The organism is Clavibacter capsici, from assembly GCF_001280205.1.
Taxonomy (GTDB): Bacteria; Actinomycetota; Actinomycetes; order Actinomycetales; family Microbacteriaceae; genus Clavibacter; species Clavibacter capsici.
Genome location: NZ_CP012573.1, coordinates 1 through 112,218 on the forward strand (window position 1 = coordinate 1; position 112,218 = coordinate 112,218).

The window sequence follows — 112,218 nt, forward strand, 5'->3', positions numbered from 1 at the left end:
ATGTCCGACCGCTCCGACCCGACGCACGCGATCTGGCAGAAGGTGCTGTCCGCCCTGACCGCGGACGACCGCATCACGCCGCAGCTGCACGGCTTCATCAGCCTGGTCGAGCCGAAGGGCGTCATGACCGGCACCCTCTACCTCGAGGTGCCCAACGACCTCACCCGCGGGATGCTCGAGCAGCGCATCCGCGTGCCCCTCCTCAACGCCATCGGCTCGCTCGACGAGGCGGCCGGCGTGAGCAACTTCGCCATCGTCGTCAACCCGGAGATCGCGCAGGACGCCTTCGCGCAGCATCCCGAGCCGGCGGCGGAACAGCCCTACATCGAGACGCCGACCATCACCGCGCCGACCGACAACCCCGGCCTGCCTGCGTCACCGTCCCGCGGCGACTCCCGGCTCAACCCGAAGTACGGCTTCGACACCTTCGTCATCGGCGGATCCAACCGCTTCGCGCACGCGGCCGCCGTGGCCGTGGCGGAGGCGCCGGCCAAGGCGTACAACCCCCTCTTCATCTACGGCGACTCGGGGCTGGGCAAGACCCACCTGCTTCACGCGATCGGCCACTACGCCATCAGCCTGTACCCCGGGATCCGCGTGCGGTACGTGAGCTCCGAGGAGTTCACCAACGACTTCATCAACTCGATCGCGAACAACCGCTCCTCGCTGTTCCAGTCCCGCTACCGCGACAACGACATCCTGCTGATCGACGACATCCAGTTCCTCCAGGGCAAGGACTCCACCCAGGAGGCCTTCTTCCACACCTTCAACACGCTGCACGACCACAACAAGCAGGTGGTCATCACGAGCGACCTCCCGCCGAAGCACCTCACGGGCTTCGAGGACCGGATGCGCTCGCGCTTCGAGTGGGGCCTGATCACCGACGTGCAGGCCCCCGACCTGGAGACGCGCATCGCGATCCTCCGCAAGAAGGCGCAGAGCGAGAAGCTGCAGGTGCCGGACGACATCCTCGAGTACATGGCCACCAAGGTCACCTCGAACATCCGCGAGCTCGAGGGCACCCTCATCCGCGTCACGGCGTTCGCCAGCCTGAACAAGACCCCGGTCGACCTGGCGCTCGTGCAGACGGTGCTGAAGGACCTCATCACGCTCGACGAGGACAACGTCATCGCGCCGGTCGACATCATCAACCACACCGCGGCCTACTTCAAGCTGACCGTCGACGACCTCTACGGATCGTCTCGCTCGCAGGCCGTGGCCACCGCCCGGCAGATCGCCATGTACCTGTGCCGGGAGCTGACGAACCTGTCGCTGCCCAAGATCGGCCAGCTGTTCGGCAACCGCGACCACACCACCGTCATGTACGCGAACAAGAAGATCACCGAGCTCATGAAGGAGCGCCGGTCGATCTACAACCAGGTCACGGAGCTCACCAGCCGGATCAAGCAGAACCACCGCTACGGCAAGATGTGACGCCGTCCGCACGGGCCTCGCGGCCCCGGGCGGTGCACGACGTGCGAGAAGGGGTCGGACCATGGGTCCGGCCCCTTCTGTCGTCTCCGTCATCCGCGAGCGCGTCCTCGCACTGGCCAGCGCAGGGATCGCGCCGGGGACGACTGCCCGGCACGACCCCTCTCGCGTGCCGTCGCGCGGTACCCAGGGGGCTCTCGCGGTCCCCGATCCGACTCGGACGGTCGTTCCCCACAGTGTGCACAGACTGTGGATAACTGTGGAGAACCGCCGGAGCGGATGTGGGTTCGAGGAGGACGCCTGTGGAACCGGGCTCGTCGCGACGAGGTCGTTCCGCCGAGTCCCCAGGCCGCTCCACACCCGTCCCACAACTTCCAGACGTGTAGTTCCCGCTCAACCGAGGGGACTCCCGCAGTTGTCCACAGATTCCACAGCGGTTAAGACTATTGATCCTTAAACCCTTCATTGGATGTCGCCCAAGAACCTCAGGGTGTGGAGGGATCGACGGTCCCGGGGGCCCCCGTCGGCACGGCTAGCATTGACCGACAAATCTTCCGCTCATCGAGGGGTCCACAACGTGAAGTTCCAAGTCAACAGGGACGTCTTCAGCGAGGCGGTGTCCTTCGCCGTCAAGCTCCTCCCGCAGCGCACGACCCTGCCGATCCTGAGCGGTGTGCTCATCGAGGCGACCGAGGACGGGCTGACGCTGTCGTCGTTCGACTACGAGGTCTCCGCTCGCACGCAGATCCAGGCGGACATCGAGGAGTCCGGGCGGGTGCTGGTCTCCGGTCGGCTCCTGGCGGACATCGCCAACCGCCTGCCGAACGCACCGGTGCGATTCACCACCGACGAGTCCAAGATCACCGTCTCGTGCGGATCCGCGCACTTCACGCTGTTGAGCATGCCCGTCGAGGAGTACCCGACGCTGCCGCAGATCTCCGAGCAGTCCGGGCTCCTCCCCGCCGAGCAGTTCGCCGCCGCCGTCTCGCAGGTGGCCGTCGCGGCGTCCCGCGACGACGTCACCCCCGTCATCACCGGCGTCCAGCTCGAGGTGGGGGAGAGCAGCCTCGGACTCATCGCCACGGACCGCTACCGCGTCGCCGTGCGCGAGATCGATTGGGACGGTGGCGACTCCGGCAACGACGGGACCAGCCGCACGGCGCTCGTGCCGGCCCGCACGCTGCAGGAGATCGGCAAGACCTTCGGCCACAGCGGCACGATCTCGGTGGCGATCACCGACACGGACGACCGTCAGCTCATCGCGTTCAGCGCCGACAGGAAGACCGTCACCTCGCTGCTCATCCGCGGCAACTTCCCGCCGGTCAAGCGCCTGTTCCCCGAGACGGTCGACAACTACGCGGTCATCAACACCGCGGACCTCATCGAGGCCACCCGCCGCGTCCAGCTCGTGCTGGAGCGCGAGGCGGCGCTGCGCTTCACCTTCACCATCGACGGCCTCACCCTGGAGGCCATCGGCTCCGAGCACGCGCAGGCATCGGAGAGCATCGACGCCCTCCTCACCGGCGTGGACACCGTGGTCTCGCTCAAGCCGCAGTTCCTGCTGGACGGCCTGGGTGCCGTCCACTCCGAGTTCGTCCGCCTGTCGTTCACGAAGACGGACAACCCGAACAAGCCCGGTCCGGTGCTGATCACGAGTCAGTCGTCCAAGGACCAGGCTGGGGCAGACAACTACCGGTACCTGCTGCAGCCCAACCTGCTGCTCCGCTAGACCGCGATCAAGGAGAGAACATGCACATCGGACTCGTCGGACTCGGCAAGATGGGCGCTCGCATGCGCGCGCGCCTCGAGAAGAACGGCATCGAGGTGACCGGCTACGACACCAATCCCGACGTCTCGGACGTAGCCACCCTCGAGGACCTCGCTGCGGCGCTGCCTGCGCCCCGTCTCGTCTGGGTCATGGTGCCGGCCGGCAAGGTCACGCAGAACGTGGTGGGCGACCTCGCCCGCATCCTCGAGCCCGGCGACCTGGTGATCGACGGCGGCAACTCGAAGTTCACCGACGACTTCGCCCACGCGGGCCTGCTCAAGGACAAGGGCATCGACTTCGTCGACGCCGGCGTCTCGGGCGGCGTCTGGGGTCTGGAGAACGGCTACGGCCTGATGGTCGGCGGACCCGCGGAGCAGGTCCAGCGCGCGATGCCCGTCTTCGACGCGCTCCGCCCCGAGGGCCCTCGCGAGGAGGGCTTCGTGCACGTCGGCGACTCCGGCGCCGGGCACTACGCGAAGATGGTCCACAACGGGATCGAGTACGCGATGATGCAGTCGTTCGCCGAGGGCTACGAGCTCCTCGCGGCGCGCAAGGACATCATCAAGGACGTCACCGGCACGTTCGAGGCCTGGCAGCGCGGCACCGTCGTCCGCTCCTGGCTGCTCGAGCTGCTGGTCAAGGCGCTCAAGGAGGACCCGGGCTTCGAGGACATCGAGGGCTTCGTGCAGGACTCCGGCGAGGGCCGTTGGACGATCGAGGAGGCGCTCAACAACGCCGTGCCGATGCCGGCGATCAGCGCGTCGATCTTCGCGCGCTTCTCCTCCCGCCAGGAGGACTCCCCGGCCATGAAGGCCGTCGCGGCGCTGCGCAACCAGTTCGGCGGCCACTCGGTGCAGAAGAAGTCCTGACCACAGGATGATCGTCCGTCACCTCTCCCTGGGTGACTTCCGCAACTACACCCGAGCGGACGTCGCGCTCCTGCCCGGCGCCACCCTCTTCGTGGGCAGCAACGGACAGGGCAAGACGAACCTGGTGGAGGCGCTGGGCTTCCTGAGCACGCTCGGGTCGCACCGCGTCTCCACCGACCAGGCGCTCATCCGCCAGGGCGCGGAGTCCGCCGTGATCCGGGCGCTCCTGCAGCACGCGGGCCGGGAGCTCCGGGTCGAGGTGCAGATCAACCGCTCGGCGGCCAACCGGGCGCAGGTGAACAGCACGCCCACGAAGCCGCGCGAGCTGCCGCGGTACTTCTCGAGCGTGCTGTTCGCTCCCGAGGACCTGGCGCTCGTGCGCGGGGACCCGTCGGGCCGGCGTCGTCTCCTCGACCAGCTGCTCGTGCTGCGGACCCCCCGGCTCGCCGGGGTGCTGTCGGACTACGACCGGGCGCTCAAGCAGCGGAACACGCTGCTGAAGTCCGCCCGGGCGCGGGGGATGAAGGCCGACCAGCTCGGCACGCTGGACATCTGGGACGAGCGTCTCGTGTCCATCGGCTCGCAGATCATCGCGGCGCGAGGTGCGCTCGTCGAGTCGCTCCAGCCGGAGCTGGCGCGGGCGTACCTCGCGGTCGCGGGATCCGATCACGGGCCCTCGGCACGTCCCGAGCTGAGCATCCTCGCGGACGACCCGGGGGAGGACGACGTCGCGGACGAGTCCGGGGCCCGCGACGGCGGGCGGTTCACCCGGACCGAGGACGTCGTACCGGTCTTCGCCGCCGCCATCGCGCGGATGCGCCCGCGCGAGCTCGAGCGCGGCCTCACGCTGGTGGGTCCGCACCGCGACGACGTGCTGTTCCGGCTGAACGGGTTGCCCGCGAAGGGCTACGCCAGCCACGGCGAGTCGTGGTCATTCGCCCTCGCTATCAAGCTGGCCTCGGCCGAGCTGCTGCGACGGGACTCGCAGACGGGCGACCCGGTGCTCATCCTCGACGACGTGTTCGCCGAGCTGGACCAGGCACGTCGCGGACGTCTGGCGGAGGCCGTGACCGGGTTCGAGCAGGTCCTCATCACCGCGGCCGTGTTCGAGGACGTGCCCGAGCACCTCGCGGCCAACGCGGTGCACATCCGCGCCGGCGAGATCGTCGACGCGCCCTCGCCGCGGACCGCGGACGACGGGGGAGAGGCGTGATCCCCCGCGCCGCCGACGGCGGACCGCTGCCGGAGTCGGAGGCGGTCGCGGTCTACCGCCGCTTCCGCCGGGTGTTCGGCGACGCGTCCGTGCGCTCACCCTCGGCGCGGAAGCGCCGCGAGCAGAAGGCCGGCAGCTCCCCGTTCCAGCCCGGCCGGGATCCCGACTCGCTCGGCAGCGTGATGGACTCGCTCACCTCGCGCATGGGCTGGACCTCCTCCCTCTCGCAGGCCGAGCTGATGGCGGCGTGGACGACGATCGCCGGCGAGGAGACCGCCGTGCACTCCTCTCCCGTCGGGATCGAGGACGGCCTCCTCACCGTCGAGTGCGAGTCGACGGCATGGGCGACGCAGCTCCGGCTGATGCGCGTGGAGATCACGACGCGCATCGCCGAGCGCTTCCCCGACGCCGGCATCCGGTCGATCCGCTTCCAGGGGCCGAACGCCCCGTCGTGGAAAAAGGGTCCCAGGTCGATCCCAGGGCGGGGCCCGCGCGATACCTACGGCTAGGGAGGCGAATCAGGTCACCCCTGCCGGGAAAAGGCGTCAGACGGCCGGATAGGCGGTGCGAAGCGTACTCCTGCGATAGAATGAGGGGTCGCCCGCAGCCAAGGGACGACGGTCCCCGGATCACCTCGTGATCCGCGCGCGTCCGCCGTCGGGCAGGGGCGCGTCGACGCGGCAGGAGCCACCACCCCATGACATCGGATGCCTCACAGGACCTCCCCGACGACTCCACCTCCGACGAGGTGCAGGTCGAGGAGACGCACAACGACTCCGACCACATCACCCGCCAGCAGGTGAGCAACGACTACGGCGCCAACGAGATCCAGGTGCTCGAGGGCCTCGAGGCCGTGCGCAAGCGCCCCGGCATGTACATCGGATCGACCGGACCGCGCGGTCTGCACCACCTGGTGAGCGAGATCGTCGACAACTCGGTCGACGAGGCGCTGGCGGGCTACGCGAGCGACATCCAGGTCACCATGCGCAAGGACGGCGGCATCCGCGTCGTCGACGACGGCCGCGGCATCCCGGTCGACATCCACCCCGTCGAGGGCATCTCGACGGTCGAGCTCGTGCTCACGAAGCTGCACGCCGGCGGCAAGTTCGGCGGCGGCGGGTACGCGGTGTCGGGCGGCCTGCACGGCGTCGGCAGCTCCGTGGTGAACGCGCTGTCGGAGCGCCTCGACGTCGAGGTCCGCCGCCAGGGCGCCGTCTGGCGCCAGAGCTTCACCATCGGGGTGCCGGACGCGCCGCTGGAGAAGGGCGAGGGATCCACCGAGACCGGCACGACCATCACCTTCTGGCCGAGCCGCGAGATCTTCGAGACCGTCGAGTTCGACTACGACACCCTCCGCGCGCGCTTCCAGCAGATGGCGTTCCTCAACAAGGGGCTCGCCCTCACGCTGCACGACGAGCGCGAGGTCGACGGCGCCGAGCACCGCACCGAGAAGTTCCTCTACGAGCGCGGCCTCGTCGACTACGTCGAGCACCTCGTGAAGGCGAAGAAGACCGAGGTCGTCAACGCCGACGTCATCGCGTTCGAGTCCGAGGACACGGTCAAGAAGATCAGCCTCGAGGTCGCGATGCAGTGGACTACCTCCTACACGGAGAGCGTCCACACCTACGCGAACACCATCAACACGCACGAGGGCGGCACGCACGAGGAGGGCTTCCGCGCGGCGCTCACCACGCTGGTCAACCGCTACGCGCGCGAGAACAAGCTGCTCCGCGAGAAGGACGAGAACCTCACGGGCGACGACGTCCGCGAGGGCCTCACCGCCGTCATCTCCGTGAAGCTCGGCGAGCCGCAGTTCGAGGGGCAGACCAAGACCAAGCTCGGCAACACCGAGGCGAAGGCCTACGTGCAGCGCATAGTCGGCCAGCAGCTCGGCGACTGGCTGGAGAAGAATCCGGCGCAGGCGAAGGACATCATCCGCAAGGGCATGCAGGCCTCGCAGGCGCGCCTCGCCGCCCGCAAGGCGCGCGAGCAGACCCGGCGCAAGGGCCTGCTCGAGTCCGGCGGCATGCCCGGCAAGCTCAAGGACTGCCAGAGCAAGGACCCGGCGCTGTCCGAGGTCTTCCTGGTCGAGGGCGACTCGGCCGGCGGATCCGCCGTGCAGGGCCGCAACCCCACGACGCAGGCGATCCTGCCGCTGCGGGGCAAGATCCTCAACGTCGAGAAGGCCCGCCTCGACCGCGCGCTGCAGAACAACGAGGTCCAGTCGATGATCACCGCGTTCGGCGCGGGCATCGGCGAGGACTTCAACGCCGAGAAGGTCAGGTACCACAAGATCGTGCTGATGGCCGACGCGGACGTCGACGGCCAGCACATCACGACCCTGCTGCTCACCCTGCTGTTCCGCTACATGCGGCCGCTCATCGAGCTCGGCTACGTCTACCTCGCGCAGCCGCCGCTGTACCGCCTCAAGTGGTCGAACGCCGACCACCAGTACGTCTACACGGATGCCGAGCGCGACGCGCTGCTGGCGCACGGGCAGGCGAACGGCAAGCGGATCCCCAAGGACAACGGCATCCAGCGCTACAAGGGCCTGGGCGAGATGGACTACAAGGAGCTGTGGGAGACCACCATGGATCCCGCCACGCGCACCCTCATGCAGGTCACCCTCGACGACGCCGCCGGCGCCGACGAGGTCTTCTCGACGCTGATGGGCGAGGACGTCGAGTCCCGCCGCAGCTTCATCCAGCGCAACGCCAAGGACGTCAGGTTCCTCGACATCTGATCGACCAGGCGGCAGGCCGGCCCGATCCCGGCCGCCGCCCGGCACCGACCCCACGCTCCATCGACATCTGAACGGGACCTCCATGGCCGACGACATCACTCCGGACGACGAGCAGGGCGCGGGGGCGACCCCGGACGACGAGCAGGCGTCGTCGACCGACGACGCGCTGCCCCAGGACGGGGTGACTCCGGCGTCGTCCGCCGCGGCCGCATCCGACTCGCTCCCGGACGCCATCATCGACCCCGACGCCACCGTCGTCGTCACCCACGACCGCATCGAGCAGGTGGACCTGCAGCTCGAGATGCAGCGCTCCTTCCTCGACTACGCGATGAGCGTCATCGTGCAGCGCGCGCTGCCCGAGGTCCGCGACGGGCTGAAGCCCGTGCACCGCCGCGTGATCTACGCGATGTACGACGGCGGCTACCGCCCCGACCGCTCGTTCTTCAAGTCGGCCCGCGTGGTCGGCGAGGTCATGGGGCAGTTCCACCCGCACGGCGACTCGTCGATCTACGACGCGCTCGTCCGCCTCGTCCAGCCGTGGAGCCTCCGCTACCCGCTCGCGCTCGGCCAGGGCAACTTCGGGTCGGCCGGCAACGACGGCGCCGCGGCCCCCCGGTACACCGAGACCAAGATGGCCCCGCTCGCCATGGAGATGGTCCGGGACATCACCGAGGACACGGTCGACTTCCAGGACAACTACGACGGCCGCACGCTGGAGCCGAAGATCCTGCCGTCGCGCTTCCCGAACCTGCTGGTGAACGGATCCGTGGGCATCGCCGTCGGCATGGCCACCAACATCCCGCCGCACAACCTCCGCGAGGTCGCGGCCGGCGCGCAGTGGCTGCTCGCCAACCCGGACGCGAACCGGGAGGAGCTGCTCGAGGCGCTCCTCGAGCGGATCAAGGGCCCGGACTTCCCGACGGGCGCCCAGGTGCTCGGCACCAAGGGCATCATCGACGCGTACCGCACGGGCCGCGGATCGATCACGATGCGCGCGGTCGTCGCGGTCGAGGAGATCCAGGGTCGCGTGTGCCTCGTGGTCACCGAGCTCCCGTACCAGGTCAACCCCGACAACCTCGCGATCAAGATCGCCGAGCTCGTGAAGGACGGCAAGCTCGGCGGCGTCGCCGACATCCGCGACGAGACCTCGGGCCGCACCGGCCAGCGCCTCGTCATCGTGCTGAAGCGCGACGCCGTCGCCAAGGTCGTGCTGAACAACCTCTACAAGCACACGCAGCTGCAGGAGAACTTCGGCGCGAACATGCTCGCGATCGTCGACGGGATCCCGCGCACGCTCGCGCTCGACGGCTTCATCTCCGCGTGGATCGACCACCAGATCGACGTCATCGTCCGCCGCACGCAGTACCGCCTGAACGAGGCCGAGGCGCGCGCCCACATCCTGCGCGGCTACCTCAAGGCGCTCGACGCCCTCGACGAGGTCATCGCGCTGATCCGCCGGTCGGAGACGGTCGAGGTCGCGCGCAGCGGGCTGATGCGGCTGCTCGACATCGACGAGCTCCAGGCCAACGCGATCCTCGAGATGCAGCTCCGCCGGCTCGCCGCGCTCGAGCGCCAGAAGATCCAGGACCAGGCGGCCGAGCTCGAGGAGCGCATCGCCGAGTACAAGCACATCCTCGCGACGCCCTCCGTGCAGCGGGAGATCATCAGCACCGAGCTGCAGGAGATCACCGACAAGTACGGCGACGACCGGCGCACGGAGATCATGCTCGGCTTCGACGGCGACATGAGCATGGAGGACCTCATCCCCGAGGAGGAGATGGTGGTCACGGTCACGCGCGGCGGGTACATCAAGCGCACGCGCATCGACAACTACCGCAGCCAGCACCGCGGCGGCAAGGGCGTCCGCGGCGCGCAGCTGCGGGCGGACGACGTGGTCGAGCACTTCTTCGTCACCACGACGCACCACTGGCTCCTCTTCCTCACCGACAAGGGCCGCGTCTACCGCGCGAAGGCGTACGAGCTCCAGGAGGCCGGCCGCGACGCGAAGGGCCAGCACGTCGCCAACCTGCTCGCCATGCAGCCGGACGAGGAGATCCAGCAGGTCCTCGACATCCGCGACTACCAGGTGGCGCAGTACCTCGTGCTCGCGACCCGCGACGGCCTGATGAAGAAGACGGCCCTCACCGAGTACGACACGAACCGCACGGGCGGCATCATCGCGATCAACCTCCGCGACGGTGACGCGCTCGTCTCGGCGCTGCTCGTGGACGAGGACGACGACCTGCTCCTCGTCTCCCGCAAGGGCATGTCGCTGCGGTTCTCCGCCGACAACCAGGCGCTGCGTCCGATGGGCCGGTCCACCTCGGGCGTGAAGGGCATGACCTTCCGCGGCGACGACACGCTGCTCAGCGCGTCGGTCGTCGGCGAGCAGGGCTTCGTGTTCGTCGTCACCGAGGGCGGCTTCGCCAAGCGCACCGCGGCGGACCAGTACCGCGTGCAGAACCGCGGCGGCATGGGCATCAAGGTGGCCAAGCTGCAGGACGCCCGGGGCGACCTCGCGGGGGCCCTGATCGTGGGCGAGGAGGACGAGATCCTCGTCGTGCTCGCCAGCGGCAAGGTGGTACGCTCTGCGGTGGCCGAGGTCCCGGCGAAGGGCAGAGACACCATGGGTGTCGTGTTCGCCCGATTCGCGGACGACGACAGGATCATCTCACTGGCCAAGAACTCCGAACGCAACCTGGTGGTCCCCGAAGCTGCGCCCGACGCGTCCGACGGTACCGCTGCTGGGAAGGAAACACCTGATGAGTAGTGTCGCCGAGAAGCTCGCGAAGAAGTCGTCGCGGGCCACCACCACCAAGCAGGTGCGTCTCAAGCTCGTGTACGTCGACTTCTGGTCGGCGCTGAAGCTCGCGTTCCTCTTCTCGGTGGTGCTCGGCATCATCACCGTCGTGGCCACGTTCCTCATCTACATCGTGCTGCAGACCACGAACGTCTTCGGCACGGTGGACCAGCTGTTCCAGGAGGTCTCCGGATCCACGGACTTCTCCCTCCAGGACGTCTTCGGCCTGGGTCAGGTGCTCGGCTTCGCCATCGTGGTGGCCGTGCTCAACATCGTCGTCGGCACCGTGCTCGGTGCGGTGGCCGCGCTGCTGTACAACCTCAGCGTGCGCATCACCGGCGGTGTGCTCGTCGGCTTCACCAACGCGTAGCCGATTGGGAGAAACGGGCAGGCGTACGGTAACGTGTACCTGCCCGATGGGGATATAGCTCAGTTGGTTAGAGCGCTTCACTGATAATGAAGAGGTCCCAGGTTCAAATCCTGGTATCCCCACCAACACCCCCGGATCCGTGTGATCCGGGGGCATGGCGGGAAACGAGTCGGTAGGCCGCGAGGCGGTCCGAGGCTCGCCGATCGGGGTCATAGCTCAATTGGTAGAGCGCCTGCTTTGCAAGCAGGAGGTCCGGGGTTCGATTCCCCGTGACTCCACACCAGGCCCCTCTCGGGTCCGCCGCTCGCCGTCCGCGGCTCGAGCGCATCCATCAGGTCCGTCGCCGGACGCTTCCCGCGTCGCCGACCTCGTCATCGTCCATGACAGCTGCACGTACGACGAAGGCCCGGACACCTCAGGTGTCCGGGCCTTCGGGCGGTCGCGCGGCGACCGGGATGCGGTGATCAGCTCGCGGGCTGGTCCTTCGCGGTCGCGTCGACGGCCTCGGGCTCGTCGTCGGCGATCCACAGGTCGTCATCGGCGCGGAACGTCTGGTACAGCGCGTACCCGACACCGCCCACGACGACGACGCCGAGCGCGATGAGGGCGACTCCGCCGAAGCCGAGGCCCTTCTTCGCGGGCGCCGCCTGGGGCACGTAGCGGCCGACGTACGAGCGGCCGTTGTCGACGTAGTGCTTGCCGAACTCCTGCGCCTTCGAGGAGACCTTGCCGGCCTTCTTGACGGCGTCCTTCACCTGCTTGCTGTTGCGGATGCCCTCGGTCGCGGCGACGGCGGATCCGGCGGCACCGGCGACGGCCGGGAGGACCGTGTGCGTGAAGCCCTTGTAGGCCGAGTCGGCCGCCGTGCGCACGCGCTCGGCGCCGGCCTCGTAGCCGGGACGGATGTGGTCGTCGACGCCGCGCTTGACGGCGGGGACGACGTGCTGGTCGGAGAGCTTGCGGGCGGTGTGCGCGGCCTCGGCCACGACGACGTTGGCCCGGTCGAGGACCTCGCGCTGCTCCTTGAGGACGGCGGCCGCATGGGTGCGGAGCTTCGCCAACTCCTTCTTGTTCTTGCGTGACAGACCCAAGGGGACCTCCATCGGTGTGATTTCGCCAGGATCTTCAGTCTGGCACGGGTGCCACTGCGGGCAAACACGGTGGTCCCTGTGCGTCCGCCGAGTCCCAGCTCCGCCGTGAGACCATTGCTCCATGTCTGCGCACACTCACGTCGCCACCATGACGACCAACCACGGCACCATCGTCCTCAACCTCTTCGGGTCGCACGCGCCCCAGACCGTCGAGAACTTCGTCGGCCTCGCCACCGGCGAGAAGGAGTGGACCCACCCCCAGACCGGCAAGAAGTCGAACGACCCGCTGTACGACGGCGTCGTCTTCCACCGCATCATCAAGGACTTCATGCTCCAGGGCGGCGACCCGCTCGGCCAGGGCACCGGCGGGCCCGGCTACCAGTTCGACGACGAGATCAGCCGCGACCTCGACTTCTCGAAGCCCTACATCCTCGCCATGGCGAACGCCGGCACGCAGGGCGGCCGCGGCACCAACGGCTCGCAGTTCTTCATCACCACGGCGCCCACCACGTGGCTCCAGGGCAAGCACACGATCTTCGGCGAGGTGGCCGACGACGCGTCGAAGAAGGTCGTCGACGCCCTCAACGCCGTCGCGACCGACGGCCGCGACCGTCCCCGCGAGGACGTCGTGATCGAGAGCGTCACCGTCGAGAAGGTCTGATGACCGACTCACCCCGTACGGCGGCCGACCGCTGCTACCGGCACCCCGACCGGCAGAGCTTCGTGCTGTGCCAGCGATGCGGGCGGACCATCTGCCCCGAGTGCCAGACGCCGGCCGCCGTCGGGGTGATCTGCCCGGAGGACATGAAGGAGCAGCGTCGCACCGCTCCTCGGTCCCGGGTATCCTTCGTCACGCGGATGACGCGGAGCTCCGCGCCCGTCGCGACCTACGGGATCATGGCCGTCTGCGCCGTGGTCTGGATCCTGCAGGTGCTGCCGATCGTCGGCGGATACGTCACGACGTCGCTCTGGTTCGCACCGGTCTACGGCAGCGTCGCCTCCGGTGACTACGAGCCGTGGCGCATGCTGACGAGCGCGTTCACGCACTCCCCGGACAGCATCTTCCACATCTTGCTCAACATGCTGTCGGTCTTCGTCTTCGGCCGCGTCCTCGAGCCCATGCTCGGGCGCGTGCGTTTCCTCGCGCTCTTCCTGATCTCGGCCATGGGCGGATCCCTCGCCGTCGAGGTGATCGGCGCCGCCATGGGCGACTCGTTGACCGCCGTCGTCGGCGCCTCGGGGGCGATCTTCGGGCTCATGGGCGGCTACTTCGTCCTCGCACGGAAGCTCGGCGGCAACGTCGGTCCGCTCCTGGGCATCATCGTGCTGAACCTCCTGCTCGGCTTCGTGGTCCAGGGCGTCTCCTGGCAGGCCCACGTGGGAGGGCTCGTCACCGGAGCGGTCGTGGCGCTCGTGCTCCTGCGCACGAGGGATCCCCGGCAGCGCGGCGCGCAAGTCGGCTCGCTGGCCGCCCTGGCTGCGGCGATCGTGGTCGCGGCGGCCGTGTTCCCGGTCGCCATCTAGATCAGCCCCCCGTCTCGCCCCGCGTCGCTCTCCCCGAGCGCCGCGGGGCTTCGTCGTCTCCGCCATCGCAGTTAGCCGGCGGCGCGCGCACCCATCGCCGCCAGCGGGGTTATCCACAGGCCAGTCCACAGTGGGGATAGTTACACGCGTGTCATTAGCTGTGAGCGACACGAGCGTCCCGAGGTGAGGCAGGGAGCTGGGGCGGGGGCGGATCCGGATCGCGGCGGGCTTGTGCGCGTAACCAGTTCGGCTGGATCGTGGGCCATGCGTCGGTCGTGCGGTTCTCCACATGTGTGGAGGCTTGTGCACAGGCCTGCTGTGGACAACAGCCCGGGCGGGCGCGAGCCGGGAACGCAGAAGAGCCCGCCACCGGGGAGGTGACGGGCTCTTCTGCAATGAGGTGCGCTGCGGTCAGCGCCACCTGGTGGTCATGAGGAAGCCGACGAGGATGAGCCCGAAGCCGATGAGGATGTTGCCGACGCCGAGGTCGGGGATGGGGAAGGCGTTGAGGCTGACGTAGTAGACGATCAGCCACGCGAGGCCCACGAGCATGAAGCCGAACATGATGGGCTTGAACCACACGGGGTTCGGGGCGTCCTCGTCGCGCACGCGTTCCTGGCGGGAGGGTCTCGTCGTCTTGTCGCGGGCCATGGCGAGATTCTAGCCGTACCCTCCTCCACGGGGCCCGGACCATGCGCGCGTCCACGGGTCGGCCGCCGGGGCCTCCTTGCGAGGTCGGCCACCTACAATCGGCACATGAGCCCACAGGATCCTGCCCCCTCCCGTCGTGCCACGCGGCGCCGCGGCAGGCGGAACGACGTGCTGCTCGGCACGGTGGGCGTCCTCGGCGAGCTCCTCCTCACGGCCGGCGTGCTCATCATGCTGTTCCTGGGCTGGCAGCTGTGGTTCAACGACATCGTGGTGAGCAGCGGGCAGCGGGACCAGGCGCTGGAGAACAGCAGGAGCTGGGCCACGGCGGCACCGCAGGCGGAGGCTTCCCCGGATCCCGCCGCGTCGCCGGATCCCGCCGCGTCGCCCGCGGCGCCCGGGGACCCCGTGATCACCGCGGCGCCGGCGTCCGACGCCACCGACTTCGGGAACATCTACATCCCCCGGTTCGGGCCGGACTACGTCGTGCCCGTCGCGACGGGCGTCGGCCTCGGGAACGTCCTCAACCACGGCAAGATCGGACACTACCGCGAGACCCAGATGCCCGGGCAGGTGGGGAACTTCGCGGTCGCGGCCCACCGCACCACGTACGGGAAGCCCTTCAACCAGATCACGGACCTCCGGGTGGGCGACGCCATCGTGGTCGAGACGCAGGACGGCTGGTACACGTACCGGTTCCGTACACTCGAGTACGTGAAGCCCACCGGAGTCGACGTGCTCAACCCGGTGCCGCAGGCACCCGATGCGCAGCCGGGGGACCGGATCCTCACCATGACGAGCTGCAACCCGCTCTTCTCGGCGGCCGAGCGCGTGGTGGCCTACAGCGTCTTCGAGTCCTGGCAGCCGCGGTCCGACGCCGCGACGCCGGCCGCACTCGCCGGCACGTCGTTCGCGAAGGCGGGTTGAGCGTGTACGCGGCGTTCTGGCGCATCCTCCCCGGGCCGGTGTGGGTGAGGCTCCTCATCATCCTGGTGCTGCTCGCGGCCATCCTCTTCTCGCTCGTCGCCTGGGTGTTCCCCTGGGTCGACTCCATCGTCAACACCCAGGAAGTCACGGTGCATCAGTGACACGCGTCCTCGTCATCGACAACTACGACAGCTTCGTCTACACGCTCAACGGGTACCTGCAGCAGCTGGGCGCCGAGACCGTGGTCATGCGCAACGACGACCACGACGGCGCCGACATGGCCGGGGTGATCTCGGAGTACGACGCGGTCCTCGTGTCCCCTGGACCGGGCAAGCCGTCGGAGGCCGGCGTCTCCATCCCCACCGTCACGGCCGCGCTCGACGCGGGCACGCCCCTGCTCGGCGTGTGCCTCGGGCACCAGGCGATCGCGGAGGCCTTCGGAGCCACGGTGACCAACGCCGAGGAGCTCATGCACGGCAAGACCTCGCTCGTCACGCACGACGACGGCGACTTCTACCTCGGCGTGCCGCAGCCGTTCACCGCCACGCGGTACCACTCGCTCGCGGTCGTCGACGGCACGGTCCCCTCCGACCTGGTCGTCACGTCGCGCACGGAGGGCGGCGTGATCATGGGCCTCCGGCACGAGGCCGCGCCCATCGTCGGCGTGCAGTTCCACCCGGAGTCCGTGCTCACCGAGGGCGGTTACCGCATGCTCGGCAACTGGCTCGAGGGCGCGGGGCTCGCGGGTGCGCGCGACACGTCGTCGCGGCTGTCGCCGCTCGTCCGGGTCGCCTGAGAGCGAGCCCGCGGTACGGGGTGACGACGGATCGGCCGGCCTCGCCGGTCCTGTGACGAGAGATCACCCGGCGCGAGCGTCAGCACGAGGCCGCTTCACCGATCCGGTGGCTCTGGTGAGGCGCGGATCAGCCTCGGGATGGACCCGGCGTGGGGCTGGGGGAGGTGGGCGGCGGGGTGCTGCGGACCGCGCCCGTGCAGTAGGTGAGCGTCACGGTGGAGCGCTGGGCGACGTCGCCGGGCGCGACGGACTGCTGGCTCACCGGTGACCCGTCGGCGCGGCCGCAGGACGGATCACGTCGCGTGGTCACGACGAGCTCCGACTCCTCGAGGAGCTTCTGCGCGTCCGCGAGCGGCTGGCCCATCACGTCCGGCATGCTGACCTTGCCGTTCGACAGGATGAGCTTGACGGCGGATCCCTGGGCGAGCTGCTGGGACGCCGCGGGCTCCGACTGCATGACCACGCCGTCCGGCACGGTGGGCGACGACTGCCGGACCACCTCTCCCACCGTGAGGCCGGCGGCCTGGAGGTTCGCGGTGGCCGTGCCCTCGTCCAGGTTCACGACGTTCGGGACCTGGACCTTCGGCGGACCCGAGGAGACGAAGACGTCGACCTCGGTCTTCGAGGCGACGTTCTCGCCCGGATCCGGGTTGGTGCGCAGCACGATGCCCTCCGCGACCGAGGTGCTGGCCTCGTCGCGCTCGAGGGGGACGAGGCCCGCCTCCTCCAGCGCGGCGGCGGCGCTGGAGTAGGTGGTGCCCGCGACGTCCGGGACGGTCGGGCTGATGTCGGGCGGACCGATGGAGCTGAGGTTCGTGACCCAGATGACCACGGCGATGAGGATCACGACGACGACGGTGACGCCCGCCCAGATCCACGGCACGGGCGGACGGCTCTGCGTGCGGACGGTGCGGTCGTCGTCGACGCCGAGCTGGCGGAGCGCCTGCTGGGAGGACGTCGGACCGGCCGGGGCGCCGAAGAGGGTGGCGCCCACGTCATGGGTCGGCGCCTCGCGGGGCGCGAGGACGCCCGCGGCGGCGAGGTCGAGGTCGGTGCGGAAGTCGGCCGCGGTCTGGAAGCGCGCGTACCGGTCCTTCGCCATGGCGTGCAGGACGACCTGGTCGAGCTGGGGGGACACGTCCTCCTGGACGGCGCTGGGGGCGACCGGCGTCTCGCTGACGTGCTGGTACGCGACGGCCACGGCGGTGTCGGCGCGGAAGGGAGCCTGGCCCGTGAGCATCTCGAAGAGGACGACGCCGGCGGAGTAGAGGTCGGTGCGCGCGTCCACCGACTCGCCCTTGGCCTGCTCGGGGGAGAAGTAGCGGGCGGTGCCGAGGATGGCCGTGGTCTGGGCGATGGTGGCGGAGGTGTCGGAGACGGCGCGGGCGATGCCGAAGTCCATGACCTTCACCTGGCCGGTGGGCGTGACCATGATGTTGCCCGGCTTGATGTCGCGGTGGACGACGCCGGCGCGGTGCGAGTACTCGAGGGCCGTGAGCACCTGGCGCATGATGCGGACGGCCTCGTCCGGGTCGAGCGGACCGTCGGTGATGACGTCCTTGAGGAGGCGGCCCTCGACGCGCTCCATGACGATGAACGGGACCGTGTGGGACGCGCCGTCCTGGTCGGTGACGACGTCCTCGCCCGCGTCGAAGACGCGCACGATCGTGGGGTGGGACATGCGCGCGGCGGCCTGGGCCTCCTGGCGGAAGCGGCTGCGGAAGGCCGGATCCTCGGCGAGGCCGCGGCGCAGGACCTTGACGGCGACACGGCGTCCGAGGCGCGAGTCGACGCCCTCGAACACGTCCGCCATGCCCCCGCGACCCAGCAGCGCCCCGACCTCGTAGCGGCCGCCCAGCACACGCGTGTCGGTCACGGACTGCCTCTCGTCGGGATCGGGATTCGGACGGGGATGAGCTTACCGGGGCTCCGCTGGGTGTCCGGGCGGGCTCCCGGGTGCCCGGGTCCGGCCGCCGACGCGGGGTCGGCAGCCGGGCGTGGAGCCCGACTCAGGGGATGCGGTGCGAGCTGGAGGCGAGCGAGCGCTCGTCCGTGCGGCCGGGTGCCGGCGTCGGACCCGAGCCGGTCGTGCCGCCGTTCCCGCCGCCGTTCCCGCCGCCGTTCCCGCCGCCGGTGCCGCCGCCGTTCCCGCCGCCGGCGCCTCCGCCCGTGCCGGTGCCGCCCGGGGCCGCCTCGACGGTGATGGTGACCGTGCTGCTGTACGGCGACTCGTTGGTGCCGCAGATGGCGAGGTACTTGACGGTGAACGTGCCGGGGTTCGTGCCCGCCTTGATCTCGCCGGACGTGGTCTGGGCGTTGGTCGGGTTGGTGCTGCCGCCCCACGTGCCGGTGGCGCCGCCCGAGACCGAGTCGGTCTGGATCTGGTAGCCGTTGAGCGTCTGCCCGGCCGGGCACGAGTACGCGGGCCAGGAGATGTCGACCGCCTGGCCGGCGCGCACCGTCGTGGGGGTGACTGTGGGCGTCGCCGGGGCTGCGGTCGGCAGGGTCTGCGGTCCGTAGGCGGTGATCTGGATGGTGGCCCCCTTCGCGACGCTGCCCGTGGGCGTGATCGCGGTGACGCGGCCCTCCTCCTCGCCGGACGGCGCGGCGCTGCCGGTGACGACGGTGACCTTGAGGCCGAGGGCGGTGAGCTCGTTCGAGACCGTCTTCTGGTCACGGCCGATGTAGTCGTCGCGGTTGACCTCGACGGTGCTCGCGGTCGGCGTCGGCGTGGGGGTCGGCGTCGGCGTGGGGCTGGGGGTCGGCGAGGCGCTCGTCTCGGTGGGCGCCGGAGCGGGATCCGCGGAGTCGCGGCCTGCGGTGAGGGCGATGGCCCCGGCGACGATGGCCCCGATGACGAGGAGGGCGACGACGACGAAGATCCAGATGGCGCGCTTGCGGGCGCGCGGCTGCTCGGGCTCCTCGTCGTCCTCGTCGTCGAAGACGAGGGGGGCCGCGGCGCCGGCGCGGGGGCCGGACGACGACAGCACCGTCGTGGCGCCCGTGTCGACGCCCCGGCCGGACGGCATGAGCTGTGTGGCCTGGGTGGCGGCGCCCGGGTCGGCCAGAGCGGCGGCCCCGGCCACGGCCGCGACCGCGATGGTGGCGGTGCCGACGTCGCCGCGGCGCAGCGCCTGCGCGGCGCGCGCGAGGTGGGCGGCGCTCTGCGGTCGGTCGGCCGGCTTCTTCGCGATGCACGCCATGACGAGGTTGCGCACGGGCTCGGCGACGGTGACCGGCAGCTCCGGCGGCTGCTCGTTGATCTGCGCCATGGCGATGGCGACCTGCGACTCGCCCGTGAAGGGGCGACGGCCGGCCAGGCACTCGTACGCGACGATGCCCATCGAGTAGACGTCGGTGGAGGGCGAGGCGGGGTGACCGCTCGCCTGCTCGGGGGAGAGGTACTGGACGGTGCCCATCACCTGGCCGGTGGCGGTGAGCGGCACCTGGTCGGCGATCCGCGCGATGCCGAAGTCGGTGATCTTCACCCGGCCGTCGGGCGTGATGAGCAGGTTGCCCGGCTTGATGTCGCGGTGGACGAGCCCGGCCTGGTGCGCGGCGTGGAGCGCCAGCGCGGTCTGGGCGATGATGTCGAGCACCTTGTCGGTGGACAGCACGCGCTCGCGCTCGAGGATGGTGGAGAGCGCCTCGCCGGGCACCAGCTCCATCACGAGGAAGGCGCTGCCGTCCTCCTCGCCGTAGTCGAAGACGTTGGCGATGCCCTCGTGGTTGACGAGCGCGGCGTGGCGGGCCTCGGCGCGGAAGCGCTCGAGGAACCCGGGGTCGCCGAGGTACTCGTCCTTGAGGATCTTGATCGCGACCTTGCGTCCGATGACGAGGTCGGTGGCCTCCCACACCTCGCCCATGCCGCCGATGGCGATGCGATCGCCCAGCTGGTAACGCCCTCCGAAGGTCAGTCCGCTCGTGGGTCTCATCTGTCCAGCACCGCCTCAATCACTTTCTTCGCCACGGGGGCGGCGAGGGTGTTCCCCGAGCCCGATCGTCCTCGTCCGCCGCCGTCCTCGACCAGGACCGCGACCGCCACCTTCGGGGACTCCGCCGGCGCGAAGCCGGTGAACCACAGGGTGTACGGGTCGTCCGCGCCGTTCTGGGCGGTGCCCGTCTTGCCGGCCACGTCGACGCCACTGATTCTCGCATTCGACGCGACGCCGCTCTGGACGTCGTCGATCATCATCCGGGTCATGGTGGCGGCGGTCTCCTTCGAGATCGGGTCGGCGAAGCGGCTCGGCGAGAAGCCGGACAGCTCGCTGAGGTCGGGGTTGAGGACGCTGTCGACGACGCTCGGCTTCATGACGTCGCCGCCGTTGGCGATGCCGGCGGTGACCATGGCGGTCTGCAGCGGCGTGGCGCGCACGTCGAGCTGGCCGAAGGCGGACTGCGCGGTCTGCGCGTCGTCGAGGTCGGGGGAGAAGACGCTCTTCGCGCTGGACATGGGGACGTCGATCGACTTGCCGTAGCCGAACGCCTCCGCCATCTTCGCGATCCGCTCGGAGCCGAGCGCGATGCCGAGCTGCGCCATCGGGATGTTGCAGCTGAGGCGGAGGGCGGTCGCGATGGAGACCTCGGGCTCCGGTCCGCACGCGCCCTCGCCGGCGTTCGTGATGACCGTGCTGGTGCCGGGCAGCGTGAAGGTCGACGGGTTGGGGAGCAGGGAGTCGGGCGTGTACTGGCCGGACTCGAGGGCGGCGGCGACCGTGATGAGCTTGAACGTGGATCCGGGCGGGTTGAGGCTCTTGACCGCCCGGTCGACCAGCGGGTTCGCCGGGTCGGCGAGGAGCGACGCGTAGGTCTGCTTGACGGCCGCGCGGTCGTGCGACGCGAGGGCGTTGGGGTCGTACCCGGGCGTGGAGACCATCGCCAGGATGCGGCCAGTGGACGGCTCGATCGCCACCACCGATCCCTGCAGCTTCCCGAGCGCGTCGTACGCCGCCTGCTGCACCTTCGGGTCGAGCGTGAGCTCGACCGAGGCGCCCTTCGGGTCCTGCCCGGTGAAGGTGCGCGTCAGGCTGTCGAAGAACTGCGTGCCGCTCGTGCCGCTCAGGACGTCGTTCATGGAGTCCTCGAGGCCCGTGGATCCCTGGCCGAGCGTGTAGTACCCGGTGACCGCGCTGTACAGGTCGGGCTGCGAGTACGTGCGGAGGAACTTGTAGCGGTCGTCGACCGGCACCGAGGAGGCGATGGGCGTGCCGTCGACGAGGATCGAGCCGCGCTCCGCCGAGTAGCTGGCGATGATCGTGCGGCTGTTCCGCGGATCCGCCTGCAGCGTGGGCGCCGCGATCACCTGGATGACCGAGGCCGCGACGAACAGGGCCACGAACATGGCCAGGACGAACACGGAGACGCGCTTCAGCTCGCGGTTCACGACTCGACCACCAATCGGGGCTGGTTGCGGACGGTGTCGGACAGGCGCAGCAGCAGGGCCGCGATGATCCAGTTGGCGAGGAGCGAGGAGCCGCCCGCCGCCATGAACGGCGTCGTGAGGCCCGTGAGCGGGATGACGCGCGTGACGCCGCCGATGACGATGAACACCTGCAGGGCGATGACGAAGGACAGCCCGATGCCGAGCAGCTTGCCGAAGTCGTCCTGGCCGGCGAAGCCGATGCGGAATCCGCGCGACACGAGCAGGAGGTAGAGGGCGAGGATCGCGAAGACGCCCGTGAGGCCGAGCTCCTCGCCGAGGCTCGCCAGGATGAAGTCGCTGTTGGCGAGCGGGGTGAGGGCGGGCATCCCGCTGCCGAGCCCCTGCCCGAAGAGGCCGCCGGACGCCATGCCGAACAGTCCCGTGACGAGCTGGAAGCTGCCGCCCTGCGCGTCGTACACGGCCGGGTCGAACGGGTTCAGCCAGGCGTCGACGCGCCCGCCCACGTAGCCGAGCGTGCTGGCGCCGAACGCGCCGCCGAGGAACAGCACGGCGCCGAGGACGACCCAGCCGATGCGGCCGGTGCTCACGTACGTCATGACGATGAAGAGGCCGAAGTAGAGCAGCGACGTGCCGAGGTCGCGCTGGAACACCAGGACGCTCATCGACACGGCCCACACGAGCAGGATCGGGCCGAGGTCGCGGACGCGCGGGAAGCGCATCCCGAGGACCTTCACGCCCACCATGGAGAGGCTGTCGCGCGCCGTGACCAGGTAGCCGGCGAAGAAGATCGCGAGGCAGATCTTGGCGATCTCGCCGGGCTGGAACGAGAAGCCGCCGATGTGGATCCAGACGCGGGCGCCGTTGATGTTCTGCCCGATGAACGGGAGCATCGGCAGGAGCAGCAGGATGAGGCCCACGAACATCGCGATGTAGCGGTAGCGCTGGAGCACGCGGTGGTTCTTCAGCAGCACGATGACCGCGAGCGCGCACACGATGGCGAGCCCCGACCACACGATCTGGCGGACGGCCACGCTGTCCCAGCCGGAGTACCCGCCGGCGAGGTCGAGCCGGTAGATGGCCGCGATGCCCAGGCCGTTGAGCACGGTGGCGATGGGGAGGATGAACGGATCCGCGTCGGGCGCGAGCCACCGGAGGGCCACGTGCATGCCGAGCACGAGCACCGCGAGGCCGGTGGCGGGGAGGAAGAAGCTCCGGTCGAACGCGCCGAGGGCGCCGAGCTGCACCAGGTACAGGGCGCCGCCGTTGATGACCGAGGCGAGCACGACCAACGCGAGCTCGAGGTTCCGGAGGCGCCGGGGCACGCGGATCCGGGGGACCTTGGGCGCGCGCTCGCGGCCGCGCGCGGGGGCGTCCGCCACGCCGGCGCTAGCCACGCGCGGTCTCCTGCAGCCGGTTGACGATGTCCTGGGCGCCCGCGAGCGAGTCGGCGTTGATCGTCTGCTCGACCTGCTGGCGGTAGAAGGGCTGGAGGTCGTCCACCCGCACCTCGGTGCGCGCGTAGACGTGGGACAGCTCGATCGGCCCGATGGTCTGCTGCACGCCGTTGAAGACGGCGACGGTGCCCTCGGACTCGCCCACGTAGTAGCGCGACTGGGTCCAGCGGTAGCCGAGCACGCACGCGAGCACGAGGCCCGCGAGGATCAGGGCGACGCCGACGAGCCACGTGACGCGGCGGCGGAGGGCGCGACGGCGGTCCTCGGCGATGAGCGCCTCGAGGTACTCGTCCGACTCGGGCTCGAACTGGGCGTCGCGCGCCGCGGTGCTCGCGCGCAGCGGGTGCAGGAGGAGCGAGGGGATCCGGACGGCGCGCTTGGACGGCTCGTCGCCGAAGGCGAGCGGCTGCGCGGCGGATCCGACGAGCACCGGCTCCGGCTCGGGGCGCTCGGCGGCCGATCGGTCGTCCTCGTCGAGCACGTCGACGACGACCACGGTGACGTTGTCGGGGGCGCCGTGGTCGAGCGACTCCTTCACGAGCGCGTCGGCGATGGTCTCGGGGGTGCCGGCGGTGGCGAGGATCTCGGTGATCCGCTCCTCGGAGACGTAGCTGCTGAGGCCGTCCGAGCAGAGGAGCCAGCGGTCGCCCGTGTGCGTGTCGAGCACCTGGGTGTCGACCTCGGGCGCCGCGTCGACGTCGCCGAGCACGCGCATGAGGACGGAGCGGCGCGGGTGCACGAGCGCCTCCTCCGGCGTGATCCGGCCGCTGTCGACGAGCCGCTGCACGAAGGTGTGGTCGTTGGAGATCTGGCTGAGCTCGCCGCGGCGGAACAGGTAGATGCGCGAGTCGCCGATGTGCGCGATGGCGACGTGGCGGTCGATGCGGGCGAGCGCGCTCACGGTGGTGCCCATCCCGGTGAGCTCGGAGTGCTCGAACACGGTCTCGGCGAGGAGCTGGTTGGCGGCGACGAGGCCCGCCTGGAGCGCGAACTCCGCGTCGTGCGCGGAGGCGTACGGCTTGTCGGCCTCGATGATGCGCTTCGTGGCGACCGCGGAGGCGACGTCGCCGCCCGCGTGCCCGCCCATGCCGTCGGCGACGACGAAGAGGTGCCGTCCCGCGTAGCCGGAGTCCTGGTTGTTCGACCGGACCTTGCCCACGTGGGAGACGGCAGCGGCCTGCGTCACTGTCGCCACGCCGCTACCGCCTGAGCTCGAAGCTGGTCGCGCCGATGCGGATCGGCGTGTCGAGCGGCACCTGCGTCGGGACGCTCACGCGCTTGCCGTCGAGGAAGGTGCCGTTGGTCGAGTCGAGGTCCTGGATCATCCACTCGTCGTTCCAGAGGAGCAGGCGCGCGTGGTGCGTGGACGTGTAGTCGTCGCGGATCACGAGCCCCGACTCGCTCGAGCGGCCGATGGTGAGCGGCTCGGTGCCGAGCGGGATCTCCGTGCCGGCCTTGGCCCCCGACGTGATGACGAGGTGGCGGGCGGTGGACGTCGTGGCCTTCGCGCGGCCCGGGACGGCGCCCGAGTTGGCGCCGGACGGCATCGTCGAGATGGGCGGCGGCTGCACGGCCGGGGACGCGGCCCGGGGAGCCGCGGCGGCGGACGCGGCGTACGGCGACTGGGGGAACGGGGATCCGCCGGCCGAGCCCGTCTCCTCGCGGAGCTTCCGCACCCGCTGGCCGAAGAGGTCGGAGCGGAGGGCGTAGACGATGCCGAAGATGAACAGCCACAGCACCGCGAGGAACGCGAGGCGGAGGACGAGGAGGGTCAGCTCGGTCATGAGGCCCCCCAGAAGCCGTCGTCGTGGCGCTGGCCCTGGGAACCGCGGCCGCCGCGCTCCTCGCTGGCCTGCGGGACGACGCGGAACGTGATGGCGGTGCGGCCGATGCGGATGACGGACTCCGGCGGGAGCGGCGCCTTCGTGACGGGCGCGCCGTTCAGCTCGGAGCCGTTCGTGGATCCGAGGTCGCGGACCTGGGCGCGGGTGCCGTCCCACGCGATCTCCACGTGGCGGCGGGAGGTGCCGGGATCGTCGACCGTGATGTCGGCGTCGCTGCCGCGGCCGATGACGGTGCGGCCGACCGCGATCGGGTGGCGGGTGCCGGCGACGTCGACCACGGGGATCCACGTGACGCTGCCCTCGACCGTGCGGCTGTCGATCTCGAGCACGCCCTCGGAGAGCTGGTCGTCGCGGCGGAAGCCCACCTGCACGACGCCGGCGAACTGGTAGCCCTGGGTGGACGCGTGCCGCTCGACCGCCTGGCGCAGCTCGTCGGTGAGCGTGGAGCCGATGGACTCCATGCGCTCGTGGTCGGCGCGGGAGACGCGGAGGGTGAAGGAGTTGGGGACGAGGATGAGGTCGCGGTCGACGATGGCGGCGTGCGTGTCGAGCTCGCGTCGCAGCTGCGCGACGATCTCCACGGGCTGCAGGCCGGACTTGAAGGTCTTCACGAAGGCGCCGTTGACGGCGCGCTCGAGGCCCTTCTCGAAGTTGTCCAGGATTCCCACGTGTGATCCGTCCTCGCGCGGTCCTTCCGCGGATGAATAGTGCGATGTTAGCCAACTCGCGCGTCGGGGCCCTGGACACCGGCCCCACGGCGCGTGCGGGGCGGCGCGGATCGGGCCGGCGGCGGCGCTCGCGGGTGCCCGGAGCGGGCCGGGGCGCGCGGATCCGGCTCCGCGGCGTGATAATGTCGTCCGGTTGGCGCGAGTGGCGGAATTGGTAGACGCGCACGGTTCAGGTCCGTGTGTCCGTGAGGACGTGGGGGTTCAAGTCCCCCCTCGCGCACCAGCGGAGCAGAAGGCCCCCGGGTTCCCCCGGGGGCCTTCTCGCGTCATCGGGTCGACGGTGCCAGCGCCTCCGCGAACCGCGGCGCGAACGTCCGGCTCGCCTCCACCGTGAGGTGCATGGCGTCCTGGTACAGCAGCTCGCCGTCCCGGTCCATCGCGCACGAGGACGCGTCGCAGAACGCGTCGCGGAGGTCGAGCACGGTGGCGCCCGTCGACTCCGCGACCTGCTCGAGCGTCGTCCTGCTCGGCGACTGCACCGCGTCGATCTCGGCGAGCGGGACCGAGAGCGCGCACGTCCGCGTGGCCAGCGCGAGCACGGAGCAGCTCTCGGGGACGTCCCGGTGGCCGCTGAAGATCGGATGCGGCACGGACTGGACGAGGACCACGTCGTGGCCGGCATCCCGCAGCGCCGTGGTCGTCCTCGTGAGGCCGGCGGCGAGGGCGGCCGTCCTCGCGGGCACGTCCCGGCTCACGTCCTGCGGCGTCCGGCCGATCGCGGCGTCGCCGCCCGACCAGTACCCCTCGGTGCTCGCGATGACGACGGTGCCGGCCGGCGCGCCCTCCAGCCAGGTGAGCGCGTCCTCGTAGTACGCGCGGCAGGCGCGGTCCTGTGCCGTGGGCGTCGCGCCGATCTGCCGGTGGACGTCGACGAACGGGCACGCGGCGGCGGTGCGCATGCTCGTGGGTCGGCCGAGCGAGGAGGACGCCGCGATGACCGCCTCGCTGAACTGGCTGGCGTTCGAGTCGCCCACGAGGTAGACGGGCCGTCCCGTCGCCGCCGCGTCCCACGTGCAGCGCGCGGGGTCGGGGTCCGCCGCGGATCCGTCCCCCAGCGTCGCGAAGGTCATGCAGGCGTCCCATCCCGTGTGGCGCGCATGGATCGCCTGCACCTCCGGGATCCCCCAGCCGCGGTCGGAGGCGATGCCGACGGTCCCGACGACGATGACCGCGGGGACGAGGAGCGCGGCCGCCAGCCGTGGCGTGCCCCACCTCGTGCGGACGGGCGGCCGGCGGAGCGGTCGCTCGATCCAGCGGTACGACATGGCGGCGGGGACGAGGGCGGCGAGGGCGGCGACCGCCTTCGCCGGCGTGCTGTCCGGGACGAGCGCGGTCGTGAGGACGATGGCCGGCCAGTGCCAGAGGTACCAGGAGTAGGAGACGTCGCCGAGGCGGACCGACGGCGTCGAGCGGAGGATCGCGGCGACGGGACCGGCGGCGTCCGCACCGGCGAGCAGCAGCAGGGCCGTGGCCGCGACGGGGAGCAGGGTCGAGGGGCCGGGACCCCGGACGGACGCGTCGATCGCGACGAGCGAGACCACGAGGAGCCCGGCCCCCAGGACGTGGACCGCGACGACGGCCCGCGACGACCGCAGCACGCGGGCGGCGGGGATGATCGCGACGAGCGCGCCCGCCCCGAACTCCCACGCGCGGGTCACCGGGCTGTAGTAGCTCGTGGGGAACTGCGGGCCGGGGAGGTCGATCCCGGCTGCCGTGGCCATGGCGACGCCGGCGGATGCGACCGTGATCCCCAGCAGCACCGCGGCCGGGAGCGCGCGGGCACGCGACCTCCGGGCGACGAGGAGGGCGGCGAGGAGGAGGACCGGGAAGACGAGGTAGAACTGCTCCTCGACCGACAGGGACCAGATGTGGAGCAGCGGGTTCGACGCGGCAGCGGGCTCGAAGTACCCGCCGGTGGTGCGGTAGATCACGACGTTCGCCACCCCCACCAGCCCGCCGAGGGCCGTGCGGGTCGTCGTCTCCCCGACGAGCGGGGACTGGATGAGGGCGGACGCGACGAGCGTGACGAGGACGACGGTCACGAGGGCGGGCGCGAGCCGACGGAAGCGCCGGCCGAGGAAGCGACCCAGCCGGATCCGGCCCGTGGCCGCGAACTCGCGCAGGAGCACCTGCGTGATGACGTAGCCGGAGATGACGAAGAAGACGTCGACGCCGAGGAAGCCGCCGGGCAGGGGCAGGCCGGCGTGGAACAGGACCACGGCGAGGACGGCCACGGCGCGGAGCCCCTGGATGTCGGCGCGCCGCGGGGACGAGCGCATCGGCGCGTCGGCACCCGCACCGATCCGCCCCGCCGTCATCGGCCGCATCGACTCCCCCGTCCACGACTACGCCGAGTATGCCGCGTGCGCGGAGGGGTCGTGGCCGCGCGAGGCGGAGGGCGGGCGCGGCGGCGGCCGGCTCGGCGGCCGGCGCGATCGGGCACCAGCCGATCGGCGGACGCGATCAGCCGATGGTCGGACGGATCGGATCCCCAGGCGGATGCCCCGGGCCGCCGCCGCTCCGCACACTGGGGACGTGACGCACCCGACGCTCGCCCCCACCGCCCGCCCGTCCGCCGACCCCGCGGACCTGCCGCCGTCGGAGGGCGCGACGCCCGCCGCATCCGCCGCGCCCGCCGCGGTGCCGGGCGTCGTCCGGATCCTCGGCCGCGCGATCGCCCGACACCCGCTCGCCGTCCTCGCGGTCCCCGCCGGCAGCGCCTGGATGGGTGCCATGGCCGGACTCGGCGAGCTGGCCCACCCCGCCGCCACCGCCATCGCGGTGGCGGTCGCCGTGATGGTGCTCGCCTGGTCGGAGAGCCGCATCGGGATCCTCCGCACCCTGGTCGTCGCGGCCCTCGGGTCGCTGGCGCCCGTCGCCGTCGCCTCCCTCCTCCTCGCCGCGGGCGTCGCGCTCGGCGACCTCTACTCGCAGATCGACGCGGCCGACCGGCTGTGGGCGCCGTCGGTCGTGCTGGTCGCCGTGGCCGCCGCCGCGAGCCGGGGCCTCGCGCCCGCGCATCGCGACGGGCTGCGCGCCGCCGTCCTCGCGGCCGTGCTGGCGGGCCTCCTCGCGGGCGGCCACGGCGTCGACCTCACGCGCGGCGTCGCGCTCCTCATCGGCCTGGGCCTCGGCCGGATCCTGGTGCCGCTGTCCCCGCTCCCCGCCTGGAAGGACGCCGCCGCGTCCAGCGCCCGCGTCGTGGCGGCGACCGTGCTCGGCACCGTCACGCTCAGCTGGTGGATCGCCGCCGTATCGGGCGACGCGATCGGCGTGCTGAGCACCATGGGGTCGCTCCTCGACCCGGGCAGCACGGTCGCCGTGCTGTGCGTGCTCATCGTGTCCGTCGCGCTGCTCCTCCGCGGGCGGCGGCTGGGGCTCGTGCTCGGGATCACGGCGCTGCTGCTCGTGACCGGCCTCCTCGCCTGGTACTACACGGTCATCCCGCTCGCGGAGGACTGGTTCACGTTCACGACCGCCTCCTGGATCGACGTCGAGCTGCCCCTGCTGGTGCTCACCACGTGGCTCCTGCCCGCGACGGCCCTCGGAGTCCTCGTCGCCCGCCGCCGGTCCTTCACGAAGCGCGCGGCCGTCGACGGGCGCCCGGCCGGGCGCGACCGCGTGCTCGCGCAGCTGATGCGGTCCGACGCCGGATCGCTCGGCTTCATGGGCACGTGGTCGGGCAGCAGCCACTGGTTCGCGGCCGACGAGGACCCGTCCGCGCGCGGTGCCGTGGCCTACCGCGCCGCGCACGGGGTGGCCCTCACGGTGTCGGACCCGCTCGCGTCCGCCGAGGACGCGCCCGCGACGATCCGCGCCTTCGCCCGGCACTGCTCCGCGCGGGGCCTCGTGCCCGCCTTCTACAGCATCCACTCGAGCCACCTCCCGGTCTTCGCCGAGCTCGGCTGGAGCGTCACGCCGGTCGCCGAGGAGGCCGTCATCGACCTCGCCTCGTTCTCCACCTCGGGCAAGCGCCGCCAGGACCTCCGCACCGCGACCAACCGGGCTGCCCGCGACGGCGTCGACGCCCTCTGGGGCACCTACCGCGGCCTGCCCGACGGCCTGCGCGCCGCGGTCGACGCGCTGAGCGGCGACTGGGCCGACGCCAAGGCGCTGCCCGAGATGGGCTTCACCCTCGGCGGGCTGCGCGAGCTCGACGACCCCGAGGTCCGGATCCTCCTCGCCGTCGACGCCTCGGGCCGCGTGCACGGCGTCACCAGCTGGCTGCCCGTCCACCGGGACGGTCGCCTCGTGGGCCGCACCCTCGACGTGATGCGCCGCGGCACCGGCCCCATGCCGGGCGTGATGGAGTTCCTCATCGCGACGGCCGCGCGCACCTTCCAGGCGGAGGGGCTCGAGATCCTGAGCCTCTCGGGCACGCCGCTCGCCGGCGTGGGCAGCTCGCGTCCGCGCGGGGCCGTCGACCGCCTCGTCGCGCGCCTGCTGACCGCGACCGGCCGCGTGCTCGAGCCGTCCTACGGCTTCACCTCCCTCCTGCGCTTCAAGGCCAAGTTCGACCCGCGCTACGAGACCCTCTGGCTCGCCTGCCCCACAGCGGCCGACCTCGCGCCGATCGGGCGCGCGCTCACGGCGGCCTACGTGCCGACGCTGCGGATCCGCCAGCTCGCCGGGGCGCTCCGGGCGGCGCGCGCCCACTCCCGCGAGCTGCGTCGATCGGCGCGCGCGGCCGCGCGGGCGGCACGGGGCGCTAGCCTCGGCCGGACGGGGGACCGGAGCGGCGCGGACGGCGCCGACGGCGGAACCCGCGACGGGAGGCGGGACGCGTGAGCACCGGATCCGACGCGCACGCCGGCCCCTCGACCGCGGCGGGCCCCGTCGTCAGCGTGGTGGTGATCGACGACGAGTCGCTCGTGCGCTCCGGCATCGCGATGGTGCTCGGTGCCTCCCCGCGCATCGCCGTCCGGGCCGCGGTCTCCAGCGACACGGCCGTCGCGACCGTCCGGGAGCACGCGCCCGACGTGGTGCTCCTCGACATCCGGATGCCCGCGCCCGACGGCCTCACGATCCTCGCGGAGCTGATGGCCGAGCCGCGACCGCCCGCGGTCGCCATGCTCACCACGTTCGACACCGACGACCAGGTGCTCGAGGCCCTGCACCGCGGGGCGTCCGGGTTCCTGCTCAAGGACACGGATCCGGAGCAGCTCGCCCGGCACGTGCTCACGCTCGCGTCCGGCGGCATCGTGCTCGCGCCGGGGCTGCGGCCGGGGCGCCTGTTCCGCTCGCTCGAGGACGACGGCGAACGGGCGCGCGTCGACCGGCTCGGCGACCGCGAGGTCACCGTGCTGAAGGCGCTCGCGCGCGGTCTCTCGAACGCCGAGATCGTCGCGGAGTGCGGGCTCACGCTCGGCACGGTCAAGGAGACGGTCAGCTCGATCGTGCAGGCGCTCGGCGTCGGCTCGCGCGTCGAGGCGGCCGTCGTCGCCGACCGCGCCGGGCTCGTGCCGCGACGATGATCCGGCGATGCGCGTGATCCGGCGGGCGGGTGCCGCGCGTCCGTCGGGGCGCGCCGGAGATGCCGACGCCGAGGACGCCGCCGGTGACGGGCGTGCCGGCGCCGGGATCGCCGCGGAGCGGATCCGCGCGGTGCTCGTCGACCTGCTCATCGTCGGGATCGCCGTCACCGCGTCGTACCCCTTCATCTCGTCGGCAGAGTCGCCGTGGGACGCGGTCGCGGGCGTCGTCGCCTGTCTCGGCCTGCTGCTCCGGAGGCGCTGGGCCTGGCTGAGCCTCGCCGCGGCGATCCCCGCCTTCTACGTCGGGATCGCCTACGTGCCCCTCGTGGTGGCGCTGTTCGACATGGGCCTCTCGCGCACGGCGCGGTGGCGGGTCGCGGTGTCCAGCGGCGCGGCCGCCGTCGCGTACCTGGCGCCCGTCTGGCCGCCCGCGGACCTGCCGTCGCTCGTCGAGCCGCTCGTGGAGGCGACGCTCTACACCGTCGGGCCGGCGCTGCTCGGCGCGTTCCTCCGCGAGCGGCGGACGACGGCGGCACAGCTCCGGGAGCTGCGGGAGGCGCAGAGCCTCGGGCAGCGCCAGGCCGCGCAGGTGGCGCTGGCCCGGGAGCGCGCCGTGCTCGCGCGCGAGATGCACGACGTGGTCTCGCACCAGGTCAGCCTCATCGCGGTGCAGGCGGGCGCGATGCAGATGGGCGCGGCCGACGAGCGCTCCCGGGAGGCGGCGCGCACCATCCGCGGGCTCAGCACGGTGACCCTCGAGGAGCTGCGCGGCATGGTCGAGGTGCTGCGCGCGGCGGGCGGCGACCGGCGCGAGCTCGCGCCGCAGCCGACGCTCGCCGACGTGCCGGCGCTCGTGGCGGCCAGCGGGATCCAGGTGGAGACCGCCGTCGACCTCCCCGACGACCTGCCCGCGGCCGCCCAGCGCGCGGTCTATCGCACGGTGCAGGAGGGGCTCACGAACGCGCGGAAGCACGCGACGGGCGCGGTCGTGCGGGTCACCGGTCGCCTGGACGCGGGGCACGTGGTCGTCGAGGTCGATGCGGGCGCGCCGACGCTCCCGCTGCTCGACCTGCCGAGCGGACGCCACGGGCTCACCGGTCTGCGCGAGCGCGCCCAGCTGCTCGGCGGGACCCTGTCGGCGGAGACGCGGCCGGACGGATCCCACCTCTTGCGGCTGCGCTTCCCGCTCTGACGAGCGCTCGCCGCGCTCGCCGCGGGACGTGCGCCCGCGGCCGTCAGCCCTGGCGCGCCTTGTTGCGCGGCGTGAGCTTGTTGATGACGAAGACGCGGCCGCGGCGGCGCACGACCTGCGCGCCGGGGAGCTTCTTCAGGGCCTTGATCGAATTGCGCACCTTCATGGGGATGGTCCTTTCGTGAGAACAGTTCTCAATAGACTACCGCCATGCCCGCTCGCGACATCCCCCTGCCCGTGTACCCGCAGCCGCCGTCGGGCGTCGTCCTCGTGGTCGGCGAGGGATCCGGCCTCCGCGCGGTGCTCCGCGACGCGGTGGCGGACGTGGCGGCGACGCTCCTCGTCCTCCCGCCCGAGGAGGCGGATCCGGTCGAGCCCATCGCGCGGTTCCTCGACGACCTGGCGGAGCGCGGCCCGGGCACGGAGGCCGTCGTCGGGATCCCGGCCGGCACCGACGCGCGGGCGACCGGCATGGGCCTCGACCTGCTGCTGCGCCGCGAGCACGAGCTGCAGCGCGCGTTCGGCGGGGCGGGATCCGGGTTCAGGCTGCGCCACGTCGTCTCCGTCGTGCCCGCCGACCGGCTGCAGGCGATCGCCTTCGGCCGGGTGGAGGACGCGTTCGCGGAGGCCGAGACGCTCGTGGACCTCGTGGAGTACGCGACCGTGGTGGTGCTGACCGGGATGGCGCGGGTGCCGCTGGAGTCGCGGGGGACGCTGCTCGCGCTCGTGCGCCGGCTGGCGCCGCGGGCCACCGTGCTCGACGCGCGCCGTCCGCTCGCGCTCGGGCGGCTGCCGCGGTGGGGCGACGTGCCCGGGCTGGCGGCGTCCGCGGGGTGGATGCGGGAGATCACGGCGGCCGGATTCGCGTCGCGGCCCGCGGAGATCGACCGGCTCGACGGGCCCGTGGGCTCGGTCGTGGTGAGCGAGCCCCGGCCCCTGCACCCGGAGCGCCTGGCGCGCGCGGTGGAGGAGGAGCTGCGGCCCGACCGCGCGGGCCTCATGCTGCGGTCGAAGGGGTTCGTGTCGCTGGCGTCGCGGCCCGGCGAGGTGGGCGGGTGGTCGAGCGTGGGATCCATGCTGACGCTCCAGCCGACCGGGATCGACCCCTGGCAGGAGCAGGCGCCGCACGGGACGGAGATCGCGTTCTTCGGCGTGGGGCTGCGGCCCGCGGTGCTGCGGCGCGCGATCGGCCGGGCCGTGCTCACGGGGGAGGAGCTCGCGGCGGGGCCGTCGGCGTGGGCGGGGTACGTGGATCCGTTCCCGCGGGTCGACGCCGACTGAGCGCCGGGCAGCGGCGCGCCCGGACGCCGGCGAGGGTGACGGTGCGCCGAGAGCGGGCCGCGGGACCTGGGCACTGCTCGGCCGCCGGCGTTCAGTGGGGAGGTGAAGCAGAACCGCACCGCGGCGGGCACGACCCGTTCGACCCGCACCAGAACCCGCACCAGCACCGCCGACGCCGACCGCGCACCCGACGAGCGGCCCGCCGCGGAGGATCCGGCCATCGTCCCCGAGCCCGTACCGGGGCCCGAGCCCGAGGACGCGCTCCGGGTCGCCCGCGAGGCCTTCGGCTGGGACGAGCTGCACGACGGCCAGGTGCGCACCATCGGCCCGCTCGTCCGCGGGCGCGACGCGCTCGTCGTGATGCCCACCGGCTACGGCAAGTCCGCGATCTACCAGGTCGCGACCGTCCTGATGGAGGGCCTGACCGTCGTCGTGTCGCCGCTCATCGCGCTGCAGGCCGACCAGGTGCAGAACCTCGAGGACGCGCCGGCGGCGCCGCCCGCGCGCGTGATCAACAGCACGATCCGCGGGAAGGCGCTCGACGAGGCGTGGGCGACCGTGGAGGAGCCCGGCGCGCGGATCGTGTTCCTCACGCCCGAGCAGCTGGCGCGCGACGAGGTGGTCGAGCGGCTCGTGGCGCGCGGGGTGTCGCTCGTGGTGATCGACGAGGCGCACTGCGTCGCGTCGTGGGGCCACGACTTCCGGCCCGACTACCTGGGGCTCGGCGGCGTGATCGACGCGCTCGGGCACCCGCCGACCGTCGCGATGACGGCGACGGGATCCACGCCCATCCGCACGGAGATCGAGGAGCGGCTGGGGCTGCGCGACCCGTTCGTGCTCTCCTCGGGCTTCGACCGGCCGAACATCCGGCTCGAGGTGCGCCGGCACACGGAGGAGGCGGAGAAGCGGCGGGCGATCGTCGCGCACGTGGGGGAGCAGACGCAGCCGGGCCTCGTCTACGTGGCGACGCGCAAGGACGCCGAGGACTACGCCGACGAGATCCGCGCGGCGGGCCTCCGCGTCGACGCGTACCACGCGGGCCTGCCTGCCGCCGAGCGCGACCGCGTGCAGACCGCGTTCCACGAGGACGACGTGGACGTGGTCGTCGCCACGAGCGCGTTCGGCATGGGGATCGACAAGCCGACCGTGCGCTACGTGATCCACGCGGCGCCGCCCGAGTCGGTCGACGCGTACTACCAGGAGGTCGGGCGCGCGGGCCGCGACGGGGAGCCGGCCGTGGGGATCCTGCACTACCGCCACGAGGACCTCGGCCTCCGCCGCTTCTTCGCGGCGCGCACGCCGAAGCCCGCGAGCCTCCGCGACGTCTACGCGGCGGTCGCGGTCGCGGGAGCCGACGGGCCCGTGCGGCCGGCCGCGGTCGCGGAGCGGGCCGGGATGTCGCCGCGCACCGTCGGCGGCGTGCTCAACCTGCTCGTGGACGCGGGCGTGCTCGGATCCGACCGCGACGGCGCCTTCGTGAGGGAGGAGCTGGATCCGCGCGAGGCCGCCGCCCGCGCCAAGGAGGTCGCGCAGGAGCGCGAGCGCATCGAGGTCTCGCGGCTCGAGATGATGCGCGGCTACGCCGAGGCGCCGCACTGCCGCCGCCAGTACCTGCTCGGCTACTTCGGCGAGGACTCGCCGGAGCGGTGCGGCAACTGCGACGTGTGCGACCGGCTCGACGAGGAGGACGCGCACGAGGAGGCCATGGGCGCGGCGGACGCGGGCGACGCGGATGCCGCCGCGGACGCCTCCGACGAGATGTTCCCCGCGCAGTCGCAGGTCACCCATGCCGAGTGGGGGCCCGGCACCGTGATGAGCACGGAGGACGACCGCATCACCGTGTTCTTCGAGAAGGAGGGGTACCGCGTGCTGTCGCGGAAGCTCGTGGAGGAGGGGCGGCTGCTGCAGCAGGCGTGATCGCGGCCCGGATCCGCCTTCCGACACCGTCGGCTGACCGGTCGGACTAGCCGCAATGCGTCGATGCAGATGCATGGAGCTCCGGATTGGCCTACGTTGTCAATCAGCGGGACATGCCCTTCGGGTGGGCGGTCCTCGCATCGGGTCGGCGTCTCGGGGGAGACGTTCCGACCGCCCGGTCCTCCGTGCACGGAGGCCGGGCCACACCCTCTTCCGCGTCGTCGCGGTCTCCGCGGGATCAGCGGCCGCGGCCCGCTCGGGTCGGCCGCCGCCCGCGCTGGCAGGCTCGGGGCATGACGCCTCCCGGATCCGCCCCGCACGATCCCGCGCACGGCGCCGTTCACGCGCTCGACCTCGACCGGCTGCTCGCGTCGGTCGCCGACGAGGACGGCGGCGAGGTCGACGACAGCATCCCGCAGCTCGCGGAGACGGATCCGTCGCTCGCCGGCATCGCGCTCGTCACGCCCGACGGCCGCACGCACGCCGCGGGCGACAGCGCGCACCCCTTCTCCATCCAGTCGGCCGTGAAGCCGTTCCTCTTCGCGCTGGCGCTCGCCGACACCGACGGCGCCGCGCTCGACGCGGTCGGCATCGAACCTACGGGCGAGGCCTTCGACGCGATCAAGCTCGAGAGCGGCACGGGCCGGCCGCCGAACCCGATGGTCAACGCGGGCGCGATCCTGACGGCGAGCCTGGTGCGCGGGTCCACCCTCGAGGAGCGCAGCGGTCGGATCCTCGCCGGGCTCAGCGCCTTCGCCGGCCAGGACCTCGAGGTCGACGAGGACGTCGCCGAGTGCGAGCAGCTCCTCGGCGACCGCAACCACGCGCTCGCCCACCTCATGCGCTCGGAGGGCACGCTGCACGTCTCGGCCGACGACGCGGTGGCCGCCTACGCGCGGGCGTGCGCGGTGCTCGTGACGCCCGCGATCCTCGCGGCGATGGGCGCGACGCTCGCGAGCGGCGGCCGTAACCCGCTGACGGGGTCACGCGTGGTGACGCAGGAAGTGGCGCGCGACGTCGTCTCCGTGATGGCCACCTGCGGCGTCTACGACGGCTCCGGACGATGGATGCGGCGGGTCGGCGTGCCCGCGAAGTCGAGCGTCTCCGGCGCCATCGTCCTGTCCGCGCCCGGTCGCCTCGGCGCCGCCGTCTTCAGCCCGCCGCTCGACGGCCAGGGCACGAGCGTGCGCGGCGCCGTGCTCGCGCGGGAGCTCGCAGAGCAGCTGGGGTTGCACGCGTTCGGCGGCGCGGGGGAGTGACGCGGATCCGCGGGTCCCGCGACGGCGGATCCGCCTAGCCCGCGCGCCTCCGACGCCGGCGACGCGCCCGCTCCGCCGCATCCGCCATCGCCTCCGCGTGCGCGGTCTTGGCGCGGCCGATCGCCGCGTCGTCGTCGCGGTGGATCGCGATGCCCTCGGCGACCTGCGCGCGGAGGCCGCGGATCGAGTCGCCGAGCGTGGGCGCGAAGTCCGCGTGCTCCTCGTCGTGGCGCTCCTCGCCCTCCGGGAACCGGCGCAGCTGGGCGGAGGCGTCCTCGGTGGACGAGCCCTCGCCCGGCGGCCGCTCCAGGTGGGCGATGCAGAGGCGGGCGACCTCGTCGGCGTGGTCGTGCATCACCGAGTGCGCGGCGCCGGGGATCTCCCACAGCCGCGCCCGGGGCAGCAGGCGGCCCATCTCCTCGACCCAGGCGCGCGGGGCGACGGCGTCGTGCTCGCCGCGGATGACGAGCGTGCTCGCGCGGATCTCGGGCAGGCGGGCCTCGATCGGGTACCGCATCATCCGCGGCAGCACGCGGAGGAACCAGCGCACGCCGCAGACGAGGTAGGCGCGGACGGCGAGCACCTGGATCCGGCGGGGCTCGTGCAGCGACGACCGCAGGAACCGCAGGGCCGCCACCGGCACGGAGCGGGCGGACCGGTCGACCACGGGCCCGATGAGCACGAGCGTGCTGAGGTCGGGGCGCCGGGCGGCGAGGTCCGCCACGACCTGCGTGCCCATCGAGTGGCCGACGAGCACCGGGTCGTCGAGGCCGAGCTCGTCGATCGCGGCGCCCACGAGGTCGGCGTACTCGCGGATCGCGAGCGACCGCCCGGGGTGTCGCACGCCCGCGAAGCCCGGCAGGTCGAGCGCGTGCACGGTGCCGTGCGCGTCGAGGCGCGGCGCGAGCCGCTCGAAGTAGTCGGAGGAGACGCCGATGCCGGGCACGAGCACGAAGGCGCGGTCGCCTGCGCTGCCGAGGGTGCTGATCCGCACGGTGAGGCCGCGGTGCACGAGGCGTGTGACGCGGACCGTGGTCGCGGGGCGGCCGTGCTCGGTCATGCGTGCCTCCTGCGGCGGACGGGTCGTCGGGTGCGATCCGCGAGGCGTCCACGCTAGGGCACGGCGCCTGCGGGTCCGCCGATCCGGCGCGCGTCAGGCCCGCGCGTCCCCGCTCGAGATGCACAGGCAGAACGGGTGCCCCGCCGGATCCGCGTACACGTCGAAGCGGTCGGGCGCGGTCGGGTCCGCCGCGGGCTGGACGAGGGTGCCGCCGAGGGCGAGCACGCGCTCGCGGCCCGCGTCGAGGTCGTCGACGTAGAGGTCGAGGTGCAGCTGCATCTGCTGGCGCGGGCCGTCGCCCGGCCAGACGGGCGGCACGAAGTCGGGTGCGAGCTGGAACCCGAGGCGCCACTCGCCGTCGACGCTCACGCTGTGCCAGTCGTCCTCCGCGTCGACCTCGCCGCCGAGGAGGCCGGCCCAGAAGGCGCTCTCCGCGGCGAGGTCCGGTGCGTCGAACACGGTGATGGTGCGGTGGATCCTCATGGGCGGCTCCTTCTCTCGTCGTCGAGCGGGTGCTGCCAGCCTGGCACCCGCCTCCGACGCCGACCAGGATCCAGTGGCCGCCCCCCTGGGCCCCGGACCCCGACCACCGGTAGGTTTGACGACGCGGCGCCTCTCGGCGCCGGACATCCCTGCGGGCATCGTGGCTCAGCCGTCCTGACGACGGCAGGAGCGTGCGACGGCCGTCGGGCCACCAGTCACCCTCCTGAAAGGAGCGACCATGTCCGCCCCCTCCGTCCAGCTCTACACGGTCCGCGACGCCGTCTCCGCCGACCTGCAGGGCGCCGTCGCCCGCGTCGCCGAGATCGGCTACACGCAGGTCGAGCCGTACGCGTTCGTCGAGCGCGCCGACGAGTTCGCCGCCGCCTTCGCCGCGTCCGGCGTCACGGCTCCCTCCGGCCACGCGCCCGTCATCGACGGCGACGACGACCAGGCCGCCCGCACCTTCGACGCCGCCGCGAAGCTCGGGATCCAGACGGTCATCGACCCCTTCATCCCCTCCGAGCGCTGGCAGACCGCCGACGACGCGCACCGGATCGCCGACCGCGTCAACGAGCTGCAGGTGCAGGCCGCCGCGCGCGGGCTCGCCTTCGGCTACCACAACCACCAGTGGGAGTTCGCGAACAAGGTCGACGGACGCCCCGTCTACGAGCTCTTCGTGGAGCGCCTGAACGCCGACGTCGTGCTCGAGCTCGACACCTTCTGGTCGACCGTCGGCGGCATGGACACGCCTGCGCTGCTCCGTCAGCTCGGTGACCGCGTCAAGTTCCTGCACGTGAAGGACGGGAAGATCTCCGACGCCATCGCCAACGTGCTGCCGAGCGCCGAGTCCGCGCTCGTCGTGCCCCCGGAGCTCGCGCAGGCCTTCAAGATGCAGGAGCCCGCGGGCCAGGGCGACGTCGACGTCGCCGCCGTGCTCGCGGCCGCCCCCCAGGCGCTCCGCGTCGTCGAGTTCGACGACTACGCGGGCGACGTGTTCGACGGCATCGCGGCGTCCTTCGCCTGGCTGCAGGAGAACGACAAGTGACCGGCGGCACCGGCCGCGTCGGCGTCGGCGTCATCGGCGCGGGCGTCATCTCGGGCACCTACCTGGAGAACATGACGGCGTTCCCGGACCTCGAGGTCCTGTTCGTCGCCGACATCGACCTCGACCGCGCCCGCTCGCGCGCCGAGGAGCACGGCGTGCCGCACCACGGCACCGTCGACGAGCTGCTCGCGATGGACGGGATCGAGATCGTCGTGAACCTCACGCTGCCCGCCACGCACGCGGAGGTCGGCCGGCGCATCGTCGCCGCCGGCAAGCACGTGTGGAGCGAGAAGCCGCTGGCGCTCGACCACGCGTCCGGCCAGGACCTGCTCGAGGCGGCCCGCGCGGCCGGCGTGCAGGTGGCGTGCGCGCCCGACACCGTGCTCGGCGCGGGGATCCAGTCGGCCATGCGCGCCATCGCCCGCGGCGACATCGGCGAGCCGCTCACCGCGACGACGCTCTTCCACGTGCCCGGCCCCGACGCCTGGCACCCGAACCCCGAGTTCCTGTTCGCGAAGGGCGCCGGACCCCTGTTCGACATGGGCCCGTACTACGTCACCACGCTCGTGCACGCGTTCGGCGCGGCGGAGACGGTGAGCGCGGTCTCCTCGACCTCGCGCACCACGCGCACCATCGGCAGCGGACCCCGCCAGGGCACCGACTTCCCCGTGGAGGTGCCGACGCACCACGCGGCGCTCATCTCGTTCGCGGGTGGGCAGTCGGCGCAGTCGACGTTCAGCTTCCAGAACGCGCTGCCGCGCATGGGCTTCGTCGAGATCTCGGGCAGCGAGGGCACCATCGTGCTCCCGGACCCGAACACGTTCGAGGGCGACAGCCAGCTGTGGCGCTTCGGGCAGCAGGAGCCGGAGACGCTGACGGCGGCCGGATCCACGTACGGCCGGGGCTCCGGCGTGCTGGACCTCGCGCGCAGCATCCGCGGCGGCGACCCGGTGCGCGCGTCCGGCGAGGTCGCGGCGCACGTGCTCGACGTGCTGCTCGCGATCCGCGACGCGGCCGACAGCCGCGAGGTCGTGAAGGTCGCGTCGAGCGTCGCGAAGCCGACGCCGCTCGCGGAGGACTGGGACCCGGCGGCCGCGACGCTGTAGCGCCGCGCCCGTTCGACCCGACGGCCCCGCATCCGGAGACGGATGCGGGGCCGTCCCGCGCTCGGCGTCGGACTGCCCACGGAGGAGACTGGACCCATGCAGCTGCACCGCGTCACCACCGGATCCGGCGCGCGCCACGTGGGCCTCGTGCACGGGCTCGGCGCGGACGGCGCGACCTGGGCGCCCGTCGTCGACCGGCTCGTCGCGACCGGCCGCTTCACCGTCACGACCGTCGACCTCCGCGGGCACGGGGAGAGCGACCGCGCCGCGTCGTACGGCGTCGAGGACATGGCGGACGACGTCGCCGAGTCCCTGCCGCGCGGGCTCGACGCGGTCGTCGGGCACTCGCTCGGCGGATCCGTGCTGGTGCGCGCCGTCGCCCGGCTGGAGCCCGCGCGCGCCGTCTACCTCGACCCCGGGTTCCGGCTCGCGCTGCCGACCACGGGGATCCGCGGGCGCCTGTTCTGGGCGGCGCCGCTCGTGGGGCTCGCCGCCGCGCAGATCCCGCGGGCCCGCGCCGCCGCCCGAGTGCGCGCCGCCTACCCGGCCGCGGTGCGTGCCTCGCTCGACGCCGCGCAGGCGCGCTTCGACCGCGGCATGGCCGTCGGCGTCTTCCGCGACGTCGCGTTCCACCCGCTCGCGGTGAGCGCGCCCGCCGTCCCGTCGACGATCGTGCTCTCCGACGACGCGCCCGCCGTGCTGCCGGATGCGTACGCGGCCGAGCTCGAGGCGGCAGGGTGGGACGTCCGCCGGCTGCCGGGGATCCACCACGACATGCAGCTCGAGGACCCCGACCGGGTGCTCGCCGCGATCGAGGACGTGCTGTGACCGACGCCGCGCGCCCCGACCGCCCCGCCGACGCCGAGATCGCCGCCCGTCTCGCCGCCGCCCTGCGCGTTCCCGACCCGTCGGCCCGCCTGCAGGCGGCGCTCACCGCGGGCACCCGGCCGGATCCCGCGCTCGTCGAGGGCCTCATCCACCGCTGCCGCGTCGAGCCCGACCTCAACGTGCGCGAGATGCTCACGTGGGCGCTCATCCGGCACGACCCGGAGCTGACCATCCCGCCGCTCGTCGCCGAGCTCGTCTCGCCCATCCCGCAGGCCCGCAGCCAGGCGCTGCACACGCTCTCCAAGATCGGTGACCGGCGCGCGCTGCCGTCCATCGGGCGCGAGCTGCTGCGCGACCGCGACGAGCACGTGGCGCGCACCGCGTGGCGCACGGCGTCGGGCCTGATCGACGCCGACCGCGATCCTGCGGGCGCCCGGCTGCTCCTGCGCGAGCTCGCCTCGCAGCTGGGACGCGGATCCGCCGAGATGCAGCACAGCCTCACGCGCGCGTTCGTCGCGGTCGGCCAGGCGTCGGTGCAGGTGGTCGAGCGGTCGCGGCAGGCGGCCGACGCCCGGGTGCGCATCCACGCGCTCGCCACCCTCGCGATGCTCGGCGACCCCGAGCTCCGCTTCGACGACGCCCTCGCCGAGGCGCGGCGCACCTCCTTCGGGCAGCACCTGGTGCGGCGCCCGCCTTCCCCGCGCTGACGCGGATCCCTATCGTGGGCGGGGACGGCCCGCCGCGCGCGCGGGCCGGGATCCCCGCGTCCGCGCGGCAGGCGGGAGGCGCCCATGGCCGAGATCGTGCTGTTCCACCACGTGCAGGGCCGCACGCCCGGCGTCCTGGCCCTCGCCGATGCGCTGCGGGACGGCGGCCACGTCGTGCACGTGCCCGACCTCCTCGACGGCGCGCTGCCCGAGTCCGTCGAGGCGGGCCTCGCGCTGATGGCGGGCCTCGACGACGGCGTGGTGGCCGCCCGCACGGAGCGGGCGCTCGCCGGGCTGCCCGCGGAGCTGGTGTACGCGGGCGTCTCGTGGGGCGGATCCATCGCCCAGCGCCTGGCGCAGACCCGGCCGGGCGCCCGCGGCGCGCTGCTCTACGAGTCGTTCGTGTCGCTGTCGGCCGAGTGGGCGTTCGGGCCGTGGCCCGACGGCGTGCCGGTGCAGGTGCACGGCATGGCGCGGGATCCCTTCTTCGCAGGCGAGGGCGACCTCGAGGCCGCGCGCGAGCTGGTCGCGGAGGTCGGCCCCGAGCTCGCCGAGGTGTTCGCCTACGACGGCGACGCGCACCTGTTCACGGACGCGTCGCTGCCGTCGTCGGATCCGGTCGCCACGGCCCTCGTGCTCGAGCGGTCGCTGGCCTTCCTGGCGCGGGTCGACGGCACGTCGGCCGCCTGACCCGCGCCGGGCGGGCGGCTCAGACCGCGGCGCGGTCGGCCGCGGGCTCCGGGGCCGCCGCGGGCTGCGCGTCCGGCGCCGGCTCCTCGGTCGCCCGCGAGTCGGTGAGCGACAGCGACCCGACGGTGGCGATCACGCCGACCAGGGCGGCGACGACCAGGTAGGCGATCCGCTCGCCCGTGAAGAAGGTCTGCACGAGCTCCGCGCTCCACGCGCCGACCGGGAGGGCGTTCGTGACCAGGGCCGCGATGAGCGTGCCGACGACCGCCGTGCCGAGGCTCGTGCCGATCTCCTGGGCCGTGTCGTTGAGCGCGGCGCCGATCGAGGTGCGGTTCGCGGGCATGGCCTCGACGAGGGCGACCGCGCAGATGGTCATGATCGTCCGCAGGCCGATGGTGAGCAGCACCATCATCGCGGCGATCGCGACGTAGCCGTGATCCACCGCCCACGCCATGCCGACGAGCCCGCCCACCAGGAGGCCGGTGCCGACGAGGCAGGCCATGCGGTGGCCGAGCCGGGCGGCGAGCCTCTCCGAGATGGGGCTCGCGGCGATCATCGTGATGATGACGGGCAGGTTGGCGAGGCCGGCGCGCACCGGGCTCCAGCCGTACGCGTACTGGAAGTGCAGGATCAGCCCGAACAGGATGCTGGCGAACCCGACCGAGGCCCCGAGCTGCGTGAGGGCGGCGCCGCGGACCGGCCCCGTGCGGAGGAGCGCCAGGTCGATCATGGGCGACGCCGCCCGGCGCTCGCGGGCGACGAAGCCCACGACCGCGGCCACGGCGCCCACGGCGCAGGCGAGCGTGACCGGTGCGAGCCAGCCGTGCTGGACGCCGCTGGTGAGCGTGTAGCAGCCGAGCCCGATCGCGGCGATGGTGAGGACCGTTCCGGGCAGGTCGAGGCGCTCGGAGGTCAGGTCGGCGCGGCGGTCGGCCGGGACGCCGATGCGCACGCCGATCCAGACGAGCAGCGCGATGGGCGCGTTGACGACGAGCAGCCACTGCCAGCTGACGGCGGCGAGGACCGACCCGCCGAGGAGCGGGCCGAGGACCATGCCGGACATGCCGACGATCATCACGATCGTGATCGCCCGCATCCGCAGCCGCTCGTCCTCGAAGAGGCGGAAGACCAGGGACATGGTGACGGGCGCCATGGCCGCCGCCGCGCAGCCGAGCGCCGCGCGGAGGGCGATGAGCTGGCCGATGTCGGTGACGAGCACGACGGCGAGGCTGAGGAGGCCGAACGCGGCGAGGCCCGTGAGCAGCACGCGGCGGCGTCCGAACCGGTCGGCGGCGGATCCCGCGGTGAGCAGCAGGCCGCCGAAGGTGAGCGAGTAGGCGCCCGTCACCCACTGGAGCCCCGTGGTCCCGCTCTCGAGCGAGCGGCCGATCGTCGGCAGCGCGATCGAGAGCAGCGTGTTGTCGACCATCTCGACGAAGAAGGCGAGGCAGAGGGCCGCCAGCGGGAGGGCGGCGGAGCGCAGCGTGGTGTGCGCGCGGGGCGGGGCGGTGTCGGTCGTCGTGCTCATGGGCGGGCTCCTTCTCATCGAACGCCGTACGAGTATCGGACGACGTTCGATAGTATGGAACGTCGTTCGGTAGAGTGCAACCCATGGCGGCAGACGGATCCACGGAGAAGGGCGGCGCCCCCACGGCGCCCGCGCGCGGACGGGGACGCCAGCGGGCGTCGCACTCGCTCGACACGGTGCTGACGGAGGCCATCGCGATCCTCGACGAGTCGGGGGAGCCGGCGCTCACCTTCCGGGCCCTCGCGGCGCGGCTCGGCGGCGGCGTCGCGAGCATCTACTGGTACGTCGCGAGCCGCGACGAGCTGCTCGAGCGCGCGACCGAGGAGGTGATGGGCCGGGTGCTCGCGGACAGCGAGCCGCTCATCCACGGATCCGACCCCGTCGAGAACGTGCGCGCCGTCGCCCTCGCCCTGTTCGACGAGCTCGTGCGCCGACCCTGGTTCGGGCAGCGCATGCTCCGCAGCAACGGGCTCCAGCACAACTCGATGGCCATGTACGAGCGCCTCGGCCAGCAGCTCCTGGCGCTGGACCTGACCCCGCGGCAGCGCTTCCACGCCGTGTCGTCGATCGTCAGCTACGTCGTCGGGGTCGCGGCCGACCTCGCCGAGCCGCCGCCCAAGGAGTTCCTGGAGAGCGGGCTGGATCGGGAGGGGTTCCTGGGCACGCTCGCCGACCGCTGGCGCGACCTCGACCCGGACGAGTTCCCGTTCGCCCACGACGCCGCCGGCGAGATGGCCTCGCACGACGACCTCGACGTGTTCCGCTCCGGGCTCGACCTGCTGCTCGCGGGGCTGCGCCAGCAGGCGGGGCTCCCGCCGGCGGGCTGAGGCCGGTCCCCCGCAGCGGAGGGGTCGGCAGCGCATGCCCACCGGCCCCTCCGCATGCGGCTCGCGGGAGGATCAGCTCACGTGCGTCCTCGGCGCGAGCAGTCCCAGGAACGCGAGGTCGTCCGCCACCTTGGTGATGAGCGCGTGGTCGAGCGACGGGATCTCCGCCGCGCCGAGCGGGCGCACCGCCCGGACGGCCTCGGCGAACGCGTCGGCCGGGATCGCCGAGCCGGCGTGCGGCTCCTCCGGTGCGGCGAACGCGTGCATCAGCGGCAGGACGGACCGGGCGCGGTCCGCGTCCGGCAGCGCTCCCAGCGCCTCGCGGAACCGGTCGACCCACTCCGCGTGGTCCGGGACGCGCTCGATGTCGTGGCCGTCCTCGCGGAGCCAGTCGACGAAGGTGTCGAGCGAGACGCCGTCGTCGTGCGGGTTCACGACGTTGTAGGTGCGGTGCCCCTCGGTGACCGCGGCGCCGATCCCGTCGATCGCGGCCGCCGTGAAGTCGGCCGGCAGGCCGTCGTAGTGGGACCGCTGCCGCTCGCCGTCGGGGCCGCGCCGCACGAACGAGTCCGGGGCGAGCCCGGTGGTGAGCACGCTCCAGATCAGCCGGGTGAAGACGTCGGGCAGGTTCACCTGGCCGCGCCAGCGGGGGTGCGCCAGGATCATGTCCGAGCGGAACACCGCCACGGGGACGCCGTGGTGCTCGTGCGCCTCGCGGAGCAGGACCTCGCACGCCCACTTGCTCGCGCCGTACCCATTGGCGTACTCGTCGCCGACGGCCCACTCGGGGATCGTGACGCGGATGTCGGCGTGCTCGTCGAGCGCGGCCGGCGCCGCCGGGGCTGCGTCCGCGGCGGCGCTCGGCTGCGCGCCGCCCGCGACGGCGACGCTCGAGACGAAGGTGACGGGCACGCTGCCGGCGGCGATCGCCAGGCGCACCACCTCGGCGGTGCCGACGACGTTCGGGCCGAACAGCGCCGTGTACGGCAGGACGTGGTTCACGAGGGCCGCCGCGTGCGCGACGAGGTCGACCCGGGCGGCCAGGTCGATCCACCGCTCGTCGTCGAGGCCGAGGTGGTGCTCGCTGACGTCGCCGGCCAGCACCTCGAGCGAGCCCGCCAGCTCGGCGAAGCGCCGGGCGAACGCGGGGTCGGCGGCGAACGCGGCCTCGAGGCGTCGGCGGGCGTCGGCGTCGTCGGCGCCGCGCACGATGCACACCAGCGAGCCGCCCTCCGGGGCGAGGCGCTCGAGCCAGTCGATGGCCATGAAGCGGCCGAGGTAGCCGTTCGCGCCGGTCAGCAGGACGGTCCGGGATCCCGGCCGGGCAGCGGGCTCGCGGCGGATCGGCGTCGGGATGGCGCCGAGCACCCGGTCGAGTCGGAGGTCGCCGACGCGGAGCGTGGATGCGCCGGCGGCGTGCACGCGCGTCACGGTCGGCCGGTCGTCGGAGGCGGAGCGCTCCACGAACGCCGCGACGGCGGCGAGGTCGTTGGTGGGATCGGTGATGACGCCGACGGGCACCTCGGCGTTGAAGACGTCCTCGAGGATCCCGGAGAACGTCAGCGCGGACAGCGAGTCCCCGCCGAGGTCCTGGAACCTCGCCGCGGCGGCGGTCGCGGGGGACACCTCGGCCCCGAGGAGCTGGAGGGCGGCGCGCACCACCGTGTCGACCGTCGGCTCGTCGCCTGCGTGCTCGCGGAGGGCGGCCACCAGGGCGCCGCTCTGCTGCTGCTCGAGCGCGTCGTAGAGGGCGGCGAAGCGCTCGCCGTACCGCTGGCTGAGGCGCAGGCGCAGGAGCTTGCCGGCGTCGGAGAGCATGCCGCCGTCGACCGTGAACGGCTCCGGCTCGACGATCACGCCGCGCGGGACCTCGTAGGGGGCGAGGCCGTGCTCGCGGGCGGTGCGCTGGAGGGCGGCGAGGACGTCGCGCTCCGACGCCCCGGGGTCCGCCGGCACGACGACCGCGACGAGGAACGCGTGCCGGCTGTCGCCGTGCACGGCGATCTGGCGCACCTCGGGCGTCCCGCCGTACGTCGCCTCGAGCGCGGACACCGCGACGAACTCGCCCTGCGACAGCTTGAGCACGTTGTTCCGACGGTCGAGGTACTCGTAGGTGTCGGGCCCGGTCTGCGCCATGACGTCGCCGGTCCGGTAGAAGCCGTCCTCGTCGAACACCGCGGCGGTGACGTCCGGCCGGCGGAAGTACCCGGCGATCACGGAGGTGCTCTTGATGAGCAGCTCGCCCCGCGGGTGCGGTCGGTCGGTGATGCGGTACCCGAGCTCGGGGACGTCGATGAGCTTGTGCTCGGTCACGGGAGGCTGCTGGACGACCCCGTCGTGGAGGATCCCGCCGGCCTCGGTCGACCCGTACATGTCGTGCAGCGTGATCCCGAGGCACCGCTCGACGTACGCGCGGAGCTCGGGCGTCAGCGGGGCGCTGGTGCAGATCGCCTGGCCGATCCGGCCTCCGAAGGCACGGACGCGCAGGTCGGCCTGGACCTCGGCGCGGACCGCGTCCACGTCCGTGCCGCTGCCGGCGGCGAGCCGTCGCTGCTCCTCGCGGTCGCCCTCCTGCCGGACCATCTCCGCGACGCGCGGCACGAAGACGAACTCGGTCGGCGCGAAGACCCGGAGGTCGTCGAAGAGCGTCGACAGGTCGGTCGAGGTCGCGAGCGCGACCGTGCCGCCGCGGCCGAGCGTGGCGAGCAGGGCGGAGCGGCCGGTGAGGTGGCTCAGCGGGAGGTAGGCGTACCCGACGATGCCGTCGGCCGCATCTGCCGGGGTCGTGGATGCGCCGGCGTCCGTGGCGGGGTCCGGCCGGAGGGCGTGCCACAGCCGCTCGACCATGGATCGCGTGTACATCGCGCCCTTCGGCGTGCCGGTGCTGCCCGACGTGTAGAGGAGGAGCGCGAGCGGGTCCTCGCCGGGCGCGGGGTGCCACGGGCTCCGGCGCGGCAGGCCGGCGCCCCGGGCGACGAGGGCGTCGAGCGTCAGGGCGGTGTCGGTGTCGGTGTCGGTGTCGGCGTCGGTGTCGGTGTCGAGCAGCATCGTCCGGATCCCGTCGCGCGAGGCCTCGGCGACCGCCCGGGCCATCGCGGCCTGCTCGGCGGTGGCCGCGATCCAGACCGGGGTCGTCTCCTCGGCGATCGCGTGCAGTGCCGCGACGGGTGCGCTCGCCTGCAGGGGCACGCTGACCGCGCCGAGGATCCACGTGGCGAGGTCGAGGGTGACGGCGTCCGCGGTCGCGGCGCCGAGCACCGCGATGCGGTCGCCGGCGGACACGGTCTCGCCCAGCGCTGCCGCCAGCGCGCTCGCCCGGTCCCACAGCTCCCGGAAGCTCGTGTCCGTGATGTCCGGTCCGGATCGCTGCCGCAGCGCCGGCCGGTCGGCGTGCTGCTCGAAGATCGCCTCGACCGACGTGTCGTCGTGCTCTGTCCTCACGTGCTCAGCCCCCGCTTGCTCGGTCCCCATGGTGTTCGTCCTCTCTCGTTCGTCCCGGTGCGCGCCTGCGCTCCGGCTCAGTGCTCGTCGAGCGTGATGCCTGCCAGCGCCATGCCCTCGGCCACCGTCCACCGCCCGGTCCCGGCGAACGCCGGTCCCCGCCGTGCGCGGGCGGCGAAGGTGCCGTCCGGATGGAGCTCGACGTGCGCGCCGTCGATGCCGTGCCACCCGCCCTGCGCCGACGTCCGTGCCTTCGCGACGGCCTCGGCGGCCGCGAGGAGCACGCTGTCCGGATCCACGACCCCGGCGGCCCGGAGCGCGTCGAGGCCCGCGGCGACGGGTGCGCTGCCGAGGTCCGCCACGCGCGCCAGCACGCCTCCCGGCAGGGGGCGGGCGGGCGTCGCGTCGATGCCGATCCCGGCATGCCGGTCGCGTCGTCCCACGGCGGCCGCGCGGAATCCGGCGCAGTGCGTGATGCTGCCGACGATCCCGTGCGGCCACACCGGCGCTCCGCTCCGCGCGACGGGGATCGGACCGCCGGGGACGCCCAGGCGGGCGAGCGCCCGCCGCGCGAGCACGCGACCGGTCACGAACTCCGCGCGACGTCCCGGGAGCGCGGTCGCGACGGCGTCGCGCTCGGCGCCGACGAGGTCCCCGTCCAGGTCGTGCTCCGCGGTCGCCACGACCACGGATCCGGGGAGGACGGCCTCCCAGCGGATCCACGACATTAGTTGCACTGACACAACTAAACGCACGCTTCCTCCGAGGTTCCCGGGTCCCGAGCGGGGCGCTACACTGCGCCGCCGGACCCGCGCGGGAGCGAGCAGCCGGCCCCCGTGCGGCTCGCCCGGCGCCTTGGAATCGCCTCCCCGTCCCTTGACGGCGGCGGCGGCGCGGAGTCGGCTGGAGATCCCGACGGCGGTGCGCGCGCCCCACGGCGACGGCGCCCGTCGTCCCCGCGGACCATCAGGAGGATCACCATGGCTGGACGCTTCGACGGCAAGGTCGTCATCATCACGGGCGCCGGATCCGGCATCGGCGAGGCCACCGCGCGCCGCTTCGTCTCGGAGGGCGCGAAGGTCGTCCTCACCGACAGCGTGGACGACAAGGTCCGCGCGGTCGCCGACTCGCTGCCCGAGGGCACCGCGACCGCGCTCGTCGCGGACGCCTCGGTCTCGGCCGACGCCGACCGCGCGGTCGCCACGGCGATCGAGGCGCACGGCCGGCTCGACGTGCTCGTCAACAACGCCGGCACGTTCCAGGCCGGGCCGATCTCGGGCATCACCAACGAGGAGTGGCGCCGCGTGATCGACACCGACCTCTCCGGCGTCTTCTACGGCACCAGGGCCGCGCTGCCGCACCTCATCGCGACGCGCGGTTCCATCGTGAACGTCTCGTCGGTCTCGGGCATGGCGGCGGACCACCACATGAGCGCCTACAACGCGGCGAAGGGCGGCGTGAGCAACCTCACGCGCGCCACCGCGCTCGACCACGGCGTCGACGGCGTGCGCGTGAACGCGGTCGCGCCGGGCCTCATCTGGACCGAGCTGGTCGCCGGCAAGGAGGACGACGAGGAGCTGAAGGCCGAGTTCGCCAAGCGCATCTCGCTCGGCCGCGGCGGCGAGGCCGACGAGGTGGCGGCCGCCATCGCGTTCCTCGCGAGCGACGACGCGTCCTTCATCACGGGCGCGATCCTGCCGGTCGACGGCGGCACCACGGCGAGCAACGGGCAGCCCTCGCAGGCGTAGGGCGGATCGGCGGGACCGCCCCGGTCGGGCGTCGCGCGCGTGCGGGTCAGGCGGGGACGGGCGGCAGCTCCGCGACGGCGACCGGATCGCCCGCGGCGTCGCGGATCTCCACGGCGGCCGCGTCCTCGCGCAGCACGTCGGCGTTGAGACGGCAGTCGATGCGCACGGCGGATCCGAGCATCGTGCCGGACGCGTGCTCCCCGCCGGCGGCGTCGATGACGACCACGGAGAAGGAGTCGCCCGCGGGCAGGCCGTCGACCGAGAGCACGGTCTCGGTGCCCCAGGTGTGCGCGACGACGTCGCCCGTGACGTCGACGCCCGCGGGCGCGCCCGCGAAGGTGACGTCCTCGAGCGCGCCGAGCGTGCCGGCCGGGCCGGTCGCGACGTCGGCGCGCGGGGTCGCGAGGAACGCGCCGCCGGCGGCGCCGATGGCGAGGCAGGCGGCGGCGCCCGCGAGGAGCACGGCCGTGCGGCGGGAGCGCGACCCGCGGTGCGCGCGGTGCTCGGCGAGGTCGGCGGGCTGGTCCGGCGCTGCCGTCGGCGTCTCCACCTCCCCGCGCCCGTCCGCGATCAGCCCGATCCGCCGCGCCAGCTCGTCGCTCGGCTCGGCCTCCTGCCACGCGCCGACCCCGCGGATCGCCCCCGGCAGCCCGCCGAGCAGCGCGAGCTCCTCGTCGATGGTCGGGTCGGCGGCGCGCATCGCGGCCAGCTCCGCGGTCTCGGCGGGGGAGAGGTCGTCGGCGAGGGCGGCCGCGATGAGCTCGCCGCGGCGGTCGTCGGGGTCCGCGGGGACGGGTCGCGTGTCGTCGGTCATGCGGGATCCACTTCGTCGAGATGCGTGCGGAGGGCGCGGAGCGCGTGGAAGACGCGCGTGCGCAGGGTGGCGACGGGGACGCCCGTCGCGGCGGAGAGCTCCTGGTAGCTGAGCCCGGTGAGGTGGACGGCGACGACGGCCTCGCGGTGCGCCTCGCTGAGGCGCGCGAGGCCCTCGACGATGCCCAGCCGGTCGAGCGGATCCGCCTCCCGCGTCGCCTGCTCGGGCGCCTCCTCCTCGGCGACGATGCGCGGGGTGCGGGCCCGGGCGCGGTGCACGTCGAGGATCACGCGCCGCTCGATCGCGAACAGCCACGTGCGCGCGCTGCCGCGCTCGCCGTCGAAGGACTCGCGGGCGCGCCAGGCGCGGAGGAACGTCTCCTGCACGCAGTCCTCGGCGAGCTGGCGGTCCTGCAGGGCATTGACCGCGAAGCCGAGCAGCGCGCTCCCGTGCTCCGCGAACGCGCGGTGCACGTCGAAGCCGGGCGTGGACGCGCTCATCGTGCTCCGCTCGGGTGCTCGTGCCGGACGCGTCAGGACGAGCGCCATCGTGATCCCCTCAGCCTAGGCGGCGGGTGCGCGCCCTCACCGGGGGATACGTCGGCGGGGGGCCCGGCGTTCATCGACGGGCTGGGAGGGACCCGAATCGACCTCGATGGATTCCCGCACCCGATGAACGCCCGCCGCCCGTCGTGCGTATGCCCTGTCAGAAGCGGTGCCCGCCCGGGCGCCCCACCACGAGAGGCTGCACGCGATGACGCACACGAGACTCGTCCGGAACACGACCATCGGGGGCGCCGCCGCGGCCGTCCTCACCCTCCTCGCCGCGACGCCCGCGTCCGCCGAGACGACCGTCCCCGAGCCGGAGCGCTTCACGAGCGCGTTCACCGTGATGGCGACCCCCGACCAGGTGCTCAACGCCGACGGCGTCGCGACCCCCGGCGAGCCCGGCGCGACCGGCCGCTTCGACCTCCGCCTCGACTCGACCTCGAACACGATCTGCTACGACATCACCCTCACGGGCGTCACCGGCGAGTACCAGAGCCCCGCGAAGACGGCGACGCACATCCACCAGGCCGCCGTCGGCAAGGCCGGCCCGCCGCGCATCGCGTTCCCGAACCCGACCGACTCCGGGAACGGCACGCGCACGAGCTCCGGCTGCATGCAGGGGCCGTTCACCACCGGCGTCGCCCCGGACGGCAAGGACACCGGCGAGGGCTTCACGGTCGCGCAGATCGAGGCCGACCCGTCCGCCTTCGCGGCCGACACCCACACCGCGTCGTTCACGGCCGGCGCCGTGCGCGGCCAGCTGACCCAGGTGCCGGTCGGCGGCGTCGACACGGGCGCCGGCGGATCCGCGACCGCGACCTCGGCCGCCCTGCCGCTCGTCGCGGGCGGTGGCGCCGTCGCGCTCGCCGCGGCCGGCGTCGTGCTGATGCGCCGCCACCGCGCGCAGGAGTCCTGATCCCCGTGCGCCGCAGCCCGGCGGACGCGTCGCCCGCGCGGCGCGCCCGCCGGGTCGTGGTGCTCGCGGCCGCGCTGATCCCGCTCGGCGCGCTCGCGGGGTGCGCGCCCGCGGATCCGCGCCCGGCGCCGACCGCGCCCCCCGCGGCGGCGACCGCCCCACCTGCCACCGCGCCGAGCGCCCCGGCCACTGCCGCCCCCACGGCCGTGCAGGGCCTCGGCGCGGTCCCGACCCGCGTCACCATCCCCGCCATCGACCTCGACGAACCGCTCATCGACCTCGGGATCGCCCCCGACGGCCGCATGGAGGTGCCCGTCGACTTCGACGACGTCGGCTGGTTCACCGGCGGCGGCCGCCCCGGCGGTCGTGGACCCACGGTGATCGCCGCGCACGTCGACTCGCGCGTGGGACCGGCCGCGTTCGCCCGGCTCGCCGAGCTCGGCGTCGGCGACGAGGTGGCCGTGCAGGACGTCGACGGCGGAGCCACGCGCTACGCCGTGACCGAGGTCGCCGACTTCCCCAAGGCCGACTTCCCGACCGCGCGCGTCTTCGGCGCGCAGGCCACGGATCAGCTCCGGCTCATCACCTGCGGCGGGATCTTCGACCGCAGCGTCGGCCACTACGAGGACAACCGCGTCGTGTTCGCGGAGCCCGTGGGCTGAGCCGGGGCGCCGGCGCGCACCGGGCCCGGGTCAGGCCGCGGGATCCTCCGGCCCGGCTCCCGCGGTCTCCGGCAGCCCTGCCCGCAACCGCGCCGTGCGCTCGCGCACCAGCTCGAGCCGGGCCTCGTCGAGCGCCGCGGTCGCGGCCAGCGTGCGCCGACCGGCGAGCGCGACCCGCACGAGCAGGACGAGCAGCACCGCGCCCAGCGCCACGAGCGCGACGACCACGAGCAGCGCGACGGACCAGACGACGTCGTAGGCGGTCGGCAGCAGGATGCTCTCGTACGTGTCGTCCACGCTCAGGCGCCCGGGCCGACGGGACCCGCGCCCGGCGCGTAGGGGCCGCTCGGCTCGTCCCCGTCGTCGGCCTGCAGCCGCGCCGTCTGCTCGCGCACCAGCTCGAGGCGCGCCTCCTGCAGCGTCGTGGTGACGAGCAGCGTGCGCCGGGCGGTGAGCGCGAGCCGGATGAGCACCACGGTCGCGACGACCGCGAGGGCCACGAGCGCGAGGACCACGAGGATGTAGAGGGCGATGCCGATGCTGGCGCCGGGGGACGAGATCATCCCCCGAAGCTAGCGGCCGGGAGCGGGCGCGGGCGAGGGGATCACCCGCACGGGGGTGGACGCCGACGGGCCCGGCCCCGTGGAGGAGCCGGGCCCGTCGAGGGGCGGATGCGCGGGTCAGCGCACCTCCACGCCCGCGCTCGCGCGCGCCTGGTCGTCGTACAGGTAGATCACGCCGCTCACGACCACGTGCACGGTGTGGCCGCGGTCGGCCTCCGTCAGCGTGTAGGTCTTCGCGGTCGCACCGGCGATGGCCTTGCCGTCGCGCTTCCACTGGTAGCCGAGCTCGAGCGACGACGGCTTCCAGACGCCGGGCTGCGCGGTGAGCGTGCGGCCGACGACCGGGTTCCCGGTGACGCGCGGCGTGCCCGCGGTGATGACGGGCGCGGCGACGACCTTCGTCTGCCCCGACGTGCGGGTCACGGGGACGTAGCCGTCGCGGGATCCGCGCACGGACACCGTGAGGCGGTGCCCGGCGTCGTAGGCCGTCACCGTGTACGCGGGATCGGTCGCTCCGGGGATCCGCTCGCCGTCGCGGTACCACTGGTACTCGAGCGTCACGGGCGCGGGCTGCCAGAGGCCGGTGCGCACGGTGAGGGTGGATCCGTACTCGACCGTCCCCACGATCTGGGGCGACGGGGCGGACGTGAGCGCCTGCGCGCCCGGCGCGCTCGCCGTGTTGCCCTCGACGTGCACGTAGCGCCACGCGTCCGGGATGGGGCCGAAGGTCAGGTCGAAGGCCACGCGCTTGCCGTAGCCCGGGGTGACCGTGACGGATCCGGTGCCGCCGGCGTCCACGAGCGCGCCGCCGTCGATCTGGTAGAAGATGTCGCTCTCCTCGGGCGTGAAGCCGTTGAGGGCCGCGCGCACGTCCCAGCGGAAGGTGACGGACGGGCCGTCCACGATCACCTCGGGCGTGTACTCGAGAGGACCGCCGACCGACCGGACCGTCGTGGGCGCGGACGGCGTGCCGGTGACGGCGACGCCGTCCACGGTCCCGGCGACGCGCACGCTGATGAGGTGCTCACCGGGGGAGGCCGGGATGTACACCTCGTCCTCGTCGCCGGAGACGCTGCCCGTCCCGTCCGAGAGCCAGGGCCCGGCGCCGTCGAGCTGGTACTCGTAGCGGAGGCCGGAGTCGTCGGTGATCCCGCCGAGGTCCACCGAGATCACGCCGTGGAAGTTCGCGTCGGCGCTGTAGTCGAAGCCGTAGCCGCGCACGGTCGGAGCCGGGATGCGGATCGCGGCGGCGGTCGACTCGGCGGCGGGTGCCGGGCCGGTCGCGGCCTGCGCGGGTGCGACCCCCGCGAGCGCGGTGCCGGCGGCGACCACGACGGCCAGGGCGGTGAGCGGGAGTCGTCGTCCCCCGGTGGTGCGGATCATGCGGTCCTTCCTCCTGGGGCGTCCTCGTCCCCGCGTCGATGCTCCTCCGGGCTCCCCGTGGCGGCATCCCCCAGTAGGGGTCCGCCTCGAGTGGGGGCGTACCGTGGAGGACGTCCTCCCTCCCCTCCCTGTCAGGAGCCCCGCCATGCCCACCGTCCTCCTCACCGGATTCGAGCCCTTCGACGGCGACACCAGCAACCCGTCGTGGACCGCCGTGCAGGAGGTGCGCGACCGCTGGGACGGGGACGCGGAGATCCAGGTGCGGCAGCTGCCCGTCGACTTCGCGAAGGTCGACGACGCGCTGCGGGCGGCGCTCGCCGAGGTGGATCCCGACGTCGTCATCTCCGTGGGCCTCGCCGGCGGCATCGAGACGCTCGAGGTGGAGCGCGTGGCGATCAACGTCGACGACGCCCGCATCCCCGACAACACGGGCTTCCAGCCCATCGACGAGCCGGTCGTCGACGGCGGCCCGGCTGCCTACTTCAGCACCCTGCCGATCAAGGCGGCGGTCGCGGCCGTGCGCACCAAGGGGATCCCCGCGGTCGTCTCGCAGACCGCAGGCACCTACACCTGCAACCACGTCTTCTACCTGCTGATGCACGAGCTGCGCGAGCGTCCGGGCACGCGCGGCGGCTTCGTCCACATCCCGTACTCGACGGAGGAGGCGATCGGCACCGACCGCCCCTACATGCGCATGGACCAGCTGGCGACGGCCCTCACGGCCGTCGTCCGCGCGACCCTCGCCAACGCGACCGACGTGAAGGTGGGCGGCGGGTCGCTCGACTGATTAGTGACGTTTATCGACAGGTACGAAGCTCAGCGGTAGGTAGCAAGGGTCAAATATTGAACGACGCAGCCGGAGTCGGACCGTTATAAGAATCCACAGGTTTGATCATCGATTCTCCAGGCCTTGCATCTGCCGATTTCTGATCGGCAAGGCGCAACCACTCAGCTTCAGCTTTCGGGTCTCCCGTCAGCATCATCTTGTTGAATGCGTTGAGCTGGTCGCGTTCGTGACCAAAGTAGTCCTTCATTGCATCCGCCATTGACGTGTCTCCATCATCAAGTAGCTCGCATGCGCGGGCTGTAAATTCTAGGAGATCCCAGAGGAGGTGTTGAATGTCCCGCCATTGCCCTTCGGACCACATGCCCAGCGACACTGGTACGTCTTCTACGCCGGCGCGAAAGATGGGCTGAATTGTGCGGTATCGTGCAAATTCGACTCTTTGTTCCACTGCGGGTAGTGGATTCACCCAGTCAAGCCAGTACTCAACTGTCCCAAACTGTGGAACCAAATGTCCAAAAAACATGACAATTTCAGGATCTACGATTGTTGATAAAACAAGTGGGCGTTGATGCTTATCGACATTGTGCGCATCGCTAAACCAGGATATTGCCGATGTTTGCGTCACAAAAGGCTGAATATTCCTGAGGTTGTCGCGTTGAGATTGTGAAAGTGCCTGCATATGCGGCTGTCCGCAAACGGATTTCCATCCGGCTTCATCTTTAGAGATCGGGAAATACGTATTCCGCTCCTGCTTGGGGGTGAGGGCCGGATTTGCGGCTGCTTTTACGGCGGTAAACATTGCAATATCGAGCACTGAGCGCGCTCGCCCAAAAATGTCCCTAAGCTTCTCGTCCGTGTTATCCGGAAGGAGATTGCCGCGCACAGCGTATCGATAAGAGATCTCTGTCTGACTTTTACGGACCGGAACGGCTCGGACTACGAGCTTTTCCCTATGGTGTGCTGCAACTTCACCGATGAAGTCAAAGCACTCTTGAATGAGATAACCTAGGCGTTTGCCCCAGATAGGAAGCCCTTTTTTGTCCATGCCTCCCCACCATAGTGGCGAGGTCTCTGGTTGAGAAGTGTTATGCCAGCATCAACGTTTTGTGGCGGGGTCATCCATTCGTGGGTCGCGGGACTCCGTGGTTTTGAGAGGGTCTAAGAATGCCCGCGTCCGCCCCGCGCACCCGCAGCATGAGCACGAGCCCCGCCAGCAGCACGATCACGATGCCGATGATCCCGAAGCGCGTGTCGCCCGTGATCGCCACCGCGATCCCGAAGAGGCCCGGCGCGAGGAACGAGACCGCGCGTCCCGTGGTCGTGTAGAGGCCGAACATCTCGCCCTCGCGGCCGGCCGGCGAGATCCGCGCGAGGAACGTGCGGCTCGACGACTGCACGGGCCCCACGAACAGGCAGAGGAACAGGCCCGTCGCCCAGAAGCCGGCCTTGGCGTCGCCGACCGCGAGCACCGCGGATCCGCCGACGATGAGGCACGCGAGCGAGACCACGATGACGGGCTTCGCACCGAAGCGGTCGTCGAACCAGCCGGCCGCGAACGTGCCGATCCCCGCGACCACGTTGGCCGCGACCCCGAACAGCAGCACCTCGGTGGTCGTGAACCCGAAGACCTGCGCCGCGATGATCGCCCCGAACGTGAACACCGCCGCGAGCCCGTCGCGGAACACCGCGCTCGCGAGCAGGAAGACGATGACGCGCGGCGACTCGCGCCACAGCTCGGCGATCCGGCGGAACAGCGTGCGGTACGAGTCGACGATGCCCTGCCGCTTCCGGCCCGGGGTCGCGGGGATCTCGGGCACGCCCACGAGCACGGGGATCGAGAACATCGCGCACCAGATCGCGGCCACGAGGATCGCGATGCGCACGTCGAGCGCGCCGCCCTCGGCCCCCGACGGCAGGCCGAGGAGGCCGGACGCGCCGGGCGTCCCGAAGTCGAAGAGGAAGAGCGCGAGCAGCAGGGCGAGCAGCACGATCCCGCCCACGTAGCCCATGCCCCAGCCGAGGCCGGACACGCGGCCGACCGTGCGCGGCGTGCTCACCTGCACGAGCATCGCGTTGTAGTTGACGCTCGCGAACTCGAAGAACACGTTGCCGGTCGCGAGCAGCACGGCGCCGAGCCACAGGTAGGAGGGCACGGGCTCGACGAACACCATGCCGAGCATCGCGAGCACCACGATCCCGGTGTTGATCCCGAGCCAGAGGCGGCGGCGCCCGGACCCGTCGGAGCGCTGCCCGAGCACGGGCGCGAGCACCGCGATGAGGAGCCCGGCCAGCGTCAGCGCGAGCGAGATGACGCCGGACGTGTCGGCCTTCGCGGCGACGAGCGCGGGGTTCCGGTCGTCGTCGCCCGCGGCGGCCACGATCGCGGGATCCACGAACAGGCTGCTGGCGAGGTACGTGCTGAAGACGAAGGTGGTGACCACCGCGTTGAAGGCCGCGGATCCCCAGTCCCACAGCGCCCACGCGGCGACGCGTCGGCGGGGCGGGGCGGTCGGGTCGGGCTCGGCGACGGCGTCGGGCGCGGTGGTGCTCATGCTCGCAACCTAGTGCGTGGAGGTGTCGCGCCAGGGTCGTGCCGGCGTCCGCCCCGCCCTACGCTGGCCCGATGGACGGACCCCTCGAAGGCGGGAACATGAACCGCGTCGAGCGCGAGGGCGACGCCGTCACCCGCGACGCCGGCCCGTGGACGCCGACCGTGCACCGCTGGCTGCGGCACCTGGCGCTCGCGGGCGTCGAGGGGATCCCGCAGCCGCTCGGCATCGAGGGCGGCCGCGAGCGCCTCACGTACCTCGACGGCGTCGTGCCCGTCTACCCGCTGCCCGGCTGGATCTGGGCCGACGACGTGCTCGTCCAGGCCGGCCGCCGCCTCCGCGATCTGCACGACGCGAGCGTCGGCTTCGCGCTCGACGGCGCGGTCTGGCAGTCGCCGGCCAAGGTCCCGGCCGAGGTGATCTGCCACAACGACTTCGCGCCGCACAACCTCGTATTCGCCGACGGCCGCATCACGGGCGTGATCGACATGGACATGTGCTCGCCCGGCCCGCGCATCTGGGACGTCGCGTACCTGGCCACGCGCGCGGTGCCGCTGACGGGATCCACCCCGGAGGGCGCGCCGGCGATGGACGACGCCCGCCGCCGCGTCGCGCTGCTCCTCGACGCGTACGGGTCCGACGCCACGTGGGCCGACGTCCTCCGCGTCGCGATCCTCCGGCTGCATGATCTCGCCGGCATCTCGATCGCGAAGGCCGACGAGCTCGGCAAGCCGCACCTGCGCGACGAGGCCGCGCTGTACGAGGCCGACGCCGCGTGCCTCCGCGGGATCCTCGAGGCCGAGCGCGCGCACCTCGACCCCGCCTGACGCCTCACCCGCGCGGCAGCCGCCCCGCGACCTCCCGCAGCACGTCCGCGTCCTCGTACGCGAGCTCCATCGCGACCGCCTCGGCCACCGGGAACCACGCGACGCGCTGCCCCTCGGTGAGCCGGATGTCCTCCGCCGCCACGTCGAGCCGCGCCGTGAAGGTGTGCTCGATCCCGTAGGAGCGCCTCCGCGTCAGGAGGTGCGTCACCTCCGCCGGCGGGATCCGCGCGCCCAGCTCCTCCTCGACCTCGCGCACGATGCACGCGAGGGGCGTCTCGCCCGGCTCGAGCATCCCGCCGGGGATCGCCCACATGCCGGGGAAGGGGATGGTGGGGATGTCGTCGCGCAGCTGCAGCAGGATCCGCCCGGCCGCGTCGACGAGCACGACCTGGCAGCCCTCGCTCACGCGGATGCCGCCGCGTCCGGCCCGTCGATGGTGTGCGCGGTCATCGCGACGGCGGCACGCGCGATGTCCTCGGCCGTCTCGTCGGTGCCCAGCGCGGGCGACGCGTGGAGCGCCACGGCGGCCGCCGCCCGGTAGTCGGCCTCCATCCGCGCGAGCGTCCTCCGCCCGGCGTCCGTGAGCTCGAGGAAGACGCTGCGGCGATCCCGCGGGTTGGGCACGCGGCCCAGGTGGCCCGCGCCGACGAGCCGGTCGATCACGGCGGTCACCGCGCCCGTGCCCATCGAGATCTCGGAGGCGAGCATCTTCGGGGTCATGCGGCCGAGGTCGCCGACGACGCTGATCACGGTCAGGTCGGTCACGTTGACGCCGATGTCCTGCGCGATGCGGGTGCGCAGGTGCCGCTGGGCCGTCTCGACCATGTGCAGCGCGTTCGCGAGCGCGTCCACGGCCGCGTCGGCGTCGCGGCGGGCTGCTGGGGTCATCGGGTGTCCCTGCGTCGGGGGATCGGGCGGATCCGGGGGCGTCCCAGCGACTGTAACGCGCGCCTGGACGCCGGCGTCCCCCCAGCGAACGCGTGCCCCCCGCAGTGGGGGGATTGCGCGGAATCCAAGTAGCTGTATATTCGAGTTACTCGCACAGCGAGACACCGAGCTTCTTCCTCAGGGGCTCACCCAGCCCCTTCCTCCCCCTACGCACCCGGAGTCAGAACATGTCGAACCACATCGCCCCCGCCGCCAAGACCAAGCGCGTCCGCTTCGCCCCCCTCGCCATCGCCGGCGGCGTCGCCGCCGCGGTCCTCCTCTCCGTCTCGATGTCCGGCACGCTGTCGGGCTTCGTGGCCTCCATCACCAACGACACCAACACGGCGGCCTCCGGCTCGCTCGTCATGCAGGAGTCGCAGGCCGGCGCCAACGGCGCGCCGACCGTCACCTGCCTCAGCACGAGCGCGGCGACCGGCGTCGACTCCAACGCCGCCACCTGCTCCACCATCAACAAGTTCGGCGGCTCGACCACGATGATCCCCGGCCAGACGGTCACGAGCGTCGTCAACATCAAGAACGTCGGCACCTCGAAGGCCTCGACCTTCACGCTGACCCCGGGCGCCACCTGCACCCAGTTCAAGAACGGCACCGTCAACGGCTCGGCCACCGACTTCTGCTCCAAGCTCAACGTCGTCATCACGGCGGCCGGCAGCACCACCCCCGTCTACTCGGGCACCGCCGCGGCCCTCGCCGGCTCCTCCGCCAAGACGCTGACGGCCCTCGCCGCCAACGCGAGCACCGACTTCACCTTCGCCGTCACGCTGGACTCCTCCGCCGGCAACACGTACCAGGGCCTCGGCGCCTCGCTGCCCCTCACCTGGACCTTCGCGGCGTAGCGCCACCCAGACCAGCGGGGCCGCCTCCGGGCGGCCTCGCTATCCATCCCCCCTCGAACCCCTGACCCGGGAGGCGCACCATGACCGACATCCAGGACCGCTCGACCGCCACCGCGCTCGAGCAGCTCGAGCAGGAGCTCGACGCCCTCGAGCTCGACCTGGATCTCGACCTCGTCTCCGAGGAGGCCGACCACGACGCGGCCTCCCCGGCCCTCCCGGCGCGCGGCGCGGCTCGACGCGCCGCGCGCACCTCCCGCTCGTTCCGCCGCCGCACCATCGTGATGTGGTCGGCCACGATCCTCCTCACGCTCCTCGTCGCCGCGACGCTCCTCTTCCAGGCCTCCGGCGGCCGCTGGTTCGTCGTCCAGACCCCCTCGATGGGCACCACGGCCCCCGTCGGCGCGCTGCTGCTCACCACGCCCGTCCTCGTCGAGGACGTGCAGGTCGGCGACGTCGTCAGCTTCCACCCCTCCACCACCCCCGGCGAGACCTACACGCACCGCGTGATCGCGGTCGACGCGGACGGCCTCACCACGCAGGGCGACATCAACGGCGCGGTCGATCCCTGGAAGACCGACCAGGAGCACCTCGTCGGCGAGGCCACCACGATCCTCCCGGGCTTCGGCTGGCTCGCGAAGGGCCTGCCGCTGATGCTCGCGGGCCTCGTGATCGTGACGGTCCTCACCCGCCTCATCGCCTCGCCCACGCACCGCGCCTCGATGCGCATGGTCGGCGGATCCCTCGTCGCCGCGTTCACCGTCTTCCTGCTGAAGCCGTTCGTCGGCCTCGTCGTGCTCGACGCCGTGACGGCGGGCAGCGAGGTCCGCGCCAGCGTCGTCAACACCGGGCTCCTGCCCATCCGGGTCGCGGCCGAGGACGGCACCGCCACCTCCATCGTCTCCGGCGAGGTCGGCTCGATCACCGCCCCCGCCGGCGAGGCGGGCCGGTTCCACGACATCACCTCCACGCTCGACCTCCCGCTCTGGGGCTGGGTCGTCTTCTTCTCCCTCTGCGCCCTGCCCCTCCTCTACACGCTGGTCGTCGGCCTCCCGGCGGAGGAGGAGCGACGCGCATGAGCGTCGTCGCCCGCCTCCTCGGCCGCGCCGTCGCCCCCGCGGCGGATGCACGCCCCCGCCGCGCACCGCGCCTCGCCGCGATCGCCGCCTCCGTCTCCGCCGCCGCCCTCGGCGCGGTGCTGCTCCTCGCGCCGGGCACGAACGGCGCGTACACCGCCGCCATCACCAACACGAACAACAGCGCCGCCTCCTCGGCCGCCTTCTTCACCTGCTCCAGCGCCTTCGCGGCCGACAAGGCCAACGCGCTCTTCGCCTACCCGCTCAACGAGGCGACGGGATCCACGACCGCCGTCGACGCGGCCACCGGGTCCTACCCCGGCACGTACCGCGGCGGCATGACGAGCGACACGACCACGACGCGCGCCTGCCCCCGCGACACCGGCGGCGCCTACGTGCTCGACGGCAGCGACTTCGTCACCAACACGCTGCAGGCGCAGGGCCCGGCGACCTTCAGCACCGAGGTCTGGTTCAAGACCACGGTGAAGGGCGGCAAGCTCATCGGCTTCGGCAACTCGCAGTCCGGATCCTCGTCGGCCTACGACCGCCACACGTACGTCTCGACGACCGGCCAGCTGGCCTTCGGCACCTACAACGGCGGCTACCAGACCATCACGAGCTCGGCCAACGTGGCCGACGGCGCCTGGCACCACGTGGTGGCCACCATGTCGCCCGGCACCGGCATGACCCTCTACCTCGACGGCGCCCGCGTCGCCGGCAACACGGGCTTCACGGCGCCGGAGAGCAACACGGGCTACTGGCGCATCGGCTACGACAACACGTCGGGCTGGCCGAACGCGGGAGCCAACTACTTCGTCGGCAGCATGCGCTTCGCCGCGGTCTACAAGACGGCGCTCACGGCCACGCAGGTCAAGGCCCACTACGACGCCGGCCGTTGACGCGACGACGGGACGGCCGTCCGGCCGTCCCGTCGTCGTGCGTCGTGCCGCGGATCAGCTCGCGGGCACCACGTCCCAGTGCTCGCGGATGAGGCCGTCGTGCACCCGGAAGATGTCGGCGGCGACGTAGGGGTCGTCCGCCTTCGCGCCGACGGGCTGCGACAGGATCCAGACCAGGTCGCCGTCCGCGATCGAGACCACGGACTGCTGCGCCGGGAACTGCGCGCCGCCGGAGAAGAACGCCTTCAGCGCGGCCGTGCCGTTCGCGGCGACCGTGTTGTGCTGGAGGTAGGCCGGGTCGAACGAGCGGTCGAGCACGCTCGCGTCGTGATCCCGGAAGAGGGTGTCGTAGGCGCCCACGGCCAGCTGCCGGTTCGCCTCCTCCTGCTGCTCGGTGGGCGCCGGCTCGCCGGCCGAGCCCTGGTACAGGTCGCTGAACATGGTGTTGGTGTTGCCGCTGGCGGGCGTCCCCTGCGCGACCGGCTGGTCGAACGACCAGTGCTCGTTGACCTGGCCGTTCGGCGCGAAGCGGAAGACGTCGACGGCCGCCTCTCCGCTCCGCTCGTCGGCGGGGTCCGCCGTGATCTGCCAGTGCACGGCCACGAGGTCGCCGTCGGCGCCGATGTGCTTGACGACCGCCTTCGCGCCGGGGATGCGGGCGTGCGCCTGGGTGAACTGGTCGAGGAGGCCGCCGGGGCCCGCCTTCGAGCCGTGCGAGCTGGCGTCGGGGGCGACGGCCGCGATGACGGCGGACTGCGCCGCCTCGCTGGTCGGGTCGGGGAAGGCGTCGGCGATCAGCTTCGACACGGCGTCCGCGTTGGCGGACTCCTTCGCGGAGTCGGCGCGGTCGCCCTTGGCCCCGCCGGAGTCGGCGGACGTGGTGGCGACGACGGGGGAGGCGTCGGTGGCGGGATCGGCGGAGGCCGGGGAGGAGCCGGCGGCCTGGCAGCCGGCGAGGACGACGATGCCGGCGAGCGCGGCGGTGCCGCGCGCGAGCAGGGACACGGGAGTTCGTTGAATGCTCATGCATCCACGATGGGGGTGGTGGCTGGGAAGCTCCGATGTGCATGGATGGCGCGCTGATCGGGATCTCCTGTTATGGGTGCGCGCCTGCGCCGAGGAGGGGCGGGCCGTGGGCGGACAGCCGGCCCGCCGGATCGCCGCTCCGTTCCGAAGTCCGTGCACCGGGACCCGAGTCGCCCGGCAGGGGCCCCCTCGCCGCGCATGCGAGGGGGCTTCCCTGCGTGCGGGGTGCGGGGTGCGGCGTCCGCATCCGCCGGGCGCACGACGAACGGCCCGGCATCGTGGGCCGGGCCGTTCGTCGTGCTGCGCCGGGGGCCGAGCCCCGGGTGGGTGCTACTTGGTGTTGACGGTGATCTTGGCGATGCCGACGACGAGCTGGTCGGTGACGGCGTCGGTGCCGAAGGTGCTGTTCAGCAGGGCGGCGGCGTCGGGGCTGACCTTGACGGTGGTGCCCTCGAGGACGGCGTTGTCGCCCTCCATCTGGAGGGGCTTCAGGGTCGTGCCGTCGAGGTTGAAGATGTAGACGTCCTTCATGACCTCGCCGTCGCCGACCTGGACCGAGCCGGTGAGGCGGCTGGTGCCGGGGTCGATGACGAAGTCGGTGAGCTTCACGACGGTGGAGCCGGCGGTGAGGCTGATGCCGGAGCCGGCGTGGTCGATCTCGCCCTGGACGTAGGGGCGGTAGGACTGCTCGGGGTCGAAGTACTTCACGTTGCCGCCGGTGATGGGGAACGCGAGGGTGCCGGTGGCGCCGTCGAGGGTCGCGCCGCCGATCACGCCGGGGGTGAGGCCCAGGGTGGTGAGGGCGCCGGTGAAGCCGCTGTCGAGGGTGACCTTGGTGTCGACGCCGGTCAGGGTCGGGATCGTCGCGAGGGGCGTGGGGTTCGCCTCGGTCGTCGCGGACGCGGACGGCGCGGCGGAGGAGGAGGACGAGGGGGTCTCGGCGGGCGTGGAGCACGCGGCGAGGCCGACGACGAGGAAGCCGGCGGTGGCGAGGCCGAAGACGGACTTGGTGAGGTTGCGCATGATCGTTCCTTCGATTCGAGGCGGCCGACGTGGTCGCCGGTTGGAGTCGCAAGGTCCTTCGGCACCCCTCGCCAGGCGGATGGGTCCCGTGATGCTTTCGTGATCCCGGTAGCCCGCCGGCCTGGCGATCAGCGCTGCGTGCCGGGCCGCTGGACGCCGTCGACCCGCAGGGTCACCGATCCCGTGACGCCCTGCGCCGTCGGCGGCGCGGACGCGGCGAGCCGCACGGTGACGCGGAGGTGGTCGAGGCCGCGGACGGCGAGGGCGGGGGACCCGGGCAGCGCGACCCGCCCCGCGGCCGGCCGGTCGGCGACGACCGGCGTGATCGTGCCCGCGCACACGGCCGTCCCCGGGGCTCCCGTCCACGCGACCGGGCAGCGGTCGAGCGCGACCTGGAGGCCGTCGGACGTGCTGGACACGGCCGTGCCGCCCAGCGTCACCGTGAGCTCGGAGGCGGCGACCGTGCCGGTGTTCGCGAGGTCCACGAGCCGCACCGTGGACTCGCCCGGGCGGAGGCCGGCCACGGGCACGGCGAGCTGATCGGCGCCCCCGCCGCCCCAGTCGAGCTCCACGGCGCCCGCGCGCACCGTCACGCGGGAGGAGGCGCGGTCGGCGAGCACGGCCGCGGCGGTGCCGGCGCCCGCGAGGACGAGGGCCAGGGCGAGCGCCGGGATGAGGAGGGGGCGGGCGCGGCGCGCGGGAGGACGGGCGGCGCGGCGTCCGTGGGGCGCGGGGGCGGCGGGCGCGGGCGGCGCGGCGCGATGGCGCGGCATCAGGGCGTCCCGCCCGCGGGGATCGCGGCGACCGGCTGCTCCGGGCGCCGCCAGATGAGGGAGAGCACCCAGCCCATGGCGCCCGCGCCGACGATGCCGAATGCGATCATCCGGACGAGCGGGTCGCCCAGCCAGACGAACGGCCAGCCGAGCAGGGGGACCACCGAGGTCCGCTCCCAGACCGCGTCGTCGCCGATGGTGACGATCCACGGATCGCCCGCCGGGTTGTTGTCGCCCTTGGTCTGCATGGCCAGGCGGTCGGGGGACCAGCCCTCCAGCAGGGCGGCGTCCTCGGGGCCGAAGACGCGGGTGACGCGGTGGATCACGCGCACGCGCGGGCCGACGGGCGCCGTGAACACGACCACGTCGCCGACCGCCACGTCGGTGCGCGCGGTGGGCGCCGTGATCGCGAGCGAGCCCACCGGCATGCCGGGCGCCATCGAGTTCGACAGGACCGGGACGACGCGCGTGATCCCGAGGGCGGAGAGGGCGACGACCGCCACGACGGCCACCGCGACGAGGGCCGTGGCCAGGCCGCCCAGCACGCCGAGGGTCCGTCGGAGCGGGCCGCGGCGGGTCGGCCGCCCGGCGCGGCGGCTCACGAGGCCGTCCCGGGTGCGCGGCGGCGGCGGCGTCGGGAGGAGCGGACGAGGAGCGCGCCGCCGAGGAGCGCCAGCAGGGCGCCGACGACGGCCGACGCGATGTCGCGGCCGGTCACGGGGAGGAGGTCGCGCGCGGATCCGGCGGCGGGCGCGGATCCCGTGGGCTCGGAGCCGGCGCCGCTGCCGCTGCCGGCGCCGGTGCCGGGTGCCGCGCCCGCCCCGGTCCCCGGGCCGTCCACGAGGGCGAAGCCGATGCTCAGGAGGCCGGCGGTCCTCTCCATCCGGTTGTCGGCCTCGGCGGGGAAGCGCACGCGCACGGCGATGCCGACGGTCTCGCCCGCGCCGAGCGGGGTGCGCGTGACGACGCTCTGGAGGGTGGCCGCGGGGCCGGATCCGAGGGGCTCGACGGTGCCGCGGCAGCGCATGGGCGGGGCGAGGGTCACGAAGCCCTCCTCGCAGAGGCGGACGGAGAGCTGGACGCCGCCCAGGGCATCGCCCGTGAGCGCCATGCTGCGCATGGAGTCGAGGCGCACGGAGAGCGGGGATCCGGCGGCGGAGACGTTGGTGACCTCGGCGGCCCAGTCGACGGTGTCGCCGGGTGCCAGGTCGTCGAGCGGGATGGCGGAGCCGGTCAGCTCGCGGACCTCGAGGGAGCCGCCGTCGGCCGGGGTCGCGGGTCCGCCCGGGGTCGCGGCGGCGGGGCCGGCGGCGGCCAGCGCGAGGCACAGCGCGACGGCGGCGACGGTGCCGGGTCCGCGGTGTGCGCGCATGGTCGGGTCCTCCGGGGCGGGTGCTGCGGGGTGGTGCACGGGTCGTGCTCGCGTGCGGGTCGGATGCGGGCCGACCGGGCCCCGGCGCGTGCCGGGACCCGATCGAGCGCGATCAGCGCTGGACGCCGGCGCGCTGGATGGCGGACGCCGTGAACGTGAGGTCGACGCTCGCGTTCTCGTAGTCGTTGTCCGCAGTGGTGGGCAGCTGCAGCACCATGAGGGTGTCGAGCGACACGTCGGCCGTGTCCGTCGGGAAGGTCCCGTCGGCGCTCGGCGTGAGGCCGAACTGGGCCGGCGTGAACGACGTGCCCGCGCCCGTGAGGGACGCGAGCGAGCCGGTCCCGGTGACGGTCGTGGTGCCGCTGCACGTGTACGGGCCCACGCCGCCCGCGGCCGCGGTCGTCCAGGCGCCGGAGCACGTCTGGAGGCTGTAGGTCAGGCCGTCCGCGCCCGTGACGAGCGACTCGCCGGCGCCCGGGAGGTTCGTGTCGTCCGTCCCCGCCGACTGGCCGGCGACGGCGTAGGCGAAGTTCACCGACTGGATCAGGTTCCCGTCGTTGGTGGCGTTCGGCAGCGAGAGCAGGATCTGCCGCTGGACGGTGTCGCCGGGCGCGATGTCCGCGACCGTGTAGTCGCCGCTGGCCAGCTCGATGTCCAGCTGGCCGGCGTCGACCGCGAGGTTCGCGGTGTCGGAGTCGGTGAAGATGGCGTACGCGCCGCCGGCGACGATGGTGCCGACCGCGAGGACCGCGCCGGTGGCGACGATCTTCTTCCAGGGGCGGCGACGCGGGGTGGTGGCGGTGGTGCTCATGGTGGTTCCTCTCGATCGGTGTCGTGATGCGCGATGCGCGCGGGCCGTGCTGCTGGTGCTGGTGCTGGTGCTGCGGTGGTGGTCGGTGGGGTCGGTGCGGGCGGGCTCTCCCGGGGGCGGATGCGGGTCGGGGGGTCGAGGGGCGGGCATCAGCAGCCCGTCGCGGAGACGGCCGCCGGCTGGGCGACCGCGGAGGACGGGGCGCTGGCGACGCCGACCCAGCGGTGCAGGTCGGGCCGGACGCGCCACTGGTAGGAGCGGGACTCGCCGAGCCGGTCGTCCGAGAAGCCCGTCGCGGTTCCGCCGAGGCGGGCGACCGTGATCCAGGCCCCGGGCGTGCTTCCCGCGACCCGGCGCTCGACGAGGAGGTCCGTGGCGCCGGGGACCGCGGTCCAGGCGACGGCGGTGACGGGGCGGCCGGCGACGCAGCTCGCGGCGGCGGACGTGACGGTCGTCGTCGAGGTCCAGGTGCCGGTGGAGGCGCCGAGCGTCGCGTCGTCCCGGTGCGTGAAGCCGCGGGCCGCGAGCGGTGCGGGATCCAGGAACACCGTGAGGGTGGAGGACGCGGTGGCGCCGGATCCGGGTGCGGCCGGTCGGTCGGTGATCGAGTAGGCGACCGCGAAGGATCCCGTCGCCCCCGAGGCCGGCGGCCGGTACGTGCAGAGGACGGCCGAGCAGGAGAGCGTGCCGGGGAGCCCGGCCGGCGGCGTGGCGACCGTGATGGCCAGCGCGTCGCCGTCCACGTCGGTGTCGTTGGCCCGGGGGTCGACCGTGACGTCGGGCCCGCCGACCGTCGCGACCAGCCGGTCGGCCCGCGCGACGGGCGCGCGGTTCAGGGGCGTGACCGTGACGGTGACCCGCACGTTCCAGGTGCCGGCGCCGCTCTGCAGCGCGTAGTCGAAGACGTCGACGCCCGTGAACCCGGCGGCCGACCGGTAGGTGCAGCGCCCCCGCTCGGTGCCGCTCGCGACGCACGTGGCGCTGCCGGACGTCGGCGACGCGGGCGCGGGGCCCGAGGCGCCGCCCACGAGCGCGGGCGTCGCCGCGAGCTGGGCGCGGCTGAGGGTCGCGCCCGTCGCGGCGGGGCCGTCGTTCGCGAGCACGTCGATCACGACGGGCACGCCCTGCGGCGTCGTCGCGGCGTCCGGCAGCGGGTCCGGCACGGCGAGCACGGTCGCCGTCGCCGTGCGCGTGATGACGCCGGTCGGGGCGGTCGCGGTGGCCGTCGCGGTGTTGACGATGGATCCGGCGGCCACGTCCGCGGCCGTCACCGTGTACGTGGCGGACGCGGTGACGACCTGGCCGGGCGCGAGGGCGCCCGCGGTCCCGGGCCACGTGTAGGCGAGGGCCGAGACGCCCGCGCGCGGGTCCGCGATGGAGACGCCCGTGAGCGACGTCGTCCCGGTGTTCTGCAGCCGGAACGCGTACGTCACGACGCCGCCCGCCGCCGGCACGTTGCCGGGCGTCGCGGTCTTCTGGAGGTCCATCGTCGCGGTGCGGGCGAGCGGGACGGTGGCGCTCGCGGTCGCCTGCGCCACCACGCCGCCGGAGCTCGCGCCGCGCGCGGTCGCGGTGTTCGCGACCTGGCCGGCGTCGACGTCGGCCTGCCGCACCGTGTAGCTGGCGGTCGCCGTGGCGGTCTGGCCGACGCCCAGGGTCCCGGCGGTGCCGGGCCAGACGTAGGAGAGGGTCGAGAGCCCGGGCAGCGGATCCGTGACCGCGACGCCCGTGAGCGGTACCGTGCCGGTGTTCCTGACGGAGAACGTGTACGCGACCGTGGCGCCCGGCGTCGACCCGCCCGTGAGCGTCGCGCCCTTGGTGAGGGTGAGGGCCGCGGACCCGTTGACCGGCGTGCTCGTCGAGGAGCTCGCGGTCGGGGCGGCCACGCCGGCGAACGTCTGGCCGGAGACGGTGGCGGTGTTCACGAGCGGCGTCGCGGCGTCCACGTCGGCCTGGGTCACGGTGTACGCGGTGGACGTGAAGGTCTGCGACGCACCCGGCGCGAGGGTGACGGAGGCGGGGCTGATGCCGGTCACGCGCGGATCCGCCACCGCCACCTGCCGCAGCGACACGTTCCCGGCGTTCCGCGCCACGAAGGAGTACGCGATCCGCTCGCCGACGTCCGCCCGGCCGTTGCCGTTGGAGTCCGTGAGCGCGCCGCTCTTGGTGAGGGCGAGCGCGGGCGCGGGCGTCACCATCGGCACCGTGACGGAGCTCGAGTTGCTGTTCACGCCGAAGAGCACGGTGTTGACGGCCCGAGCGGTCGCGGTGTTCGTGAGCGTCCCGGCCACCGCCTCCGCGGGCGTCACGACGTGGACCCCCGAGCAGGTCACCGACGCGCCGCCGAGGAAGAGCCCCGTCCCGAGCAGGCTCCCGGGGCAGGAGACCGACGAGACCAGGGGGTCGTTCACGGTCAGGCCCGAGAGCGTCAGCCCCCCGGCGTTGGTGATCACGAACTGGTAGGGGATCGTCTGCCCCTCGGCGTACGCCGCCGGCTGCGGGTTCGTCCGGTCGACCTGCTTCACCAGGGTGAGCTGCGACAGGTCGTTGACGCTCGAGACGCTCACCTCGCGGATCAGGTGCGTGTCCGTGAAGGATCCCGTCGAGGCGAGGTAGCCGAGCTTGTAGGAGGCGGGGGCCGGGGTCGTCATCGTGTACTGCACGACCTGCGTGAGCGAGGCGGTGGACGCACCGGCCGTCGCGCCCACGTACACGGTGACGACGGGGAGCCGCGCGGGCGAGACCGTGATGCGGATGGTCCGGCCGAGGTCGGCGGTCGGCGTGCTCAGCGTCGTGGTCGAGCGGAGGCTCGACGCCGGCGATGCGCCGGTGAGGTAGCAGTACCCCGTCAGGCCCTGGCCGGGACCGCGCAGCGCGATGGCGTTCGGACGCTGGCCGACGCCGGCGCTCGGCGTGGTGCAGCCCGTGCCGCGCCCCTCGGTGGGGTTCGAGAAGTTGCCGAACGCGTCGAGGCCGACGCCGAGGTAGCCGCCCGCGACGCCCGGCGCGGTCGTGGTCTGGGCGTAGCCGAGGGATCCGCCGGACGGGCCCGCCGCGGTGAGCGGCACGGATCCGTCGGTGAGGAAGAAGCCGATGCCGTCGGCGCCGCCGGAGGAGGTGCCGTACTGGTACTGGTCGAACTTGATGTCGAGGCCGCCGCTGGCCGGGATCGCGTTGTCGTAGACGACGCCGCCGACCGCGCTGGCGCGGTTGTCGGTGAGCTGGAGCGCACCCGGGGTGGAGCTCGCGGGCGGCGCCTGGGTGCGGGACCCGCAGACGCCCAGGGTGGAGCTGCCGCTCCCCGGCGCCGACGTGGCGCGCGTGAGGCAGGCGCTGCCGAGCGGCTTCCACGCGGGGTCGGCGACGCTCGTCCCGGTGAACGACTCGGTGATGAGCTGCGACGCCGCGGTCGCGGTCTGCGCGGGCAGGGTCACGAGGAGCGCGGCGCCGACGGCAGCGGCGACGAGCGCGGCGAGCCGGCGGATCCCGGGCCGGGAGCGGGCTCCGGCGACGTCCGGGCGCGGCTCGGCGGCATGGCGCGCACGCGTACCCACCACCTCGACCACCCCCTGGAGATCGCGTCCCCGGAAGGGCGCGGAGAGGCCCCCCGGCCTCGCGTCGGCAACGCTAAATGCCCCGATCCACCGGGGAAAAGGGACCCAGTAGCGATCTAGGTGAACCAGTAGCCCCCGTCCCGCTCCTCCGGGCCCCCGGGCGGGGCACAACGCACGCGCCCGGGGGCCTCGGCGGGCCCCGGATCCTGTGAGTTGAGCCGACATCGCTCAACTCCGGCGTCCTCGACTTGACGCTCGGCGACGCGTGGGTAGAGTTGAGTCATCGCGGCTCAAGTAGCACGCCGCTGACGAAGCGGCACCGCGAGCGAGACTCCGCGGGACACCCGCGTCACCACACGAAGCGACCCCGTGATCCGGGGCCTGCGGCAACAGAAGGAGAACACCCCATGGCTCGTGCAGTAGGAATCGACCTGGGTACCACCAACTCGGTGGTCTCGGTCCTGGAGGGCGGGGAGCCCACCGTCATCGCCAACGCCGAGGGCGCGCGCACCACGCCGTCCGTCGTCGCGTTCACCAAGGACGGCGAGGTGCTGGTCGGCGAGACCGCCAAGCGCCAGAACGTCACCAACGTCGACCGCACCATCTCGTCGGTCAAGCGCCACATGGGCACCGACTGGACCGTCGGCATCGACGACAAGAAGTACACCTCGCAGGAGCTGTCGGCCCGCATCCTCGGCAAGCTCAAGCGCGACGCCGAGCAGTACCTGGGCGACTCGGTCACCGACGCGGTCATCACCGTCCCCGCGTACTTCAACGACGCCGAGCGCCAGGCCACGAAGGAGGCCGGCGAGATCGCGGGCCTCAACGTGCTCCGCATCATCAACGAGCCCACCGCGGCCGCCCTCGCCTACGGCCTCGACCGGGGCAAGGAGGACGAGCTCATCCTCGTCTTCGACCTCGGCGGCGGCACGTTCGACGTCTCCCTCCTCGAGGTGGGCAAGGACGACGACTTCAGCACCATCCAGGTCCGCTCCACCGCGGGCGACAACCGCCTCGGCGGCGACGACTGGGACCAGCGCATCGTCGACCACCTCGTCAAGCGCTTCAAGGAGTCGACGGGCGTCGACGTCTCGAACGACAAGATCGCCAAGCAGCGCCTCAAGGAGGCCGCGGAGCAGGCGAAGAAGGAGCTCAGCTCCTCCACCAGCACGAGCATCCAGCTGCCCTACCTCTCCCTCACGGAGAACGGCCCGGCCAACCTCGACGAGACGCTGACCCGCGCCAAGTTCGAGGAGCTCACGAGCGACCTGCTCGAGCGCACCCGCAAGCCCTTCGAGGACGTCATCCGCGAGGCCGGCGTCTCGGTCGGCGACGTGGCCCACGTGGTCCTCGTCGGCGGATCCACCCGCATGCCCGCCGTCGTCGAGCTCGTGAAGAAGCTCACGGGCGGCAAGGAGCCCAACAAGGGCGTAAACCCGGACGAGGTCGTCGCCGTCGGCGCCGCGCTCCAGGCCGGCGTGCTGAAGGGCGAGCGCAAGGACGTCCTGCTCATCGACGTCACCCCCCTGAGCCTCGGCATCGAGACCAAGGGCGGCATCATGACCAAGCTCATCGAGCGCAACACGGCCATCCCGACCAAGCGCAGCGAGACCTTCACCACGGCCGACGACAACCAGCCGTCCGTGGCGATCCAGGTCTTCCAGGGCGAGCGCGAGTTCACCCGCGACAACAAGAACCTCGGCACCTTCGAGCTCACCGGCATCGCGCCGGCGCCCCGCGGGATCCCGCAGGTCGAGGTCACCTTCGACATCGACGCCAACGGCATCGTGCACGTGTCCGCGAAGGACAAGGGCACCGGCAAGGAGCAGTCGATGACCATCACGGGCGGATCCTCGCTCGCGAAGGAGGACATCGAGCGCATGGTGCGCGAGGCCGAGGAGCACGCGGCGGAGGACAAGACGCGCCGCGAGCAGGCCGAGGTCCGCAACAACGCGGAGCAGCTCGCCTACTCGATCGACAAGCTCATCAAGGAGAACGACGACAAGCTCCCCGAGGACGTCAAGTCCGAGGTCCAGGGCGACGTCGACGGCCTGAAGAGCGCCCTCGCCGGCGACGACGAGGCCGCGGTCAAGACCGCGTTCGACAAGCTCTCCGCGAGCCAGACCAAGCTCGGCGAGGCCATCTACGCGCAGGGCCAGCAGGAGCAGGCCGCGGGCGAGACCCCCGAGGGCGCGCCCGAGGCGAAGAAGGACGACGAGGACATCGTCGACGCCGAGGTCGTGGACGAGGACGAGCAGGACAAGAAGAGCGACCGATGACCGAGGACACCGCGAACGGCGAGGGCCGCGTGCCCGAGGACGAGGGAGCCGAGCAGTCGGCCCCCGCGTCCCCGGCCGGGCCTGACGCCACGGCGGACCAGGCGGCTGACGCGGCCTCCGTCCCCGGCGAGGACGGCGCGTTCGTCGAGGCCGAGGGCCCCGACGTCGAGACGACCGACCCCATGGACGAGGAGCTGCAGGACCTCATCGAGAAGACCCGGAACGAGCCCGTCGAGGGCGACTCCGAGCACCTCGCGGACCTGAAGCGCGTCACCGCCGAGTACGCCAACTACCGCAAGCGCACCGAGGCCAACCGCGAGATCGAGCGCCAGCGCGCGGTCGGCGACGTGGTCAAGGGCATACTCCCGGTGCTCGACGACCTCGACCGCGCCGAGAAGCACGGCGACCTCGCGGAGGGTGGACCGCTCACCGCGATCGTCGCCAAGCTGCGCACGAACGTGGAGCGCATCGGGCTGGTCAAGGTCGGCGCCGTCGGCGACGCCTTCGACCCGCAGGTGCACGAGGCGATCTTCCAGAAGCCGAACCCCGAGGTCCAGGTGGACACCGTGGCGGACGTCGTCGAGAGTGGCTACTACATCGGCGAGACGCTGCTGCGGGCCGCGAAGGTCGTCGTCGACAAGCCGGAGTAGCGCCATCAACCGCAGCATCGATCCGGCTGCACCCACCCCGGTCCGGGCGTCCGCACGCGCGGGCGCCCGGACCGGGTCGTGCGGCCCCCACCACGAGACGAAGAAGAAGGGAGGCGTCTGATGGCCAGCCAGGACTGGTTCGACAAGGACTTCTACAAGGTCCTCGGAGTGTCCAAGGACGTCTCGGAGGCCGACCTGAAGAAGGCCTACCGCAAGCTCGCCCGGCAGTACCACCCGGACAGCAACCCGGATCCGTCGGCGGAGGCGCGCTTCAAGGAGATCAGCGAGGCCAACGCCGTGCTGTCCGACAAGGAGCAGCGCCGCGAGTACGACCAGATGCGCGCGATGGGATCCGGGGCCCGCTTCAGCGCCCCCGGCGCCGGCGCGCAGGGCGGCGGGTTCGAGGACGTGTTCGGCGGCATGTTCGGCCAGCAGGCCGGCGGCCGCGGGCGTCGCGCCGGGTTCGGATCCGGCCAGCCGCAGTACAGCCAGGGCGGGTTCGAGGACATCCTCGGCGGCATGTTCGGCAACGGCGGCTTCGGCCAGTCGACCGGCGGTTACCGGGGCTACGGCGCTCCCACCAAGGGGCGCGACGTCACGGCGTCCACCACGATCGACTTCCTCACCGCGGTGCAGGGCGACGTCGTGCGCCTGCAGGACTCCGACGGCCGCCCCCTCACGGTGCGCGTGCCGGCCGGGGTCTCGGACGGGCAGAAGATCCGCCTCTCCGGCAAGGGCGAGCCGTCCGGTGACGGCGGCGCGTCCGGGGACATCATCCTCACCGTGCACGTGCGCCCGCACCCCGTGTTCGAGCGCGACGGGCTGAACCTCCGGGTCAACGTGCCCGTCACGTTCCCCGAGGCTGCGCTCGGCGCGACCATCGAGGTGCCCACGCTCGGCGGCGACCCGGTGCGGCTGAAGGTCTCGCCCGGCACGTCGAGCGGCAAGGTGCTCCGCGTCAAGGGCCGCGGCGTCACGACCGCGAAGGGCACGGGCGACCTGCTCGCGCGCATCGAGGTCGCGGTGCCGTCCCGCCTCACCGACGCGCAGCGCGTGGCGCTCGACGCGTTCGCGAGCTCGGGACCCGCCGAGGACCCGCGTCGCGAGCTCATCGAGCGGGCCAGGAGCTGACGTGGACCCCCGCGACACGATGGACGAGGACGCCCCCGTCTTCGTCATCTCCGTGGCGGCCGAGCTGTCGGGCATGCACCCGCAGACGCTCCGGCAGTACGACCGCCTCGGGCTCGTGTCGCCCACCCGCACGGCCGGGCGCTCCCGCCGCTACTCGATGCGCGACATCGTGCAGCTGCGGGAGGTCGCCCGGCTGGGCGCGGAGGGCGTGAGCCTCGAGGGCATCGCGCGGATCCTCGAGCTCGAGAACCAGGTGTCCGAGCTCCGCGGGCGCGTGCGGCAGCTCGAGTCGGCCCTCGCCGACGAGCTGCTCTCCCGACCCGGCCGCCGCGTGTTCGCGGCCCGCGGTGACGGCGACGTGGTGTCGCTGCGCGCGGGCGTGCGGCCGTCCCGGCCGACCGAGGTCGTGCTGTACCGCGCGGCGCTCACCATGCCGGACGGCGAGGCCGACCGCGGCGGGCGCGGCGCGCGGTGAGCGACGCCCCCGACACCGCCGACGACCTCCTCGACCTGGGCGCGCTCCGACGCCGGCCCGACGTCGAGGCCGAGAACCTCTTCGCGGTCGACGCGGCCGACCGCCTGCTCCTCGACGAGCTCGTCGCGCTGCTCGCCGCGGAGGCCGCCGCCGGCCGCCCCGTGCGGCCCGAGGAGCTCGTCGTGATCGGCGACGCCTACGGCGCGCTCGCCCTGGGCGCGGCCGCCGCGCTCCGTCGTGCCGGGGCCGTGGATCCGCTCCGCCTCCGCGTGCACCAGGACGCGCTCGCGTCCGAGACGGCGCTCGACCTCAACGCCGAGCTCGTCGGCGAGACGGCGGAGATCGCCCACCTCGGGCTCGACGACGCCCTCGCCGACGGCGCCCGAGTGGTGCTGGCGCGCCTGCCGCGCAGCCTCGACGCCCTCGACGAGTGGGCCGGCGTGGTCGCGCGGGCCGCCGCCGACGAGGTGACCGTGCTCGCCGGCGGCCGGATCAAGCACATGACGCCCGCCATGACGGACGTCCTCCGGCGGCGCTTCGCCGACGTCCACGCGACGCTCGCGCGGCAGAAGTCGCGGATCCTCGTGGCCCGCGGACCCGCCAGGGACGCCGCCGTGGACGGGTACCCGCGCCGCGAGTCCCACCCCGACCTCGGCCTCGAGGTGCGCGCGCACGGCGCCGCCTTCGCGGGCTCCAAGGTCGACATCGGCACGCGCTTCCTCCTCTCCTTCCTGCCGGACCTGCCCGCCGACACCCGTGTCGCGGTCGACCTGGGCTGCGGCACCGGCGTCATCGCGTCCGCCGTCGCGCTCGCCCGGCCGGACCTGCGCGTCGTCGCGACCGACCAGTCGTGGGCGGCCGTCGACTCGGCGCGCGCGACCGTCGCCGCGAACGGGGTCGCGGAGCGGGTGACCGTGGTGCGCGACGACGCGGGATCCACGGTGCCCGACGGATCCGCCGACCTCGTGCTCCTCAACCCGCCGTTCCACACCGGGGCCACCGTGCACGCGGGCCTCGCGCCGCGCCTGTTCGCCGCGGCCGCGCGCATGCTCCGCCCGGGCGGCCAGCTCTGGACCGTCTACAACAGCCCGCTCGGCTACCGGCCGCAGCTGACCCGCATCGTGGGCCCCACGCGGGAGGCGGGTCGGAACGCGAAGTTCACGGTCGCCGTCTCGACGACGCCGGACCCCCGGGCCTAGCCTCGGGACCACCGCGGCCGCCCGAGCCGCGCCCGCTCACCGAGGAGCCGCCATGCCCACCTTCCGCACCCGCGTCCTGCAGGCCCGCGTCAACGCGACCGGCCTCCCGGTGCCCCCGGAGGCCCTCGCGGAGCTGGGGGCGGGGAAGCGCCCCGCCGTCGTCGTCACCGTCGCGGGCCACACGTACCGCACGAGCGTCGGCGCGATGGGCGGGCAGGCCCTGATCCCGCTCAGCGCCGCGCATCGCGCCGCGTCGGGCGTCGCCGCCGACGACGAGGTGGAGGTGACCATCGTGCTCGACGAGCAGCCCCGTGAGGCCGTGATCCCGGACGAGGTCGCGGCCGCGTTCGCCGCGGAGCCCGCGCTCGCGGAGGCGTTCCGCGCGCTCTCGTCGAGCCGGCAGCGCGCCCTCGTGGATCCGATCGGCGAGGCCAAGACGGACGAGACCCGCCAGCGCCGCGTCGAGAAGGCGCTCGCGGCGCTGCGCGGCTGACCCGACGACGGCCGGGCCGCGCGTCACGACGTCGGCGGATCCAGCACCAGCAGGTCGCCGACCTCGCACTCGAGCGCGCGGCAGACCGCCACGAGCGTCGAGTAGCGGATCGCCCGGGCCCGGTCGTTCTTCAGCACCGACAGGTTCACCTGGCTCACCCCCACGATCGCGCTCAGCCGGGTGAGCGTCATGCCCCGGGCGGCCAGCAGCTCGTCGAGCCGGCAGTGCACCCCGGTGGGGCCGTCGTCGTCGCCGGCCATCAGACCAGCCCGCGGGTGTCGCGCTGCAGGCGCTCGCCGTGCTCGACGACGAGGCCCACGATCATCAGGGCGAAGCCGAGCGCGATGGTGGACAGGTCGACCTCCGCGACCGCGGGCCAGAATCCGTCGAGCCCCGCGGCCGGGTCGTTGAGCGCCTCGCCGACCATCCACGCCACGCCCGTGCGGACGCCGAGGGAGAGCAGCGCCGCGATCATCACCGTGCCGCCCGCGAGCGTGACCACGAGGCTGAGGCGTCGGGCGAGCGGATCCGGCCGGAGCAGCCGACGGGCGATGATCGCGACGGTGCCCGCGAGCGCGACGCCGACCGCGGCGTCGAGCGCGATGCGGATCACGTGCATGACGACGATGCCGCCCGGCAGCTCGCCCACCGCCACCTCGGCCGTCCGGTAGGCGCCGGAGCGCAGCTCGGCCGGCCCGGCGTCGGCCTCGGCCGGCAGGGATCCGCGCATCTCGAGGGACGTCCGCACGACGCCCGTGCGGATGGTCTCGACGGCGCTGAGCACGGCAGCCGCGGTGACCAGGAGTGCGACGACCGCGGCGAGGACGAGGGCGGCCCGGAGGATCCCGCGGGTGACGCGCGTGGAGCCGCCGGTTCCGGCGAGGGGTGCGGTGCTCATGCTGACGTCCTATCGATGATCGTTACAACGAATGTCGATATGTTCGCACGCGGCCGGGCTCCGTGTCGAGGGCCGTGCCGATCACGCCGGGTGGGTGCGGAACCACTCCAGGAGCCAGCGGGCGCGCGACGGGGCGTCGGGTCGGGCGGCCGCGGACGCCGGCTTGTCGAGGAAGTCGTCGTAGCCGTGGAGCTCGCGGACGGTCGCGTCGTCGACCGTGCGGAAGCCCATCGACCAGCCCGGGAACTGGCGCGCGGGGATCTGCTCGTCGAGCAGCAGCCGGACGTCGGTGTGGCGGTCGTCCGCCGCGATGGTCGCGAAGACGGCCTCCACCGCGTCGTCCGGGCCCTCGAGCACCTGCATGAAGCGGCCGTCGCGATGCAGCAGGAGGCCGCTCAGACCGGTCCTGTCGTTGTTCCGGACGCACTGGCGGAGCAGGTCCGCGAGGTCGTCGTCGGTCAGGTGCCGCGTGGCGGTGCTCGTGTAGACGGTCGTGCGCATGGTGGGTCCCCCTCAGGCCGTCCTCCCATCTTCGCGCGTCGCGGCCCGCTTCGGGAGGGGCGGGGCCTGCGCGGCCTCGGGTCGGACAGGCGCGGACGCGGGTGCGGGCGAAGGGAGGGCAAGAGCCCGGCGCGCTCGCGGGTACGGTGCGCGCCGGGCTCCTGCTGCTGCCGCGTCCGTTCGGGTCGGTCCGCGGAGGGATCTGATGAGCTGCCCCGCTTGGCGGGGGGATGCGGCGGGGCGCTCCTCGGGTATCCATTCGCACGGCGGCATCGGGGGAATCCGCTGTGCTGCGAAGCACTCTACGACGTCTGTCCTCATTTTGGGGGACCGATCACGCGAGAGGTCGGGATCCGAGGGCGGCGGAGGGGCGACTGCCGCGTGCTGGTGCGGATCCGGGGCGATCGGGGTGCATCCGGTGGATCCCCGGACACGTCGCTCCGCGGACATCCGCGGCCATCCGCGGACGTCCGCGGACGTCCGCGGGGTGCCGCGGCGTCAGTGCGCGTCGCCGAGGCGCCCGGCGAGGCGGCCGTGGATCGCGCTGCTCGCCGCGTTCATGCCCCGGATCTCGACCGTCGTGCCGTGCGCCCGGTACCGCGTCTCGATGGCGTCGAGCGCGGCGACCGTGGAGGCGTCCCACACGTGCGACCGGCTCAGGTCGATGACCACGCGACGCGGGTCGTCGGCGTACTCGAACCGGGTGGTGAGGTCGTCGCTCGAGGCGAAGAAGAGCTCGCCGTCGACGGCGTAGAGCGCGCGCTCGCCGTCGGCGTCGGCCTCGAGCGTGCGCGTGACGCTCGTGAAGCCGGAGACGCGGCGGGCGAAGACCACCATCGCGGCGATCACGCCGACCACCACGCCGATGGCCAGGTTGTCCGTCGCGACGACGACCACGACGGTGGCGACCATCACGACCGTCTCGCCGACCGGCATCCGCCGGAGCGTCGCCGGTCGGACGCTGTGCCAGTCGAAGGTGCCGACCGCCACCATCACCATCACGGCGACGAGCGCGGCCATGGGGATCACCGACACGACGTCGCCGAGGCCCACCACCAGCACGAGCAGGAAGACGCCCGCCAGGAAGGTGGAGATGCGCGTGCGGGCGCCGGACGCCTTCACGTTGATCATCGTCTGGCCGATCATCGCGCAGCCGCCCATGCCGCCCGCGAACCCGGAGGCGACGTTGGCGATGCCCTGGCCGAGCGCCTCGCGGGTCTTGCGGGAGCGGGTGCCGGTGACCTCGTCGACGAGCTTCGCGGTCATGAGCGACTCGAGCAGGCCGACCACGGCCATCGCGATGGCGTACGGCGCGATGATGCCGAGCGTCTCGAGCGTGAGGGGCACCTGCGGGACGAAGAGCGTGGGCAGGCTGTCGGGCAGCGTGCCCTCGTCGCCCACGGTCGGCACGGCGACGGCCGCGAGCACGGTCACGAGCGTGAGCACGACGATCGCGACGAGCGGCGCCGGGATCACGCGGGTGAGGCGCGGCAGCAGCGCCATGATCGCGATGCCCACCGCGACGATCGGCCACACCATCCACGGCGCCCCGATCAGGTGCGGGAGCTGCGCGGCGAAGATGAGGATCGCCAGCGCGTTCACGAAGCCGACCATCACCGAGCGGGGGATGAAGCGCATGAGCCTGGCGGCGCCGAGCGCGCCGAGGGCGAGCTGGATGAGGCCGCCGAGGATCACGGTGGCGATGAGGAAGTCGAGGCCGTGGTCGCGCATCACCGGCGCGATGACGAGCGCGATGGCTCCGGTCGCGCCCGTGATCATGGCCGCGCGCCCGCCGACGACGGAGATGACCACCGCCATCACGAAGGCGGAGAAGAGGCCGACCTGCGGATCCACGCCCGCGATGATCGAGAACGAGATGGCCTCGGGGATGAGCGCGAGGGCGACGACGAGGCCGGCGAGCGTCTCGCGGGTGAGCAGGCGCGGGTCCTTCAGCGCCTGGAGGACGGTGGGGCTGGTGCGCGCCGGCGCGGGGGCCGGGGCAGGGGCGGTCCGGGTCATGGGACTCCTCGGGAGAGGCGGGCGGGGCCCGCGGTGGGACGGCGCGACGGCGCGCCGGACGCGCGCGGCATCGGGCCGGACGCGGGAAGGGTGGGGGAGCCGAGCGGCTCGGGATGACCCTCACGTCGCGTGAGGGTGCCTCCGTCGCCGACCCTAACGCCGCGTGAGGGTCCGTGTCCAGCCGGGGGTCAGCGCGGGGCGCCGCCGAGGGTCCAGGTGCGCACGTGCTCCCAGGTGAGGGTGGTCCACCAGCGTCCCGACCAGTCGGGGCTGGCCGTGCGGTACATCACGACGGTGTCGCCCACGAAGCCGGCGGGCACGGGCTCGTCGAGCTCGCGGATGAAGGCGCCGACCTCGTCGTGCAGGTCGGGGCGCACGGTCAGGTCGTGCGAGGCGAGGGAGAGGTGCGCGCGGAACCGCGCGGGGTCGAACTCGTGCAGCTCGGGCGAGCGCATGGTGCGGCGGAAGGGCGCGACGACGCGGTCGATGTCGGCTGCGAGCGCGAGGAGGTCGGCGTTCTGGGATCCGTCGGGGCGGCGGTCGACGTCGTAGACGTAGCCGAAGCCCTGCTCGCGGACGCCGGCGTTGTGCACCGGGAAGGCGGGGCGGTCGGCGAGGAGCTCGGTGACCGCGTCGATCACGAGGTCCTCGTCGCGCCCGAGCGGCTGGCTGCCGATGAGCGTCGCGTGCGGCGGGAAGGCCCCCGCCGAGACGATGCCGTACTGGGCGCGGAGCTGGTCGGTGACGACCGTCACGGCCCGGCAGGTGCGCGCGTCCGGCCGGAGGAAGATCCCGTAGCGGTACGGGTCGCTGTCGTCGCGGGGGAGCGCGGAGGGGTGGCTGGGGCCGGCGATCCGGCCGGCCGACGCGGGTGCGATGTCGGGGGCGGCCAGGGCGTAGGCGGCGGGGTCGTCGTGGTCCATGCGGAGTCCTCCAGGGCGTCGGGCGGGGGAAGGGAACGTTCCCTGCGATGCGACGACCACCGTGGCACACGCGCGCCGGGCGAGGACGGCCGCGCGGTGAACGACGGGTGGACGGAGGGTGGCGGCGCGCGCTGCGGGCGCCTCGGGGTGGATCCCGCCGGGTCAGGCGCGCAGGGGGACGGCCGTGCGGCCCGGGATCAGCTCGCCGTCGACCGCGGTGTGACGGGTGCCGCTGACGGTGCCGTCGATGCGGTCGACCACGGCGTCCACCGCGAGGGCGCCGATGACGGGGATCGGCTGGCGCCACGAGGTGAAGCCGAGGAGCTCGCTCGTGAAGGGCGGGAGGCCGTCGTATCCGGTGATGGAGACGTCGTCGGGCGCGCGCACGCCGCGGCGGCCGAGGCCGTCGAGGATCGCGAGCGCCCACGTGTCGCTCGGCGCCATGACCGCCGTGACGCCGCCCGCGTCCACGATCGCCTGGGCCACCTCGTCCGCGCCGTCGATGTGCCCGTCGGCGTGCTCCTCGCCGCGCACGTGCACGACGTCGAGGCCGAGCTCGCGCAGGCGGTCGAGCATCGCGAAGGTGCGGGCGGAGATCGTGAGCGAGAGGGCGGGGGTCAGCGTGACGACGGCGACGCGACGGTGGCCGAGCGCCGCCACGTGCTCGGCGAGGCCGTGGCCGCCCGTGGTCTCGTCGCAGTAGACGCTGCTGAGCGACGCGTCCACCTCGGGTCGGCCCGCGACCACCGTGGGGATCCGCTGCGCCGACGGGAGGATGTCGTCCACCGGGAGCGCCCCGCTGCACACGATGAGCCCCTCGACCTGGAGCGAGACGAGCGTCTCGAGGGCCTTGCGCTCCTCCGCGACGTCGAAGGACCCGAAGCCGGTCGCCGTCACGACCCGGTAGCCGCGCTCGGACGCGCGCTGCTGGAGGGCCGTGAGCAGGTGGCCGTAGAAGGGGGTGGACGCGTCGCGCACGAGCACCCCGAGCGTGTGCGTGCGGTGCGCGGACATGCCGCGGGCGTGGGCGTTGGCCACGTAGCCGAGCTCGGCGGCGGCCTCGCGGACCGTGCGCTGCGTGGCGGCGGCGACGCCCGGCGCGCCCGAGAGCGCGCGCGAGACGACGGACTTCGAGACGCCCGCGCGGGCGGCGACGTCGTGGATGGTGGGGGCGGCGCCGGGGCGGCTCATGCGCGGATCCGCGGGGTCGGCGGGACGGGCGCGGGCGGCGCGGCGGGTGCGCTCGACGGGGCGACGGGGGTCACGGGTACACGGTAGCGACGCGGGAGGCCGGCGTGCGGGTGGACGGCTACCGGGGATCCCGCGGGTCGTCCTCGGCATGGGCGTCGCCGGTGGTGCCGGGGGCGGGCGCGACGGGCGGCAGCGGCAGGCCCGTGGCGCTCGCGCCGAGGCGGTCGAGGATCGCGCGGCACGAGGCCCGGAGCGGGGATCGGGGGAGCGGGGAGCGCGCACCGCCCGCGTCCGTGGCCCCCGCGGCGCGGCGGGCCTCGCGCAGCGGGTCGTCGTCGGCCGGGTCGCCCGGCCACACGTCGTGGAGCTCGCGGAGGCGCTCCCGCAGGAGGTCGTCGTCGCGGTCCGGGCTGCTCAGCACGGGGCGCCTCCCCCGCTGCGGGGATCCGGGCGGCGGCGCGCGCGGGGTGCGGCGGCCGGCGTGCGCGGATGCGGTGCGTGCGGCATGGGACCTCGGGACGGTGCGGGCGGGCGGCTCGGACGGGAGGGCCTCGAGGCTACGGGCGCGGCGGATCCGGCGGCGCGCGTCCTGCACATGCCGCGTCCGGGACGGACCTCGCCGCGACGGCCCGTCCCCGGCCGCGCCGTCCCCGGCGCGGCATACGCTCGGCCCATGACCTCCCCGCGCCCCGACCGCCGCCGCTCCCCCCTTCGCGACGGCAGCGGGCATCACGGCCGAGGGCATCACGGCCGCGGGCGCCGCCGGGGACGCACCCGCCGCCTCGTCTCGCTCGCCGTCGGCACGGCCGCCGTGCTGGCCGTCGTCGTCGGGTCGCTGCCCGCCGCCGCGGCCGCGCCGTTCGACGTCGTGGGGTACGCGGAGGGCGGATCCACCCCGGTGTCGCGCCTGGACGCGAGCGCCGCGGCCCTCACCTCGGTCGTCGTCGACGGCGTCAACGTCACGACGGACGGCCGTGCCGTCTCCGCTCCCTCGCCCGAGGCCATCCGGCTCCTCGGCCAGGCGCACGCGCGCGGCGAGCGGGTGGAGCTGCTCGTGGGCAACTACGACGAGGCGCTCGGCGACTTCTCGACCGGCATCTCGGACGCGCTGCTCGGATCCACGGCGAACGTCGACCGGGTCGTGCGGCAGCTGGCCGCCGAGGTGTCCACGCGCGGCTGGGACGGGATCACGGTCGACCTCGAGAGCCTGTCGGGCGCGCACCCTGCCGGCCTCACGCGGCTCGTGTCGGGCCTGGAGGCGGCGCTCGGATCCGACCGCAGCGTCTCCGTCTGCCTCATGGCGACCACGGGCGACTACCGTCCGCTCGGCTACGACCTCCCGGCGCTCGGCCGCGCCGCCGACCACGTGGTGCTCATGGCGTACGACCAGCACGGGCCCACGTGGTCCGGGGCCGGGCCGGTGGGCGGCATGCCGTGGGTGAAGGCCGTGCTCGCGCCCGTGCGGAAGGCCGTGCCGGCCGCGCGGATCCAGCTCGGGATCGCCGGATACGGCTACACCTGGCCGCGCACGGGCGAGGGCCGCCAGCTCTCCGACCAGGGCGCGCGCGACCTCGTGGCGGCGCAGAGGGCGAAGCCCGTGTGGAGCGTGCCGCAGCAGGAGTGGCGCGCCACGCTGCGCGACGGCACGGTCGTGTGGTGGTCGGACGCGCGCTCGTACGACGCGCGCGTGGCGCTCGCCCGGCAGCTGGGGCTGGGCGGCGTGGCCGTGTGGTCGCTCGGGCTGTCGGATCCGCTGACGCGATGACGGGTGGCGCCGTGCCGGGCGGCGCCGTGCCGGGCGGCGCCGTGCCCGACGGGGTCTGGCGGGTGCGCGAGGCGCGGTTCGCGCGGATCCACCGGGACGTCGCCGTGCGCATCGCCGGCGGTCGCGTCGCGCTCGCCGACCCCGCCGACGCGGTGCGCGGGCGGCTCGACGTGAGCCTCAGCGCCGGCGTCGTCGACCGGCACGTGCACCTCGGGCTCGTCGACCGCGCGGCGCTCGCCGGGTCGCCCGTCACGGAGGTCGTCGACCTCGGCTGGGATCCGGTCGCCATCGCGCGCATCGCCGAGCGTCCGCCGGCCGGCGTGGCGGTCCGGTACGCGGGTCCGTTCCACACCGCCGTGGGCGGTTACCCGTCCGATCGCGCGTGGGCGCCGGCGGCCGCGGTGCGCGAGGTCGCCCGCGCGGATGACGCGGCGGGCGCGGTCGCGGCGGCCCGGGCGGGCGGATCCAGCGTGGTCAAGGTCGTGCTGCACGACGGCGGGCCGCTCCTCGCGGACGACGTGCTGGCGGCGCTCGTCGACGCCGCGCACGAGGCCGGGCTGCCCGCGGCCGTGCACGCGGAGGGCGCGGGGCAGGCCGGGCGGGCGATCCGCGCGGGCGCCGACGTGCTCGTGCACGTGCCGTGGACCGAGCGGCTCGACGACGCGACGCTGCGGGAGTCGGCGACGCGCGACGTGCTCTGGATCTCGACCCTGGCGATCCACGGCGGCGCCGACCTCGCGACGGCCCTCGGGAACGCCCGCCGGTACGCGGCGCTCGGCGGCCGGATCGCGTACGGCACCGACCTCGGCAACGGCGACCTCCCCGTGGGGCTGAACGCGCGCGAGGTGGAGCTGCTCGGCGAGGTCGGGCTGCGGGGCGCGACGCTCCTCGACGCGGTGCTGGGCAGCGCGCCGGGCGTCATCGCGCACGCCCTGATGAGCGCCGCGCCGCTGCCGTCGGCCGCCGACGCGACTCCCGCCGACCTGCTCGCGTGGCTCGGCGGCGCGCACCGGCTCGGCCCGTCCGACCTCCGCTGACGCCCGGCGCCGCCCCCGCTGACGCCCGGCGCCCGCCCCCGCTGACGCCCGGCGCCGACCCCGCCGACGCCCCGCGCGCCCCCGCCGCGCCCCGCCGCGCCCCGCGCGCGGCCGCCGGTCAGGGCGCGCGCCTAGGGTGGGGCATCCCCTGGACCCCGGGACGCGCGGCGGGAAGCCGCGCGCACGACGGAGAGCCCGCTCTCCCGCACACGTCCGCCCCTCCGCGCGGGTCGCCGCCCGACGGCGGTCCGGGCGACGCCGGGGTGGATCCGCCCGCTCTCCTCCAGGATCCCCATGCCCCGTCTGCCGTCCCTGCTCGCCCCCGTCCTCGCGTTCCCCGGCATCGCCGCGCGGACCGCGGAGTTCCTCTACCGCCGCTCCGACGCGACCGGCGACTTCCATCCCGACGACCCGAACCACGGCACCGTCGAGGGCCCGGATCCGGACCGCATCGCCGTCGTCGGCGAGACCGGCATGATCAGCCTCGGGGTGCGCACGCACCAGATCTCGCTGCCCGCGTTCCTCGCCCGCCACCACGCCACGCGCACCGGCCGCGGCGTCACCTGGTCGATCGCGTCCCTGCCCGGCTCCCGGCTCCGCGAGGCGCCCGCCGTCATCGCCGGCCCCGCCTGCGACCTCGCGCGCGCGGACGCGGTGGTGCTGCTGGCCGGGATCACCGACGTGATGCGGGTCACCTCCACCCGCGCGTGGGGCCGGCACATGACGAGCACGATCGACGCCCTGCGCGCACGGCTGCCGCGGGAGGCGTCGATCCTCATCGGCGACATCCCGCCCCTGGACAACGCGGGCGGCCTGTCACGGCCGGCGCGGCTGGCCGCGGGGATCCACGCGCAGGCGTTCAACCGGCGCACCCGCGAGGTGGTCGACGGCCTCCCGTTCACGCGCGCGGTCACGTTCCCCGAGGAGCTGGCGCGCTCGCTGTGGCGGCCGGAGTCGGAGGAGAGCCGCTACCAGCGCACCTACCGGACGTGGGGCACGCACCTCGCGGAGGCGCTCGTGGAGGCGCGGGGCTGAGCACCGGTCACCGCGGCAGCCGGCAGCCCCGGCGGTCAGCGGCTTGTCGCCGCCGCCGAGGTTAGGATAGCCTCACCTATCGTGACCTCCCCCGCTCCGACCGCGCCGCTCCCGCGCGCCGTCGACCCGGACGCGCCGCGACCGACGTCGCCGCAGCCGGCCGCCTCCGCCCTCGCCGCCCGCGACGTCACCGTCGCGTACGGCGACACGGAGGTCGTGCACGGCGCGTCGCTCGAGATCCGGCCGGGCTGCGTCACCGTCCTCGTCGGCCCCAACGGCAGCGGGAAGTCGACCCTGCTGCGCACGATGGCGCGGCTGCAGGCGGCGCGCTCCGGATCGCTCGCGCTCGTGGAGGAGGGCACCGACGCCGAGACCGACGCCCTCGACCTCTCCCTCCGCCGCTTCGCCCGCCGCGTCGCGCTCCTCACCCAGGGGCGGCCCACGCCCGGCGGCCTCAGCGTCCGCGACGTCGTCGAGTTCGGCCGCTACCCGCACCGCGGCCGCTTCGGCGGGGCGGATCCCGAGGGCCGCGCCGCCGTGGACCGCGCGCTCGACCTCACCGGCCTCGTCGCCCTCGCCGACCGCGGCGTCGACCAGCTCTCCGGCGGCCAGCTCCAGCGCGTCTGGCTCGCGAGCTGCCTCGCCCAGGAGACGGGCGTGCTGCTCCTCGACGAGCCGACCACCTACCTCGACCTCCGCTACCAGGTCGAGCTCCTCGACCTGGTGCGCGACCTCGCCGACGACGCACGGATCGCCGTCGGCGTCGTCCTCCACGACCTCGACCAGGCCGCCGCGCTCGCCGACACCGTCGCGCTGCTCTCCGACGGCCGGATCGTGAAGACCGGCACCCCATCCGAGGTGCTCACCCCCGACCTCCTCACCGAGGTCTACGGCATCCCCGTCGAGGTCCACGCGGACCCGACGACGGGCAGCCTGCGCACCCGCGCGGTCGCCCGCCACCACCACAGGAACGAGAGGCTCCACCCGTGATCACGAGACGACGAACCATGGCGATGACCGCCCTCGCCGCCGCGGCAGCGCTCACGCTGACCGCGTGCGGCACCACCGAGGAGGCGTCGACGGACGCCGGCGCGAAGCCGGCCGGCGAGCAGATCACGCTGACCGACGGCACGGGCGCGGAGCTCACGCTCGACGGGCCCGCGACCAAGGTCGTCGGCACCGAGTGGAACGTCGTGGAGAACCTCGTGTCGCTGGGCGTGGATCCGGTCGGCGTCGCGGACGTCGCGGGCTACGGCGCATGGTCGTCGGCCGTGCCGCTCGTGAACGAGCCCGCCGACATCGGCACGCGCGGCGAGCCGAGCGTGGAGACCATCGCGTCGCTCGCGCCCGACCTCATCGTCGCGACCACCGACCTATCCGCGGACGCCGTCGAGCAGCTGAAGGCCATCGCGCCCGTGCTCCAGGTGAAGTCCGCGGACGGCACCAGGCAGATCCAGCAGAGCGAGGACAACCTCGAGCTCATCGCGAAGGCGACCGGCACCGAGGACAAGGCGACGGCGGTCATCGGCGCCTACGACCAGGCCGTCACCGACGCGAAGGCGAAGCTCGACGCCGCCGGCCTCGCGGGATCCCGGTTCCTGTTCGCGGACGCGTACGTGGACGCCGGCGCCGTCACCATCCGCCCGTTCGGGAAGGGCTCGCTCGTCGGCGACGTGACCGCCGGGCTCGGCCTCGAGAACGCGTGGACGGGCGAGGTCGACCCGGCCTACGGCCTCGGATCCACCGACGTCGAGGGCCTCACGACCGTCGGCGACGTGCAGTTCGTCTACAACGCGAACGCCAGCCAGGGCGACGACCCGTTCGCGACCCAGCTCGCGGGCAACGCCGTCTGGCAGTCGCTTCCCTTCGTGAAGGCGGGCGAGGTGCACCGCATGCCCGAGGGCGTGTGGGTCTTCGGCGGCCCGGCCTCGATGACGGCGTACGTGGCGGACCTCGCCGACCTGCTCGTCGGCTGATCCCGCCGACGACGCCGATCGCTCCGATCCGATGACCGCTCCCGTCCGCACCGCGCCCCCGCCGGCCGACGCGCCTCCCGCGTCCGCCGGCCGGGCGTCGATCCCGGCCGCCGTCCCGTCGCTCGCCGCCGTCGTGCGCGCCGACGGGGCCGGTCGGATCCCGGTGCGGGCGGTCGCGGTCGTCGGCCTCCTCGTGCTCGTCGTGGCGGTGCTCGCGGTGATCGACGTCACCCAGGGCACCGCCGCGGTCGGCCCGCGCGAGGTCTGGGAGGCGCTCGCCGGGCGCGCGACGCCGGGCGACGCGTCCGTCGTGGTCGCGTCCCGTCTGCCGCGCATGGCCGCGGGGATCCTCGTGGGCCTCGCCCTCGGCGCCGCCGGCGCGGCCCTCCAGACGGTGAGCCGCAACGTGCTCGCCTCGCCCGACACCCTCGCCGTCAACGCGGGCGCGTACGCGGCCCTCGCGGTCGCGGCGGTCACCGGGCTCACGCTGCCGGTGCTCGCGGGCGCGGGAGTCGCGTTCGTGGGCGGGCTGGTCGCGGCGGCGATCGTGCTCGCGGTCTCGGGCCTCGGATCCGGCACCGTGCGCCTCGTGCTCGCGGGCAGCGCGCTCGCGCTCGGCCTCGGATCCGTGACCAGCGCGCTCCTCCTCCTCTTCCCCCAGCGGACCGGCGGCCTCTACCGCTGGGGCCAGGGCGGCATCGGCCAGAACGGGTTCGACGCGGTCGCGCAGATGGCGCCCGTCGTGGTGGTCGCGCTCGCGATCCTGCTGCTCCTCACCCGCCGCCTCGACGCGCTCGGGCTCGGCGACGACGCCGCCCGCAGCCTCGGCGTGGACGTGCGCGCGACCCGCGTGATCGCCGTGCTCGCCTCGGTGCTGCTCGCCGCCGCAGCCGTGACGGTCGCCGGGCCCATCGGCTTCGTCGGCCTGTACGCGCCCGCGTTCGCGCGGCCGCTGCGCCGGCTCGTACCGGGGGTCCGCCGCTCCTGGGTCTTCATCCCCGTCGCGGGGCTCATGGGCGCGGCCGTCGTGCTCCTCGCGGACGTGCTGCTGCGCGCCGTGCTCGGGGCCGAGGCCTCGGTCGCCGTGCCGACGGGCCTCATCACGTCCCTCATCGGCGCGATCGTGCTGGTGGTGCTCGCCGTGCGCACCCGCGACAGCGCGACGCGCGCGCCCACCGAGCGGCACGGCGTCGTCACCCGCCGCCGCGTCGCGCTCGTGGTCGGCGCGCTGGTGGCCGTGCTCGTCGGCCTGCTCCTCGCATCCGTCCTCCTCGGCGACGCGAAGCTGCTCCTCGGCGACCTCGTCAACGGGATCCGCGGCACCGCCGGCCCCGTCGTCAGCTACGTGCTCGACACCCGCGTGCCCCGCGTGCTCGCCGCCGTGCTCGCGGGCGCGGCCCTGGCGCTCGCCGGCGTGCTCGTGCAGGCCGTGACCCGGAACCCGCTCGCGGATCCCGCGATCCTCGGCGTCTCCGGCGGCGCGGGCCTCGGCGCCGTGCTGTTCGTGACCACCGCGCCGCTCGCGTCCGGCTGGGGCATCGCGGGCGCCGCCGGGCTCGGGGCGCTGGTCGCGGCCGGCGTCGTGTTCGGCCTCGCCGCACGCGGCGGCTTCCCGCAGAACCGGCTCGTGCTCATCGGGGTCGGCGTCTCGGCGGGCACGGCCGCGACGATCAGCATGACCATCGTGCTCACCGACCCGTTCAACGGGGCGAAGGCGCTGACCTGGCTGTCGGGATCCACCTACGGCCGCGGGTTCGACGACGCCCTGCCGGTGCTGGTCGCGCTCGTGCTCGCCGCGGCGCTCGCCGCCCCGCGGCACCGGATGCTGGACCTCGTCGCCCTCGACGACGACACCCCGCGCCTCCTCGGCGTCTCGCTCGGGCGCGCGCGCCTGCTCGCGCTCTCGATCGCGGTGGTGCTCACGGCGACGGCGGTCGCGGCGGTGGGCGTGATCGGCTTCGTCGGCCTGGTCGCGCCGCACGCGGCCCGCGCGCTCGTCGGCTCCCGGCACGCGCGCGTGCTGCCCGTCGCGATCCTGCTGGGCGCCGCCCTCGTGACCCTCGCCGACCTGCTCGGCCGCACCGTGATCGCCCCGGCCCAGCTCGGCGCCGGCCTCGTGACCGCGCTCGTCGGCACGCCGTACTTCGTGTGGCTGCTGTGGCGCGGGCGGGCGGCAAGGGGGCGGTAGGCGGGCGGCGACCGCGCGCAGGATGGATCCATGACGCTCCTCCCCATGACCGACATCGCCGCCGAGCTCCGCGAGGTGACCGCCTACTGGACCCCGCGGGTCGTGGGCCGTGTGAACGACCAGTACGTGAAGGTCGCGAAGCTGCTCGGCGAGCTCACCTGGCACGCGCACGAGGAGGAGGACGAGATGTTCCTCGTGGTCTCGGGCCGGCTCCGGATCCAGCTCCCGGACGACCAGGAGGTGGTGCTGGAGCCCGGGCAGTTCCACGTCGTGCCGAGGGGTGTGCAGCACAACCCGGTCGCGGACGAGGAGGTGGGGATCGTGCTCATCGAGACCGTCACCACCGCGCACACGGGCGATGTGATCGTGCCGGGCACCGTCTCCGTCGAGCGGCAGGTGGGCGGCTTCCGCTGACGCGCGCCGACCGTCGGCCTCAGCCCAGCGCGCGCCCCATCTGGATCCGCCGACCGACGAGGTCGAGCCCGAGCCGGGCCTCCGTCGCCACGAGGCCGAGGTGGAACGGCGTCGCCGGCTGCTCCTCGACGAACCCGGCGCGGGCGTAGGCGGGCGCGTTCCACGGCACGTCGGCGAAGGTGCGCAGCGTGATCCGCCGGTGGCCGCGCCGCCGCGCCTCCTCGGCCGCCGCCTCGACGAGCGCGCCGCCGTGGCCACGGCGCCCGTGCTCGGGCGGCACGGCGACCTGCTCCAGGTGGGCGAGGCCGTCGACCTCGAGGACGTGCGCGAAGCCGACGATCTCGGGGCCGGCGTCCGCGTCCTCCGCCACCAGCAGGAAGCCGGGCTCGGCCGGGCGCTCCGCCCCGGTCGGCGCGGGCCACCACTCGGCGGGGCGCAGCAGCTCGACGAGGATCCGGTCGGCCCGGTCCTCGATCCCCTGCAGCGCGTCGAGGTCGCGGGCGGCCACGGGGCGGATCCGGGTGGGCACGTCGCCAGCGTATGGGGCCGGCGCGCCTCGGCCGGCTCGGGGCAGTCACTCCTGCGCGCGCCCCGCGGCCGCGCGCAGCACGACCACCGCGCCCAGCCACCCCTCCGCCTGCCATGCTCGGAGACGGCCGCGGCGCGTGGCCCCGACGAGCCGAGGGATCCCGTGCACTACCGGCTGATGGACGAGTACGGCGTCGACCGTCCGCTCTGGGGCGACGGCGGCCTCTGCCCCGACGGCACGCCGGAGCTCCCGCCGCGGGTCGAGGCGGCGGTCCGGGAGTGGGCGGCCGTCTTCCAGGAGGGCTTCCGCTGGGACCGCGGCTGGCGGGATCGCGTCGTCGCCCGGGAGCACGCGGCCCAGGCGGAGCGGCTGCTCGCGATCCTCGAGCGCGTGCTCGCGCCGGACGACACCGTCGAGCTCGTCTGCTGGGAGACCGACGGGCGCCGCGGCCGCTGACCCTGCGCACGGCGGCGCCCGGACGGGTAGCGCGTCCGGGCGGGTAGCGCGTCCGGCACCCTGTCGCCGAGGTGTTGGACGACCGTCCAACGACCGGCCGGATCGCGTGCGCTCCGGCCGCCGACCCGGCATCGTCGTCCTCGTCAGCACGAACGACACGCAAGACACGAACAGCACGGACGACACGAACAGCACGATCGACCCCAAGACCCCACAGGAAGAGGAAGAGATCATGAGCAAGCTCACGTCGAAGACCACCCGCATCGTCGCCACCGCCGCCCTCAGCGGCGGGATGATCGCCGCTCTCAGCGGCTTCGCGACGGCACCCGCCCAGGCCGCGGAGCCCGCGGCACCCGCGGCCGAGAGCAGCCAGGTGAACAGCCCCGTCACCGGCAGCGTCACGCTCGACCCGGTCGCCATCGTCGGCGCCATCACCGCCGCGGTGAACGACCAGAGCGACCGCAGCGGCGCCGTCCTGGCCGCGCTCGACATCGGCTACTACAGCGCGGACAACCCGGACCGCCTCACCGTCGCGGTCGTCAACAAGAACCAGGACATCGTCGTGGAGGGCGCCATCGTGGACGCCAAGCCCATCGACATCAAGGGCGGCAGCTACGTCATCTACTGGTTCGACGGACCCGGCAAGGTCACCAACAACGGCGACGGCGGCTTCCTGAACTGGGGCGTGCTGGGCAACAACGTCAAGACGGACAACGTCATCAGCATCAACGGCGGCTGATCCCTCTCACGGCACCGTCGGCGCCCCGCCATCCCCCGGGATGGCGGGGCGTCCGCGCGTCCCGCCCTCGATCATGCGGGGCGGCTGGGCGCGGCGGATCCGTCGCTCGCGGCGGGTGCGGATCACGCCGCGGACGAACGCGACCGACACGAGCGCCGTGCGGTTGGGCGCGTTCCACGTGCGCATCAGCCGGCCGAGGTGCCAGGCGACGGCCTGCCGGCTGTACGAGGTGGCGCGCGCGATCTCGTCGTTGGACAGCCCGTGCGCGGTGAGGGCGAGCATGCGCTCCTCCACGTCGTCGAGGTCGGGGGCGCGGGCCACGAGGTCGAGCTCCACGTCCTCGTCGGCGGGCGGCGGATCCGCGACCACCACCGCGGGCGTCGCCGCCTCCTGCGCGCGATGCCCCGCCCAGGCCTCCACCCAGCACGTGCCGAGCTCGTGCGCGACGTGGGAGGCACGGGCCATCGCGACGACGAGCGTGGCGTCCCGCTCGGCGGCGGCCGCGTGCATCACGAGCGCGAAGACGCGGAGCGCGGGCAGCGCGCCGCGGAGGGCGACGGACAGGTCGACGTCGGGCTGGGCCGCGCTCCGGCGGGCGACCGCGCGGAGGTCCTCGAGGCAGTCCGGCGGCAGGGGCCGCCCGTGCTCGACGGCGGCGAGGGCCGCGGGCAGCACCAGCGGCACGATCTCGTCGTACCGGAGCCGGAGCCAGTCGCGGCCCGCGGGCCGCACCTCCTCGAGCGGACAGCGCAGCAGCAGCTCCCGGAACTCGTCGACGCGCGCGTCGAGCCGGAGGCCCAGCGGCTGGCCCGGCCGCAGCAGCCGTGCCCGCCCGGCCTGCTCCGCCGGCGGTCCCTGCTCGGCGTGCTGGATGTCGACCATCGGAATCCCCCCGGATCCGCGATGCGCGTCGTCCCCCCGGACGCCGGCACCGCCCCCCCATGCTCTGCCCGACGGGTGGACGGCCGGTGGACGCGCCGTGTCCCGCCGGGGTGCCGGCGGCCGATCCGACCGCCCAGCTCCTCGAGCTGCCCCGTGGGGCGCGGATCCCCGGCCCCACGACGACGTTCCCACGGCGGGCGCCCGTCCCTCAAGGGGCCCGGCGCGATCGCCGTCGAGCGGTGAGGCGGTCGGGGCGAGGCGGTCGGCGGCGCGGCAGGCGGATCAGCGGGTCTCGGCGGGATCCAGCTCCATCCGCATGAACACGCTCGCCCGCGCGTACGGCATGTGCCCGACCTCCTCGGGCGCCACGTGCCGGAAGCCGACGGCCTCGTAGAGGTGCACGGCCGCGGGGAGGTCGACGCTGCTCCCGAGCACGAGCGTCGTCGCACCCCGGCGCCGGGCCTCCGCGATGGCCGCGACGAGCAGCCGGCGTCCCGTGCCCCGGCCGCGCGCGGCCTCGTCGACCGCCATCTTCGCGAGCTCCCAGACGCCGTCGCCCTCGGGGATCAGCGCGACGCAGCCGATCGCCCGGTCGCCATCGCGCGCCAGCAGCACCGCGCCGCCGCGGTCGACGATCTGCCCGCGCGGATCCGCGAGCACGCGCTCGTCGTCGGGCTCGAGCGCGAAGAGGGTCGTGATCCACGCCTCGTTGAGCGCGCGGAAGGCGCGGGCGTCGGCGTCATCGCGGAGCGGGGTGATCTCCCGGGGCGGGGTGCGGGTCTCGCGGCTCGTGCTCATGAGCCCAGCCTCCCCGCTCGCGACCAGCGCTGTCCAATATGGAAGCCGGTGCATCGATAGCGTGGGTGCATGGATCTCGATCTCCGCCTCGTCCGCTCCTTCCTCGCCGTCGCGGACGAGCTGCACTTCGGGCGCGCGGCCGACGAGCTGGGGATCGCACAACCCGTGCTCTCGCAGCAGGTGCAGCGGCTGGAGCGGCAGCTCGGCGTCACGCTGCTCGCCCGCACCTCGCGGAGCGTCGCGCTCACGCCGGCCGGCCTCGCCCTGCGCGATCGCGGCCGGGCGCTCCTCCGGCAGGCCGACGCCGGGCTCGACGAGGTCGCGCGCATCGCCCGCGGCGAGGTGGGACGGCTGGAGATCGGCATGGTGCACTCGACCGTCGCGATCGACGCCGAGCACGGCGGCCCGGTCGAGGGCATCCGCCGCTTCCGCGCGCGCCACCCGGCCGTCGAGGTGCGCGTGCGCGAGGGCTTCACGGTCGACCTGATGGACGCGCTCCGCCGCGGCGAGCTCGACGTCGCGGTGGTGCGCGACCCGGATCCGATGCCGGGCACGCAGCTCGTCGAGCTCGTGACGGAGCCGTTCGTCGCGGTGGTGCCGGTCGCGCATCCGCTCGCCGCGGCCGACGAGGTGGATCCCGCGCTGCTCGCCGACGAGCCCTTCGTCTTCCCGCCGCGCCGCGCCAGCGAGGACGCCTACCGCCGCAACCTCGCGCCCGTCACCGAGCGCGGTCGCCTGATCCGCGTGGTGCAGGAGGGCTCGACCTGGTCGATGATCGTCCACCTCGTCGGCGCCGGGCTCGGCGTCACGATCGCGCCGCGGAGCGCGACGGTGGGCGCGCCCGCGAGCGTGCGGGTGCTGCCGCTCGCCGGGTCCACCGCGACCTCGACCGTGCACCTCGCCACCCGCGTCGACGACCGCCGCGCCGTGGTGGACGCGTTCCTCGCGGCGCGCCGCGGCTGACGGACCGCTCGATATCGTGGGCCCCACCCGCGTCACCCGCGCGGCAGCACGAGGAGGAGCACCCATGAGCAGCTACGCCGTCACCGATCCGACCACCGGCGAGAGGGTCGCCGAGCATCCCGAGATCACCGACGCGGAGCTGCAGGAGGCCATCGCCGCCGCCGAGGGCGCCTACCGCGCCTGGTCGCGCCGCACCTCGATCGCCCAGCGCGCCGCCCTCCTGGCCCGCGTCGCCGAGCTGCACACCGAGCGCCGTGACGAGCTGGCGCGGATCATCGTGCGCGAGATGGGCAAGCCCCTCGACCAGGCGCTCGGCGAGGTCGACTTCGCCGCCGACATCCTCGGCTACTACGCCCGCGGCGCCGAGGAGCTCCTCGCCGACGAGCCGATCGCGCTCGCCGACGGCACCGGATCCGCGTTCGTGCGCCGCTCCGGCCTCGGCGTGCTGCTCGGGATCATGCCGTGGAACTTCCCGTACTACCAGGTGGCCCGGTTCGCCGGCCCCGCCATCGTGACCGGGAACACGATCCTGCTGAAGCACGCGCCGCAGTGCCCCGAGTCGGCCGAGGCGATCCAGAGCATGTACCGCGACGCGGCGGCGGAGCTCGGCGCCGACCCGGGCGTCTACGTCAGCGTGCTCGCGACGAACGCGCAGATCGAGGGCGTCATCGCCGACCCGCGCGTGCAGGGCGTCTCCGTCACGGGATCCGAGCGGGCGGGCGCCGCCGTCGCCGAGATCGCGGGCCGGCACCTCAAGAAGGTCGTGCTCGAGCTCGGCGGATCCGACCCGTTCATCCTCCTGTCGACCGACGACCTCGACGCCGTCGTCGCCGACGCGGTGGCGGCCCGCCTCGACAACAACGGCCAGTCCTGCAACGGTGCCAAGCGCTTCCTCGTCATCGACCACCTGTACGACGAGTTCGCGGCCCGCTTCACGGCAGCGCTGACGGCTGCCCAGCCTACGGATCCGATGGCCGACGGCACCCTGCTCGGCCCGCTCTCCTCGCGCGCCGCGACCGAGCGCCTCACGGAGCAGCTCGCCCGCGCGGTCGACCAGGGCGCCACCGTGCTCGCGAGCGGCGAGCCCGTCGGCAACATGTTCCCGCCCGCGGTGCTCGCCGACGTGACGCCCGAGATGGACGCCTACCGGGAGGAGTTCTTCGGGCCCGTCGCCGCGCTGTACCGCGTCGCGTCGGAGGAGGAGGCTGTCGTGCTCGCCAACGACACCTCTTTCGGCCTCGGCTCGTACGTCTACACGACGGATCCGGAGCAGGCCCTGCGCGTCGCCGACGGCATCGACGCGGGCATGGTCTGGGTCAACCTCGTGCTCGGCGACGCGGCCGAGCTCCCGTTCGGCGGCGTGAAGCGCTCGGGCTCGGGCCGCGAGCTCGGCCGCCACGCGGTCGACGAGTTCGCGAACCGGAAGCTGATCCGCATCGCCTGACGGGCGCCCGCTCCGGCGACCGCCCTCACCAGGGACGCGACGCGCCCCGGCTGCGGATCGCCCGGGCGGGGACGGCGAGGAGCTGCCGCTGGCACCCGATGGTCCCCGTCACGAGGACGGCGAGCGCGCCCGCGGCGATGCCCGCCACGCTCGCCGCGACCAGGCCGAGGACGAGGGCCGGTCGGTGCAGGTGTCGGGCACGGTCCATGGGGATCTCCTTCGTCGCGATCGGGGGAGCGCCGCGGACGGAAGACGTCGCAGGCGGATCCGGCACCGTAGCGAGCGCGACCCCTCCCGCCGGCGGGCCCTCCACACGGGACCGCCGCGGCGACCGCCGGATCAGGCCGCGCCGGTGCCCGCGATGTCGCGCAGCCGGCGGCGCACCGCCGCGTAGGAGGCGACGAGGGTCGTGTCGAGGCCGGCCGTGCGCGCATCCGCCCACTCGTCGATGGCCGCGCGCACCGCGACGCCCGCGAGCTCCGTCACGAGCCGGGCCTCCTGCGCCGTGATGCGGCCGCCGAACGCCGTCGTGATCCGCTCGGCCAGCTCCCACGAGCGCGTCGCGTCGATCGACACCGCCGTCGACCGCAGCTGCGGCTCGGCGGCCATGAGCCGGCGCACGCGCAGCTGCTGGTGCGCGATGGCGGAGAGGTCGCCGTCGAGGCTCGCGAGCACCTTCTGGTACACGGCCTCGAGCTGGGGGAGCGGCGCGGATCCGCGGTCGACGTCGGCGAGCCAGGCGTCGAGCGGCGCGTCGAAGACGGGGTGGAGCGTGAGGACCGACTCCTCCTTGCTCGGGAAGTAGCGGAAGCACGTGCGGTCGGAGACGCCCGCGGCCTGCGCGATGTCGTGGATGGTGGTGGCCGCCATGCCGCGCTGCTCGAAGAGGGAGAGCGCGGCCTCGCTGATCTCGGTGGTCGTCGCCATGCGGCGCCGCTCGCGGAGGCCAGCGGTGCCGTTCGCTGCCGTACCGGGCCCGGCCACGTCGCTCAGGGTGCCCATCCGGTCGCCTGCCTCTCGCACATCCCGCCGGTCGGATCCGACGAATCTGTCATATACTGCCACATGGTCCGAGTCTGACATCCGGACCTCCCCGGCCCCGCACCGTCGCGCGCGCCCCGCCTTCCACTCCCCGGAGAACCCCCATGAGCACGCCGCCCTCCGCCGACACCCGGCGCGACGCCACGCCGCCCGCCGAGTCGACCCTCCCCACCCGCGACCGGGCCGCGTCCGACCGCGCCGCCACCCCCGAGGACGAGCGCCTGCCGCAGGGCGCCCCGCTCGTCATCGGCCTGCTCGTCGTCGCCGCGTTCGTCGTGATCCTCAACGAGACGATCATGAGCGTCGCCCTGCCGAGCCTCATGGTCGACCTGCAGATCACCACCGCCACCGCGCAGTGGCTCACGACCGGCTTCATGCTGACGATGGCCGTCGTGATCCCCGCGACCGGCTTCATCCTCCAGCGCTTCTCCACGCGCCAGGTCTTCGGCGCCGCCATGACGCTGTTCTCGCTCGGCACGCTCGTCGCGGCCATCGCACCCGGCTTCGGCGTGCTGCTCGTCGGCCGCATCGTGCAGGCCAGCGGCACGGCGATCATGATGCCGCTGCTGTTCACGACCGTGCTCAACCTGGTGCCCGCCGCGCGCCGCGGCCGCCTCATGGGCGTCATCTCCATCGTCATCGCGGTCGCCCCGGCGATCGGCCCGACGGTGTCCGGCCTCATCCTCAGCTCGCTCTCGTGGCGCTGGATGTTCTGGATCGTGCTGCCCATCGCGTTGGTCGCGCTCACGCTCGGCCTCTGGAGGATCACGAACCTCACGACCCCGCGGAAGCTGCCGTTCGACATCCTCTCCGTGGTGCTCTCCACGCTCGCGTTCGGCGGCCTGATCTTCGGCCTCTCGAGCCTGGGCGAGTCGGCCGAGGGCAACGCGCCCCTGCCGCTGTGGATCCCGATCACGGTCGGCGTGCTCGCGCTCGCCGCCTTCATCGGCCGCCAGGTCTCGCTGCAGCGCGAGGACCGCGCGCTCATGGACCTGCGCACCTTCCGCAGCCGCCCGTTCGTGGTCGCGATCATCATGGTGAGCGTCAGCATGATGGCGCTGTTCGGCAGCCTGATCGTCCTGCCGCTCTACCTGCAGAACGTGCTCGAGCTCGGCACCCTCGAGACGGGCCTCCTGCTCCTCCCCGGCGGCGCGCTCATGGCGGTCCTGTCGCCCATCGTGGGTCGCCTGTTCGACCGCGTCGGGCCGCGCCCTCTCGTGATCCCCGGCGCCGTCGTCGTGAGCATCGCCCTCTGGGGCATGACCACGATGCTGCACGAGGGCACGTCGATCGGCTGGGTCATCGCGGTGCACCTGGTGCTCAACGCCGGCCTCGCGTTCATGTTCACGCCGCTGCTCACCTCGGCCCTCGGATCCCTGCCGCCGCGCCTCTACTCGCACGGCAGCGCGACGGTCTCGACCATGCAGCAGCTGGCGGGCGCCGCGGGCACGGCCCTCTTCGTCACGGTGCTCACGACCACGACGGTCGCCGGCCTCGCCGACGGGCAGTCGGAGGTCACGGCCACCGCGGCCGGCGTGCAGGCGGCCTTCATGATCGGCGGGTTCATCTCGCTCGCCGCCATCGTCGCCTCGTTCTTCGTCCGTCGCCCGGCGGAGCCGCTGCCGGAGGGCGTGGCGGGGCACTAGCGCGCAGCACCCGCGTCGATCCGGCCCGGCCCCGTTCAGTCCCAGGACGCGGAGCCGGGCCGGACGTCCGCCCGCGTCCCGCGGCTCCACCGCGCGATCGACTGCTCCACGTACTCGCCCACGAGGGCCGGCAGGTCGAGCGCCGGGTTGTGGATCCACTGGATCTCGAGGCCGTCGAGGATCGCGAGGAAGCACGCCGCCTCGTACTCGAGCGTGGCCTCGTCCATCTCCGGGACCTGCCCGAGCGCCACGGCCTCGCCGATGCGGCGGCGGATCTGCGCGATGGTGCGCGCGTACCGGCCGCGCATGTACGCGTGGGCGGGGTGCGTCGCGTCGCTGGTCTCGGTCGCGAAGGTCAGGTACAGCTCGAGGAAGCCCCGGTGCTGCACGTGGTACCGCATGAGGTCGACGAAGGCGCGGAGCGCGGGCAGGCCCGGCGCCGCCTCCGAGACGAACGGCTGCTGCCGGTCCCACTCGCGCAGCACCTCCGTGAGGAGCTCCTCCTTCCGGAAGTAGCGCAGCACGGCAGCGGGGGAGACGCCCACCTCGTCGGCGATCTCCTTGATCGTCGCGGCGCCGTAGCCGCGAACGCCGAACACGCGCACGGCGGCGTCGACGATCTCCGCGCGCCGACGCACGCCCGTCGAGTAGCGGCCGCGGGGCGCGGCGCCCGCGGAGGCGCCCGGATCGGGGTTCGTGCTCGGATCCGCACCGGGATCAGGAAAGTTTGCCGCCGATACCGCGGATTCCCGGCGATCCGGGGAGGCGCCTCTCGTCTCGGTCACGATGCGCGTCCTCCCTCTTGTGCGGCCCTGGGTCGGGACGTACAGTGACTCAACCGTAAACGAGGCGTCAGGTTTCGTCCGACGGTGATCATTGCTAGGGACGAGGGCGTCGTGGGCGAAGTGGTGTTCGGTGTGGGCCTCATCGGGGCCGGACCGGTAGGGCAGGCGATCCACCTGCCCACGTTGGCGCGCATGGCCGACCGCTTCCGCGTCGTCCACGTGATGGACGTCGACGCCGACGTCGCCGAGCGGGTCGCGGCCCGGGCGGGTGCCCGGCACTCGACCGACGCGGACGCGCTCATCCGGGATCCGGCCGTCGACGTGGTCGTCATCGGCAGCCCGAACCGCTTCCACGCCGAGCAGGTCGTCGCCGCGTGCCGCGCGGGCAAGCGCGCGGTGCTGTGCGAGAAGCCGCTCGCCGTCACCGTCGAGGAGGGCGAGGCCATCGCGCGCGCCTCCGCCGAGCACGGCGTGCCCGTCGTCGTCGGCACGATGCACGCGTTCGACCCCGCGTGGATCGCCGCGGTCGACGCCTGGGACGCCTCGGGCGACGTGCCGCACACCGTCCGCATCTCGGCCGTCATCCCGCCGAACCCCGACTCCGAGGACTCCGCCACCGAGATCGTCGGCCGGCCCGCACCCCGCGCGGCGGGCGAGCCGGACGTGGAGGCGCAGGCGCTCGCCGTCTCCGGTGGTGTGCTCGGCCTCGCCATCCACGACCTCCCGCTCGCGCGGCGCCTCCTGCCCGACGCCCGGCCGCGCGTGATCAGCGCCCGCGCCCTCCGGCCGTGGGGCTACGAGATCGTCGCCATGGTCGGCGGGAGCGTGCTCGAGGTGCACGGCATCGGCGGCGCCTCGTGGGATCCCGAGTGGACGCTCGACGCCGTCGCGCGCGACCGCTCGCTCCACCTCGACTTCTCCCTCTCCTACGTGCACGCCGGATCCAGCACCGCCACGCTCATGGGCGCCCGCGGCACCACCGGCTGGGGCCCGTACCCGGACAACGGCTACCTCGGCGAGTGGGAGCACGTGCACGACGTGGTCACGGGCGCGGCCGAGCCGGTGCCGATGTCCGTGCTCCTCGCCGACCTCGCGCTCGCCATCGACATCGCCGACCAGGCCGCCGCGCTCATCCGGGCGGACGTGGCCGTCGTGTCGGGATCCGCCGCCGAGCCCCGCCGGACGGGGGTCGCCGCATGAGCGCCCTGACCCTCCGCATCGACACCGCCGTCTCGGCGCCCCACGCGCACGCCGCCGTCGCGACCCTCGCCTCGCTGCCCGAGTCCTTCCGCCGCACGGAGGACGCGGGCGACGTGGTCGTGATCGCGGGCGGCGCCGGGTGGGCCGGCCGCGCGACCGCCGCGGCCCGCGCGGGTGCTCGCGCCCTCCTCGTGCTCGACCCCGGCCCCGCCGACGACGCCGAACTCGCCGCGCTGGTGGCGACGGGCGCACCCGTGGTGCTCGACGTGCCGTGGCGGCACGACGAGGCCGTGCGGCGGGTGGCCCCGCGGATCCACCGCCTCGCCGCTCCCGGGGCCCTGCTCGAGGCGCGCGCCACCCTCGCGGACGGCGACGACCTCGCCGGCGCGGCCCGCGCGCTCGCGCTCACGACGCAGGTGCTCCTCGGCGCGCCCCTCACGGAGCTCGTGATCCTCGCGCGCACGCCGGACCACCTGATGCTCACGGGATCCACCGCGACCGGCGTGCACGTGATCGTCAGCGCGCTCGTCGCGGCCCACGGCCACGCGTGCGCGACCTTCCGCCTCGTCGTCGGCGACCGCGCCGCGCACGTCGCCCTCCCCGCGCCGGACACGGCGGCCCCCGGACGGGCGAGCGTCACCGACGCCGCCGGCCGCGAGGACCTCCCCGTCGTCTTCGAGTCCGGCCACCGCACCGCGCTGCGCCTGGCCCGCGACGCCGCCCACGGTCGATGCGCGCCCGACGACGTCGCCGACCTCCGCGCCCTCCTCGCCGCAGCGCCCGCGCTCGCCGACGCCGCGCTCCCCTAGGCCCAGCCCCTTCCATCCCTTCCACCACACACAGCACCACCGGACAACGGAGTCAGAAAATGCCACAGCAGTCATCCAGCGCCTTCGGCAACGGCCTCACCCGACGATCCCTCCTGAGCGCCGGGGTCGGCGCCGCGGCGGTCGGCCTCCTCGCCGCGTGCAGCGGCGGAGGCGGAGGCGCCTCGGGCGCCGGCGCACCCCTCAAGTTCTGGAACATGCCCTGGGGCGCGCCCGCCTTCCTCACCGAGGACAAGGCGATCTCCGCGGCCTACAAGCCCGCGAGCGGCATGGGCGGGGTCAGCTACCAGCAGGTCCAGTGGGCCAACTTCACGCAGACGTTCTCCACCGCGGTCGCGGCGAACAACGGTCCGGCCGTCAGCTCCGGAGGCGGGACGACGGCGTTCCTCTTCGAGGCGCAGGGCAAGATCGCGTACGCGGACGACCTCATCGAGACGTGGAAGGGCAACGGCATCTACGACGACTTCCTCCCGGGCCTCGTCGACACCCTGAAGACGGCCAACGGCTACGCGGCCGTCCCGTACAACCTCGACATGCGCATGTACTGGTACCGCAAGGACCTCCTCGAGAAGGCCGGCGTCGAGGCGCCCACCGACTGGGACTCCTACGAGGCCGCGTGCGCCGGGCTCAAGAAGATCGGCGTCTACGGCTACGGCACCCGCTCGGGCGCCGGCGCCTTCACCGGCTTCCACCAGATCGTCGCCCACATGATCAACAACGGCGGCGGCCTGTTCGACCCCGACCAGAACCCCGACGTCGTCACGGACAAGAACATCGAGGCCGTCGAGTGGGTGCTCGGCATGGTGAAGAACGGCTACGTGGATCCCCGCAGCGCCACCTACACCTCCGACAACGCGTACCAGCAGATGGACGCCGGCACCTTCGGCATGCTCTGGGACGGCGCGGGCGCCACGGCCAACGTGAGCCCGGAAACCGCGGCGAACATGGTGGTCGGCGACCCGCTCGTGGGCCCCGGCGGCGAGAAGGGCGCGCTCTACTTCCCGAACAACATCATGATGTACAAGTCGACGCCCAGCCAGGAGAACAGCGAGGCGTTCCTCACGTACTACTACCAGAACATGAAGTCGCTCTGGACGAAGCAGACCGGCATCGGCCTGCCCCCGCTGAAGTCCATCGCCGACGAGGCGTACGCGGACGACGCGAACACCACCAAGATCCTCAACGACTGGCAGCCGATCTCGAAGACGTGGGGCGCCCCCGGCTCGAACACGGTGTTCCAGAACGTGACCAAGGTGGACGGCACGCAGCCGACGATCTCGTTCGCGCAGGCCGTGCTCGGCGGCACGGTCACCGCGAGGGAGGCTCTCGAGAAGCTGCAGAAGGAACTGGACGCGGGCGCGTGACGCCGCGGACACCCGGAGGCCGTGACATGGGCGAGGTGACCTGATGGCGGTGGACACGCGCGTCGCCGACAAGATCGGGCTGGCCCGGCGCGGGGTCGGCGTCGCCGGCTCCGGCCGGCCGCCCGGCGCGCCCCGCAAGGGCTCCGGCAAGACGCCGCTCGGCCGGGCGGGCGCGACGCTGGCGCTGTTCGCGCTGCCGTCGCTGATCCTGCTGATCCTCCTGAACGTCTACCCGGTCGTCTACTCGTTCCTGCAGTCGCTGCAGCAGGGCACGCCGTCGACGCTCCCGTGGGAGACGCCGTTCGTCGGCTTCCAGAACTACGCGAACGTGATCACGTCGGAGTCGTTCCGCAACGCGACCACGTTCACGATCGTGTTCACGCTCGTGGGCGTGTTCGGCTCGTGGATCGTGGGCCTCGCCCTCGCGCTGCTGCTGCGCACCCGGATCCCGGCCAACGGGCTCTTCAAGGTGCTGCTGCTCCTGCCGTGGATCGTCCCGGTGGTCGTGTCGTCGACCTCGTGGAACTGGCTGGTGGCGACGCCGCAGAGCCCGGTGCCGATCATCCTGGAGACGCTCGGGTTCCCCGACGCGAACTTCCTCGGCGACCCGCTGCTCGCGCAGATCGTGGTCTGCGTGTTCAAGGTCTGGATCAGCTTCCCGTTCATGCTGATGATGATGTCCTCGGCGCTCGCGTCGGTGGACACCAACGTCTACGAGGCGGCGAAGATGGACGGCGCGAGCGCCTGGCAGGCGTTCCGCGGCGTGACCCTCCCGATCATCTCCCGCACCACGTACATCAGCTGGGTGCTGATGACGATCTTCTGCGTCAACGACTTCCCGACGATCTTCCTGCTCACGCAGGGCGGTCCCGTGAACGCGACGACGTCGCTGATCGTGCTGGCGTACCAGCAGGCGTTCCAGAACCTGCAGACCGGACCGGCGACCGCGGTGGCGTTCATGATGACGGCGGTGCTCGTCCTCGTGTCGACGCTGCTGTACCGGCAGATCAAGAAGGCGGACATCGAATGAGCCAGGCACTCGCGGTCGGCGGCGCCACCTCGGCGACCGTCGGCGACGTCAAGCGGACCACCGCGAAGGCCCGCGAGCAGAAGGGCCAGTGGTGGCGCTTCCTGCTCATCGCGGTCATCACGCTCGTGGTGATCACGCCGATCCTCGCGGTGCTGTTCCTCTCCACCCAGCCGGGGCAGAACAGCACCGAGACCGGGTTCACGATGGAGAACTTCCAGCGCGTGCTCGGCGGCACCGACGTGATGATCTGGCTCGGCAACAGCCTGGTCGTCGCGCTGGTGACCGTCGTGGTGTCGGTCGTCATCGCGGCGCCCGCCGGGTACGTGCTCAGCCGCTCGCGGTCGAAGCTCGTCTCCGGGTACTCGCTCGTGCTGTTCGTGGTGCAGGCCCTGCCGGTGGTGACGGCGGCGATCCCGCTGTTCATCACCTTCTCGGCGATGGGCCTCATCAACACGCTGCAGGGCGTGGCGATCATCTACATCGGCTCGACCATGTCGGTCGCGATCTGGATGATGGCGGCGTACATCGACTCCATCCCGATCACGCTCGAGGAGGCGGCCTGGATGGACGGCGCGAGCGTGTTCGGCGGGTTCGTCCGCGTCGTGCTGCGCAACTCCCTGCCGGGCATCCTGTCGACCGCGATCTTCTCGTTCCTGCTGGCGTGGAACGACTACCTGATCGCGCTCCTGTTCCTGCAGGACTTCACGAAGTACACCCTCCCCATCGGCCTCAACACGTTCTTCCAGCAGAACGCGGCCGACTGGGGCTCGGTGATGGCGGTCGCGGTCATCATGATGCTGCCGCCCGTGCTGATCTTCGCCCTGCTGAACAAGTACTTCAGCGTCGGCGGGATCGGCGGGTCGCTCGCCGGGAGGTGATGCGGCCGGCGCGCGGGTGATGCCGTGCGCGACACGAGAGCCCGCCCCCGTGATCCGGATGGATCGCGGGGGCGGGCTCTCGTCGTGCGGGGAGCGTGCGGCTACGCCTCGTCGTCGCGCATCTCGTACGCCGCCCGCTGCTCCTGCACCTCGCGGATGCGCGCGATGTCGAACTTCGGCCGGCGGTCGAAGTCGTAGATGCCGTTCTGCTCCTGGAACGTGTCGGTGAGCTGCGTGAAGCAGTAGCCGAACATGAGCGGATCCTCGAGCAGCACCTCGGTGAGGCCGCGGAACCGGGCATGCCACTCCTCGACGTCGGCGACGCGCTCGCCGTAGCCCCACGAGACGGCGCGTGCAGGGTCGCTCGCATCCGCCTGCGGGCGGTCGATCTCGGCCGGGTTCCACCAGATGCCGCCGTACTCCGAGAGGAAGAAGGGCTGGCCGGCGTACGGCACGGAGATCGCTCGGCCGTCGAGGTCGTTGACGAAGGGGCGGCCCTCGGCGAGGCCCGCCTGCTCGCGGCGGAACGCCTCCGGGTCCTGCTCGTAGGAGTGCGAGTCGTAGACGTCGGCGGAGCGGACGCGGTGGGAGTAGCCGGACGCGTCGAGGACGGGACGCGATGGATCCGCCGCCTTCGTGGCCAGGTACATGCCGGCGGTCACGTCGTCGAGCTGCGTGATGCGGTCGTGGATCGCCTGGTACGTCTCGTTCAGCGGGCACCAGCCGACGATCGACGGGTGCGAGCGGTCGCGCGTGACCGCCTCGATCCACTGGGTGATGAACGACGCCGTCGGCTTCTGCGCGTCGCGCTCCATGCCGCCGCCCGCGCCCCAGTCGCCGAACTCGCCCCAGACGAGGTAGCCCAGCCGGTCGGCGTGGAAGAGGAAGCGCTCCTCGAACACCTTCTGGTGCAGGCGCGCGCCGTTGAAGCCGGCCGCCATCGACAGCTCGATGTCGCGGACGAGCGCGGCGTCGTCGGGGGAGGTCATGAGGGTGTCCGGCCAGTAGCCCTGGTCGAGGACGAGCCGCTGGAAGACGCGGCGGCCGTTGAGGAGCACGTCGCGGCCGTCGATCGCGATGGAGCGGAGGCCGCCGTAGGAGGCGACCTCGTCGACCGCCTCGCCGTCGGCGTCGACCAGGCGCAGCGCGATGTCGTAGAGGTGCGGGTCCTCGGGCGACCACGGGCGAACGCGGTCCTCGGGGATCCGCAGGACGACCCGGGCGCCGAGGCTCGCGGGCACGGCGGCGCGCGTGATCTCGCCGGCCGCGTCCTGGAGCACGGCCTCGAACCGCAGGCCCGAGGTGCGCGGCGCGAGCTCGGGCGTCACGGTGAAGGAGGTGTCGCCGAGCTGCGGCTCGACGTGCACGGAGCGGATGTGCGCCTCGGGCACCGGCTCCAGCCACACCGTCTGCCAGATCCCGGTGGTGCGCGTGTAGAAGCACGAGGTGTTCTCGAACCACGTGGCCTGCTTGCCGCGGGCCTGCGGCTCGTCGCGGGTGTCGCGGGCGCGGACGGTGATGGTCAGCTCCTCCTCGTCGGCGCGCACGCCGAGGTCGGCCGTGAACGACGTGAAGCCGCCGCGGTGCCGGGCGACCTCCTCGCCGCCCACCCACACGGTCGCGTCGTGGTCGACCGCGCCGAAGTGCAGGAGGACGCGGCGGCCGCTCCAGCCGGCAGGGATCCGCACGGTGCGGCGGTACCAGACCGCCGTGAGGAAGTCGACGTCGCCGATGCCCGACGCGGTGGACTCCGGGGCGAACGGCACGAGGATCTCCTCGGCCAGCTCCCGCTCGAGCAGCCCGCGCTCGAGGCCGCTGTCGCCGCGGTCGCGCTCGAAGCTCCACGTGCCGTTGAGGACCAGCCAGTCGGGACGGGTCGTCTGCGGCCGCGGGTGCTCGGGCTTGGGGATGACGGGGGTGGTGGTGTCGGTCACGATCGGGGGCCTCCTGGTCGGGGGTCGGGCGGTCGGTCGGTGGTGCGGGGTGCGGTGCTCGGACGGTGCGGCGGGTCAGTCCTCGTCGAGGTGCACGGGCTCGCCCGTGTGGTAGTCGACGAGCGCCCCGGGCGATCCCAGCACGGGCTGGTGGAACCGACCCGTGAGGTACATCGGAGTGACGAGGTACGACTCCCGTGCCCGCTCCGGTCGGGCCCACCGCACGCCGTTGGCGATCACGCGCTGCACGTCGGGGTGGTGGTAGACGGGGTAGACCTCGTCCCCGGGGCTGAAGTAGAAGACGCGTCCGTAGCCGCGCTTGTACGTGATGCCGCTGCGGAACACCTCGCCGCCGGAGAAGCTGCTGATGAAGACCAGCTCGTCGGGCTCGGGGATGTCGAAGAACTCGCCGTACATCTCCTGCCCCGGGATCTGGATCGGCTGGGGTACGCCCTCCGTGATGGGGTGCCGCGGCGCCACCGTCCAGACGAGCTCGCTGTCGCCGTCGTTGCGCCAGCGCAGGCTGCACGTCGTGCCCATCAGCCGGCGGAAGATCTTCGAGTGGTGCCCGGAGTGCAGCACGATGATGCCCATCCCCTCGAGCACGTGGCGCTGGATCCGGTCGACGACCTCGTCCGCCACCTCCTCGTGCGCGGTGTGGCCCCACCAGAGCAGCACGTCGGTCTGCGCGAGGAGCTCCTCGGTCATGCCGTGCTCGGGGTCGTCGAGGACGCGCGTCGTGACGTCGGCGTCCGCGCCGAGGAGGTCGCGGATCCCGCCGGCGATGGTGCTGTGCATGCCGTCGGGGTAGATGCCGGCGACGACGGGGTTCACCTTCTCGTGCCGGTCCTCCCCCCAGACGACGACGCGGATGGGGGTGGTGGTCGTGTCGGTCATCGGGTCCCTCCGAGGTCGGTGGTGGCCGGGGCGGAGCCCCAGGCCGGGGTGCGGATGCCGTCCGCCACGCTCGTCCAGGAGCGCAGAGCGTCGGCGACGTCGGCGCTGCGCTCGTCGGCGATCGCCTGGGTGAGCGCGTCCTCGAGCAGGTCCGCGATCACGACGCGCTCGCCGCCCCGCTCGCTGCTGCGGATCGCGCCCTCCACCATCGCGAGGCTGAGCACGTTGTGCCGCACCTCGCTCTGCGGGGTGCGGCCGGCGCGGAGGCACCCGACGAACTCCTCGAGCGACGCGGCGATGCCCTCGGGGTGCTCGGGCACGTCGAACCTCCCGCCCGGCACGTCGAGGCCGACGACGTCGTCGCCGTCCCAGTGCGCGGCGCCGCGCTCGCCGTACGCGCGCCAGTCGGCGTTCCACGACGTGGGCATGCCGGGCGTGCAGCGGCTGCCGACGTACGCGAACCGGGCGCCGGACGCGAGCTCGAAGTCGGCGGTCGCGGCCGCGTCGCCGGCGAACCAGCTCCACGGCGGGTTCCACGAGCTGCAGCGCACGGCCACGGGCTCCTCGCCCGTCGCGTACCGCAGCTGGTCGAAGTGGTGGATGGACATGTCGACGAGCAGCGGGTGCGCCATCTGCTCGCGGAAGCCCGGCTCGTGGTCCTCGTGCAGGAACCGCGCGTGCACGACCGCGAGCGGCCCGACCTGCGCGACGGCCTCGCGGAACGCCGTGAGGTGGGTGAAGTAGCGGCGCGACTGGCTGACCATGAGCAGGCCCCCCGTGATGTCGGCGAGGGCGACCTGGCGGAGCGCCTCCGCCACGGTGGGCGCGAGCGGCTTCTCGCACAGCACCGGGAGGCCCGCGCGGAGCGCCTGCTCGTTGACGACGCGGTGCGCCTGCGGCACGGTCACGTTCACCACCGCCCGCGCGCCGGAGCGCGCGGCGACCTCGGCGACGGACGCGCCCACGACGACGTCGTCGAGCCCGGCGGCGCGCACGGCGGACTCGGCGAGCGGGACGTCGAGGTCGACCACGCCGACGGGCGCGGCGTGCGGGGACTCGGCGAGCATGCGGATCCACGCGCCGCCCATCGCGCCGGCGCCGACGACGACGACGGGCAGGCGGCCGGGATCCCCGGCGGACCCGGGGAGGGGGTGCTCTCGGAGCTCGGTCACGGCGGTCATCCCTTCAGCGCTCCGCCCAGGCTGGACTTGAGGAGGTGCTTGCGAGCGACGACGTACAGCACGGCGGGCGGCAGGACGTAGACGACCGCGCTCGCGGCCAGGAGCCCCCAGTCGACCACGTTCCGCTCGCTGAAGGCGCGGAACAGGCCGATGGCGAGCGGGTAGAGGTCCTGGTCCTGCAGCAGCACGAGCGGGGTGAGGAAGTCGCCCCACGAGCCCATGAACATGAGCATCGCCGCGGCGCCGAGGCCGGGCCCGATCAGCGGCAGCACGATCCGGCGCGCGCCCTGGAGCCGCGTGTTGCCGTCCGTCCACGCCGCCTCCTCCAGCTCGATGGGGACGGCGTCGACCGTCCCCTTCATCAGCCAGAGGGTGACCGGGAGGCCGCTCACGGCCTGGACGAGGATCAGCCCGTGCAGCGTGTTGGCCATGTGCAGGTTCACCATGATCAGGTACAGCGCGACGATGGTCGCCGGCGCCGGGATGACGCGGATGAGCAGGATCCCGAACATGAAGAAGCGGCGACCGGGGAAGGCGAAGCGCGAGAGCGCGTAGCCGCCGGCGATCCCCAGGGCCAGGTTCAGCGCCGTCGACGAGATCGCGATCACCAGGCTGTTGACCAGGAGCCGCGGCGTGCCGGGCGCGGTGAAGAACCGCGCGAAGTTGTCGAACGAGAAGGCGGGCAGCTGCACCGTCGCCCCGGCGTCCGCGTCGAAGGCGCTGAACGCGACCCACGCGAACGGGACGAGGCAGAACAGCCCCAGCAGGACGATGAGCGCGTAGCCGATGCCCCGCTGGGTGACGGCGAGGGGGGTGAGCGGGCGACGTCGTCGCCGGCCGGGCGGGCTCGCGGGCATGCGTTCCGTGGACGTGGTCATGTCACACCTCCACCTTCGCCAGGCGGATGTAGACCGCTCCGAGCACGAGGACGATGACGAGCAGGATGATGGACGCCGCGCTGCCGATCCCGATCTGCGAGAACTGGAGCGCGCGTTCGTAGATGTAGATCGCGGCCAGGCGCGTCTGCCCGCCGGGCCCTCCCCGGGTGAGGAAGTACACGAGGCCGAACACGCCGACGGTGCTGATGGTCGTGAGCAGGAGGTAGAGGAACACCGGGCCGCGGATCAGCGGCAGCGTGACGTGGCGGAAGACCTGCGTCGCCTTCGCGCCGTCCATGCGGGCCGCCTCGATCAGCTCGACGGGCACGTCCTCGAGCGCGGCCTGGAACATGATCATCGCGAAGGCGACCCCGCGCCAGATGTTGACCAGGATGATCGCGAGCATCGGCGCCGTCTGGAGCCAGGCGGTCGGCTCCTCCCCGAACACCGCGGTCAGCCGGTTGAGCGTGCCCTCCGGGCTGGTCGCGAGCACGCTCGCCCAGGTGAGGGAGGCGACGACCTCGGGGACGACCATCGGCATGAGCACGGCCGCGCCGAAGAGGCCCTTGCCGCGGATCCACGGCCGGCTGAGCACGATCGCGGCGACCATGCCGAGCACCGTCTGGCCGATGATCGCCGAGAACAGCAGGAAGGTGCCGGTCTGCCCGAGCGAGCCGAGGAAGTCGGCGTTCGTCAGCAGGTAGGCGTAGTTGTCGAGGCCGACGAACTTCGGGTCACGCGCCGCGAAGCCCGTGAGCTGCGTGTTGGTCAGGCTGAGCCAGACGCTGTAGAGCGCCGGCAGGACGATGAAGACCGTGATGAGCAGCGCCGAGGGTCCGAGGAGGAGCGCGACGAGGGGCAGGTTCGAGCGGCGGCGCCTCCGCGCCGGTGCGGGCGGCGTGACCGCCGCCCGCACCGGGATCGCCGCGTCGACGACCGACGTCACTCCTTCACCAGGCCCGGCCCGAGCAGGTCCGTCGCGTTCTCCACGAACGCGTCGTACGCCTGCCGGCCGTCGGCCTTGCCGCTGAGG

At 73.3% G+C, this 112,218-nt stretch carries 107 protein-coding genes and 3 tRNA genes (1 of these 110 only partly in view); 59 read left to right on the forward strand and 51 right to left on the reverse strand.

Features of this window, described 5'->3' with window-relative positions:
• The 10 genes from dnaA (at window position 1) to AES38_RS00050 (ending at window position 11,472) form a co-directional block, all read left to right on the forward strand.
• The gene (gene dnaA, locus AES38_RS00005; RefSeq protein WP_053773242.1) at window positions 1–1,434 is read left to right on the forward strand and encodes a chromosomal replication initiator protein DnaA; all 1,434 of its coding nucleotides are present in this window, start codon (window positions 1–3) and stop codon (window positions 1,432–1,434) included.
• Between the two features lie 574 nt (window positions 1,435–2,008).
• On the forward strand, window positions 2,009–3,160 hold the full coding sequence (dnaN, locus tag AES38_RS00010; protein WP_053773243.1) for a DNA polymerase III subunit beta: 1,152 nt from the start codon (window positions 2,009–2,011) through the stop codon (window positions 3,158–3,160).
• A 20-nt stretch (window positions 3,161–3,180) separates the two neighbouring features.
• Window positions 3,181–4,068, forward strand: coding sequence for a phosphogluconate dehydrogenase (NAD(+)-dependent, decarboxylating) (gnd, locus tag AES38_RS00015; protein ID WP_053773244.1), 888 nt, complete (start codon window positions 3,181–3,183; stop codon window positions 4,066–4,068).
• 7 nt (window positions 4,069–4,075) lie between these two features.
• Window positions 4,076–5,281, forward strand: coding sequence for a DNA replication/repair protein RecF (recF, locus tag AES38_RS00020; RefSeq protein WP_053773245.1), 1,206 nt, complete (start codon window positions 4,076–4,078; stop codon window positions 5,279–5,281).
• Complete coding sequence (locus tag AES38_RS00025) at window positions 5,278–5,790, forward strand: DciA family protein (protein ID WP_053773246.1); 513 nt, start codon at window positions 5,278–5,280, stop codon at window positions 5,788–5,790. Before recF ends, AES38_RS00025 begins: the two co-directional genes overlap by 4 nt.
• A 188-nt stretch (window positions 5,791–5,978) precedes the next feature.
• Entirely contained in the window at window positions 5,979–8,024 is a 2,046-nt protein-coding gene (gene gyrB / locus AES38_RS00030) for a DNA topoisomerase (ATP-hydrolyzing) subunit B (RefSeq protein WP_242430966.1), read from the forward strand.
• Window positions 8,025–8,106: 82 nt separating this feature from the next.
• Window positions 8,107–10,794 (forward strand): DNA gyrase subunit A, encoded by a 2,688-nt coding sequence (gyrA, locus tag AES38_RS00035; RefSeq protein ID WP_174775870.1) that lies wholly within the window; start codon window positions 8,107–8,109, stop codon window positions 10,792–10,794.
• A complete protein-coding gene (locus AES38_RS00040) occupies window positions 10,787–11,194 on the forward strand; it encodes a DUF3566 domain-containing protein (RefSeq protein WP_053773247.1) in 408 nt (135 codons plus the stop codon). The genes gyrA and AES38_RS00040 overlap by 8 nt, the downstream gene beginning before the upstream one ends.
• A gap of 48 nt (window positions 11,195–11,242) precedes the next feature.
• Window positions 11,243–11,319, forward strand: a tRNA-Ile gene (locus tag AES38_RS00045).
• Between the two features lie 80 nt (window positions 11,320–11,399).
• Window positions 11,400–11,472, forward strand: a tRNA-Ala gene (locus AES38_RS00050).
• A gap of 186 nt (window positions 11,473–11,658) precedes the next feature.
• Here the strand turns inward: AES38_RS00050 and AES38_RS00055 are convergent.
• Window positions 11,659–12,285 (reverse strand): hypothetical protein, encoded by a 627-nt coding sequence (locus AES38_RS00055; RefSeq protein ID WP_242430964.1) that lies wholly within the window; start codon window positions 12,283–12,285, stop codon window positions 11,659–11,661.
• 121 nt (window positions 12,286–12,406) lie between these two features.
• Between AES38_RS00055 and AES38_RS00060 the strand changes: the two genes are divergently transcribed.
• Both AES38_RS00060 and AES38_RS00065 read left to right on the forward strand, forming a co-directional pair.
• Window positions 12,407–12,946, forward strand: a complete 540-nt coding sequence (locus AES38_RS00060; protein WP_053773249.1) for a peptidylprolyl isomerase — start codon at window positions 12,407–12,409, stop codon at window positions 12,944–12,946.
• Complete coding sequence (locus AES38_RS00065; RefSeq protein WP_053773250.1) at window positions 12,946–13,809, forward strand: rhomboid family intramembrane serine protease; 864 nt, start codon at window positions 12,946–12,948, stop codon at window positions 13,807–13,809. Before AES38_RS00060 ends, AES38_RS00065 begins: the two co-directional genes overlap by 1 nt.
• 411 nt (window positions 13,810–14,220) lie before the next feature.
• Here the strand turns inward: AES38_RS00065 and AES38_RS00070 are convergent, their stop codons facing one another.
• Window positions 14,221–14,460 carry a cell division protein CrgA gene (locus AES38_RS00070; protein WP_015488825.1) on the reverse strand — a complete coding sequence of 80 codons (240 nt, stop codon included), beginning with the start codon at window positions 14,458–14,460 and terminating at the stop codon, window positions 14,221–14,223.
• Window positions 14,461–14,565: 105 nt separating this feature from the next.
• Here AES38_RS00070 and AES38_RS00075 point away from each other — a divergent pair, with 105 nt between their 5' ends.
• Genes AES38_RS00075 through AES38_RS00080 form a run of 3 tightly spaced genes read left to right on the forward strand, consistent with a single transcriptional unit; the run spans window position 14,566 to window position 16,180 of the window.
• Window positions 14,566–15,384, forward strand: coding sequence for a class E sortase (locus AES38_RS00075; protein WP_053773251.1), 819 nt, complete (start codon window positions 14,566–14,568; stop codon window positions 15,382–15,384).
• Window positions 15,381–15,545, forward strand: coding sequence for a hypothetical protein (locus AES38_RS15735; protein WP_157883487.1), 165 nt, complete (start codon window positions 15,381–15,383; stop codon window positions 15,543–15,545). Before AES38_RS00075 ends, AES38_RS15735 begins: the two co-directional genes overlap by 4 nt.
• Complete coding sequence (locus tag AES38_RS00080; protein ID WP_053773252.1) at window positions 15,542–16,180, forward strand: anthranilate synthase component II; 639 nt, start codon at window positions 15,542–15,544, stop codon at window positions 16,178–16,180. The genes AES38_RS15735 and AES38_RS00080 overlap by 4 nt, the downstream gene beginning before the upstream one ends.
• A gap of 127 nt (window positions 16,181–16,307) precedes the next feature.
• Here the strand turns inward: AES38_RS00080 and pknB are convergent, their stop codons facing one another.
• The 7 genes from pknB to AES38_RS00115 all read right to left on the reverse strand — a co-directional run bounded on the left by pknB (window position 16,308) and on the right by AES38_RS00115 (window position 25,529).
• On the reverse strand, window positions 16,308–18,056 hold the full coding sequence (pknB, locus tag AES38_RS00085; RefSeq protein WP_053773253.1) for a Stk1 family PASTA domain-containing Ser/Thr kinase: 1,749 nt from the start codon (window positions 18,054–18,056) through the stop codon (window positions 16,308–16,310).
• A gap of 133 nt (window positions 18,057–18,189) precedes the next feature.
• Window positions 18,190–20,115, reverse strand: a complete 1,926-nt coding sequence (locus AES38_RS00090) for a protein kinase domain-containing protein (RefSeq protein WP_053773254.1) — start codon at window positions 20,113–20,115, stop codon at window positions 18,190–18,192.
• Window positions 20,112–21,563, reverse strand: a complete 1,452-nt coding sequence (locus tag AES38_RS00095) for a peptidoglycan D,D-transpeptidase FtsI family protein (RefSeq protein WP_053773255.1) — start codon at window positions 21,561–21,563, stop codon at window positions 20,112–20,114. The genes AES38_RS00090 and AES38_RS00095 overlap by 4 nt, the downstream gene beginning before the upstream one ends.
• Window positions 21,560–22,957, reverse strand: a complete 1,398-nt coding sequence (locus AES38_RS00100; protein ID WP_081001801.1) for an FtsW/RodA/SpoVE family cell cycle protein — start codon at window positions 22,955–22,957, stop codon at window positions 21,560–21,562. The genes AES38_RS00095 and AES38_RS00100 overlap by 4 nt, the downstream gene beginning before the upstream one ends.
• Complete coding sequence (locus AES38_RS00105) at window positions 22,950–24,212, reverse strand: PP2C family protein-serine/threonine phosphatase (RefSeq protein WP_053773256.1); 1,263 nt, start codon at window positions 24,210–24,212, stop codon at window positions 22,950–22,952. Before AES38_RS00105 ends, AES38_RS00100 begins: the two co-directional genes overlap by 8 nt.
• Window positions 24,213–24,216: 4 nt before the next feature.
• The gene (locus tag AES38_RS00110) at window positions 24,217–24,801 is read right to left on the reverse strand and encodes an FHA domain-containing protein FhaB/FipA (protein WP_053773257.1); all 585 of its coding nucleotides are present in this window, start codon (window positions 24,799–24,801) and stop codon (window positions 24,217–24,219) included.
• Window positions 24,798–25,529 (reverse strand): FHA domain-containing protein, encoded by a 732-nt coding sequence (locus AES38_RS00115; protein ID WP_053773258.1) that lies wholly within the window; start codon window positions 25,527–25,529, stop codon window positions 24,798–24,800. Before AES38_RS00115 ends, AES38_RS00110 begins: the two co-directional genes overlap by 4 nt.
• 196 nt (window positions 25,530–25,725) lie before the next feature.
• Between AES38_RS00115 and AES38_RS00120 the strand changes: the two genes are divergently transcribed.
• Window positions 25,726–25,812: transfer RNA gene (locus AES38_RS00120), tRNA-Leu, on the forward strand.
• A 43-nt stretch (window positions 25,813–25,855) separates the two neighbouring features.
• Here AES38_RS00120 and AES38_RS00125 read toward each other — a convergent pair.
• Window positions 25,856–27,868, reverse strand: coding sequence for an acyltransferase family protein (locus AES38_RS00125; protein ID WP_053773259.1), 2,013 nt, complete (start codon window positions 27,866–27,868; stop codon window positions 25,856–25,858).
• A gap of 256 nt (window positions 27,869–28,124) precedes the next feature.
• Between AES38_RS00125 and AES38_RS00130 the strand changes: the two genes are divergently transcribed.
• The 3 genes from AES38_RS00130 to AES38_RS00140 are packed head-to-tail and all read left to right on the forward strand — an operon-like array spanning window position 28,125 to window position 32,255.
• Window positions 28,125–30,377 carry a bifunctional lysylphosphatidylglycerol flippase/synthetase MprF gene (locus AES38_RS00130; RefSeq protein WP_053775564.1) on the forward strand — a complete coding sequence of 751 codons (2,253 nt, stop codon included), beginning with the start codon at window positions 28,125–28,127 and terminating at the stop codon, window positions 30,375–30,377.
• Window positions 30,374–31,063 carry a response regulator gene (locus tag AES38_RS00135; RefSeq protein WP_053773260.1) on the forward strand — a complete coding sequence of 230 codons (690 nt, stop codon included), beginning with the start codon at window positions 30,374–30,376 and terminating at the stop codon, window positions 31,061–31,063. Before AES38_RS00130 ends, AES38_RS00135 begins: the two co-directional genes overlap by 4 nt.
• Before the next feature lie 7 nt (window positions 31,064–31,070).
• The gene (locus tag AES38_RS00140; protein WP_053773261.1) at window positions 31,071–32,255 is read left to right on the forward strand and encodes a sensor histidine kinase; all 1,185 of its coding nucleotides are present in this window, start codon (window positions 31,071–31,073) and stop codon (window positions 32,253–32,255) included.
• Between the two features lie 43 nt (window positions 32,256–32,298).
• Here AES38_RS00140 and ykgO read toward each other — a convergent pair whose 3' ends face one another.
• Window positions 32,299–32,421, reverse strand: a complete 123-nt coding sequence (ykgO, locus tag AES38_RS00145) for a type B 50S ribosomal protein L36 (protein ID WP_043667673.1) — start codon at window positions 32,419–32,421, stop codon at window positions 32,299–32,301.
• A 44-nt stretch (window positions 32,422–32,465) separates the two neighbouring features.
• Between ykgO and AES38_RS00150 the strand changes: the two genes are divergently transcribed.
• The 3 genes from AES38_RS00150 (at window position 32,466) to glsA (ending at window position 36,712) form a co-directional block, all read left to right on the forward strand.
• Complete coding sequence (locus AES38_RS00150; protein ID WP_053773262.1) at window positions 32,466–33,536, forward strand: GTP-binding protein; 1,071 nt, start codon at window positions 32,466–32,468, stop codon at window positions 33,534–33,536.
• A gap of 102 nt (window positions 33,537–33,638) precedes the next feature.
• A complete protein-coding gene (locus AES38_RS00155) occupies window positions 33,639–35,453 on the forward strand; it encodes a RecQ family ATP-dependent DNA helicase (RefSeq protein ID WP_053773263.1) in 1,815 nt (604 codons plus the stop codon).
• 293 nt (window positions 35,454–35,746) lie between these two features.
• Window positions 35,747–36,712 carry a glutaminase A gene (glsA, locus tag AES38_RS00160; protein WP_053773264.1) on the forward strand — a complete coding sequence of 322 codons (966 nt, stop codon included), beginning with the start codon at window positions 35,747–35,749 and terminating at the stop codon, window positions 36,710–36,712.
• A gap of 34 nt (window positions 36,713–36,746) precedes the next feature.
• Here glsA and AES38_RS00165 read toward each other — a convergent pair whose 3' ends face one another.
• Together AES38_RS00165 and AES38_RS00170 are read right to left on the reverse strand one after the other, a co-directional pair.
• Window positions 36,747–37,772 carry an alpha/beta fold hydrolase gene (locus tag AES38_RS00165; RefSeq protein WP_053773265.1) on the reverse strand — a complete coding sequence of 342 codons (1,026 nt, stop codon included), beginning with the start codon at window positions 37,770–37,772 and terminating at the stop codon, window positions 36,747–36,749.
• A gap of 93 nt (window positions 37,773–37,865) precedes the next feature.
• Window positions 37,866–38,255: a VOC family protein gene (locus AES38_RS00170; protein ID WP_053773266.1), complete on the reverse strand. Its 390-nt coding sequence runs from the start codon at window positions 38,253–38,255 to the stop codon at window positions 37,866–37,868.
• A gap of 238 nt (window positions 38,256–38,493) precedes the next feature.
• On the opposite strand from AES38_RS00170, the gene AES38_RS00175 reads away from it, so the two are divergent.
• The 5 genes from AES38_RS00175 (at window position 38,494) to AES38_RS00195 (ending at window position 42,631) form a co-directional block, all read left to right on the forward strand.
• The gene (locus AES38_RS00175; RefSeq protein ID WP_053773267.1) at window positions 38,494–39,300 is read left to right on the forward strand and encodes a sugar phosphate isomerase/epimerase family protein; all 807 of its coding nucleotides are present in this window, start codon (window positions 38,494–38,496) and stop codon (window positions 39,298–39,300) included.
• The gene (locus tag AES38_RS00180) at window positions 39,297–40,406 is read left to right on the forward strand and encodes a Gfo/Idh/MocA family protein (RefSeq protein WP_053773268.1); all 1,110 of its coding nucleotides are present in this window, start codon (window positions 39,297–39,299) and stop codon (window positions 40,404–40,406) included. Before AES38_RS00175 ends, AES38_RS00180 begins: the two co-directional genes overlap by 4 nt.
• Before the next feature lie 96 nt (window positions 40,407–40,502).
• Window positions 40,503–41,234: an alpha/beta fold hydrolase gene (locus tag AES38_RS00185; RefSeq protein ID WP_053773269.1), complete on the forward strand. Its 732-nt coding sequence runs from the start codon at window positions 40,503–40,505 to the stop codon at window positions 41,232–41,234.
• Entirely contained in the window at window positions 41,231–41,941 is a 711-nt protein-coding gene (locus tag AES38_RS00190) for a HEAT repeat domain-containing protein (protein WP_081001803.1), read from the forward strand. The genes AES38_RS00185 and AES38_RS00190 overlap by 4 nt, the downstream gene beginning before the upstream one ends.
• A gap of 84 nt (window positions 41,942–42,025) precedes the next feature.
• Window positions 42,026–42,631 (forward strand): dienelactone hydrolase family protein, encoded by a 606-nt coding sequence (locus tag AES38_RS00195; RefSeq protein ID WP_053773270.1) that lies wholly within the window; start codon window positions 42,026–42,028, stop codon window positions 42,629–42,631.
• Window positions 42,632–42,650: 19 nt separating this feature from the next.
• Here the strand turns inward: AES38_RS00195 and AES38_RS00200 are convergent, their stop codons facing one another.
• Window positions 42,651–44,159 carry an MFS transporter gene (locus AES38_RS00200; RefSeq protein WP_053773271.1) on the reverse strand — a complete coding sequence of 503 codons (1,509 nt, stop codon included), beginning with the start codon at window positions 44,157–44,159 and terminating at the stop codon, window positions 42,651–42,653.
• An 83-nt stretch (window positions 44,160–44,242) separates the two neighbouring features.
• Here AES38_RS00200 and AES38_RS00205 point away from each other — a divergent pair, with 83 nt between their 5' ends.
• A complete protein-coding gene (locus tag AES38_RS00205; RefSeq protein WP_053773272.1) occupies window positions 44,243–44,986 on the forward strand; it encodes a TetR/AcrR family transcriptional regulator in 744 nt (247 codons plus the stop codon).
• A 72-nt stretch (window positions 44,987–45,058) separates the two neighbouring features.
• Here the strand turns inward: AES38_RS00205 and car are convergent, their stop codons facing one another.
• Both car and AES38_RS00215 read right to left on the reverse strand, forming a co-directional pair.
• Window positions 45,059–48,427 (reverse strand): carboxylic acid reductase, encoded by a 3,369-nt coding sequence (car, locus tag AES38_RS00210; protein ID WP_244629190.1) that lies wholly within the window; start codon window positions 48,425–48,427, stop codon window positions 45,059–45,061.
• A 77-nt stretch (window positions 48,428–48,504) separates the two neighbouring features.
• A complete protein-coding gene (locus AES38_RS00215; RefSeq protein WP_072174591.1) occupies window positions 48,505–49,155 on the reverse strand; it encodes a 4'-phosphopantetheinyl transferase family protein in 651 nt (216 codons plus the stop codon).
• 252 nt (window positions 49,156–49,407) lie between these two features.
• Between AES38_RS00215 and budC the strand changes: the two genes are divergently transcribed.
• On the forward strand, window positions 49,408–50,175 hold the full coding sequence (gene budC / locus AES38_RS00220) for a meso-2,3-butanediol dehydrogenase (protein WP_053773275.1): 768 nt from the start codon (window positions 49,408–49,410) through the stop codon (window positions 50,173–50,175).
• 46 nt (window positions 50,176–50,221) lie between these two features.
• Here the strand turns inward: budC and AES38_RS00225 are convergent, their stop codons facing one another.
• A complete protein-coding gene (locus tag AES38_RS00225) occupies window positions 50,222–50,989 on the reverse strand; it encodes a hypothetical protein (RefSeq protein WP_053773276.1) in 768 nt (255 codons plus the stop codon).
• A complete protein-coding gene (locus AES38_RS00230; RefSeq protein ID WP_053773277.1) occupies window positions 50,986–51,537 on the reverse strand; it encodes a sigma-70 family RNA polymerase sigma factor in 552 nt (183 codons plus the stop codon). The genes AES38_RS00225 and AES38_RS00230 overlap by 4 nt, the downstream gene beginning before the upstream one ends.
• A gap of 205 nt (window positions 51,538–51,742) precedes the next feature.
• On the opposite strand from AES38_RS00230, the gene AES38_RS00235 reads away from it, so the two are divergent.
• Both AES38_RS00235 and AES38_RS00240 read left to right on the forward strand, forming a co-directional pair.
• Complete coding sequence (locus tag AES38_RS00235; RefSeq protein WP_053773278.1) at window positions 51,743–52,453, forward strand: CHRD domain-containing protein; 711 nt, start codon at window positions 51,743–51,745, stop codon at window positions 52,451–52,453.
• Between the two features lie 5 nt (window positions 52,454–52,458).
• On the forward strand, window positions 52,459–53,115 hold the full coding sequence (locus AES38_RS00240; protein ID WP_081001804.1) for a class F sortase: 657 nt from the start codon (window positions 52,459–52,461) through the stop codon (window positions 53,113–53,115).
• A 30-nt stretch (window positions 53,116–53,145) separates the two neighbouring features.
• Here the strand turns inward: AES38_RS00240 and AES38_RS00245 are convergent, their stop codons facing one another.
• From AES38_RS00245 to AES38_RS00255, 3 genes are all read right to left on the reverse strand, one after another.
• The gene (locus tag AES38_RS00245; protein ID WP_072174592.1) at window positions 53,146–53,412 is read right to left on the reverse strand and encodes a hypothetical protein; all 267 of its coding nucleotides are present in this window, start codon (window positions 53,410–53,412) and stop codon (window positions 53,146–53,148) included.
• 2 nt (window positions 53,413–53,414) lie between these two features.
• Window positions 53,415–53,678, reverse strand: coding sequence for a hypothetical protein (locus AES38_RS00250; RefSeq protein ID WP_053773279.1), 264 nt, complete (start codon window positions 53,676–53,678; stop codon window positions 53,415–53,417).
• A 117-nt stretch (window positions 53,679–53,795) separates the two neighbouring features.
• Window positions 53,796–55,061: a hypothetical protein gene (locus tag AES38_RS00255; protein WP_053773280.1), complete on the reverse strand. Its 1,266-nt coding sequence runs from the start codon at window positions 55,059–55,061 to the stop codon at window positions 53,796–53,798.
• 145 nt (window positions 55,062–55,206) lie between these two features.
• Between AES38_RS00255 and pcp the strand changes: the two genes are divergently transcribed.
• Window positions 55,207–55,848: a pyroglutamyl-peptidase I gene (gene pcp, locus AES38_RS00260; protein ID WP_053773281.1), complete on the forward strand. Its 642-nt coding sequence runs from the start codon at window positions 55,207–55,209 to the stop codon at window positions 55,846–55,848.
• Window positions 55,849–55,897: 49 nt separating this feature from the next.
• On the opposite strand, the gene AES38_RS15740 is transcribed toward pcp, so the two are convergent.
• A complete protein-coding gene (locus tag AES38_RS15740; RefSeq protein WP_157883488.1) occupies window positions 55,898–56,893 on the reverse strand; it encodes a hypothetical protein in 996 nt (331 codons plus the stop codon).
• Between the two features lie 70 nt (window positions 56,894–56,963).
• A complete protein-coding gene (locus AES38_RS00265; RefSeq protein ID WP_053773282.1) occupies window positions 56,964–58,400 on the reverse strand; it encodes an MFS transporter in 1,437 nt (478 codons plus the stop codon).
• Window positions 58,401–58,471: 71 nt separating this feature from the next.
• On the opposite strand from AES38_RS00265, the gene AES38_RS00270 reads away from it, so the two are divergent.
• Window positions 58,472–59,224 (forward strand): phosphotransferase, encoded by a 753-nt coding sequence (locus AES38_RS00270; protein ID WP_053773283.1) that lies wholly within the window; start codon window positions 58,472–58,474, stop codon window positions 59,222–59,224.
• A gap of 4 nt (window positions 59,225–59,228) precedes the next feature.
• Here AES38_RS00270 and AES38_RS00275 read toward each other — a convergent pair whose 3' ends face one another.
• The gene (locus AES38_RS00275) at window positions 59,229–59,630 is read right to left on the reverse strand and encodes an NUDIX hydrolase (RefSeq protein WP_053773284.1); all 402 of its coding nucleotides are present in this window, start codon (window positions 59,628–59,630) and stop codon (window positions 59,229–59,231) included.
• Window positions 59,627–60,112: a MarR family transcriptional regulator gene (locus AES38_RS00280; protein WP_053773285.1), complete on the reverse strand. Its 486-nt coding sequence runs from the start codon at window positions 60,110–60,112 to the stop codon at window positions 59,627–59,629. The genes AES38_RS00275 and AES38_RS00280 overlap by 4 nt, the downstream gene beginning before the upstream one ends.
• Before the next feature lie 227 nt (window positions 60,113–60,339).
• Between AES38_RS00280 and AES38_RS00285 the strand changes: the two genes are divergently transcribed.
• The 3 genes from AES38_RS00285 (at window position 60,340) to AES38_RS00295 (ending at window position 62,980) form a co-directional block, all read left to right on the forward strand.
• Window positions 60,340–61,008, forward strand: a complete 669-nt coding sequence (locus AES38_RS00285; RefSeq protein ID WP_053773286.1) for a hypothetical protein — start codon at window positions 60,340–60,342, stop codon at window positions 61,006–61,008.
• An 80-nt stretch (window positions 61,009–61,088) separates the two neighbouring features.
• The gene (locus AES38_RS00290) at window positions 61,089–62,084 is read left to right on the forward strand and encodes a S26 family signal peptidase (protein ID WP_053773287.1); all 996 of its coding nucleotides are present in this window, start codon (window positions 61,089–61,091) and stop codon (window positions 62,082–62,084) included.
• Entirely contained in the window at window positions 62,081–62,980 is a 900-nt protein-coding gene (locus tag AES38_RS00295) for a LamG domain-containing protein (RefSeq protein WP_244629191.1), read from the forward strand. The genes AES38_RS00290 and AES38_RS00295 overlap by 4 nt, the downstream gene beginning before the upstream one ends.
• A gap of 54 nt (window positions 62,981–63,034) precedes the next feature.
• Here AES38_RS00295 and AES38_RS00300 read toward each other — a convergent pair whose 3' ends face one another.
• The 7 genes from AES38_RS00300 to AES38_RS00330 all read right to left on the reverse strand — a co-directional run bounded on the left by AES38_RS00300 (window position 63,035) and on the right by AES38_RS00330 (window position 71,542).
• Window positions 63,035–64,006 carry a nuclear transport factor 2 family protein gene (locus tag AES38_RS00300; RefSeq protein ID WP_053773288.1) on the reverse strand — a complete coding sequence of 324 codons (972 nt, stop codon included), beginning with the start codon at window positions 64,004–64,006 and terminating at the stop codon, window positions 63,035–63,037.
• Window positions 64,007–64,336: 330 nt separating this feature from the next.
• Window positions 64,337–65,029, reverse strand: coding sequence for a hypothetical protein (locus AES38_RS00305; protein ID WP_053773289.1), 693 nt, complete (start codon window positions 65,027–65,029; stop codon window positions 64,337–64,339).
• A 128-nt stretch (window positions 65,030–65,157) separates the two neighbouring features.
• The gene (locus AES38_RS00310) at window positions 65,158–65,802 is read right to left on the reverse strand and encodes a hypothetical protein (RefSeq protein WP_053773290.1); all 645 of its coding nucleotides are present in this window, start codon (window positions 65,800–65,802) and stop codon (window positions 65,158–65,160) included.
• The gene (locus AES38_RS00315) at window positions 65,802–66,404 is read right to left on the reverse strand and encodes a signal peptidase I (protein ID WP_053773291.1); all 603 of its coding nucleotides are present in this window, start codon (window positions 66,402–66,404) and stop codon (window positions 65,802–65,804) included. Before AES38_RS00315 ends, AES38_RS00310 begins: the two co-directional genes overlap by 1 nt.
• Window positions 66,401–67,174 carry a hypothetical protein gene (locus AES38_RS00320; protein WP_053773292.1) on the reverse strand — a complete coding sequence of 258 codons (774 nt, stop codon included), beginning with the start codon at window positions 67,172–67,174 and terminating at the stop codon, window positions 66,401–66,403. The genes AES38_RS00315 and AES38_RS00320 overlap by 4 nt, the downstream gene beginning before the upstream one ends.
• A 112-nt stretch (window positions 67,175–67,286) precedes the next feature.
• The gene (locus tag AES38_RS00325) at window positions 67,287–67,985 is read right to left on the reverse strand and encodes a TasA family protein (RefSeq protein ID WP_053773293.1); all 699 of its coding nucleotides are present in this window, start codon (window positions 67,983–67,985) and stop codon (window positions 67,287–67,289) included.
• 149 nt (window positions 67,986–68,134) lie between these two features.
• Complete coding sequence (locus tag AES38_RS00330; protein WP_053775569.1) at window positions 68,135–71,542, reverse strand: CLIPPER-2 domain-containing protein; 3,408 nt, start codon at window positions 71,540–71,542, stop codon at window positions 68,135–68,137.
• 404 nt (window positions 71,543–71,946) lie between these two features.
• Here AES38_RS00330 and dnaK point away from each other — a divergent pair, with 404 nt between their 5' ends.
• The 6 genes from dnaK (at window position 71,947) to AES38_RS00360 (ending at window position 77,766) form a co-directional block, all read left to right on the forward strand.
• Window positions 71,947–73,818 (forward strand): molecular chaperone DnaK, encoded by a 1,872-nt coding sequence (dnaK, locus tag AES38_RS00335; RefSeq protein ID WP_053773294.1) that lies wholly within the window; start codon window positions 71,947–71,949, stop codon window positions 73,816–73,818.
• On the forward strand, window positions 73,815–74,468 hold the full coding sequence (locus tag AES38_RS00340; RefSeq protein WP_053773295.1) for a nucleotide exchange factor GrpE: 654 nt from the start codon (window positions 73,815–73,817) through the stop codon (window positions 74,466–74,468). Before dnaK ends, AES38_RS00340 begins: the two co-directional genes overlap by 4 nt.
• A gap of 120 nt (window positions 74,469–74,588) precedes the next feature.
• Complete coding sequence (locus tag AES38_RS00345; protein ID WP_053773296.1) at window positions 74,589–75,599, forward strand: DnaJ C-terminal domain-containing protein; 1,011 nt, start codon at window positions 74,589–74,591, stop codon at window positions 75,597–75,599.
• A 19-nt stretch (window positions 75,600–75,618) separates the two neighbouring features.
• The gene (locus tag AES38_RS00350; protein WP_053775570.1) at window positions 75,619–76,074 is read left to right on the forward strand and encodes a heat shock protein transcriptional repressor HspR; all 456 of its coding nucleotides are present in this window, start codon (window positions 75,619–75,621) and stop codon (window positions 76,072–76,074) included.
• Window positions 76,071–77,273, forward strand: a complete 1,203-nt coding sequence (locus AES38_RS00355; RefSeq protein WP_053773297.1) for a class I SAM-dependent methyltransferase — start codon at window positions 76,071–76,073, stop codon at window positions 77,271–77,273. The genes AES38_RS00350 and AES38_RS00355 overlap by 4 nt, the downstream gene beginning before the upstream one ends.
• 52 nt (window positions 77,274–77,325) lie before the next feature.
• Entirely contained in the window at window positions 77,326–77,766 is a 441-nt protein-coding gene (locus tag AES38_RS00360; RefSeq protein ID WP_053773298.1) for a DUF1905 domain-containing protein, read from the forward strand.
• Between the two features lie 23 nt (window positions 77,767–77,789).
• Here the strand turns inward: AES38_RS00360 and AES38_RS00365 are convergent, their stop codons facing one another.
• The 7 genes from AES38_RS00365 to AES38_RS00395 form a co-directional block, all read right to left on the reverse strand.
• Window positions 77,790–78,026, reverse strand: a complete 237-nt coding sequence (locus AES38_RS00365) for a helix-turn-helix domain-containing protein (RefSeq protein ID WP_053773299.1) — start codon at window positions 78,024–78,026, stop codon at window positions 77,790–77,792.
• Window positions 78,026–78,664 carry a hypothetical protein gene (locus tag AES38_RS00370; RefSeq protein WP_053773300.1) on the reverse strand — a complete coding sequence of 213 codons (639 nt, stop codon included), beginning with the start codon at window positions 78,662–78,664 and terminating at the stop codon, window positions 78,026–78,028. The genes AES38_RS00365 and AES38_RS00370 overlap by 1 nt, the downstream gene beginning before the upstream one ends.
• Window positions 78,665–78,745: 81 nt before the next feature.
• Window positions 78,746–79,165 carry a BLUF domain-containing protein gene (locus AES38_RS00375; RefSeq protein WP_053773301.1) on the reverse strand — a complete coding sequence of 140 codons (420 nt, stop codon included), beginning with the start codon at window positions 79,163–79,165 and terminating at the stop codon, window positions 78,746–78,748.
• 498 nt (window positions 79,166–79,663) lie between these two features.
• Window positions 79,664–81,184 carry a SulP family inorganic anion transporter gene (locus AES38_RS00380; RefSeq protein ID WP_053773302.1) on the reverse strand — a complete coding sequence of 507 codons (1,521 nt, stop codon included), beginning with the start codon at window positions 81,182–81,184 and terminating at the stop codon, window positions 79,664–79,666.
• A gap of 188 nt (window positions 81,185–81,372) precedes the next feature.
• Window positions 81,373–82,107: a 2'-5' RNA ligase family protein gene (locus tag AES38_RS00385; RefSeq protein ID WP_053773303.1), complete on the reverse strand. Its 735-nt coding sequence runs from the start codon at window positions 82,105–82,107 to the stop codon at window positions 81,373–81,375.
• A gap of 162 nt (window positions 82,108–82,269) precedes the next feature.
• The gene (locus AES38_RS00390; protein ID WP_053773304.1) at window positions 82,270–83,298 is read right to left on the reverse strand and encodes a LacI family DNA-binding transcriptional regulator; all 1,029 of its coding nucleotides are present in this window, start codon (window positions 83,296–83,298) and stop codon (window positions 82,270–82,272) included.
• 118 nt (window positions 83,299–83,416) lie between these two features.
• Window positions 83,417–83,719: a hypothetical protein gene (locus tag AES38_RS00395; RefSeq protein WP_053775571.1), complete on the reverse strand. Its 303-nt coding sequence runs from the start codon at window positions 83,717–83,719 to the stop codon at window positions 83,417–83,419.
• A gap of 252 nt (window positions 83,720–83,971) precedes the next feature.
• Here AES38_RS00395 and AES38_RS00400 point away from each other — a divergent pair, with 252 nt between their 5' ends.
• The 7 genes from AES38_RS00400 (at window position 83,972) to AES38_RS00430 (ending at window position 91,713) form a co-directional block, all read left to right on the forward strand.
• Window positions 83,972–85,063 carry a glycosyl hydrolase family 18 protein gene (locus tag AES38_RS00400; RefSeq protein ID WP_280513968.1) on the forward strand — a complete coding sequence of 364 codons (1,092 nt, stop codon included), beginning with the start codon at window positions 83,972–83,974 and terminating at the stop codon, window positions 85,061–85,063.
• The gene (locus tag AES38_RS00405) at window positions 85,060–86,100 is read left to right on the forward strand and encodes an amidohydrolase family protein (RefSeq protein WP_053773305.1); all 1,041 of its coding nucleotides are present in this window, start codon (window positions 85,060–85,062) and stop codon (window positions 86,098–86,100) included. The genes AES38_RS00400 and AES38_RS00405 overlap by 4 nt, the downstream gene beginning before the upstream one ends.
• A gap of 294 nt (window positions 86,101–86,394) precedes the next feature.
• On the forward strand, window positions 86,395–87,135 hold the full coding sequence (locus tag AES38_RS00410) for a GDSL-type esterase/lipase family protein (RefSeq protein WP_053773306.1): 741 nt from the start codon (window positions 86,395–86,397) through the stop codon (window positions 87,133–87,135).
• Between the two features lie 81 nt (window positions 87,136–87,216).
• Entirely contained in the window at window positions 87,217–88,125 is a 909-nt protein-coding gene (locus AES38_RS00415; RefSeq protein ID WP_053773307.1) for an ABC transporter ATP-binding protein, read from the forward strand.
• Window positions 88,122–89,111 carry an ABC transporter substrate-binding protein gene (locus AES38_RS00420; protein ID WP_081001806.1) on the forward strand — a complete coding sequence of 330 codons (990 nt, stop codon included), beginning with the start codon at window positions 88,122–88,124 and terminating at the stop codon, window positions 89,109–89,111. Before AES38_RS00415 ends, AES38_RS00420 begins: the two co-directional genes overlap by 4 nt.
• Window positions 89,112–89,142: 31 nt before the next feature.
• The gene (locus AES38_RS00425) at window positions 89,143–91,299 is read left to right on the forward strand and encodes an iron ABC transporter permease (protein ID WP_053773309.1); all 2,157 of its coding nucleotides are present in this window, start codon (window positions 89,143–89,145) and stop codon (window positions 91,297–91,299) included.
• Between the two features lie 30 nt (window positions 91,300–91,329).
• A complete protein-coding gene (locus AES38_RS00430) occupies window positions 91,330–91,713 on the forward strand; it encodes a cupin domain-containing protein (protein WP_053773310.1) in 384 nt (127 codons plus the stop codon).
• 19 nt (window positions 91,714–91,732) lie between these two features.
• Here AES38_RS00430 and AES38_RS00435 read toward each other — a convergent pair whose 3' ends face one another.
• The gene (locus tag AES38_RS00435) at window positions 91,733–92,242 is read right to left on the reverse strand and encodes a GNAT family N-acetyltransferase (RefSeq protein ID WP_053773311.1); all 510 of its coding nucleotides are present in this window, start codon (window positions 92,240–92,242) and stop codon (window positions 91,733–91,735) included.
• 162 nt (window positions 92,243–92,404) lie between these two features.
• On the opposite strand from AES38_RS00435, the gene AES38_RS00440 reads away from it, so the two are divergent.
• Together AES38_RS00440 and AES38_RS00445 are read left to right on the forward strand one after the other, a co-directional pair.
• A complete protein-coding gene (locus AES38_RS00440) occupies window positions 92,405–92,698 on the forward strand; it encodes a hypothetical protein (RefSeq protein ID WP_053773312.1) in 294 nt (97 codons plus the stop codon).
• Between the two features lie 232 nt (window positions 92,699–92,930).
• Window positions 92,931–93,437 carry a hypothetical protein gene (locus AES38_RS00445; RefSeq protein WP_053775573.1) on the forward strand — a complete coding sequence of 169 codons (507 nt, stop codon included), beginning with the start codon at window positions 92,931–92,933 and terminating at the stop codon, window positions 93,435–93,437.
• A gap of 6 nt (window positions 93,438–93,443) precedes the next feature.
• On the opposite strand, the gene AES38_RS00450 is transcribed toward AES38_RS00445, so the two are convergent.
• Window positions 93,444–94,319 (reverse strand): helix-turn-helix transcriptional regulator, encoded by an 876-nt coding sequence (locus tag AES38_RS00450; protein WP_053773313.1) that lies wholly within the window; start codon window positions 94,317–94,319, stop codon window positions 93,444–93,446.
• 282 nt (window positions 94,320–94,601) lie between these two features.
• A complete protein-coding gene (locus AES38_RS00455) occupies window positions 94,602–95,117 on the reverse strand; it encodes a GNAT family N-acetyltransferase (RefSeq protein ID WP_053773314.1) in 516 nt (171 codons plus the stop codon).
• 69 nt (window positions 95,118–95,186) lie between these two features.
• Between AES38_RS00455 and AES38_RS00460 the strand changes: the two genes are divergently transcribed.
• Together AES38_RS00460 and AES38_RS00465 are read left to right on the forward strand one after the other, a co-directional pair.
• Entirely contained in the window at window positions 95,187–96,080 is an 894-nt protein-coding gene (locus tag AES38_RS00460) for a LysR family transcriptional regulator (protein WP_053773315.1), read from the forward strand.
• A gap of 64 nt (window positions 96,081–96,144) precedes the next feature.
• Window positions 96,145–97,524 (forward strand): NAD-dependent succinate-semialdehyde dehydrogenase, encoded by a 1,380-nt coding sequence (locus tag AES38_RS00465; protein ID WP_053773316.1) that lies wholly within the window; start codon window positions 96,145–96,147, stop codon window positions 97,522–97,524.
• Window positions 97,525–97,549: 25 nt separating this feature from the next.
• Here the strand turns inward: AES38_RS00465 and AES38_RS00470 are convergent, their stop codons facing one another.
• Window positions 97,550–97,732, reverse strand: coding sequence for a hypothetical protein (locus AES38_RS00470; protein WP_053773317.1), 183 nt, complete (start codon window positions 97,730–97,732; stop codon window positions 97,550–97,552).
• A gap of 131 nt (window positions 97,733–97,863) precedes the next feature.
• Window positions 97,864–98,451 (reverse strand): TetR/AcrR family transcriptional regulator, encoded by a 588-nt coding sequence (locus AES38_RS00475; RefSeq protein WP_256998828.1) that lies wholly within the window; start codon window positions 98,449–98,451, stop codon window positions 97,864–97,866.
• 218 nt (window positions 98,452–98,669) lie between these two features.
• On the opposite strand from AES38_RS00475, the gene AES38_RS00480 reads away from it, so the two are divergent.
• Window positions 98,670–100,211 carry a DHA2 family efflux MFS transporter permease subunit gene (locus tag AES38_RS00480; protein WP_174775871.1) on the forward strand — a complete coding sequence of 514 codons (1,542 nt, stop codon included), beginning with the start codon at window positions 98,670–98,672 and terminating at the stop codon, window positions 100,209–100,211.
• Window positions 100,212–100,246: 35 nt separating this feature from the next.
• On the opposite strand, the gene AES38_RS00485 is transcribed toward AES38_RS00480, so the two are convergent.
• Window positions 100,247–100,996 carry a TetR/AcrR family transcriptional regulator gene (locus AES38_RS00485; RefSeq protein ID WP_244629192.1) on the reverse strand — a complete coding sequence of 250 codons (750 nt, stop codon included), beginning with the start codon at window positions 100,994–100,996 and terminating at the stop codon, window positions 100,247–100,249.
• A 111-nt stretch (window positions 100,997–101,107) separates the two neighbouring features.
• Between AES38_RS00485 and AES38_RS00490 the strand changes: the two genes are divergently transcribed.
• From AES38_RS00490 to AES38_RS00510, 5 genes are read left to right on the forward strand one after another with little or no spacing between them, the layout of a single operon-like run.
• Window positions 101,108–102,196 carry a Gfo/Idh/MocA family protein gene (locus AES38_RS00490; protein ID WP_053773320.1) on the forward strand — a complete coding sequence of 363 codons (1,089 nt, stop codon included), beginning with the start codon at window positions 101,108–101,110 and terminating at the stop codon, window positions 102,194–102,196.
• Window positions 102,193–103,005: a hypothetical protein gene (locus tag AES38_RS00495; RefSeq protein WP_053773321.1), complete on the forward strand. Its 813-nt coding sequence runs from the start codon at window positions 102,193–102,195 to the stop codon at window positions 103,003–103,005. The genes AES38_RS00490 and AES38_RS00495 overlap by 4 nt, the downstream gene beginning before the upstream one ends.
• 59 nt (window positions 103,006–103,064) lie before the next feature.
• Window positions 103,065–104,387 carry an ABC transporter substrate-binding protein gene (locus AES38_RS00500; RefSeq protein ID WP_053773322.1) on the forward strand — a complete coding sequence of 441 codons (1,323 nt, stop codon included), beginning with the start codon at window positions 103,065–103,067 and terminating at the stop codon, window positions 104,385–104,387.
• A gap of 43 nt (window positions 104,388–104,430) precedes the next feature.
• Window positions 104,431–105,417, forward strand: a complete 987-nt coding sequence (locus AES38_RS00505; RefSeq protein WP_053773323.1) for a carbohydrate ABC transporter permease — start codon at window positions 104,431–104,433, stop codon at window positions 105,415–105,417.
• Window positions 105,414–106,295, forward strand: a complete 882-nt coding sequence (locus tag AES38_RS00510; RefSeq protein WP_053773324.1) for a carbohydrate ABC transporter permease — start codon at window positions 105,414–105,416, stop codon at window positions 106,293–106,295. Before AES38_RS00505 ends, AES38_RS00510 begins: the two co-directional genes overlap by 4 nt.
• 101 nt (window positions 106,296–106,396) lie before the next feature.
• On the opposite strand, the gene AES38_RS00515 is transcribed toward AES38_RS00510, so the two are convergent.
• From AES38_RS00515 to AES38_RS00540, 6 genes are all read right to left on the reverse strand, one after another.
• Entirely contained in the window at window positions 106,397–108,229 is a 1,833-nt protein-coding gene (locus tag AES38_RS00515; RefSeq protein ID WP_053773325.1) for a glycoside hydrolase family 2 protein, read from the reverse strand.
• A gap of 75 nt (window positions 108,230–108,304) precedes the next feature.
• Complete coding sequence (locus tag AES38_RS00520; protein WP_081001807.1) at window positions 108,305–109,126, reverse strand: ThuA domain-containing protein; 822 nt, start codon at window positions 109,124–109,126, stop codon at window positions 108,305–108,307.
• Window positions 109,123–110,307 carry a Gfo/Idh/MocA family protein gene (locus tag AES38_RS00525; protein WP_053773326.1) on the reverse strand — a complete coding sequence of 395 codons (1,185 nt, stop codon included), beginning with the start codon at window positions 110,305–110,307 and terminating at the stop codon, window positions 109,123–109,125. Before AES38_RS00525 ends, AES38_RS00520 begins: the two co-directional genes overlap by 4 nt.
• Entirely contained in the window at window positions 110,304–111,185 is an 882-nt protein-coding gene (locus tag AES38_RS00530) for a carbohydrate ABC transporter permease (protein WP_053773327.1), read from the reverse strand. Before AES38_RS00530 ends, AES38_RS00525 begins: the two co-directional genes overlap by 4 nt.
• A gap of 1 nt (window position 111,186) precedes the next feature.
• Window positions 111,187–112,131 carry a carbohydrate ABC transporter permease gene (locus tag AES38_RS00535; RefSeq protein ID WP_210767379.1) on the reverse strand — a complete coding sequence of 315 codons (945 nt, stop codon included), beginning with the start codon at window positions 112,129–112,131 and terminating at the stop codon, window positions 111,187–111,189.
• Window positions 112,128–112,218: the end of an ABC transporter substrate-binding protein gene (locus AES38_RS00540; RefSeq protein WP_053773328.1), read on the reverse strand. The gene runs 1,253 nt beyond the window's last position; 91 of the gene's 1,344 nt are visible here — the last part of the coding sequence; its start codon lies beyond the right edge, outside the window — the gene reads right to left on this strand; its stop codon occupies window positions 112,128–112,130. The genes AES38_RS00535 and AES38_RS00540 overlap by 4 nt, the downstream gene beginning before the upstream one ends.

Bases quoted from the DNA above. Each gene is read 5' to 3' on its own strand.
- AES38_RS00205 (WP_053773272.1), top strand. From the start codon at position 44,243: ATGGCGGCAGACGGATCCACGGAGAAGGGCGGCGCCCCCACGGCGCCC.
- AES38_RS00230 (WP_053773277.1), bottom strand. From the start codon at position 51,537: ATGGCGCTCGTCCTGACGCGTCCGGCACGAGCACCCGAGCGGAGCACG.
- AES38_RS00430 (WP_053773310.1), top strand. From the start codon at position 91,330: ATGACGCTCCTCCCCATGACCGACATCGCCGCCGAGCTCCGCGAGGTG.
- AES38_RS00185 (WP_053773269.1), top strand. From the start codon at position 40,503: ATGCAGCTGCACCGCGTCACCACCGGATCCGGCGCGCGCCACGTGGGC.
- AES38_RS00500 (WP_053773322.1), top strand. From the start codon at position 103,065: ATGCCACAGCAGTCATCCAGCGCCTTCGGCAACGGCCTCACCCGACGA.
- AES38_RS00450 (WP_053773313.1), bottom strand. From the start codon at position 94,319: ATGGTCGACATCCAGCACGCCGAGCAGGGACCGCCGGCGGAGCAGGCC.
- gnd (WP_053773244.1), top strand. From the start codon at position 3,181: ATGCACATCGGACTCGTCGGACTCGGCAAGATGGGCGCTCGCATGCGC.
- AES38_RS00200 (WP_053773271.1), bottom strand. From the start codon at position 44,159: ATGAGCACGACGACCGACACCGCCCCGCCCCGCGCGCACACCACGCTG.
- gyrA (WP_174775870.1), top strand. From the start codon at position 8,107: ATGGCCGACGACATCACTCCGGACGACGAGCAGGGCGCGGGGGCGACC.
- AES38_RS00480 (WP_174775871.1), top strand. From the start codon at position 98,670: ATGAGCACGCCGCCCTCCGCCGACACCCGGCGCGACGCCACGCCGCCC.
- AES38_RS00400 (WP_280513968.1), top strand. From the start codon at position 83,972: ATGACCTCCCCGCGCCCCGACCGCCGCCGCTCCCCCCTTCGCGACGGC.
- pcp (WP_053773281.1), top strand. From the start codon at position 55,207: ATGCCCACCGTCCTCCTCACCGGATTCGAGCCCTTCGACGGCGACACC.
- AES38_RS00090 (WP_053773254.1), bottom strand. From the start codon at position 20,115: ATGAGACCCACGAGCGGACTGACCTTCGGAGGGCGTTACCAGCTGGGC.
- AES38_RS15740 (WP_157883488.1), bottom strand. From the start codon at position 56,893: ATGGACAAAAAAGGGCTTCCTATCTGGGGCAAACGCCTAGGTTATCTC.
- AES38_RS00360 (WP_053773298.1), top strand. From the start codon at position 77,326: ATGCCCACCTTCCGCACCCGCGTCCTGCAGGCCCGCGTCAACGCGACC.
- AES38_RS00380 (WP_053773302.1), bottom strand. From the start codon at position 81,184: ATGACCCGGACCGCCCCTGCCCCGGCCCCCGCGCCGGCGCGCACCAGC.
- AES38_RS00280 (WP_053773285.1), bottom strand. From the start codon at position 60,112: ATGACCCCAGCAGCCCGCCGCGACGCCGACGCGGCCGTGGACGCGCTC.
- AES38_RS00040 (WP_053773247.1), top strand. From the start codon at position 10,787: ATGAGTAGTGTCGCCGAGAAGCTCGCGAAGAAGTCGTCGCGGGCCACC.
- AES38_RS00150 (WP_053773262.1), top strand. From the start codon at position 32,466: ATGCCCGCTCGCGACATCCCCCTGCCCGTGTACCCGCAGCCGCCGTCG.
- ykgO (WP_043667673.1), bottom strand. From the start codon at position 32,421: ATGAAGGTGCGCAATTCGATCAAGGCCCTGAAGAAGCTCCCCGGCGCG.
- AES38_RS00255 (WP_053773280.1), bottom strand. From the start codon at position 55,061: ATGATCCGCACCACCGGGGGACGACGACTCCCGCTCACCGCCCTGGCC.
- AES38_RS00460 (WP_053773315.1), top strand. From the start codon at position 95,187: ATGGATCTCGATCTCCGCCTCGTCCGCTCCTTCCTCGCCGTCGCGGAC.
- AES38_RS00070 (WP_015488825.1), bottom strand. From the start codon at position 14,460: ATGGCCCGCGACAAGACGACGAGACCCTCCCGCCAGGAACGCGTGCGC.
- AES38_RS00295 (WP_244629191.1), top strand. From the start codon at position 62,081: ATGAGCGTCGTCGCCCGCCTCCTCGGCCGCGCCGTCGCCCCCGCGGCG.
- AES38_RS00075 (WP_053773251.1), top strand. From the start codon at position 14,566: ATGAGCCCACAGGATCCTGCCCCCTCCCGTCGTGCCACGCGGCGCCGC.
- AES38_RS00265 (WP_053773282.1), bottom strand. From the start codon at position 58,400: ATGAGCACCACCGCGCCCGACGCCGTCGCCGAGCCCGACCCGACCGCC.
- AES38_RS00305 (WP_053773289.1), bottom strand. From the start codon at position 65,029: ATGCGCAACCTCACCAAGTCCGTCTTCGGCCTCGCCACCGCCGGCTTC.
- AES38_RS00350 (WP_053775570.1), top strand. From the start codon at position 75,619: ATGGACGAGGACGCCCCCGTCTTCGTCATCTCCGTGGCGGCCGAGCTG.
- AES38_RS00290 (WP_053773287.1), top strand. From the start codon at position 61,089: ATGACCGACATCCAGGACCGCTCGACCGCCACCGCGCTCGAGCAGCTC.
- AES38_RS00530 (WP_053773327.1), bottom strand. From the start codon at position 111,185: ATGACCACGTCCACGGAACGCATGCCCGCGAGCCCGCCCGGCCGGCGA.
- AES38_RS00375 (WP_053773301.1), bottom strand. From the start codon at position 79,165: ATGCGCACGACCGTCTACACGAGCACCGCCACGCGGCACCTGACCGAC.
- AES38_RS00225 (WP_053773276.1), bottom strand. From the start codon at position 50,989: ATGACCGACGACACGCGACCCGTCCCCGCGGACCCCGACGACCGCCGC.
- gyrB (WP_242430966.1), top strand. From the start codon at position 5,979: ATGACATCGGATGCCTCACAGGACCTCCCCGACGACTCCACCTCCGAC.
- budC (WP_053773275.1), top strand. From the start codon at position 49,408: ATGGCTGGACGCTTCGACGGCAAGGTCGTCATCATCACGGGCGCCGGA.
- dnaA (WP_053773242.1), top strand. From the start codon at position 1: ATGTCCGACCGCTCCGACCCGACGCACGCGATCTGGCAGAAGGTGCTG.
- AES38_RS00175 (WP_053773267.1), top strand. From the start codon at position 38,494: ATGTCCGCCCCCTCCGTCCAGCTCTACACGGTCCGCGACGCCGTCTCC.
- AES38_RS00365 (WP_053773299.1), bottom strand. From the start codon at position 78,026: ATGGCCGGCGACGACGACGGCCCCACCGGGGTGCACTGCCGGCTCGAC.
- AES38_RS00300 (WP_053773288.1), bottom strand. From the start codon at position 64,006: ATGAGCATTCAACGAACTCCCGTGTCCCTGCTCGCGCGCGGCACCGCC.
- AES38_RS00235 (WP_053773278.1), top strand. From the start codon at position 51,743: ATGACGCACACGAGACTCGTCCGGAACACGACCATCGGGGGCGCCGCC.
- AES38_RS00270 (WP_053773283.1), top strand. From the start codon at position 58,472: ATGGACGGACCCCTCGAAGGCGGGAACATGAACCGCGTCGAGCGCGAG.
- AES38_RS00510 (WP_053773324.1), top strand. From the start codon at position 105,414: ATGAGCCAGGCACTCGCGGTCGGCGGCGCCACCTCGGCGACCGTCGGC.
- AES38_RS00125 (WP_053773259.1), bottom strand. From the start codon at position 27,868: ATGCGCTCGTCCCCGCGGCGCGCCGACATCCAGGGGCTCCGCGCCGTG.
- AES38_RS00325 (WP_053773293.1), bottom strand. From the start codon at position 67,985: ATGAGCACCACCGCCACCACCCCGCGTCGCCGCCCCTGGAAGAAGATC.
- AES38_RS00370 (WP_053773300.1), bottom strand. From the start codon at position 78,664: ATGAGCACCGCACCCCTCGCCGGAACCGGCGGCTCCACGCGCGTCACC.
- AES38_RS00140 (WP_053773261.1), top strand. From the start codon at position 31,071: ATGCGCGTGATCCGGCGGGCGGGTGCCGCGCGTCCGTCGGGGCGCGCC.
- AES38_RS00525 (WP_053773326.1), bottom strand. From the start codon at position 110,307: ATGACCGCCGTGACCGAGCTCCGAGAGCACCCCCTCCCCGGGTCCGCC.
- AES38_RS00110 (WP_053773257.1), bottom strand. From the start codon at position 24,801: ATGACCGAGCTGACCCTCCTCGTCCTCCGCCTCGCGTTCCTCGCGGTG.
- AES38_RS00405 (WP_053773305.1), top strand. From the start codon at position 85,060: ATGACGGGTGGCGCCGTGCCGGGCGGCGCCGTGCCGGGCGGCGCCGTG.
- AES38_RS00165 (WP_053773265.1), bottom strand. From the start codon at position 37,772: ATGACCGAGCACGGCCGCCCCGCGACCACGGTCCGCGTCACACGCCTC.
- AES38_RS00060 (WP_053773249.1), top strand. From the start codon at position 12,407: ATGTCTGCGCACACTCACGTCGCCACCATGACGACCAACCACGGCACC.
- AES38_RS00425 (WP_053773309.1), top strand. From the start codon at position 89,143: ATGACCGCTCCCGTCCGCACCGCGCCCCCGCCGGCCGACGCGCCTCCC.
- dnaK (WP_053773294.1), top strand. From the start codon at position 71,947: ATGGCTCGTGCAGTAGGAATCGACCTGGGTACCACCAACTCGGTGGTC.
- AES38_RS00385 (WP_053773303.1), bottom strand. From the start codon at position 82,107: ATGGACCACGACGACCCCGCCGCCTACGCCCTGGCCGCCCCCGACATC.
- AES38_RS00410 (WP_053773306.1), top strand. From the start codon at position 86,395: ATGCCCCGTCTGCCGTCCCTGCTCGCCCCCGTCCTCGCGTTCCCCGGC.
- AES38_RS00285 (WP_053773286.1), top strand. From the start codon at position 60,340: ATGTCGAACCACATCGCCCCCGCCGCCAAGACCAAGCGCGTCCGCTTC.
- AES38_RS00520 (WP_081001807.1), bottom strand. From the start codon at position 109,126: ATGACCGACACGACCACCACCCCCATCCGCGTCGTCGTCTGGGGGGAG.
- AES38_RS00065 (WP_053773250.1), top strand. From the start codon at position 12,946: ATGACCGACTCACCCCGTACGGCGGCCGACCGCTGCTACCGGCACCCC.
- AES38_RS00310 (WP_053773290.1), bottom strand. From the start codon at position 65,802: ATGCCGCGCCATCGCGCCGCGCCGCCCGCGCCCGCCGCCCCCGCGCCC.
- AES38_RS00505 (WP_053773323.1), top strand. From the start codon at position 104,431: ATGGCGGTGGACACGCGCGTCGCCGACAAGATCGGGCTGGCCCGGCGC.
- AES38_RS00340 (WP_053773295.1), top strand. From the start codon at position 73,815: ATGACCGAGGACACCGCGAACGGCGAGGGCCGCGTGCCCGAGGACGAG.
- AES38_RS00475 (WP_256998828.1), bottom strand. From the start codon at position 98,451: ATGGCGACGACCACCGAGATCAGCGAGGCCGCGCTCTCCCTCTTCGAG.
- AES38_RS00345 (WP_053773296.1), top strand. From the start codon at position 74,589: ATGGCCAGCCAGGACTGGTTCGACAAGGACTTCTACAAGGTCCTCGGA.
- AES38_RS00465 (WP_053773316.1), top strand. From the start codon at position 96,145: ATGAGCAGCTACGCCGTCACCGATCCGACCACCGGCGAGAGGGTCGCC.
- AES38_RS00390 (WP_053773304.1), bottom strand. From the start codon at position 83,298: ATGAGCCGCCCCGGCGCCGCCCCCACCATCCACGACGTCGCCGCCCGC.
- AES38_RS00445 (WP_053775573.1), top strand. From the start codon at position 92,931: ATGAGCAAGCTCACGTCGAAGACCACCCGCATCGTCGCCACCGCCGCC.
- AES38_RS00195 (WP_053773270.1), top strand. From the start codon at position 42,026: ATGGCCGAGATCGTGCTGTTCCACCACGTGCAGGGCCGCACGCCCGGC.
- AES38_RS00250 (WP_053773279.1), bottom strand. From the start codon at position 53,678: ATGATCTCGTCCCCCGGCGCCAGCATCGGCATCGCCCTCTACATCCTC.
- AES38_RS00495 (WP_053773321.1), top strand. From the start codon at position 102,193: ATGAGCGCCCTGACCCTCCGCATCGACACCGCCGTCTCGGCGCCCCAC.
- AES38_RS00470 (WP_053773317.1), bottom strand. From the start codon at position 97,732: ATGGACCGTGCCCGACACCTGCACCGACCGGCCCTCGTCCTCGGCCTG.
- AES38_RS00455 (WP_053773314.1), bottom strand. From the start codon at position 95,117: ATGAGCACGAGCCGCGAGACCCGCACCCCGCCCCGGGAGATCACCCCG.
- glsA (WP_053773264.1), top strand. From the start codon at position 35,747: ATGACGCCTCCCGGATCCGCCCCGCACGATCCCGCGCACGGCGCCGTT.
- AES38_RS00320 (WP_053773292.1), bottom strand. From the start codon at position 67,174: ATGCGCGCACACCGCGGACCCGGCACCGTCGCCGCCGTCGCGCTGTGC.
- recF (WP_053773245.1), top strand. From the start codon at position 4,076: ATGATCGTCCGTCACCTCTCCCTGGGTGACTTCCGCAACTACACCCGA.
- AES38_RS00215 (WP_072174591.1), bottom strand. From the start codon at position 49,155: ATGTCGTGGATCCGCTGGGAGGCCGTCCTCCCCGGATCCGTGGTCGTG.
- AES38_RS00170 (WP_053773266.1), bottom strand. From the start codon at position 38,255: ATGAGGATCCACCGCACCATCACCGTGTTCGACGCACCGGACCTCGCC.